Source organism: Anthropogastromicrobium sp. (assembly GCF_037349415.1).
Lineage (GTDB): Bacteria > Bacillota > Clostridia > Lachnospirales > Lachnospiraceae > Anthropogastromicrobium > Anthropogastromicrobium aceti.
The window spans coordinates 1-90,229 of the sequence record NZ_JAXWCK010000051.1 but is presented as its reverse complement, the minus strand read 5'-3'; the positions used below and the strand labels follow the sequence as shown (position 1 = coordinate 90,229).

The following is a 90,229-nucleotide window of genomic DNA, read 5'->3' as shown; positions in this document are numbered from 1 at the left end:
AAAATTCGACATCATTGTCCGATAATTGCAAAAAGTTTCTTGGCTTTCATCCCACCCGACTTTTGTAAATTCAAAGTAAACTTTCCAGTTCACATGTCATGATACAAAAGTCCTTAAAATGTAATACCTGTATGAATACGTGCAAAGTGCGATGGTCGGAAGAAATTTGTACACTGCACAAAGCGTGTTTGGCTGTATGAGGTATTTCCATTTGTCAGTGTCAAACGAACCTCTATGATATTATCTGGTTCTTCTTCTGTTCCATTCCACCGAAATGAAAGATCCTCTATCCAAAATCCCTGATAAAAATTTTCATCAAATGTCCAGTCTGTGCCTTGTGACGAACTATCCTTCACAGGATAATAATATAGCGAAAAACGCCCCTTTCCATCACCAGAAGCTTCACTTTCCATGCGCACAGGATTTCCATTTGCTGAGTAAAAGCATATTGTTTTCCACCAATCATCACCACTTGATTCACTACCCAGACAAAGCAATGCTCCATCTGCACTTGCTAATGAAAGCTCTCCTTGTGCCTTATCAAGAATTGTGTCACTGACTACAATTGCCCTTGATAAAGATTCCATCCTGTAAAACGCATTCATTGCAGCAGAAACTGCAGTTGTTGCTGCCAGTAAAAACATACCAATCAGCGCAAATGTAACAATAACCTCAACAAGTGTGCTTCCGCGCCTATTGTCTTTTATCTTCTTCACTGCTCATCACCTCCATCTGACATGGCTGATGAACGATTTTCATATCCAGTTGTTCCATCTCCAAAGTAAAAGATTGATGCATTTTGCCTGCTGTAGCTGCTCCATTTAGTATTTAATGTAAAGCTGCCATCTTCTCCAGAAAAAACACAGCTTACAGATTCCGTATTTGTCGGACTAGTCCTGTTTTTATAATAGTATCCTATTAGCTCCTGTTCTTCTTTTCGTATATCTACAGAACGCGCAATAAGATTTCCCGAAACTTTCAAAGACTTTTGAAACATCAGCATTATTATCATCAGTAGCAAAAATGCCACGATGACGCCTACTAAGCTTACCCCCTTTTTATTGTTTACGCATCTTTGACTTAGTCGTTTATACTTAGTCTGCCTTCTGCCTGTCATTTTTTTAATCATATCCCGCATCACCTACCTTCGCTCTGAGCGGATCCAATAAAGAGTATCCTGCACATCCTCATTTTGATTCTCATCATCCGATGCATAAGCAGTATAAGCATTATAGATTGTAGTAACAGAAAATGGCATGTTATGATATATGCAGTGCACCGTTATATAAAGTGATGCATCCGTATAGCCATTTTCTCCCTCCTCCCAGCTAAGCGTTGCCTGCGCTGACAGCTCATTTGTCTGATTCAGTGCACTGCTGTCCAATGAAAATGTCTGTTCTTCACCAGATGACCAGCTTCCTGAAATGATCTTGCTGTTGACAAATTCTAAGATAGTTCCACTAGCCTGTGTTTTTTCCTGCTGTGATGGTGTCACCGTTAACTCTTTTTCCAGCTCATCTGCAAGCGATACAGTAAGTATTCTTGACTGCTCCTGATCCTTTACTCGTCCCGCATTTTGTGTCATAACCGAGGAGGCCAGAAGAAGTGCAAGCGACATCATAACAAGAACTGCCATGATACAAACCACAATAATCATCGCTATTCCCTCTTGTCCATTTCTTTGTCTGTGCTGTTTCATGGCAGTCTCCTTCCCCAAGCTTATATATCGGTATCTTACCACTATGAAGCATCTGCTGTCAATCAATCTACATAAACGCAAATAAAAACCAGTGGGGACAAACAAAATATTACTGTTCTTTGTGTTACACCCACTGGTTTTTCATACTATTTAGTTTTCTTATACGTTTTTCGCGGCAATATACACACTTGCTGTCTGCGGTCCTACAGTCACATGAAGAATACCATCCTCGGCACGCTCCATAACTTCACCGACATTGTAGGTTGACTGTGTTGTCTGGATCACACGCTTTAAACATGCATTTTCCAAAATACCAATCTGCCATATTGGAAGATCTACTGTAAGCGTATCTCTTCTGTTATTAATAAGAATAACTGCCTGCAGCTTTTTATTAAATCTGCCATAGCAAATCCAGTGAGAACCGCTTGCAATCGACTTATAGGAACCACTTCTAAAGCACTCATATTTTTTGTGGATACGAATCATATCCTTATGAAACTCTATAAGTTCCCAGTCTTGTTTTCCCCACGGATAAGATCTTCTGTTGTCTGGGTCAGTCCAGCCAACCATACCAGCCTCATCTCCATAATAAACAGTTGGTGCTCCTGGCCAAGTCATCTGCATGACAACTGCCTCTCGAAGAATGCACTTTTCCACATTTTCATTTGCGGCTTTAGCGCCCTTTGTCGCAATACGTCCGACAGTGCTGTTTGTTCTTGTAAGGAAACGAGAATGATCATGATTTGACAGCTCATTCATAGCAACGTCTAGTGACTGGCGCTGGAACTTGCTCATATTGTGTTCCATTGTACGGAAAAACTTGTCTCCATTTCCATACCATTCAGCCTGAAACTCATCACTATGCTTTTCCATACCTGTCAAAAACCATGTGATTGGCTCCATAAACGCATCATAGTTCATGACTGTATCCCACTGATCACCGCGCATCCAGCTGCTTGGATCACCATAGTGCTCAGCCAAAATAATTGCCTCTGGATTTGCTTTCTTGACAGACTTTCTAAAATCCTTCCAAAACTGGTGATTAACACCAATACTATGACCAAGATCTGCTGCCACGTCAAGACGCCAGCCATCTACATTATAAGGTGCACTGACCCATTTTTTTCCTATACGAAGAATATAGTCATATAACTCCTTTGAACCCTCATAGTTAAGCTTTGGCAGTGTATCATGTCCCCACCAGCCCTCATAATTCTTATTATACGGCCACACGCCTCCAGTAAAACCAAAAAAGTCGTGATATGGGCTTGACTCAGATACATATGCACCTGGCTCATATCCTTTTTGTCCTTCATAAATACACTCTCTGTCAAGCCATTTATTGAAGGAACCACAATGATTGAATACACCGTCAAGAATAACCTTCATGCCTCTTGCATGAATTTCTTTTACAAGCTCTGCAAAATATTCATTTGATGCCTCTAAATTTTCTTTAGAGGTCACACGGCAGATATAACGACTTGCCTTTTTGTTTTCCTTCTCATCCTCTTTAAGAAGCTCGCCTTCATCCTTTTTGATAACTGCAAAATGCGGATCAATATAATCATAATCCTGAATATCATATTTGTGATTAGACGGAGAGACAAACAGCGGATTAAAGTAGATGACCTCAACGCCAAGCTCCTGCAAATAGTCAAGCTTTGCGCGCACACCCTGAAGATCACCTCCATAGAAACGTCCAATATCAAGATTTGCCGGAAGACTATCCCAATCAGTTACGCGCTCACTCTGTGATCCTACATAGTAATACTCACCTGAGAGAACATCATTGGAAGGCTCTGCATTATAAAAGCGATCCACATAAATCTGATAAAATACTGCACCCTTTGCCCACTCTGGCGTATGAAAGCCCGGTGTGATTCTAAATGCATACTTCTGGCGCAAATTCGTTGTACATCCTAATTTATTATAATAACAGATATCCCTGCCTTTTTCGATCTCGAAGTAATATAGATAAGACGTACTTCCAACGCTTATCTGTGTCTCATAAAAGTCAAACAAACCTTCTGTTCTGACCTTTTCCATTTTGATTTCACTTTTTCTTGAAATCAAATAGACATTGTCCACGTTATTGGCCAATGTCCGAAAGCGGATGACAACAGAGTCGCCCGCCTCCGGCTCTGCCGGAGTACGGTAATCTTCTGTTTCATCACAAAATAATGCATTTTTTACTAATATATCACTGAACTGCATTTTTTTCGTGGCTCCTTTAACCGTGCGTTATTATCTGCCTTCTGATGGCATACCTGACATGAGAGATGTCTGCTCTGCACCCGGCTCTGGAAGCTCCCTTCCATCAAAGATCGCCTCAAACTCCGCGTTTCCAATTTTTTCACGCTCGATTAATACCTGTGCACAGCGGTGAAGCACGTCCATATGCTCAGTAATAATCGTCTTTGCCTGTGCATATGCCTCATCAATAATACGCTTCACTTCTATATCAATTTCTCTGGCAACATCTTCACTGTAGCTTCTTGCATGTCCCAGATCTCTGCCGAGGAATACTTCTTCCTCACCGCTGTCCTCATAGTTGATGGTTCCAAGACGTTCTGACATACCATATTTTACAACCATTGCACGGGCTGTCGCTGTCGCCTGCTTGATATCCTGTGATGCTCCTGTTGTGACATCGCCAAATATCAATTCCTCGGCAACACGACCACCAAATGCTACGATAATATCTTCTTCCATGCGCTTCTTTGTCATAAACATCTCATCCGCCTCTGGAAGCGGCATTGTGTAGCCTGCCGCACCCATTCCAGTTGGAATAATTGAAATGGTGTGTACCTGACTTTCATGCGGCAATACATGGAACAAAATTGCATGGCCTGACTCATGGTATGCTGTGATGCGCTTTTCCTTGTCGCTGATGACCTTAGAATGCTTCTCTGCACCAATTCCCACCTTAACAAAGGACTGCTCTATATCGCGCTGGCTGATGTAGCCCTGTTTGCTCTTTGCCGCATTGATCGCAGCCTCATTCATCAGATTTTCCAGATCTGCTCCGGTAAATCCTGCTGTTGTCTGCGCAACACGTCTTAAGTTTACATCTGAGCCAAGCGGCTTATTCTTTGTGTGTACCTTTAAAATTTCTTCTCGTCCCTTTACATCTGGACGTCCTACTGCCACCTTACGGTCAAAACGTCCAGGACGAAGGATAGCCGGATCAAGAATATCGACACGGTTTGTTGCTGCCATAACGATAATTCCCTCATTGACACCAAAACCATCCATCTCTACAAGCATCTGGTTTAATGTCTGCTCTCTCTCATCATGACCGCCGCCAAGACCTGTTCCTCTTCTTCTGGCTACGGCATCGATCTCGTCAATAAAAATGATGCAAGGTGCATTTCTCTTTGCCTGTTCAAACAAATCTCGTACACGTGATGCACCGACACCAACAAACATCTCTACAAAGTTTGAACCAGAGATTGAGAAAAATGGCACGCCTGCTTCACCGGCAACTGCCTTTGCAAGCAATGTTTTTCCTGTTCCCGGAGGGCCTACTAAAAGGATACCCTTTGGGATTCTGGCGCCAAGGCTTGTGTACATATTTGGATTTTTAAGAAAATCCACCACTTCCTCAAGTTCTTCCTTCTCCTCTTGAAGACCGGCAACATCCTTAAATAAAACTTTCTTGGAGCCGCCTGTTTCCATAACAGCTCTGCTTCTTCCGAAGTTTGCCATGCTCTGACCGCCTCCGCTGCCACCTCCCGGTGCTGCCATACGGCCTGTCATTGCTACGAACACAAAGCTTATTCCTATGACTAAAATAAGTACAGGAAGAAGTGTATTTAGAAAATAATTTTCTTTAACTGCTGTCAGGGTAACTTTTATACCGTTATCCTGCAGACGGTCTAACTCAGCATTGACATCTGATACGAATACACGATATTCTGTCGATGAACCACTGACAAAAAACAACACACTGCCCGTCGGCACCTTCGCATTTTGTTCAATCTGTGCCTGAGCGATTTTTTCTTCTTCCACAAATGAACGATACTGCGAGTATGTTACATTAGTCTGCGTATAAAGAGAACGCTGAAAGAAGAAAATTAATGCAATTACAATTGCAATAATAATGGTATATGCGATTATTCCATTTGACTTTTTCAATTTACTCCTCGTTTCTGCAAATATTTACTCAGTCTCAACCACACCTACATACGGCAGATTGCGGTACAGCTGATCATAGTCTAATCCGTAGCCAACTACAAACTCATCCGGCACCTGAAAACCTGTATAGTCAACATTTACATCATCAACCTCGCGACGATCTGGCTTGTCAAGAAGAGTACACAGACAAATGCTGGATGGCTTTCTCTCGTTTAAGATCTTCATCAGATGGCTGAGTGTTCTTCCAGAATCAATAATATCCTCAACTACCAATACATCTCTTCCCTCAATAGACTGATCCAGATCCTTGACAATCTTTACGATACCGCTTGACTTTGTACCAGCACCATAGCTTGATACGGACATAAAATCCATAGTTACTGGAACGGTAATTCTCTTTGCAAGTTCACACATAAAAAATACGCCGCCCTTTAATACACAAATCATGTGAACCGTCTTTCCCTCATAGCGTTTGCTGATCTGCTCTCCCAGCTCGCGGATTCTCTTGTCGACTTCTTCTTCAGAATACATTACACGAATCTTATCTCCCATTTTTGCACTCCTCTGCTTTTTTATTTTTATAGTTTTGAGTCAATTTTCTGACTATCGTATGCGATGATCACTGCACTGTTCTAACTTCAAGCACCAGCCTTGTATGTTTGGTGATTTTACAATCTTCGGCCATGCGAACTCCTGCAATCCACAAAACACGGCTTCCAGATGCCAGAATAGGAATCTGATCCCGCTTTGCAGCAGGAATTTTAGCATTAATCATGCAGTCGGAAAGCTTTTGCGTATTACCCTTTGCATCAATGCAAATACGGTCTTTAGGCCTTCTTTTACGCATAAGCAACCCTTCTTTTATTGTATCATAATCGAACCAGTTTACACAACAAGTTTGTGGAATTTTTTTCTCACAAACGGGGAAAATTGAGTAAACAGCCTTACCAATTTTGCTGTTTGGTAATTGTAAATCCTGATTTTCTTCTTTATGCTCTGAAAAGATCTCTTTTTCTATGATTAAAAACTCATATTGAATACGTGCCTTACGTCTTTGCGGCAGATTTACCATGCTTCCTGTGCGCTTTGACAAAAGCCCTATAACAGATTCAATATGTGTCCTAGTTATATCTTTTACTCCTCCTGTATGCGAAATTGCCTCCTGAATCAGATATCGCTGTAAAATTGGTTTTTGTTTCTTAAGCTCTTTTACAGGAAGCATCATTTGCTTATGCAAGACACAATGCCATGACGAAATAAGTGCCTGTGCCTGATCTCTAAGATATTCATCTGCCTCAGAGAAATCACCCGCAGCACATGCTATGTGCTCAGCAGCCTGCGCATTATATTCACTTGAAAGAAGCGGCAGAAGCCTGTTTCTGATACGGCTTCTGAGATAGTCATCTGTCAGGTTTGTCTCATCAATGCACCATCCCTGCCTATTTTCTATAAGCCATGCTTCAATCGCCTCTCTTCTCATACCTAAAAGCGGACGCACGACAACGATATCTCCCTTGTCTGACAAGCTGCGCTTACAAGGTATTCCGCTACATCCACGAATCCCGCTTCCTCGCAGCAGATTCATTAGCACTGTCTCAGCCTGATCATCCATATGATGTGCCACTGCAATTACAGATGCACCGCGTTTTTTTGCTTCACACTCAAATGTTTCATAACGGACACGACGCCCTGCCTCCTCCTCAGTCAGATGATGCTTCGCTGCAAGAGCCGGCACATCACATCTTTTTTCAACAAACTCAATTTCTTCTTTTTCGCAAAGCTGTCTTGAAAACTTAAGATCATGCTCTGCTGACTCACCACGTATGCCGTGATGAACATGAATTGCTGTTATTGAAAGATTATATATTTGCTGCAATCGTTTTAGTACCAATAAAAGACAGACAGAATCTGCGCCTCCTGACAAGCCTATGATGACATGGTCACCGAAGGAAAACAGCTTTTTTTCATCAATGTATTGCTTGATTTTATCTATAAATTTATCGTGTGGAATCATTTTTATCTCCTTTATTTTTTCCAGAAACCAGCTACAAGCACTGTTCTGTCGTCTCTGGCATTTTTTGTATTTCCTGCAAATGCCAAGATTTTTTTTGCAATCTCCTTTGGATTGTTTTCGTCTAGCTTTTCACAAAAGCGGCACATCGTCTCCTCCTTATCGTAGCCAGGTATTTCTTCTAGCACACCATCACTAACCATAATAATAATATCTCCATCCTTTAGACGAAGTATTTTTTCCATCGGTGCGTGCTCCTGCAATATTCCTGCCGGCATACTGTCTGCACCAACCTGCATCGTCTGTGTGCCGCGCTTTAAAAAAGTGACGGCTGCACCGGATTTTGTAAGCTCGCATATACCGTTTGCACAGTCAATAACTGTTAAATCAATTGTGACAGGATGTTCCTTTGCCTGAATCATCAGTGCACTGTTAATCACACGAATGAGAAGTGACGGCGAATAGCCTGCCTCGCAAAGTGATTCTGCAAGCTCTGTGACTCCCGCACTTTCCTTTCCTGCAACACTTCCGCTTCCCATTCCATCGCATAAAAGAAGAACCTTTTTTGCATTTGACAGCTCCATGCACGAAAAGCTGTCTCCTGAAATATCATTTCCGCTTTTACAGCTAGATGCAGTGCCAAAAAGCACAAAGTATGGACACTCCTCTTCAAAACGAACCCAACGCGTCACTGATGATACAAGAAGCGGCTGATTTGCACACAGCACCATGCGTTTGCCAAGAACCTCTTCAATGCGCTCGCAGACAAGCTTCATTGAAATACAGCGTGCACTTTTGGCACTGAGCGCCATAATTAGCTGTCTGGCTCCATTTTTATTTTCAGTCATGTAGATTCGCTTTGCCTCTACACCTGCCCATAGCAGCTTCTTTTCCAGATTCTCACGCACAGCTCCGGACAATTCTTCTTTTTCCTGCATCTGCCCGACTGTTTCCAAAAGCATCTGCGCACACTCAAAAAATTGTTCTGACAAAAGCTGACGCAATTCCAGATAACGCATGCGCCAGTCAGTTTCAAATGGATCCTTTGCTACATCTTCTTCACGATACATAGAAGAAAGCTGCGAAAAGGTCTGCGCCAATGCCGGCAATCCTTCTCCTGCCATATCTTCTACCGCAGCCTGCCACACTGGTATGCTTTCTTGTTCATTAAATCCACAATCTTCCTTAAGCAAATTTTGTTTTTGCGGACAGGTAAGTTTTTCAGGAAGCAATAAAAATACAATACCAACTGCCAAAACAGATTCCATCGTCTGAAATAAAATAGCCGGAGAATATACAATTCCAACGCCAAAAGCTGCCGCTGCACATGCTGTCACGCTGGCCATCCTGCCTAAACTGCGAAATGCACCGGAGAAAATTCCAAGAAGACACAATATGCCAATCTGCGCTGCCTCACCGCTCACAAGAGAAAGCATAATTCCACTTATGCTTCCAGCAATTGCACCTGCTCCTGGTCCAAACCTATATCCGAAAAAAAGTGCACTAAAAAGCAGCACTACCTGTATAACCAAATATGTTGTCTGCCCACTTCTTAAAACAACAAAAAGCATTCCGCCAATCATAAAAAAAATCAGGCCCAGCCGCCCTATGCCCATTTTTTTTACCTGATTATTTTGCCATCTTTCCAGACCTTCCACTTGCTTTCGACCTCCATTTCTGAAAACACAATTGTTTATCAGCTGCTCTTTTTATCATAGCTTAGTTTTTTTGAAATGTCTGTCGAAAAGACGGTGCGATAAAAAAAAGTGCCGCTTCGCGTTTCCACGATACGGCACATCATTCACCCTTAAATATGATCTCGTTTTTATGGATCAAGCCTAACTTTTCCTTTGCATACCATTCAGCAAATTCATCGGTTTTCATGTACTCGCTGTACTCATCGAGTTCTTTGCTTCGCGCCTCTTCCTCGGCAATCTTTTCCTCGAGGAGCTGCTGCTGTGCCAGATTCTGGGCGTTTTGCTCTGCCAAACTGTTTCCACCAATCCAGGTCATCACGCTTAACAGTACTACTGTCACAAGTGCCAGTGCGATCCATTTGCGATTGGCTCTCCTTCGGGCTGCCATCTTTCCTGTCAATATTCTCACCTCTCTTATTGCGGCTATGTTTATCCTCTCTTTTTATCATACTTTCTTTTTGTGTCTTTTTCAACCTCTTTTTTTCCATTTTTCGCCTCTCCAGACGTTTTTTTCGCCATGCGCGGCAGCTTCTTTGCATTTTAAGTCGTTTTTTTCTAATCTTACAAAACAGACTGCCTGTCAGCTTTGCCGGACCAAGCTGATACAATGCCATCCCAACTGCAATTCCAACCAGAGAAAAAAGTCTCGGTGTTCCATTATTCTCCCGAAATAAAAGACCAAACATCAAAAAACTTCCAAACGTCCAAAACAATACATCCTGCACGTCCAAAAGAAGCTTTGGCTGACGAAATACACGGCGAAAAAAAATAATCGGCTCGTAGCCAAGCCGCATCAAAAATCCTAGCAGAAATGATCGCATAAAAAACACAAGCTCGCCTGCAACACCTCCGATTACCTTAGCAGCCTCTTCCAAAATGATTCCCCCTGACTCTGGCCTTTTTGCTCCTGATATTCCAGACTGTTCACACAGCCATCCACCTCAATGATCCCCTTGTCTAATGCCAGTTGCTTCATATGAAGACCATCACCACGTATCTCTAATGCCTTGTCTGTCGTATTGATTTGTATGATATGTTCGTCATACGCAATCACATCAGTTACACCGGTGATTTTTAGGCTCCTTCTGTGCTCTAAAATCAGACAGTGTTCGCGCTCAATATATTCCTGATCTTGATTTTGTTCCAAAAAAAGACCCCCTAACAATCGGATTTTCCGGTATACCGGTCTATTCCAATATATTAGGGAGCCGCTGATATTATGCTATTGCTCTTAAAGATATTCAAACATTTCCTTTGCATCTTCTTTACGGATTGTCTCCTGCACACTCGTGATACGCACCTTAACTGTTTTATTACCAAAGGCAATCTCTATAACATCTCCAACCTTCACGTCTGCGCTCGCTCTTGCCACTTTATCGTTAAGCATAACGCGTCCGCTGTCACAAGCTTCATTAGCTACCGTTCTGCGCTTAATGATGCGAGATACTTTCAGATACTTATCCAAACGCATATTAATCTCCTTCTAGTTAAAATTCCCCCTACAACGCAAATGCATTTTAGGGGGAATTTTTGCACGTTTTTCGCTCAGATTTTAAAAATCATTACGCGTTAATTGCATCCTTTAATGCCTTTCCAGCCTTAAACTTCGGGTTCTTAGATGCTGCGATAGTCATGGTCTCACCACTTCTCGGGTTTCTTCCCTCTCTCTCTGGACGCTCTGCTACCTCAAAAGTTCCAAAGCCAACCAACTGCACCTTATCTCCAGCCTTTAATGCACCTTCCACTACTGCTGTGAAAGCCTCAATTGCCTTCTCTGCGTCAACCTTCTTTAATCCAGCCTGCTCTGCAACTGCTGCTACTAACTCCTTCTTGTTCATTTGAAACTCCTCCTTACATCTCATACGGTAAGACCAGCAAAATATCCTTTTGCTAAAACTGACTTTTGCTTTCTCTTACACGCTTTTTTCCTCATTTTGCATATCTTTTTTAATGCTTTTTTACTGTAACACACGTTATAAGGTTTTTCAAGTCCTAAAAGAAAAAAGTTATGCAGCGGTTCACCTTAATCACGGTGCTATGTCACGAAAGCCCTACGGTGCCTCACCCCTCCATTTGCTTTCCCAAGAAGGAAGCTGCGCAGGCAGCTGCTTTATATTCTGTCTCGCTAAAATGAGTCTGATTTTCGCGGCTATATAAAATGACAGCACCTATACAGTCTCCCTCGCAGCAAATCGGATAGATGGCCTGTGCACTGTAGCTGTCTTCGTCTCCGCTTATCAGCGGAATTGTCTTTTTATCTAATCCGGCCTGGATGCTGTTTTCGCGATTGATGATCATTTCTTCGAGCTGCCTACTTATTGTTTTTCCAAGGAGTTCTCTTTTTCCGCCGCCTGCCACCGCAATGATCTGATCGCGGTCAGACACTGCTACCTTTTGATTCATGGTCTGCGCAACAGACTCCGCATATTGTTTTGCAAAGCTGCCTAACTCCATCATTGGAGAATATTTTTTTAGAATAATCTGCCCTTCCCTGTCTGTAAAAATTTCAAGCGGTGTGCCTTCTGCAAGACGCATAGTTCTTCTGATTTCCTTTGGGATCACCAGTCGTCCAAGTTCATCCACACGGCGCACAATTCCTGTTGCTTTCATATTTTCCAATTCCTCCTGATTTGTATTTCTAATCATTTTAACTATTCCATATTTTGCGTTGTATGGGTAGTATATGGAAAACAGGAAATTTTATACGCAGCAAAAATTACATTGGGTGACCATGGGGACAGGTACGATGGTTTGATTAGTGTCCCTGGTGGCTCAAGCTCGCAAACTTTTGTTCTTTCCCCGACTCGACTGCATTCTAGTAAACACAAAAAAGCCTGAAAGCTCTTTTCTTGAACTTTCAGACTTTTTAATATCATGATGTTTTTATGGACACATATCGAGCCAGTAGGGACACATTTTTAGCCACCGTCCCTGTCCCCATGGTCACCGTGCGTACACAACAGCCTCATATGGTCTGAGTGTGGACTCGTCTGTATCCTTGTAATTCTGGATAAGGATGTTCTTTGCTGCATGAATCTTTTCCTGAAGCTCTGCCGGGATGGCAACATTTGTGTCGGAATCGTTGCAAAGTACAAGCAGCTGTTTATCACCGAGTGTTCTGGTATATGCGTAAATCTGCGGATGATCTGGAATCAATACGTCATACACACCGTTCACCATAACTTCGTTTGTATGGCGAAGTGCAATCAGCTTTTTATAATAAGCAAAAACAGAATCTGGATCGTTTACCTGTGCGGCTGCGTTGATTGTTTTGTAGTTTTTATTTACCTGCAGCCATGGTGTGCCTGATGTGAAGCCGCCATTTTCGGATGCGTCCCACTGCATTGGTGTACGTGCATTGTCGCGGCCAACTGCCTTGATATAGCCCATAACTGTTTCAGCTGGGATATTTTCTTTTGTTGTCAGCTCTTTGTAAGCATTGAGACTTTCAATATCACGATAATCTGCGATATTTTCCATGTAGGCATTTGTCATGCCAAGCTCCTCACCCTGATATACATATGGCGTACCCTTCTGGAAATGAGTCATAGTTGCAAGCATCTTGGCTGACAGCTCACGGTACTGCTCACTATCATTTCCAAAACGTGAAACACATCTTGGCTGATCGTGATTAGACAAAAACAAACTGTTCCATGCGCATCCCTCTAAGTCCTTCTGCCACTTTGTAAAGTTTGCACGCAGCTCTGGCATAGTCATTGCCTCACCGTCCCACTTTCCATGATGGCACGGTTTCAGCGCACTTCCTGAAACATGCTCAAACTGGAAAATCATATCAAGCTCGCTGCCATCAATGTTTGCATATTTCTTTGCCTGCTCAGCATTTACGCCAGGACACTCACCTACAGTAATCAGACGATACTTAGACAGCACCTTTTCGTTCATCTCACGCAGATATTTGTGGATGTTTGGGCCGTCACAGCTTGTGTTTCCAGTGTAGCCATTTCCATTCTCCGGTCCATCCGGCAAACCAGGATACTTGGAAATCATACTGATTACATCCATACGGAAGCCATCGATTCCCTTGTCGCACCACCAGGTCATCATCTTAAAGACTTCCTCGCGAACCTTCGGATTATCCCAGTTTAAATCTGGCTGCTTACGGGAGAAGGAGTGAAGATAAAACTGACCTACACTCTCTACATACTCCCATGCTGAACCGCTAAAGCATGACTCCCAGCGGTTAGGCGGATTGCCGTTCTTGTCAGGATCTGCCCACATATAATAATCATGGTACGGGTTATCCTTGCTCTTCTTGCTCTCTATAAACCACTTATGCTCATCGGAGGTGTGATTAACAACAAGATCCATCATAATTTTTATATTAAGACTATGTGCCTTCTTTAGCACGCGATCAAAATCGTCCATGGTTCCAAAGTCGTCCATGATATCCTGATAATCACTGATGTCATATCCATTATCATCATTAGGAGATTTATAAACCGGAGACATCCAGATCACATCAATGCCAAGCTCTGCCAGATAGTCAAGCTTCTCATAGATACCCTCTAAATCACCGATTCCATCTCCGTTTGAATCCTTAAAGCTTCTCGGATAAATCTGATAAACTACCGCATTTTTCCACCATTTTTCGTTCATATGCTCCATAACCTCTTTCTACTAAATACTGTCTTTTATTTTAACATGATACTTATTCTTAATCTAATGCTGTCAAAATCTCCTTCACTGCTCCAAATACATCCTCTGGTGCATTAAGAAGTGTGAGCTGATCAAGCAAATATGCATCATTTCTTGATCCCTTCTTCTGTGCGATTGCATAGATCTGCTCCTTTAAGCCAAACTCGATCTCTGCGCGATTTAACAGTTCGAAGATACGCTCAACCTGATGATTATCAGCAAGTGCAGTATTGTATGTAACGACTGTAATCTCACTTTCAATATCCTGCATAGGAAGAATTACTGTTGTGCACTGCTTGTCGCTGTCATAAGAAGTCTCAAGCGTCTCATATGTGCCGTCTGCTTTCTTTTTCTGTGCCGTCATGCCTTGTGCTGTACCTGCAAATACAAGTTCATATGCACGTTCTGCCGGCATTCCTTCCTTCTTTGTCTTTTCTGGTGTGATCGTAAGAACAGCCTCATCGCCCCACTTATATGTAAATGTGGTTGAGCACCAAACATTATCGGTTGCTTCTTCGTCGAGTCTAAAGCTTCCGTCTGCACCTGCTGCCACGATAACCTTAAGAATCTCTGGATTATCAATCGCATTGCCCGTTGTGCGCGCATCAAGTGTGACAATGGCACCTGCCTTTGCCAGTACCGGAATGCTGTCAAGGCTGCGGTACAGCTCGATCTTGCGATCTCCATTGTAAACTGTTCCTGTAAACAAATCAATCCAGGTTCCCTCTGGAAGAAGTGCCATAACCTTACCCATTCTGGTAGCTGTGCTTATTGGCTGTGTGATTGGATTTACAAGAATATCTGAGCCAAAATAGTACTCGTTCTTCATTCTAAATGCATCCCACTTGCCAGGATTCTGATAATAAAGCGGCTGAATAAGCGGAATACCTTCCTCGCTTGCTCTGCGGTTCATCGTATGAAGATATGGGATCATCTGATGGCGCAGACGAAGGAACTTGTCCATGATCAATTCCACTTCCTTGCGATAGCGCCATGGCTCTTTGCCGTTAAACTCGCAGCAGGTGCTGTGAAGACGCATAATCGGGGAGAATACACCAAGCTGCAGCCAGCGAAGTGAAAGCTCATCATTCTTGTAGCCCATCATGTGACCACCAATGTCGTGGCTCCACCAACCATAGCCGATATTGGAGGCTGTTGCGGTGAAGTACGGCTGGAAATCTAATGATTCCCATGTAATCACGGTGTCACCTGAAAATCCGACTGGATAACGATGGCTTCCCGGACCGGCATAGCGGGAGAAGATAAGTCCCTTGCCGTCCTTTTTCTGGCTGTGAATTGTATGATAGTGATTGAGCATCCACAGCGGGTCTAGGCCCGGGATCGCGGTGTTAGTACCCTGCTGCCAGTCGATCCACCAGAAGTCAACACCGTCCTTTTTCTCGATCTTCTCATAGACATATTTAAAATAGCCTTCAAGCAGCTTTCTGTTCGTAAAATCCATCAAAACAGGCTCGCCCTTTTCCTGATCCACGCCCATGTAGGCAGCAAATTCCGGATACACATCCTCAAATGCCCTGACACCGTCTGCCGGATGATCATTTAACGTTACCTTCATGCCTCTTCTATGCAGGTTGTCGGTAAAACGCTTTGGATCCGGGAAGAAGTCCTTGTTCCATGTATAGCCTGTCCAGCCTGCTCCATATTTCTGGTCGATCTCAGTCAAATGCCAGTCCATGTCAATTACACCAACGGTAAATGGAATATTCTCTTTCTCGAAGCGGTCCATCAGCTCGAGATACGATTTCTCCGTATATTTATAGTAGCGGCTCCACCAGTTGCCGAGTGCATACTTTGGAAGGATCGGGGTTGCACCAGTCAGCTTATAATAATCTTTCAGGCAGCCCAAATAGTCGGTACCGTATCCAAAGTAATACAAATCCTCTGCGTCAATGTCTTCTCTTCTTTCAATCCAACCGTCTTCTGTCAGCAGCATGGAGCCCTTATCAGAGATAACAGCCCAACCTTCCATGGAAAACAGACCGTCCTGCAGTGGAATCTCGCCATTTGCCTGATCAAGTGTACGGGTGGTTCCCTTCAGGTTATGTCCGGTATCGCCGTAATGCCATGTGGACTCATAGATGACTTTTTGATTTCTCTGCTCGATACGCAGGTTGTTTCCAGCAAATCTGCCTCCAGTGTAGACAAGTCTTGCCTTGTCAGTCTCAATGATCAGCTCGCCGTTTTTCTCATTTACAGTGTATTCCGGCACATCAAAGGTTCTATTTACAACCATCTGAGTCTTCTTGTCTACAAACACACCTTTTTCGCTGTATTCCATACGAATCATGCTCGGTGTTAGTACGGTAAAACGATAATTCTCGCCCTGTACAATTGCATTTTTTACGTTCATTTTTCATATTCTCCTTATATTCTGATTCTTTGCTTTAGTATAAAGCATAATTCTACATATTTCTTGCAATATTGTTCCTATTTATAACACAATCCTGCTGTGTTCTATTTTTTATCCTGCTGCGTAATCCACACCTCTGATATTGCGCCAAAGTTCTCGTCCATATTAGATAAGTGAAATTCTGCCTGCTCGCCGTATATCAGATTCAAACGTTTTTTGATGTTTTGAAGGCCAACATGACGGCGGTCATTGTAATAGATTTCGCCATTATTTTCAATTTTTTCAAGGACTTCCGCCGAAAAACCTTTGCCATTATCCGACACACAAATATAAAGACATTCTGCATCATTATGTTTTTCTTTTGTGATAAACAAAGAAATTTCTCCTTTTCGTTCTGGTGTCAGACCATGCGAAAATGAGTTTTCCACAAGTGTCTGCAAAAGAAGCACCGGAATTTCAATATCTCCAAGTCCATCATCTACCATGCAGTCAAATTGAAAATAGTCTTCACCGTAGCGAAAACGCTGAATGCTGATGTGATACTCCCACGCGCGTTCTTGCGAACGGGCGGTGCTTCTTGAGACATGGTAGAACGCCTCAAAGGACCATCACAAGCCCTCTACACCCTGTTACGAGCTTACCTTTAAGCCGTCTTTTTTGCGGCTGTTTGTTTTGATTCTTCGATATATTTGGTCTTGTCTTTCGCACTGCTTACTTTGAACAGTGCGAAGTATACAAGCTTCTGTTCCTGCCTGCGATGATGCAGCCATCTGTTCATACCACGTTTTCTTTGTGGTCTGGCGTGTTTTTTCTTGTGTTTCGCATGGCAGAGTGCTTCTCTGGTAACTCGAATAACCGTTTTATTCGTGTAGGAGAAGTCACTGACAGTATCAAATGCATTCGGATACACCTTGCGAATGATATTTCCTGCGCCGTTGACATCCGCATTCAGAATCGTACCTTCCTTTGATTCGTACTGTCCACGGGAGATTCGTTTCCCTGAAAAATGATATTCCAGACGATCCCCTTCTTTGTAGACAGGAATCGGATCTTTGTCGATCAGACTTGCCTTGGACGTATATGATTCCTCTGTTTCAATGACCGGGATACCCGCCTTTGCTGCAACACAGGTCAGTATCCAGAAAAATCTTGTGTATGGAATACTGACAAAGTGCTGATTGTTGTTGGCACCAAGGTTGATTTTCTGCTTCTGGTCTTTGTTGTGTCCGCAGACGATGACCTCTACTTTGTTTTTCAGGCAGAAATCCACGATATAGTGAGCTGCCTTATAGAAAAAGTCGTCGATCTGGCAGGCTCTTTTCTTTGAAATACGGTTCAGTCTGGCAGAGTTTTTCACGGATTTCGTGGAATCCATCCCTTTTGTCAGTTCTGACATCAAAGTTGCACGTCTGCGGTTAAAGTTCTGATTGATGGATTTTAACCAGTGTCCGTCAATGATGAACGGAGTTGCCGAGAAGTTTGTCAGCGCGGTCAGAAAGTTGTCAAGCCCTGGATCAAGTCCGAGAATCCTTGTGGGATTTGTCGGTGCTTCCGGCATTTTGACGGCATCCTGAAATGTCACATATACCATATATCCGCCGTAGCAGGGCTTGACTTCCGTTCTGACATAAGAACCTTCCGGCTTTCCAACACAAAGCGGCACCAGGCAGCGTGGAAATGTGATGTGCATTTTTCCTTTGATATCAGACCGCTTTGCAACCTGATTGGTAAAGGTAACGGTCGTATAAGGTGTCCTGATATATCCCAGCTGCTTTGGCTGTGCCTTAAATTTTCCGGGATTTTGACGATATGATGCCAACAGTTCAAAGTGTGATTTCCAGTCTTTGAGGACTTTTCGAAGTACCTGCTGGTTTGCCTGTGACGGCATCGCATAGTAGTCAGGATTCTTTGTATTCTTCATCACCGCATCCAATGTCTCATATGTGAGCATCCAGTGATCGGACGTTGGCATGATCGGATGGTTTTTCTGTTTGTTTTCTATTCGCTTCTGGATCTTTGTGCGGGCTGGGTCGCTTGCAGGCAGACTCTGCAGCTGCTTCGTGAGTCGGTCAACATCTTTCTGAAGCTTTTCGTTTGCCATCTCAATACCGATACGTACAGTCTCTATGACCTCATTTTCATTGGAAGTGCGGTCAACCAGATCTTTTTTCAATCCGGTACGCAGGTTACGAATGATAAAGTTTGCTGAATTTCGCAAGTTTTTTGCAAGGTGAGTCTGGCACTCGAAATAAGATGCTAGCTTTGGCATCCTGTTCTGATCCACAAAGATCGATATGGTATGCATGTAAGACCCTCCTTTTCAAAAACGTGAGAATATAGTTGACTACACTTATATTATACGATAAAATATAGGTAAAATCAAGCAATATGTGATTTTTTGAATTGTTTTATTTTGAAACGAGAGAGGTACTATTATGAGAACAAATAAGAATGGTGTCAACAAAGACCAAAAGGACAAAGTAAAGAAAGACGGGTACAACAGGGGACAGCATTGTGTTTACTGTCTTACCTATCATATGATTTTCGTCACACATTACCGAAAGCCTGTGATTAACGACGAAATGAGTGCTGCCATGAAAGATTTTTCGAATCATATGGCAGAGCAGTTCCGTGGAAAAGTTTTATCCGCAGAGACAGACAGAGATCATATCCACCTGCTGGTATCACTGCCACCGAATACCAACATATCCGTCTTTGTAAGAAGCATCAAGACTCAGTTATCCAGAGAGATGCGCAAGCGTTTTCCGGAACAGATTAAACAGTATATCTGTGGGGACGATACCTCATTCTGGAGCCGCAGCTACTTTATCGCAACTACCGGAAGTGTTTCTCTTGAAACAGTAAAGCAATACATCGAATCACAGCGTTCTGAAGAACATCAGGCCAAGAAAAACCAACAATTCCAGAAGAAAACCCTGTTGGAATGATGGTTGCGTTGTATGTAAGCGGCGCATTCATCCCTCGGACGTTCTTGCGAACGGCCGGGGTTTTCTGCGCTGAATCATTATAATCAGACAAAATGGAAGTAACAGTAACAATATCTGTTTCACCCTTGTTGTCTGCAATTCCATGTATCAGGCTTATACAATTTAGGAAAAAGTGCGGCCTTATCTGCTCTTGCGCAAACTCAAGCTCAATCTGTTTTTCATTAAGCTCCTTCTCGTAAATCGTAATTTTTAGTGCTTGGATCTTTCTAACCAGATTTCTAAAGCCCTGCAAGAACAAGTGTAATTGGCTGCACAGATGGATAGAGTTCACTATATTGAGCATCTGATAAACTACTGGTGTTTGACGTACCAACACCATCAGAAAGTGCCTGCACCAACACCTTTTTCCACACTTCCTCACGTTGTTTCTTCTCCTGACTGTTCAGATTTGTATGCTCCTTTAGCAGTTCATCACAGACTGTATTTAACTCCGCCTCAAGATCTTTATTGGAAATTGGTTTTAGCAGATAATTAACAGAACCTAATCGAAGCGCCTTCTGTGCATAAGTAAAATTTGCATAACTCGACAAAAAGATGCATTTTATCTCCATCCCTTCCTCACGTATCCACTCCACAAGCTCAAGACCGCTTCCCATAGGCATATCCACATCACAAAGAAGAATGTCTACTTTGTATACCTTTAAAATTCCCTTTGCCTCATGGATATTGTTTGCAGTAAACACCATACCGATGCCAAGACTGTCCCAATTTAATGAATTTTTTGTTTTTTCTGTCAGAATCTGATCATCGTCCACCAGCAGAATTGTCAGTCCCATATTCTGTCTCCCTCCATTTTTCGCCGTTTTTTATACGCAAAACAGCGCAGAATCTATTGCCATTATACAACAGATTCTGCGCATAGGGGAAGTTTTTTGTTTAAATAATTAACTGCTATTTCTTAAACAAGAAATTTATGATTATTGTATAATAATCCATCAAACATACTCAATTTCTAAAGATGCAACCGTTGTTCTGTTTCCAATCGGCACAGTCCCGGTATGATGAATTTCCACATCACCATAACCATTTTCCAGATATGCACATGCCAATGTTACTTCATGCGGACAGCCACATTCCTTTGCATGCTTTGGCTGAGGCATCCAGTCTGTCTTCGCATATGCGGTCAGTCTTCCGTTGGTAGCTTCTAAAGTAACAGTACAAGATGGCATATATGCACTTGTAATCAACTGCGTCGTTAGACAATGATTTTTTCCATTTTCATAATGACGCAAAGAAAATGCACATCCATTAGCCTGCTGTGGCAGACGTTCAATCCTCAATCCATAACCAGTGCGACTCTTAGCATCGTATTTCAAAAACAATTCAACAAATTGGCCATTTGCACTTCCAAATCCCTCTCCTGTATCTTTATCCGGACAAAATACAGCAGTTACCTTCATTCCTCCATTCCATTCACCTTTTCGATATTGTAAAGACGCTCCGCGAGCAGTTGCTGTCAAGCCCCAACATCTTTTTGCACCATCGCGACCACGACCATATGTCCATGCCTGTTCTGGTTTTCCAGGTATCCAATCTGCAACATGTGCTACTTCATCTCCATGATACAATGGACGATATGTGTCGATAAAGAAATCACCAATTTTTGCGCTCTGCGGTATCGTTGGAAAAGACTGAAAATCCAAAATCTGTATTTTCTTTATATCCACCATATCTTCTGTAATCAGTTGGCTCTTTTCAATATAACATTCTCCTGAAATACTGTAGCGACTTTTTGGAATAATCTCTACTACAATTGCCGAACCAATATCTGCCTCACGCAGTCGATACTGTCTGCACGGTTTTCCGTTACTGACTGCCAAAATCCGTCCATCGCGTTCACGTTTCCATATAATGTCAGAACAATCTTGTTCCTGTATCAAACTCAACTGATATTCTAATTTTAAAAGATTTTCCTCAATAACAAGTTTAGGAAACTTTATCCACTCTGGTGCTTTCTGTGGCTTTGGCATCGTCTGCATGGTATGTACCCCTATAATTCCATTTACTGATACTGTCACACTAATTTTCGCTGCAATGGCTTCTTCTTGCTGTCCAGTAACAGCAATATGTAGTCCATTAAATCCACAGCTATTCTCTGGTACTGAATATATTTTGGGCAGTAAATGCTCATGAATTTGCTCAGTCGGTTCTTCTATATCCACTTCTGCATATAAATTTGACATATCTTGCATTTCAAAATATTTAGGCCATGTCTCAATTGTCAATTCTGTTGTCTCTCCATATCTGACGCTATCTGCCCCATTAACCAATACGCGAACTGGACTTGTTGTCTTATATACTCCTGCTGTTTTTGTAGGATTCCAACCGTCATTGCCTCCTAGCATATTACTGTTAGAAAATGCACCTTCTATTTTCTTTGTCAGCTCTATACTATTCCATGGCGAAGCTTGACTAATTGCTACGGGATGTCCATTCAACGTTACATTTCTCCAATAGCATCTCGCGTCTTTCTTCGTCTCTAGTTCCCATTCTATTATTTTACAATTTCCACAAAAACTACAGTTATCTAGTACCAACTGTCCTCCAAATTTTGTTAAATACAGCGTATCGAAATCTTCCAGCTGCACAGTAAATTTACAATTTCGATACACTGTAGCTGCTTCTCTTGCCATATACATTGGACAGGTATCAAAAATCTCTATCTGGCATTCCTCATAAACAGCATAATCTCCGCCACCAATAAAATCCTTGGTTCCGCGAATTAAACTATTATGAAAATAAACACGATTATGATGAAATGACAACGTGTCTAGCATTCCAAGAATCCGACAATTTTCAAACGACCAACAATCATATTTTCCCTGACTGCCAATTGCATATGCTTGTGTTATAATATCCGAATATCTCTTTCTGTTTTGAGCTGGATCAAGCGGATATTCTAAATCAATATTTAAATAATTTCCAATTGTCAGATTTTCTGCCCGAAATCCATTTCCATTTACAATCATTGTTTGTGCAGGCGAACTTGCACTATTATCTGCCGGATAGGCATTAACCATGTGTCCGCGATTGTCTGCAATTACCGTATCTTCTGGCTTTTTTCCTAGTCCACAAAGCGTTAACCATTCCTTCTGAATAACCAGACCAACGCTATCTGGTGTTCCATTTGTCCAGTACACATCCTGTTCTAAATACAAAACTGATGGTTTTTCTCTGTTTCCGTCTGGAATTGCCTCAGCTGCCTCCTTAATGCTCCTAAAGCAGTATGGTCCTTCATTTTTTTCTTCAAGTGAACGACTAACATAATAATGACGTTCATCCAAATTAATGACCATTCCATTTTTTGTCTGCAAACTTCTCATTGAATCCATTTTTGTCTCCTCCTGTTTAATTCTTATACTGCCGAATATACGCTGTCGGCGTCTGTCCGGTATATTTTTTAAATGCCTGTCCAAAATATCTAGCATTTGAACAACCCACTTGCTCAGCAACCTGATAAATTCTTTCTTCGTCTCCCAATAAAAGTAACAGTTGTTTTGCCTCTTCCATGCGAATTCTATTCAAATATGTAGAAAATTTTTCTCCTGTTTCCCTGTAAAATTCGCGACTAACATAATCCGTATTCATATACAAATAGTTTTCCGCAATCCATTTCAAAGAAAGATTTCCGTCACTCATATGTTCTCTGGCATAGCTTTTAGTTTTTAAGATAAAATTTCGATAAACCGTCCGGCTTGCCTGCTTTAAATATAAATTAGAAATACAATCCGTCAAAAACACACCTATTTCCTCTTCATCCTGCATACGTGCAAGTTTTTCCCAGAATGCTGGAAATCCATCTGGCGATTCTTGTTCATATTTTTCCTGCATATACGTCAACATACGAAATGCAAACGCTTTTACCAAATCAGTATTTTCAAGTTTCCTAATATTCTCTCGCAGTTCTTCCAACCCTTCTTGTGGATGCTCAATACAGCGAGTCAACAATTCCTTAGGCTCCGCAAATACACCGGCATAATGCTTAAGTTGAATACAAGTTCCGTCCAATTCCACCAGATAAAGACTACTGTAACGTCTAATCTTCGGCACAAGTTCTCTCGCTGCTTCCTGAAAATTTGGAAACAGATGTGTCTCGCAAAGCGTTGTAACACTTTGTCCATCACAGACAATTTCTTCAATTGCCGAAATATCACTTTTCGTCAGTCGTTCCTTGCCACTATTTAGAAAAATCAATGTGTTTTTCACGTACAGCATCAATTGTCCTGCCTTTTGTATAACATTCTGTGGCAATTTCCTAACGAAATGACGAATCCACACCTCTTCCAGATAATAAACATACAAAATCTGTACATCCTCTCCTAACTGTCCAGATATCGTAATCCAGTTTTCACTTTGGTCTTTTTTCATACCACGATCTTCCCGTCCAATCATCTCCAACAGTCCCTCTTTCATAGCAAGCACGCACATTTTGCTACCTAAAATACGATTTTTATCTAATGCTGCTTCTAACTGCCTCTGATGTTTCTGTTCCTGAATTGCCTCTCTTAGCACTTCTTCCATTTTTTCACAACTACATGGCTTAATCAGATAATGGCGGACACCATACTGCATTGCTGTTCTCGCATATTCAAATTCCTGATAACCAGACAAAATAATAAAAACTGTCTGTGGACTAATCTCTTTTGTCTTCTCAATCAACTCTAAACCAGACAATCCTGGCATACGAATATCTGTCATAACTAAATCTGGATTTTCATCCAAAATAGCATGCCAAGCTTCCATACCATCCTTGCATGAACCCACTAATTTAAGTCCTATCTCTTTCCAATTAATTGATGTACAAATTGACTGCAATACAAACGCTTCATCATCAGCTACTACTATTTTCAGCATTGTTTTTCCTCCTTCAGGCAAAAGAACAGTTATCAACTGTCTGTAGTTTACCCCAAATTAAAATTCCATTCTGGCTTGTTCAATGCGCCTTTTTCTTATTTCTGTCGAAATGGAAGTTTAAGAAGAACTCTCACCAAGTCTGGACTACTCTCAACTGAAATCCCATACTCTGATCCAAACAAAAGTTTTGTTCTCTTATCAATGTTAATCAATCCTATTCCATGACCCTGAGGTTTCTTTTCTCCTTGATAAAGCATCTTCATCAGATCCTCTGGTGCTTCACTTCCATCATTTTCAACTGAAATAATCAATATTCCATTTTCTATTTTTGCACTCAATATTACTGTGCAAAAATCAAGCGCCTGTTCCACCCCATATTTAACTGAATTTTCTAACAGCGGTTGAATACAAAGATATGGAACCTGTGCATTTAACAATGTCGGATCTAACCTTTCCTGATAAATCAATTTCTCGCAAAATCGCATTTTCTGAATTTTCATATAATACTGGCACAATTCCAATTCCTGCTTCAAAGAATTAACATCTTTATGACAGCTCAATGAAGACTGCAGGAGCTTTGCCAATGACTCTGTAATTGTGCAAATTTCCTTTTCTCCATTTATCTTTGCCTTCCAGTATACTAAGTCTAATGTATTATACAGAAAATGTGGATTCATCTGCTGTTCAAGAGACCTGATCTGTGCTTCTCTTAACAGTTGCTGTTTTTTTTCATTTTCTTCTGTCAATCTTCTCAGATCCAATAGCATTTGATCAAAGCAACAATTCAAGAATCCAATTTCATCGCCTCTATCTTGATAATTACAATCAGTTGCCATCGGTTCCAAATTACCACTGCTTACTCGCTTCATCTTCATCTGAAGTATCGAAAAATGCTTACACATTCCAGCCGAAAACCATCCCGCTGCAACAAGCATGGCCACAGTTATCACAAGCAAACAAAAAAATACAGTCAGAATACAGTTTTGGATTGAACTAAAAATCGAATTATATGGAATAAACAAATAATATCTCCATCGTGGCTTCTCAACCATGTGTACAACAGAAAACAAATTTTTCTTCCCATCTCGAATAATTTTGTATCCATCCTCAGGAAGCTGCTGAATCATTGTTATTGTATTCTCTTGTATTTGCGTTGGATCAGGATACAATATTGTAGATGTTTTCTGATCCAAAATAATCAACGGAATCTCGCTTGTCAAGTAACTATAATTTTCCATCAACTGATTTGCGATACGCTTCATATCAACTCGAAAAATCTGGTATCCCAATGTTTTCAGACTCAAATTGTGAATTTCACGATACGACCTAACCATAAGAATTGTTGACGGATCTTCTTGGCTAACCGCCCAGAACGCTTTCCCGTTTTCCTCATTTGCCTGCTGCTTTAACTGTTCCAAATATGCTTCTGACTCTTGTACGGAAGAACTTCCTCTGCACACTGAAAATTCCGGTGTTATCAAAGTAACTGATCTTATATATTTATTCCCAACTGCATAATTATATACGCTACTTTCGATCTGGTTACGCAGCTTACGTTTCTGCCAGCCATCCGCTGCACTCTGATAAGCAGACAAATTTGACTGCAATGACGCATCTGCTACCATGTAATAAGAATCTGCTTCAATACCATCAAGATACAGCTTCATCTCGTTAGAAATTAGAAACAATGAATCAGTTGTTTCTTGATATAACATTTCTGCATAGCGTTTATTCATCCACAAAAAAATCCCAGCTATCACAACCGTCATCGTAAATATAACAGTGGCATACATTAACAGCATTTTTTTCCGAATTCCCATCCTGCTAACACGCACTTCTGGCAAAATTCCTTTCATTCCACTACTCCTTTATTTTCTTGTTTATCTTATTATATAGTCCCTTTTTTTAAATCGCAAGCGCTGCAAGATTTATGTCGGTTTTTGAATACATCAAGTCGGTTTACCGCATTTACATACTATCTTTTTCTTTCTATAATGGAACCATCAAAGAAAAAGGAGGTCATCTTTTATGACTGTACGTGCAAAATCACTCGTAACTCTTTCACTCACTGCCAGCTTGGTAAGTTGCGCCACACTCCCTGTATTTGCTTCTGATAACAAAACAGACGATGAAAAAATAACAATCCGCGTCGCTTGGTGGGGCAACCAAACACGAAATGACCTGACTGTAAAGGCACTCGATCTTTACACCGAGCAGCATCCAAATGTTACATTTGAAACTGAACCATCTAGTTGGGACGGATATTTCGATAAGCTGTCAACGCAAGCTGCAACAGGATCTCTACCAGATATTTACCAGCAGGATTATGGTCAAATCCGTTCTTATTATGATCAAAATTTGATGCTGAATCTTCAACCATTTGTAGAATCCAATGTATTGGATGTTAGCCGGGTATCTGAAGCAGTTCTTGCCAGTGGTTCATTTGACGATGATCTTTACGCAATGTGCATTGGTCTAAACTCTCCAGCGCTCTTTTATGATAAAGAAACTGTGGAAGCTGCAGGTGTTACTATTCCTGAGCAAATGACATGGGATGAATTTTTCGATATATCCCAAACCATTTATGACAAAACTGGTGTTCAAACCTATATTGATTCAATGGTTCTTGGCATGTTATTCCGTGGAATCGGTACCTCAGAATTTTCCGAAGATGGAACTACGTTCGGTGTAGACGATGACAGTGTATTTCTTACATATTTCCAGATGATTGCAGACGCAAGCAAATCTAACTGGCACGTATCTCCGGAAATTTTAACTGAAAAAAATCCTACAGTCACAGAAACTATGCCAATCATTGATCAGACCTGTTGGAATTCATTCTCCAACTCAAATCAATATGGAACTATCAGTTCCACCTCTGGCCGAGAGCTTGGCATTACCATGTGGCCTGTTATGAAAGATGACACACAGCAGGTTCAATATTTAAAATCTAGCCAATTCTTATGTGGCTCTTCGACAACAGAACATCCAGAAATTGTTGCCGATGTTATCAATTTCATCACGACTTCTATTGAAGCCAACGAAATATTAAATGGAGAGCGCGGTGTGCCGGTTGACTCCGATGTTCTTGCTTCCTTCGACGAGCGGCTGTCTGATAATGATAAAGTTGTCTACAAATTTATTGACGATGTCAATGCAGTCGCAACTCCTATGGATCCACCATCTCCATCTGGCTCCAGTGAAATTGGTACTTTAGTAGACGATCTAACTGAACAGGTTCGTTACGGAGAAATTACACCTGAAGATGCCGCCAGTCAGGTGTTTGAAGAAGGATCAGAAATTCTTGCTGAAAAAGCAAACGCAGACAATTAACATTTGTAATTAGTAATAAAGCGTGCCGTTAATTCGCGCACGCTTTGTTTAAAAAAAGGATGTGTTTAGATGAAAAAAAAGAAAGTATCTATTTCCAATTTTTTATGCAAGCAGTCGGTTGCCGGTTATATCTTTATTCTCCCATTTATCATTGGTTTTCTTGTTTTTACCATAATTCCAATGATTTCTTCTCTATATCTTTCCTTCACCGACTATAGTATTCTTGGCTCGCCTAAATGGGTTGGTCTGAAAAATTATGCCAAAATGTTCACAAAGGATTCTAAATATTTGAAATCTTTGAAAGTAACATTCTTCTATGCCTTTGCATCTGTACCTTTGAAACTGCTTATGGCTCTTGTCGTTGCCATGATTATGACAAAAAAGACCAAATTAACTGGTATTTACCGCGCAGTCTATTATCTGCCTTCAATCATTGGAGGTAGTGTCGCTGTTGCTGTCATGTGGAAACAGCTTTTTTCCAGCAGCGGAGTTATCAATTCAGTTCTTCAAGCACTTGGGCTAGATGTTACAATTTCGTGGATTGGCAATCCTAAAACTGCAATTTGGGTTCTAATTCTACTCTCTGTTTGGCAATTTGGCTCCTCCATGTTAATTTTTCTTGCTGGTCTGAAACAGATTCCAAAATCCTATTATGAAGCAGCCAGAGTAGACGGAGCAAGTGCAGCAAAAAGCTTTTTCAAAATTACACTGCCACTTCTGACTCCTACCATCTTTTTTAACTTGGTTATGCAGATGATCAACGGCTTTATGGTATTTAACTCTGGTTACATCATTACTGGTGGCAAGCCACTTAACAGTACACTATTTTATGCCTTATACCTATATGAAAAAGCATTTACTGATTACGATATGGGATACGCCTGCGCAATGGCTTGGGTTCTTCTTATTGTTGTTTCTATTATAACTGGCCTTGTGTTCTATTCCTCCAAACACTGGGTTTATTATGAATCAGAGAGGTGATATTATGAGTTTATCAAGAAAACTTGGAATGAAGCGAAGCAAGCGCTTTCATAATATTCTTTATCATGTACTTGTATGTTTGTTTGGCTTCCTGATGATCTATCCGCTTCTTTGGATGGTTATGAGCTCTTTCAAAGAAAGTAGTTCTATTTTTCGAGAATCATACCGATTAATTCCAGATACAATTCACTTTGAAAATTATATCAATGGTTGGAAAGGATTCGGTGGCTATACGTTTGGTGTCTTTTTTTCTAATTCCTTTCTTATTGCTATCATCGCAACTATAGGTGCCGTCTTTTCTTCTGCTATTATTGCATTTGGCTTTGCTAGATTGCATTTTCGTGGACAAGGATTCTGGTTTTCATGCGTTATGCTTACCATGATGCTGCCTTTTCAAGTAATTATGATTCCACAATTTTTAATTTTCAAACAACTCGGCTGGGTCAACACAATCCTACCACTAACCGTTCCTTATTTCTTTGGACAAGCATTTTTCATTTTCCAAAATATGCAGTTTATCCGTGGTATTCCAGCTGAACTTGATGAAGCAGCCCGAATTGATGGCTGCACTTATTATGGAATATTTTTAAGGATTATTCTTCCTCTGATCAAACCATCTATCGTCACAACCGCCATTTTCTCCTTTATGTGGCGTTGGGATGACTTCTTCGGAGCTCTGCTTTATCTGAATTCTCCAGCAAAATATACTCTATCCATCGCACTAAAAATGTTTTCTGATCCTTCTTCTCAGTCTGACTGGGGAAGTATGTTCGCTATGTCCACCCTATCCATCATTCCAATCTTTCTTATCTTCCTATTTTTCCAGAAATACCTTGTTGAAGGTATTAGTACAGAAGGATTAAAAGGATAACAGCCGCCCAGAACGATATGAAATCATATTTGTTCTGGACGGCTATTGCCGATTAATCTAATATTTATACTTTTCTAAAAACCATTATAGATCGATTTTTACTCTCCGCGCATAGCAGCTTCAATATCCTCTATTGTACGCGGAATGCCAGCGGACAAATTTTCACATCCGTCCTCTGTAACAAGACAGTTATCCTCTAGACGGAAGCCGATTCCCCATTCTTCATGGTAAATACCGACATCTACACAGAATACCATACCAGGTGCTATGATTTCTGGTCGCTTTACTCTGTCATGTACATCATAGCCTATGTGATGTGCTCCGCCATGCCACATGTATGTTCCAACTTCATCAACAGAACTCATCACTCCAGCTTCTACCAGACGCTCTGCATTGTATTTACGAATCGTTGCATCAACATCTGACATGCGCATGCCTGGACGGATGATTGAAAACATATAATTGGAGGTGGCAAGTGCACACTCATACAATGTGCGCTGACGTTCTGAAAAATGACCGTTGCATGGCCAGCCACGAGAAACATCTGTGATTAGTCCGTCATACTGAGCACCGACATCGTTTAAAATCATATCGCCATCCTTTGCCTGACCGGTATATCCATAGTAGTGGATACAGAAATTGTTATTTCCGGCAGATATAATTGATGGAAAACCAGGGCCATCAGGACTAAACTGACCAAGTGCATAATCAAAATCTGCTTTATACTGATATTCATATTTTCCCGGACGAGAATTACGCATCATTGCAAGGATTCCTGCCTTTGTGATCTCCTCTGCCTTTTTAAGCGCAGCGATTTCACATGGCTGTTTGATCAGGCGCAGCTCACTTATGAGCACATCGGCATTTCCAATCTGAAGATATGGAAAATCACGCTGAACATGCTTTAATAGACGGTGTGCAGGACGATCTGGACAATCTGTTGTAAAACGGTACAGATCAAGATACAATTTCTCGTAACGTCCGCTGACAGCCAGTGCCTTAAAATCACGTTCAAATGCATCCACAAAACGTATATCACTAATCCCTGAAATTTCTTGTGCCTCCTGCGGCTTAACTCTCGCACCAGTCCAACGCTCTGCATATGCATCAGAAGGAAGAATATACACTTGTTCATGCACACTGCCGTCTGTTTCTTTTGCAACAAGAAGAACAGCCTGACGACTTGTTTTTAGCCCTGTCAGATAAACAAAATTTCGGTCTGCAAAGAACATGTAATCTTCATCGCCAGTTTTCCATGTGTTTTCTCCTGAAAAAACAGCGACAAGACTTCCTGCCGTAAGCTTTTCATAAAGTCTGGTTCGATTTCCTACATAATATTCTGCAAGCATCTAAGTTTCCTCCTCATATAAATATTCAAAACCATATTTTTATTTACTGCACTTTCACTTAATTCTTATTGTCAAATCGAAGGCTTATCTCCCACTCAATTTTTTCTTCGCGAAGCTGATATTTCTCTGCCAGTCTCGGACCACAGGAATTAGAGCCAATTCCGCTTTGCTTATAGTCAAGCGCCACATAAATGCCATCAGATGGAACAAGCTCAAAGTTATGTGCCTTTTCGTCAAGCTCCTTTTCACTGTAGCGTGATGCCTGGAAGCTGAACGGCTTTTTGCCCTTTGCATACAAATTTCCAACAGATGCATACTGACAGTTGTAATGGCTTCCATTTTCCTGTGGGAAAACGTAATCCTCAAACATATCATCAACTGTTGTATCAAAACGATCTACCCAAGATGCACGATGCTTATCGGAATAACTTTCATATGGACCATATCCGTAGTATGTTACATCGGTCTTATCGTTTGGAAGCTTTAATCCAAGACCAAATCGCGGAAGATACGGGAATACCTTGTCAAAGTTTCCATCTAAGGAAAGGTAAATGGTTCCCTCAAGATCAACTTTCCATACTGCCTCAAGGCGAAGGAATGGCTGCTTAGCTGGAGATGCAATAGAGAATCTGCTATGAATCTCGATTACGCCATCTGTTTCCTGAATAGATGTCTCATATACCTTTACTGTGCTTCTGTCGTATCCTGCCATTCTCCACTCCTTTGATACTGCCGAGTCATTATTTGTCGGCGCACGGAATGTCAGAAAACGCATTGGCTCAGAAATCTGGTTCTCATTATCTTTAACGATCTTTGCAAATGTTCCAAGATGGCGATCAAATACAATACACTCGCCGTCTCTTGTCAGCTCATAGATATCCGCCGTCTCATTTACACTCCATGAAGCAAATGCCGGCAACGCAGTCTTAGATACAGGTGTGAGCACTTCATCCTGCTCCTCAAACAAAGCAATCTGATCAAAGCCAAGTACCTCTCCTGCAAGAGCAGTTCCCTGCTTTGCTGTGTAGGTCAGCTTAAGATAAGTATTTTTATTTGTCTTTGGTGTCTCTGGAATCAGAACAAAGCCTTTTTCATGTGGTTCAATTGAAGGTATTGCAACACTTCCCTGTGAAAGCAGTCTTCCTTCTTCCTTAATCTCATATGTTACTATTACAGCATCATCAAGATTTGTGAAGTCAAGACGATTCCACAATGATACCTTTAGTGGACTGATTTCCTGAAGTGTGGCTCTTACTGGGCGAATTGCATTTTTCCACTCATACAGTCCAGTATGCGGGCGGCGGTCTGAATAAACAAGTCCGTCCATACAGAAATTTCCATCATGTGGGAATTCACCGTAATCACCACCATAGAAATATTTGTCCTTTCCATCTGGTGTCTTTCCTTCATATGTTGCATGATCACACCATTCCCAGACAAATGCGCCGATAATTCGCTTTTCTGGTAAGATGACTTCCAGATAGTCCTCAATGTCACCAGGGCCATTGCCCATTGCGTGAACAAACTCACACAAGATAAATGGCTTTACGCTAGTAGGGTCTGCAAGATACTTTTTAATTGTCTCTACAGTCGGGTACATGCGGCTTACCATATCAAGACAAGACTGATCATTCTCGATTCCTGGAGGTGCCCAAGTTGCTCCTTCATAGTGAACTGGACGTGTTGGGTCATATTCCTTCGTCCACTTTCCAGCATCAATCAGATTCTTTCCATAACCGCTTTCATTTCCAAGAGACCAGATAATAACACAGCTCGCGTTCTTGTCACGAATTACGTTTAACATCATACGATCTACAATCGCATCGTGGAAAGCCGGATCCTGAACAATCTTTCCAAACTTTCTATAAATCGGCTCTTCACCAACAAGATCCATCGTTCCATGTGTCTCAAAATCAGCCTCTGCAATCACATAAAAGCCATACTCATTACAAAGCTCAGTAAACCACGGTGCATTCGGATAATGACTTGTGCGTATTGCATTGATATTGTTCTTTTTCATCATCGTAAGATCGCGCACTACATGCTCTCTTGATACCGTGTATCCATCTGTTGGGCTGCTGTCATGACGGTTTACACCAAGAAGCTTTACCGGGCGATGATTTAAAAGCATGACGCCATCCTTTATTTCAACCTCGCGAATACCGACTTTTTGCTCAATGACCTCATCATCAGTAGACAAAACTAGTTTGTATAAAGTTGGATGCTCAGCATTCCACAAAATTGGATCATTCACTTTAAACACAGTTTCTAGATCATTATTTTCTGTCACAAGCGTTTCATTTGCCAACTTGCTGCCATCTGGTGCAAATAAGCTTACTGTTACATTTGGCAAACCTTTGTATGAATCAAGTCTTACAAAAACCTCTGCCTTTGTGTTGTCCTCTGACAAAGTGGTACGCACAGTGTAGTCCACTACTGCGCTCTTTGGACGAGCAATCAATGTAACATCACGGAAAATTCCGTTGTAGCGATACTTATCCTGTGCTTCAAGATACGTTCCATCAGTCCACTTTAACACAAGTACTGCCAGACGGTTCTTTCCTGCTTTGGCAAAGCGAGTAATGTCAAACTCGCTAGGACTGTGTGACACCTGGCTGTAGCCAACAAACTGACCATTCACCCATACGTAAAATCCTGCCTCTACTCCCTCAAAGTACAAATACAAGTCTTTTTCTAATTCCTCATTAGATACATCAAAATCCTTATAATAAGCACCACATGGATTCTCATCCGGCACATACGGCGGATCATATGGTATGACAAATGCACCACCCGAATAATGCTTATAGTCATAGCCCTTTGACTGCCAGCAGGATGGTACCTCCATCATCACATACTCTGGATTTTCATAATCTTTAAGAACAAACTTTTCATCCACGCTCTGCGGATTTGGATAATAAAAGAAACGCCAGTCATTGCCGCTTAGCAGACGGTATGAATCTGTTCCATCTGTCTTTTTCGGAAGGTAGTAGCAGCGTGGCTTCTCTGTTCCCACGTGCAGCGTATTTAGATCCTCATAATAATGAATCAGCTCCATTGTTTCCTCTTTTCTGCGCTCTGCGCGTTTTTATCTTTATAATACAAAAATGCCGACACACAACATATATGAAGCGTGCCGGCATTCCTCTTACTCTTTTAAGGAGCCAAGCATGACACCCTTTACAAAATATTTCTGGAAGAATGGATAAGTGAACAATACTGGCAGTGTTGTAAATATGATCATAGCATATTTTAACTGTGCATTGCTCATCTGTTTTCTCGCCAGCTCCTGTGCAGCTGACGGACTTAATACCTCAGTAATCTGCTTTGTATTCTCAATTAATACGCGGCGCAAATACAGCTGAAGCGGCTGCCACTTAGTATGTGGCAAGTAAACCATAGCGTTGAACCAGCTGTTCCATACACCAACAATTGTATATACAGCGATTACGGCTAATATTGGCTTTGATAATGGCAGGTATACCTTAAGCAAAATCTGATATACATTAGCACCATCGATCTTTGCAGCTTCACGAAGACTCTCTGGAATGCTGCTAAAAAATGCCTTTACCAGAATGATGTTCCATATGGAAAAGCAAACCGGAAGAATCTGTGAAAGCGGATTGTCATACAAGCCTAACTTATTTATTAATAAGAAGGTTGGAATCATACCGCCGCCGAAGTACATAGGAATCAGCAAAAACATGTTAACAAATTTTCTTCCCATCAGACGCTTATAAGTCAACGGATATGCAACTAGTACACACGTTGCTAGCATCAAGATCGTAGTCGGAATTACATATATAATTGTATTTAAATATGCTCTCCACATCTCTGGATCCTGTACCAAAACCTTATATGCATCTACACAAAAGCCCTTAGGAATTACATAAACATTCATCTGTGCGGCATTTTCTGGTGAACTAAGCGACATGATCAAAACATAATACATCGGATATACAGCCAGAAAACAAAGGAATGCAACTGCCACATAGACAAGCACGGTATATATCGTTTTGCCTTCTTTAATCTTATTCGGATTTCTCTTTGACATCTCTGACCTCCTTACCACAGACCGAAGCCTGTCAGCTTATTACTGATCTTGTTACATATATAGGTCAGTGCAAATCCAATCACAGACATAAAAAGACCAGCAGCTGTCGTAAAGCTATATTCACCATTTAAAATACCCATACGGTATGTATACGTACCGATAACATCTGCTACATCGTAAGTTGCCGGTGTATACAAAAGCAAAATCAGATCACTATTTGTAGAAAGAATGCTTCCTACCTGCATAATCAGGTTAATCGCAATGATTGGCTTAATTCCAGACAATGTAACATGCCAACACTGCTGCCAGCGGTTTGCACCATCAATCTTTGCAGCCTCATAAAGACCCTGATCAATGGATGAAATCGTAGACATGTACAAAATACTATTAAAGCCGAACAGCTTCCACACATTTGTGAAAGTATAAATTGTAGGGAATGCTGATGGCTCCTGTCTCCAGTTAATATTTGGCAATCCAACAATTGTAAGCAGTTTTGTAATAAGTCCATTCACGTCAATAAAGGAAATTACCATACCTGCAACAACTACTGTTGAAATAAAATACGGCATGTAGCTAGCCGTCTGACAGAATTTTTTGAATCTCAAATGCTTGATCTGATCCAAAAGAATTGCAAAAATAATAGGCATTGTAAAACCAAAAATCAAGTTCAAACCACTTAACACGAGCGTATTTTTAATCAATCGACCAAAATACTCACCTTGAACAAAACGCTTAAAGTTATCCAATCCTACCCACATGGCACCATCGCCAAAAAATGGATCACCTGGCCAATAATCCTGAAATGCAATCACGATACCGAACATTGGCGCATAGCAGAACACTGCGATCAGAATAAATACTGGAAGCATCAGCAGATACAGCTGGCGGTTTTCTCTTTTTTCAACCGCCGTATATTTTCGTTTCATTTTTGTTTTCATACGCACACCAGCCTTTTACAAAAGGCCGCTGACAAACGCTTTTGTTCGCAGCGGCCCTGTTTTTATCAAATTGTCAATCAATCCACAATCGTTTTTCAGCTTTCTGAGTTGATCTTACTTGTTTTTCAAACAGAATATCGATCATCTCTTTGTTCTGTCATAACGACCCTGATAAATTTCAATAAGCTCATCCAGACCAAGACGTTTTAAATCGTCCATGTAGGAATCCCAATCATCCAGACTCTTCTGCCCAAGGATCAACTTTGTCAAAAGCTCCTGTGAATATGTATCCAAATCGGTAAGAATCTCGCTGGTACGCTTTGTTTCTTCCTGATTAGCAACTGCTAACATTGTCAGTGGAGAATAGTTTACTGTATTTTCCATGTTCTGAGTGAATACCCAGTCTGCAAAGTCAGCCTTTGCCTGATAGCCCTCTGGGATTCCCGCATCCTTTCCAAGCTGGATTCCTGCTACAAGCTCAGTAGACATATCCTTGTTCAAATCCATACGCGGAAGCACTTCGGAATTCCACAGTGCACCAACCATCAAGCTCATAATAGAATTGTCAATGTCATCGCCAGACAGCTGCTGATAATCGCCATCTTCTGTACGTGTAAAGTTCACGCCCTCTACACCATGCTCTGTTAACTCTACATACTCTGGTGAACACATATAGTCAAGAAGCCTTGCTACAGCTGCTGTATCTTCACACTCATTTGTTACTGCATAAATTCTGGACATCAGGTTTTCACCACTCTGCAAACGAACAAGCGGCTCAGTATCGTCGGTAGCCTTTATCACGATCGGCTCTAAGTATGGAGGCTGTGCACCTTCCTGAACCTGAATAGTTGGCTCTGCCCATGTCTGTGCAACCCAGTTTGCCTCACCAGACATCTGGTTAGTAGCACGTCTTGTATTTGTCTGATTGGTGATATCCACCATCAATCCTGCTTCATACAGACTATTCATATAAGAAATATAATCCTTTATATGATCCTGATACCACGGACTGGTCAGCGTATCTGTTTTTGGATCAATAAATACCATTTCAGGTCCAAGTCCAAACCACTGTGCAATATCGGTTCCAAATCCTGCAATCTTCATTGTGATAACTTCATCTACTACACCATTTCCATTACAATCCTTATCCTGGAAAGTCTTAAGTGCTGATGTAAATTCATCAAGTGTGGTCGGTGTCTCAAGATCGCATGCATCAAGCCAATCCTTACGGATATTGAATGCTAATGCCGCACCAGTTGTTACCTCACCTTTGTAATTACTTGTCTGAATATCAGCCAGCCAATATACGTTTCCATCCTCCATGCTCAAACGCTCGGAAACAAACTTTCCTTCTCCCTCAGTGAAGAACTCTTTTGCCGTTCCTTCCTCTGACTGATCCCAGATTTCATTAATCGGTACAAAGATTCCTCTGTCGATAAGTCTCTGCTTTGTCTTATCATCAAGTGGCTCAATATACATTATGTCACAGCCTAAATTTCCGCTCGCTACTGTTGTCTGACATACTGTAGTATACTGATCATCCTCGATTAAGTTAAATTCAAGCTTGATGTTTCTCTTTGCAAGCTCTTCTGTGAAGGTATTGTAGAGCTGGCTGTTTCCGCTCTCAATCCAGTCCTTTAAGGAAACGGTTCCGCCATTCACGGTTGTGACGGTATTGTTGATTCCCATAACACGAATTACAGACATTTCATCTGTATTCTCACCTGCCCATGTTGATGCTGGAATCATAGATGCGGTCATTGCTGCACACATAGCAGCTGCCATAAGTTTTCTGGTATACTTTCTCATCTGGCTCCTCCTTTTGCCTTTCTCTTTTGAAAATTGATAGCTCAAGCTTATCATACAAAATTCCCAAATAATAGTACAAACTTGCCAGAAGCTTTGATAAACTTTTCATTTATTGTCATATATTTTCAAAACAGCATTGTAATACTTAACTATAAAGATCCATATTTCCACGAAATTCTTTTGGTGTTAGCCAATAATATTTTCGAAATACGCGGTCAAAATAGCTGACACTCTCAAAACCACACTGCATAGCAATCTCCGTAATCGACGTCTCAGATGACTGGAGCATAGCCTTGGCAACCTCTAGTCTATACAAAATCAAGTAGTTAAATGGCGTAACATCAAGATTTTTCTTAAAACAGCGTGCCGCCTCACTCTGACTAATATTAGCAGCACCTGCGATATCGCCAAGTGTAATTGGTTCAGAGTAATGTCTCCTAATAAAAGCAAGCATCTGCTGCAAACGAATCTGCGATGGACTTCGAACCTGAGACGGATCAGTTACTGGAATTTCCTGACGAAAATTTGCTAGTTTTTCCCAGATACGGCACACAGAAAAAATAATAGAAGACATTTTCTTTTCAATATTTTTCTCACAGTAACAGCGCAATTTTTCCATCTCGCTTAGTATGTCCTTCTGCCAGTCCTTTTCGCTAGTCAGAAGAATGTACTGGTACTGCTCCTGATGCGCGATGGGTTTAATGCATTCCTTGTAAAAATAATTGTCTGTTCCAAAAACAAACTCAGCCGGAAGCAAGATAGTTTTTATTAGTCCTGCCCCGACATTTCGCAAAATGCTGTGGCTTTCCTTTGAGTTAATAAAGATTCCTTCATGCTCCTTAAGCAAAATTGATGACGTATTCACACAACAGGTAATTTCACCCTTTTCCACATATAAAAATTCAACTTGAGAATGCCAATGCCATGGAAGTACCATTCTGTCTTTCCCCTCAAGAACACACTCACGACTATGAATTGGAAAATCTGCAATTTCATATGTAACCTGCTCTAGCATATTGCTTGCTGACTCTTTTTGTGACCATTTTCCTCCCATTTTACTCACCCCTCGTTCTTTCGTCACAAATACGACCATTTGTGGGCAGTATATCACACTTAATTAGGATTTGACAAGTGGAAGGGTGCTGCAGCTAGCTCTGACTAGTAAACTTCTCGTTTTTCTTTTACTGAAATTTCCCACATCAGATTTCAAAAAGTTTAGGGGGCTAGTGTACTAACCAGCCCCCTAAAGATGGAAAAAATGTTTAAATACGCTTGAATTTTAACGCCAGCCAGATGAGAAGCATGCCGCCTGCTCCTGCTAATCCCAATCCAAATAGCATACTGTAATCCTCAATTCCGAGAACAACATCTTTTATTTGGCTTTCTTCCTGACTGGAGCTTGGCGTCTGACTCTGGGTTTGAGTCTGAGCCTGTGATTCCTGTGAGGTTGATGGCGATGTTTGTTCTTCGCTGGATTCTTCAGATGAGCTGCTTTCTTCTTCGCTCGTCTCCTGTTCTTTTAAGAAGGAATCATATATCTCCTGTGCAATTGCTTCGTCTGCCAGCGCGACAGCATACTCCTGTTTTGCTTTCGTCACTGCTGCACATAACTGACTGTACCATTCCTGTGCCGTTTCCGCTGTATCATCTGCTGCCTTTTGATTTTTCTTTGCCTGCATATATGCCCGAATCAACTCATTTAGTCTGACGAAACGTTCATCTGCTTCTTCCAGAGACAGATCAAATTCCTGTCCATTCTCCCAATCGCAGGATGCAAGTGCCTGCAGATTTACTTTCCATTGTGCAGCCAGTGCCTGTTTTTCATTCCACATTTGCAAAGCGGTGTCTGCTTCACTTTGTGCCTTTTTGCAGGCATCTTCTGCTACTGCAGCATCTTCCTTCGCCTGTTCGAATTCTCGCTTTGCCTGCTCATTTGCTTCAAAGAGCTGCAGAACAGACTCTTTGGTCTTTGCAGCTGAATCTGCCGCATCCTTCGCTGTTTGAAGCGCCTGCTGTTTTTGCTGAAGTGTTGTATCTTTTGCTGAAGCCTCTTTTTCTGCGCTAGTCTCAACATCAGTTGCCTGTGTCAACTTTGCATTTGCATTGTCCAATGCCGTCTGTTTTTCATCAAGCTGCTGTTTTGCTTCTAATGTCTGTTGACCATTGAGCTTATTTTTTTTGACTGCCTCATCATAGTCTTCGTCTGCGGCTTTTTTCCTGTCAGAACAATTTTGCAGCAATTCTTGTGCTGAGGTAAGCTGTTTCTGTACAGCTGCCAGCTCATCATTTGCTGCCTCCAATGCTTTCTTTGCTTCCTCTGCATTCGTGTTCGCCTGATCGACATCTGCCTGTGTCAGCTCACCATTTTGAGCAATTGCTTCATCATATTTTTTCTGGGCTTTGGAACGCTCCGTTTCGGCAGCTATTTTTTTCGCTTGTGCATCTTTAAGTGCTGCATCGGCATCTTCTTTTTTTGACTGCGCTGCCGATTCCTCATCGTTTGCTGCCTGCAATTCGCTTTCAAACTGCTTCTTGTTCTCAGAAAATCCCTGCTCAACTGCTTCTTTTGCTGCTGCTTTCTTTTGTTCTGCTGCCGCTTTTGCCGCGTCTGCATCCTGCACTGCTCTTTTAGCTTCCTGCATCTCCTGCGCTGCCGCAGTCTTTGCCTCTTTTGCCTGAATATAGGCGCGAATCAATTTGTTTAAATTTAAAAAACGTTCGTCAGATTGTTCCAGTGCCGCATCAAATTCATATCCATTTTCCCAGTCACACGATTGGGCTGCCTGAAGCTTTTCGTTTAATGCCGCAGCCGCCGCCTGTTTTTCCTTCCATGCCTGCACCAACGCATCATACTCCGTCTGCGCTTTACTGCAGGCATCATCTGCCACGGTAACATTTTTCTTGGCCTGCTCTAACGCAGACTTTGCCTGTTCATTTTCCTCAAGTTTCTGTTTGACAGACTGGTAGGTCTTAGCTGCCTCATCCGCTGCAGCCTGTGCATCCAAAAGATCCTTCTGCTTATTACTAAGCTCTGCTTCCTTGTTTTTCTTTTCACTTTCTGCCGACTTTACCGCGTCCTCTGCCTGTTTCAAAATTTTCAGTTGGCTCTCGATTGCATTCAGTTCATCCTGCTTTGTATATAAGGCATTCTCTCTGTCTTTTAATTGAGTCTGACATTCGTTTACTTGCCTTTCCTGATCAGATTTCTGTGTCGTAAGCCCATCATACTTTGTTTGAGCCTCTTCGAAAGCAGCCTGCGCTTGTTCGGCCGCGGTCTCGGCTGACTGAAGCCTTTCATCTGCGTCGGCTTGCATTTTCTTCAGAGACGCTAAATTATTGTTCACAGTTTCCAAATCATCTTCCCACGAATTTTTTTCTTTCGTAAGCTTATTATACTCTTTCATGTAAGCATCAAGCTGGTTCTGGCTAGCATCACGACTTGCCTGAGTATCAGCGAGTTGTGCCTCTAGATATTCACGTTCTGGTTGGGAGACCCATTCTTCCTGCAACATGCCTTTTATTGTCATAATTTTTTTCTCTAAGGAATACAATGAATTCTGTTCAGTTATGATTTTTTCCTCACACGCTTTCAAGCTCTGACTCAACGTGTTGATCTCTGTCTCACACTTAATTTTTCTGTCATCGGTATCCTTCTGCTCTTTCTCGACATTAGCTTTCTGATCCTGCGCATCTTTTAATTCATTATCCGCTGCTGTCTTTGCATCTTTACTGGTTTCCAGCGCTTTATGTGCAATGTTAAGCTGGTTTTGTACGTTTTCCAGTTCTTTCTGTGCTGCCTCTAAATTCTTCTGTGTTTGATCTTTATCTTTTTCAGCCTGCTCTACATTTTTCTGAGCAGTCGTTTTTTTACTTTCTGCATCCTGCAGTGCCTGTGCGCCCCCCAGATTATCAAACTCCCGTTTTGCAGTCTCCAATGCCTGTTTTGCTGCATCGGCTGCTGTCTGTTTGGATTCTACCTGACGCTCCTGATCTTTCACCACATTTTCTGCTTCTTTCTCTGCATTCTGCGCCTGATCTACATCTGCCTGCGTCAGCTCACCATTTTTATAAATTGCATCATCATATTTTTTCTGGGCTTTGGAACACTCCGTTTCGGCATCTGTTTTTTTCGCTTGTGCATCTTTAAGTGCTGCATCGGCAGCTTCCTTTTTTGTCTGCGCTTCCAATTCCTCATTCTTTGCCATCTGCAGTTCGCTTTCAAATTGCGTCTTGTTCTCAGAAAATCCCTGCTCCACTGCTTCTTTTGCTGCTGCTTTCTTTTGTTCTGCTGCCGCTTTTGCCGTGTCTGCATCCTGCACTGCTTTTTTAGCTTCCTGCTGATCCTGCGCTGCCGCAGTCTCCGCCTCTTTTGCCTGAATATAGGTGCGAATCAATTTGTTTAAATTTAAAAAACGTTCGTCAGATTGTTCCAGTGCCTCATCAAATTCATATCCATTTTCCCAGTCACACGATTGGGCTGCCTGAAGCTTTTCGTTTAATGCCGCAGCCGCCGCCTGTTTTTCCTTCCATGCCTGCACCAACGCATCATACTCCGTCTGCGCTTTACTGCAGGCATCATCTGCCACGGTAACATTTTTCTTGGCCTGCTCTAACGCAGACTTTGCCTGTTCATTTTCCTCAAGTTTCTGTTTGACAGACTGGTAGGTCTTAGCTGCCTCATCCGCTGCAGCCTGTGCATCCAAAAGATCCTGCTGCTTTTTGGATTGCTGTACCTTCAAATCATCCGCTGCAGACTTGGCTTCATCAAATTTCTGCTGTGCGTTTTGGGCTGCTTCCTGAGCAGATTTTACATTGCTGTCGGACTGGGATGACTTCTCTGCTTCCTGTAAATAAGTCTGCTTAGCTGCATCCCTTTCTTCTTTTGCCGCCTGCACATCTGCTTCTGCCTGTGCTCTCTTTTTCTCTGCGTCATCCAAAGCCTGTTTTGCTGCATCGGCTTCTTTCTGTGCGGATTCTACCTGACGCTCCTGCTCTGTCACCGCATTTTTTGCTTCCTCTGCATCCGTGTTCGCCTGATCGACATCTGCCTGCGTCAGCTCACCATTTTGAGCAATTGCTTCATCATATTTTTTCTGGGCCTCAGAAAGACTTGTCTGGGCCTTCGCTTTTTTCGTCTGTGCATCTTTAAGTGCTGCATCGGCAGCTTCCTTTTTTAACTGCGCTGCCGATTCCTCATCATTTGCTACCTGCAGTTCGCTTTCAAACTGCATCTTGTTCTCAGAAAATCCCTGCTCCACTGCTTCTTTTGCTGCTGCTTCCTTTTGTACTGCTTCCGTTTGTGCTGCCTCTGCATCGGCCTTGACTTTCTGTGCGTCTTTTACTTCCTGATCTGCTTTTTCCATCGCTGATTGTGCCTGACGTGTATTTTTCTTTGCCTGATCAAGATTTACCTTCGCCTCCTCCAGACTTTGCGCTGCTTGTGTTGTCTGACTGTTTACTTTTATTTCCTGCGCTTCTGTTTCAACGGTCTGCTCTGCTGGTGCATTCTGTATTATTGTGTTCACAAAAAGCATCGCCACTACTGCCGGTGCCATAAATCGTCTTCTTCTCATTTTGTTTCCTCCCATCTTTCTGTTAAATCCAAATCTGTACATTTGCCTCTGCCAAATTAAATTCTTCAAACTATTTCGTTCTATATTTTAATATACCATATCTTTTCCCTTTTAAGAACGGTCATTTTACAATAAAAATGACCCCCCGTATGCATTTACTTTAACGTTTTCGAACCGTTAAAAAATGAATCATGGCCTATTATTTTCGCGTTTTTCCTTTATTTTCCACGATTTTTATTTTTTCTCATCTATCTTTCCAAATTTGGAAAATTGTATTTTGCAGCAACAGAAAAATGGGTGATTTTTTATAATTTCTTTTCCATACAGACAAAGTGCTTTTCAAACAGCTCGCACTCCCCGACTAGAACAAATCCAAGATCGCTATAGCACTTGAGCGCTACTTTATGATTATCACGCACAAGTATATGAACACTCTTTTTGTTCTGCTCACGAAGCACGGCAAATACGTGTTCCATCATCATTTTTGCAATGCCCTGTCCCTGCAAATCTTTTCTGACACACACGCGTGCCACCTCTGCTGACGGCTGAAAATCCTTGCTCCAACAATCAAGGTTATCCACTTCTTCGTCGTGATCAATTGAAATGGCCGAAATGATTTCTCCCTTTTGATTTTTCATGACAAACAGGCTGTCATGTGCAATATCAAACTCAATATTTTCCATGGAAGGATAATATTCATTCCAGTCTGCTGCGCCGCCTATCATTGAGCGATACAGCTTTAGAAGTTCATCTTTGTCAGATTCTTCTGCCAGCGTAATATTTCTTCCTGCCGCAATAATCTTATCCACAGTTTCCTGTCTGATACATTCGCGCAGATGTTTGATATATGGATGAAACTGCGACTTATCAATTCCATAATTCTTTGTTAGCTCATACTCATGCGGCTCCCAGGTCTTAAGATCTGACTCGTTATGAGATAGTGCACCCTCCATGTTGTCGAGTGCCTTGTAGATCTTTGCCTCTAGTGTTTTTAGCTCACTCATCTCCTGATAAAGTGTCCGCATCTTATCGTTAAGTGGCTCTGGAAGTGTCGCTACCCACTGATAAAGCAGATTTTCCTCTGTTTCTTCATCGGCCTCTGTCTTTTTAAAACATGGTATATCACCTGTAAAACATTCACCCAAATCATGAATAAGACACATCTTGATTACTTTATTAATATCCACTTCTGGAAATTCATCTTCCATCCAATATGCCATCAGTGCCACTCGCCAGCAATGCTCTGCTACACTTTCCTTCCTGTCATCTGATGTGTAGCAATGACGCATCGTTCTTTTTAATTTCTCCACCGTATGAAGTGCTTCTATTAATTTTTCTGCTTCCATATTTTTCTGTCTCCCAGTTTTAATTTTTGTCACTTCCATTATCGCTCAAAATATATAAAAATGGTAGGGTTTTTATATTATTTTTTACTCGTCAAAAAAACACAAAAAGAATATAAAATTTGACATCGTTTTTTGATGAGCGATGTGGTATGGTGTACAGTAAAGGAAGCTATTTTTATCTACAAAAAATAGCAAAGATATCATTTTTAAGGAGGGAACAACATGCGTTTTTATTGTACTGATGACACAGTTGATCTGGAACAGTATCCTTACCATGTGAGAGATGTCCATATCAGCGACCCATTTATTCTGGCAGATCCAAAAAGCCGCTGCTACTACACTTATGTACAGTTTGCGGATACAGAACGTTTCCCAGATGTGGAAACTGACAAAGAACACGGTGTATTTTATGTACTTGAAAGTAAGGATTTGATTCACTGGTCAAAGCCACAGATTTGTTTTCGTCAAAATAATTTCTGGGCAGATAAGGATTATTGGGCACCAGAGGTTCATATCTGGAAAGGACGCTATTATCTGTTCAGCTCATTTCGTGCAGATGGTCATTACCGCAAATGTCAGTGCTTAGTATCAGATTCACCAAAAGGACCATTTGAACCCATTCGTCAAGAAGCTGTTACACCAGATGGATGGCAGAGTCTTGATGGAACATTATACGTTGACCGATCAGGCAAGCCATGGATGGTATTTTGTCATGAGTGGCTTCAGGTTGGTGATGGTCAAATTTGTGCCATACCAATGTCTGATGATTTGGGCGAAGCAATTGGTGATCCTGTCATTTTATTTAGAGCATCCGATGGCAAATGGAATGCTAAAGGCGCAAAAGAAGGCGGCTATGTGACAGACGGACCATTTTTGCATCGCCTTCCTGGCGGAAAACTTATTATGCTTTGGTCTAGCTTTACAGAAAAAGGCGCATATGCTGTGGGCTACGCAACAAGCCGTTTTGGTGATATTATGGGGCCATGGGATCAGGAATCAGAACCACTGTATGCACTTGACGGCGGTCATGCAATGCTGTTTTATACCTTTGGCGGTCAGCTAATGATGGCATGCCACTGCCCAAATGATCACCCAAAGAAACGTATTCTTTTATTTGAAATGGAAGAAGATGAAAATGGACTTCATGTCGTAAACGAAGTTACAGGGAACTGGTTTCACGCAGCAGGAGGCCATGCCAAAGGCTGGGTTTATGAACAGCCATGTGTAGAAATTCCTAGCTTTGCAAAAGATCCAAGAGGATAACACTATACGTCATTAAAATACCCGGAATATATTGCTGCTATACAATATATTCCGGGTGTTTATTTAGGGTTATGTCTTTTTAACTTGTAAATAGCACTTTCATTTAAGCTTATTTTTTGATTGCATTATTCATTTCAACAAGTGTTGCAACATCTTCTGCCTGAGCCAAAGCATCCTGATAGAAGTAATCAAATACCTCATCAACATGATAGCTTGCCTTCAGCTCTTCAATCATGCTGTCACGCATTGCCTCAAATTCCTCATCAGACTCACATGCTACGCACTTAAATACATTCTTACCCATGTATGCATTGATTTCGTTTACCCAAGAAGCAACCTCACCTTCTGGATCACTAAATGAAATGTAATTCATAGAATCAGTAACAGGTGTTTCCTGACGATATACATCCACCTGAGACTCTGCACCATAATGATCAATGAAATCCTTAATGGTATCATTCATCTTTGCTTCCATAGCCTTTGTTGAGAACTGATACAGATCAGTGGTGTAGCCATCTGGCTGAATTGTTCCGTTTCCAAATCCACAGAAATGATGGTATACATTAATACCAGTCTCTACGCCAAGAGCATCATCCTTTGTTACTTTCAGGTACTCATCCGTCGGTACTGGCTCACCATCTTCCATATTCCACATACCACCTTCTAAGCCATTCCATGCAATTCTGGAAAATTCATATGTAGATACAAAGTCAAGCAATGCTACACAGCGCTCTGGATTTTCAGTATTTGCGTTAACAACATACTGTCTCTCACCTCTATACATATTTCCAAAACGATCTTCTGCATCTGCAGTCAAACTTGGCATTGAAATAAATGTTTTCTCATTTCCTTCTGCCTTGTTAAACTCTGTGTTTGCGTCATTAGACATCCAACCTGGTACATTAAACATATACTTTCCAGCCTTCAGATTTTCCGAGTAAACATCAGATGTCTGTGTAAAGGAATCTGGATCTAACAAACCTCTCTGGTTTGCCTTATTATAAAAACGAACTGCACGCCAGAATACACTTTCAGGATCGGTTAACTGATTTGTTTCAAGTGGTGTAGAATCAACTGTAGAAACACCAAGTACACGACCAGTTGTTTCTATCAAATTTACGCCTTCCTGCGGTCCAAGACCAAAGGTAAATACCCATTCACCCCATCCCTGACCTGCACCAAACCATGCACCGCATCCGTAAGTTTTCTGCCCATCTGCTGTTTCTGGCTCTAATGCCACCATCTGCTCAAGAACATCTAACAGATCATCATCATAATTTTCCAGCTTTGGATAGCCCGCTTCCTTATACAGATCCCATCTCAAATAGTGACCGCATGTTGGAACTGTGCCATCATCCCAAGAACCTTTACACATACCCCAAAGATACATATTTCCATCTGGGCTGTTTGCCGGCATACGCTCTGCTGCTACCATCAACTGTCCTGCTGGGTCACTCATGGTGTTTGGTGCATACTCTTCCAGGTAAGGCTCCAAATTCAATACAGATGCAGACTCAAGAAGCATCGGAAGCTGTTTTGTTGGGTCAGATAATAAGAAAACATCTGGTAAATCATTATCTGCTAACATAGCTGACAGCTGTGTCGGCCAATCTGCCTCTGTAACAGCAGTCAGGTACAGATCAATATTCAAATTATCTTCAATATACTTGCTGACTGGATCTGAACGAAGTCCATCAAGTTCACCTGATCCTACGAATGCCACTACATCAAGTGCCACTCTATCCTCAAATTGAGGTGTTGTTGTGCTGCCCGTGCTCTCTCCTGCAAATGCCATTGTATTACCACACATAATAAGTGCGGATGCTGCTGCAAATGCCTTTCTTGCTACTGTTTTTTTCATAAATATCTCCTTCCTTTTTCTTTTTATTACTGCCAGATCACCTTCGTACCATACCTTTGCACGATTGCAATCATAACTAACATAAAATAACATTTCTCAACCTTTTACTGCACCAAGCATAATTCCCTTTGTAAAAAAGCGCTGCATGAATGGATAAACACAAAGTATCGGAACTACAGTAATAAAGCTCATTGCCATACGTAGCGTTGTCGATGATACTTTAATTGCCGCTCCCGCTGCCGCTCCTGCTGTGGAAGATACTACATTCGACTGTAGTTTCGTATACAGCAAATACTGCAGACAATGTAACGTTGCAGATTTTCTTCCTTGCATAAAATACATATCATCTGCCCATGCATTCCACTGATTTACAGCTGCAAACACAATAATACATGCCAAAATTGGCTTTGCAAGTGGAATAATAAGCTTGAAGTAAATTTTTACTAATCCAGCTCCATCGATCTCTGCTGACTCAATCAGTTCCCCTGGAATAGACTCAATATAAGTTTTTACTAAAATAATAAAATATGCCTGAACTGCTGATGGAAGAATGTACACTAAAAAATCATTTTTCAGTCCTATATTACTGATCAATAAATAATATGGGATAAATCCTGCATTTACATACATCGTAATAATAAAGAAGCGGTACAAAAACTTCTTGCACGGAAGATCTCTATTAGCAAGAATATATGCTGCAAAGCTACAACAAAAACATGTTAAAAGTGTACCAAATATCGTCCTCGCAAACGCAATCCATATACTAGATTTAAGTCCTGGAATCTGAAGCATCTCTGTATAGGCTTCTGTTGTAAACTCCTTCGGAAGCAAATATACACCCAAGTTCACTGCTCCCGGAGAAGAGAGCGAGTTAATAAAAATATACCATAACGGATATACGCAAATAAATGTAATCAATCCAAGCAATACCGTGTTGATTGTGCCTGCAATTGTTATCTTCTTTCTCTTTTTCATAATTCTCACAATCTCCTTTCTGAGAAAACCTTCTTTTCAAACTTTTACTTAGAATATAGAATCGCCTCTCAGCTTTTTAGATGCCCAGTTTGCAAATGTCAAAAGGATAATACTTACAATAGATTTGAAAATGCCCATTGCAGTTGCCAATGAGTATTCCATATTTTTGATACCCATACGATATACATATGTATCAAATACTTCCAGCTTATCCCACGTCATACCATTTCCAAGCAGCCAGAACTGCTCGAATCCATTTGACATCATATTAGAAATTGCAAGTAATAGTAAAACAAAAAATGTAGAGAGTAAACCAGGAACAGTTACATGAATAATTTTTTGCCATGTATTAGCACCATCCACCTCTGCTGCTTGGTATAACTCCTGATCAATTGATGTGATCGCAGACAGATAAATAATTGCATTGTAACCCAGTGATTTCCATACACCGATAGCAACCTGTGTTGCCCATGCATGTTTTTCATTTGTCAATACATTAAGCGGCTTCTTTATAATGCCAAGTCCCATCAGAATAATATTTAATGCGCTATCTTCTGATGAAAGAAGCATAAACACAATGGAATATACAAGAACCCAGGAAATAAAGTTTGGAATTGAAGTTCCTGTCTGTACAAGCTTTGCATATCGCTTATTCTTAAGCTGTGAAATTGCAATTGCAAAAATAGCTGGAAGCACGGAACAGCAAATGTTCAAAAATGAAATACTCAGTGTGTTTCTCATTACTGTCACAAAATCTTTGGAATTTTCGAAAATCTTTTTAAAATATTTCAGTCCAACAAACTGCGATTTAAAAATTGAAACACCAGGTGTAAATTCTACAAATGCATAACTCCATCCAAACAACGGTGCATAGGAAAAAATTCCTATCATAATCATGAAGGGCAGAAGCAAAAGTACTAACCGAATCTGTTTCTTCTGTCGTCCTGTCAATCCACTCTTTCTTGAATGTTTCATATCCATTTTCTTCACCTTGCCTTTCCTATGCTGCTGCATAAAAAATATCTGCTATCATATGGTTTATTAACAATCGTCTTCTCCTGAAAACTTTGAATGACCTTATTATAGCAGATACCTTTTTGTCATTATATCATTTTTCCTTATTTTTTATCATAAATCTCATATTTATTCTTTTGTTTTATCTATTTTTATTATATTATTCTGATATTTCCTTGATTCTATATCACTTTTGTACATAAGCATCATTTTTTTATTATCTAAATATACTTTTTTACCAATTCCCGTTTTTTAATATCTTACCCTCTTTGTATTTTTGATTCTCGATACTTCGCAGGTGTCATTCCTACCTCACGCTTAAAAGCACTCGAAAAATGACTTTGCGTGGAAAAACATAGAAGAGCTGCAATTTCGCTGCAAGAATACGATGAATATAACAATAGTTCTTTTGCTTGGCGAACCTTTTCTTTTCGTATATAGTGCTGCAACGTAATTCCCTCGTATTTATGAAAGAGTCCTGTCAGATAATTTTCATTAATTCCAAGTGCTTCTCCAATTTGTACTACTCTAATTGATTCATCTATATGTTCTGCAACATATTCCTTCGCCCGCTCCACATAACGATTATGCTCGCTATCATGCTTGACCTGTTCAACAGCTCGTGCAAATTCTCGTTCATATTCAACAACTGCTGCCTGAATTGGCAATACCTGAGTCATTCTTTCAATGTTACTAATAAACACATCTGACATTGAAAATGCCTTCTGAGGTGCAACACCACCATCAATTGCTGCTCTGCATGCAATGGAAATTACAACAATTGAAAGATTTTTCTCTTGACGAAGCGGATTATCTGCGAGTTGACCAATTTCACCTGGCCATACCTCATTTTGACATTCTTCCAATAGCTTTAAATTTCCAGCTCGAATACTTCCAAGCTTCTTTTGCTCATGCTGATAAGGATTGTGCAAATGTCCGCCTTTTTCCATCCAGCGTTTTTTTTCAAAAAATTTTTGTTGTTCTGGCTCAGGCTGTTGTTTTGTATACAACTCACTCAAACAAACTTTTTCACTTGTTTCCTCATAAAGAAGTAACTTCATTGCTTCCAAGAATGTTTTTAATTCACAATATGGAAGACGATACGATGCAGCTTGGATCTTATGCTTTTGAGCTATTTTAAGTGCAGGTGCTGCACCAACAACTGTCTGCACTGGTCCTGCAAGAATCCAGCCTTGTATTCCTTTTCGGCGAACCCTTGCATAATAAACGTCATCTTCCCAGAAAATGTCAATTGATGCTTCTGGTCTTCGTTCAAGCACATCATTAAAAGAAATTTCATCCGTAAAAAATGGATCTTCTTCTTCCTTTGTCTGTCCTATTCTACGAATGTCTCTTTCTTTATCAATCAGTCTAATTTTCCCATGCGTAATTTGAATCAATGATTTTAAAAAAAATTCATCTACCATATTTTTCCTCAGCCTCTTCCTTCCGCAATAATTTTATTCACTGTTTCCTTTCTGATACACTTATGCAGTTACTTGATATAAGAATTATACAATGTCTTTTATTACGCAAAAGGGGCAGTTTCCTGCCCCCTTTATCCAGCTTATAAAAACGCATTTAATACGCAATCATCGGAATGATTTCTGCCTTTTCATTTGCAGGCTCTTTTATGCCATAGCTTCCTCAATCGACAAACGAATCGTTTGAATCTGAAATGCACCAAACTCAAGCTCTAACATGCCGTCTTTTATTACTATCTCCTGCTCTTTATTTTCCAGCATATCACAAAGCCAAGCCTTCTTTGCATCAACATTCAGCAAAATCTGTGCTTTTCCCGCTGCCTTTTTAGACTCATACAGACGAAGTATCAAATCACCGCTTCTGTCTAATGCCGGCTTTATAGTATCTAAGACAACTGTGCCGCTCTTTACAGAAGCCATGCTAAATGTCGGCACACATCCCGGCACCAGTCTTGGCTTTTCATTTAGTTCATAGCCCTGCTTTACCACATCACATCCGACAAAATCACCTTTCCAAGCAGTAAACGCGTATGTAAAATGATGAACCTGATTATCTGCACGCATTTCTGGCGCTGCTGCTGCACGAAGAAGAGTTAGTTCTAACGCATTTTGATTCATGCTGATTCCATACTTGCAGTCATTTAATACGGCTGCACCGTGAGACGCATCGCACAGCGCACTGTATCTGTGATTGCATACCTCAAAACGATCTTTTTCGTATTCTCTCGAACGATGAGTTGGGCGCATTACATAGCCAAACTGCATCTCATTGATTCCATTTTCTGCATAAACCGCTACTGGAAATGAAGTCTTTAGCAGGCGATGTAGCTCTTTCCAGTCAATCGTTGTATCAAATTCGAGACGTCTGCTGTCCTTTGCCAGACGAATATACTGTGTATATGAAGAATTTCCAATCTTTCCTGTAACTTTAATGACTGCTTCTATTCCATCTGCCACAAGCTCAGTACACACATCAAATGCTCCTTCAAGCTCCTGCTCCCTATAATTTGAGTCGATATCCCATGCATCAAACATGCGTGGTACATCCTTATAAAAATGGAAACAATTCAAGGCATCTGCTGCAAACTCACGTCCTGATTCCTTTAGGACAAAGCTTGTCACCTCGCCTTTTTTGTTTATCTTGACGCGTACCTGTGAATTTTCAAGCACAATGCCGTCCGTGGTCTTTTCTGCTGACACAGCCTTTTGCTCCACATTTTTCTTCTTGTATGGAACAAGTGTAACAGCTCCGCACGGTGGGATTGTTACCCATGCCTTAACGCCAAACGGTGTCTTCTCAACAAAAACTTCCTCTCCTTCAAAGGTTTTTGCACCGTCTGCAAATGCTTCTGGAAGCTCTACCACCGTCTTTCTCTCAAAACCAAATGAGTTAAAGAGCGTCACATCATTTTCATTTTCTTTTGTTACAAGCTGACTCATATATATATCTGCCTGTTTATTTGCTGTCTCAATTACACCGCCAACAGCTTTCCTTGCTTCCTCGTAAACTCTTCCCATCGAGGAGCCTGGAAGAATATCGTGAAACTGATTTAACAATAATTCCTTCCAGAGAGCATCAGCCTTCTCACTGTCATATACATTTCCCTTACAAAGACCAAATGCTCCCCACATCTCCATCTCGCGAAGTGCAAACTCAGCACGTCTATTATTTTGCTTTACTTTTGCCTGAGAGGTGTAGGTTCCTCTGTGTGCATTAAAATACAGCTCACCTACATAAGTATTGACCGGTCCGCCCGCTTCGTCCATTTTCTTGAAAAAGCTCTTCGGATCAGACAGTTCAACTCTCGGTGCACCCTCAAGATTTTGTTCTCTTTTTGCATACTCAATATCGTCTCTTGTTGGACCACCGCCGCCATCGCCATAGCCAAACGGCAGCAAAAAGGCATCCAGATCCTGAAGCTGACTTCTGTTTTTCCACACTTCTTCAAGTTGCTTAGGATTAGTCTTATAAGTATAGCTTGTCGGAAGAAATGACACAATCCTACTTCCGTCTATGCCTTCCCAGTTAAAGTAATGATACGGGAATTGCTCACCCTCGTTATATGACCAAAAGATCTTCTGTGTTACCAGATAGTTGACCTTGCATCCCTTTAAAATCTGTGGCAATGCCCCTGTGTAGCCAAACGTATCTGGAAGCCACAGCACTTCACTGTCCACATCAAATACGTCCTTATAATACTGCTTTCCATACAGCAGTTGACGAATCAGTGCCTCACCACTTGCCATATTCGTGTCAGGTTCCACCCACATGGCACCCTCTGCAATCCACTGTCCTTTTTTGACAGCCGCCTTGATTCGCTCAAAAAGTTCCGGATACAGTTTGCGGCACATCTCATACTCTGCTGGCTGGCTCTGAATAAATTTATATTCTGGATATTCCTCAATCAGACGAAGCTGCGCCGCAAATGTACGCGCGGTTTTACGACCGGTTTCCGCAATCGGCCACAGCCAAGCCAAATCTAAATGAGCATTTCCCACTGCATAAAAGACTGGCATTGTCGAACCATTCTCGGCCTCTAGCACTGGCTTTAAAGCTTCACGCGCTTTTTTATAGGACTCAATTCTGGCATCCCGTTCCTGCTCAAAATCAACAATCAATGTAAACTGTTCCAATGCCTTTGCTATTTTTGCCGCTCTAAGGCTTGTCTTGTCAAGCACTTCAAGTAAACGTCCAAGTGTATCTACATCCATAAAAAGTTGGTAAGCATCTTCATTCCAAATTCCGTAAGTGCAGCGTCCTAATGTACGTCTCTTTCCCTCTTCTAATTTGTCTGTATAGGAACCCGGAAGCACTGGACCTGTCGCACATCCTCCTGTCGGTGCCTCTGGATAATAATGACCAGCATAGACCTCCATCATGATATCAAACTGCTCGTCTCCCTTTGCACAGCGACTTAACACATTGTCTACAATATAATGATGCGGCTCATTAACCCAAGACGCACGGTATGTACCAAAAGCCTTATCATTTACAAACAGTGTTGCCTCACCATCTGGCTTCAAATTCATCACAATACGTTTGCCGTTAGCTTCCTCACTTAGCTGAATGTGTCCCTTCATCCAACAATATTCATATGTATTTCCCCAAGTAAAACCTGGCTTTACCGAAATAAACTGCTCTTTTTTTGCCTCCCCAAGCGAGAGCTGTTCATTTGTGCGAAATGCCTCCCATTGAATCTCACCAAGTGGCTGATAAAAATCATCTTTAAGTGTGCGCACCCAATGACTGATGCGATCTCTCCATTCAGATTTCATCAATTTACTCATAATATTTCCTTTCTATTGAAAAAAATAACACATTAATACGCAATCATCGGAATACTTTCTGCCTTTTCATCTGTAGGCACCTTTGTGCCATCCGCAATCTCGTACATAACTTCGCTGCACTGCTTTACATAAGACGCCATATCCTGATATGGACGTGAGCAAATGTCAAACAAACCAATGTTATAATTTTCCCCATCAAAACGACCAAGAACAAACTGATCATAGCACTGGAAATAGTGGCAGCCAACACCATTTGGATGAGCTGCTACACGCTCGCAATAATAGCTGTATGCTTTTCCACGGTCTTTTTGTGTCAGCACACCCTCAAGTCCTGTCGCGGATAAACCTGTATCTAGTGCTCCAAAATGAAATTCACCAATCATAACAGGCAGATCTACACCAAGCTCTACAACATGAGATATTGCTTCTGTTGGATCGACTGCATAACAGTTAATGGAAAATACATCAAAATTCTCCCATCCCGTTGCAAGATCTGGATCGGAAATCCATGCCCATCTCATACCAAGAATCATATGATTTGGATCAACTTTGCGACATGCTTTTGACGGAATCTCAACATAAGCGCGAAGCATCTCTTTTGAGAATGTTTTCTGATCTTCTTTTGCAGCCTCAGATTTAGCTGATGCATCACGAATCGGCTGATACAGATCATCAAAATCAGTAAACTTGGTGTTCCATGCTGTGTTTAATGCCTCCACAGTCTGATATTTTTCTTTTAAGGCTGCAATCAGCTTTTCCTTACATACAGTGCGCTCTGGATTATATAGTACCTCGTCTGCCAGCACCAAATTATCCACAAATGCCCAGCTTGGCTCATTTCTAAGGAAATAGCCGATCATCATCGGATCGTCCTTCCTTGCTGCGAGTGCCTTTGCATTATTTTTCGCGTTTTCTTTATACTCATCACTTAATACATCTGGAAAATCACGGAAAATTTTCTTTTTTGTCTCCGGAAATTCTGGAAGTGAAGTTACATATGGTATCGGTGTATTGTCAAAAAGACGCTGATCACTCCAGTTTCCAAGCGTATTAATGCCCATCTGCATCAGCTGTCCTGCCATCATCTTCTTCCAGATCTGATACCAGTCTTCACCAAACACACGATACAAATTGGCGCCTGCATAGGAGAACATCTTTGCATTTCTTTTTCTATCCTTAAATACGCGGTCTGGAGAAAACATTTCTGCATATGCCGATTCTTTCTCATCCGGCAGCCAGTCCAGCCATTTTTCAATTCCATCAACACGACAGTCCACTGGCACATTCACGCAGTCTGGTCCCGCACTAAAAAACGCATAACCGTCCGGATCTGCAAGCCACCACTTGCCATCTGCCTTATATTTTGTAAAGAATCCTGTGCCCTTTGCCAGCTTTTTATTTTTCCAGCCGCCCCATTTTGACCAATTTTCAAATGGATAGCCTTGTTCGCCGTCCTTGACTTGTTTTTCAAGAATGCTCTTTAACGACTCAATATCTTTTGTCTTGCCTGACCATTCCTTTCGCTTATTCTGTCCAAGACTATCGACAAGCTTAACATCCGAAAGCTTAACATCTTCTGGGTATGTATCCGTTAATGCCATGTTGCTGATACGCACGGTAATATCATGAAATACTGGAATAGTCTTCATCTCAATACGTGTAATTTCTTCCGGCACAATTCGTCCGCCATGGCAGACAATCTTAAGCTCACCCGGAAGTGCCTCTGGAAACAGCACACCAGCTTTAAACCACTCCTTATCCAAACAAATCTGTGTTGTAATCTGCGGCAGAATGCCAAAACGAATCGTCATCGTTGGCTCATCATCCTTGCCATACACATACACATTGAAAGCATCACAATGTTCCTCAAGTGTCTCAATCTGAAACATAAAGTAACGCTCATTTTTCATTACATCCCATGGCAGCACAATACCCGCTCCATCCTTTGACAGTTTCAATAAAGCACTGTCTTTCTCCTGCTCTAAAAGGGATGCCCCACTTGTTAACATCTTCACGTCAAATGAAATCTTCATCGCTTTTTCTCTCCTTTTTCTCTCGTCAAATTTTTTCTAACACCAGATTCATTCTCAATGTTATAAGGTTCACTTTACGCTTTTTCACAAAAAAAGGCAAGGCTTTTTTAGCCTTGCCAGATGTAAAATTATTCTAATTTTATATATTATTTTTTTCCTTACTTACACCACAACTAATGGCTCCTGTTGGACAAGCCTGCTTACAACGTCCGCAGCGAATGCACTCTAGGCTGTTTGCGTTTACAACAGGATCTACCTGCATACGACAAACCTTTGCGCATTTTCCACAGCCAACACATTTTTCTTTGCTGACACGATATTTGAAAAATGATACTTTGTTGAAAACGGAATAAAATGCTCCAAGCGGACAAATATATTTGCAGAATGGTCTGTAAATTATAATTGAGAGAATGATTGTTACAACCAAAATCGCATTCTTCCAAACATACAGAGCACCAAGTGCACTGCGCATTGATTTATTTAACAGTGCAAGCGGTATACCTCCTTCTAGCGTTCCTGCCGGACAGATGAGCTTGCAAAAATATGGTGCACCCTGTCCCATAATGTCCACCAAAAACATAGGAAGCAAAATAACAAACACAGCAAATATTACATATTTCAGCTTGCGAAGCAGCTTATCTCCCTTAAAGGTACGAATTTTTTTTGGAAATGGGATTTTATTTAACAGATCCTGTATCAGTCCAAATGGACATAAAAAGCCACAGATCAGTCTTCCAAAAATGGCTCCAATAAAAATCAAAAAGCCAACAACATAATAAGCCATCTTAAAATTCCAGCTGCCCACAACAGCCTGCAAAGAACCTATTGGACAGGCTCCGACAGCTCCTGGACAAGAATAACAGTTGAGTCCAGGTACGCAGACATTTTTTAATTTTCCCGTGTAAATTTTTCCTGTTACAAAGCCTGATACATGGCTGTTTGTCAAAAATGCCCACACTGCCTGAATGCCATGGCGCTTTGCATCACTTACTTTATTTGTTTTTTTCTTACTTGTTTTTTCCTGAGCCATTTTCTTATCCAATTCCTATACACTCCATACAAATATTAATCGCCTTAGTAAATACAACTGCCATCTCACCGCGAAAAATACCAAACGCCATCATCAACAGTCCGACCACTGCCAGACAAAGTCCTGTCCATTTGGAGTCCAGGGCTGCATTCGCCCTAGACACCATTTTATTTTGCATTATTTTCATATCAATTATTTTCCTTGATTGCGCTTAACTCTTTTTCCACAATTTCCTTCCACTCTTCAAGTGTATGGCTTCCAGAATATGTTTCGCCTACAATGTTTCCATTTTTATCTACAAAGAAGGTTTCCGGGAATGCGGAGATGCCCTGAAGACGTCCATTCATCATATTCTTGTCCGGGATCAGGAATGGATAGGTAGCCTTTGTCTTTTCCTGAAGAAGCTCTGCCTTTTTGATGGCCTGTTCGTCCTGATTGCCTTCGCTGTCTGCCGTATCTAATACAACACCTGTTACACCAACGCCCTGATCCTTAAGCTCCTGATACAGCTTCTCAAGCTCCGGAATCTCATTAACACATGGAGAGCACCATGTTGTAAATACATTTACCAGTGTAAGATCATACTCACTAAACATATCCTCAGTATAAGTTTTCTTATCAATACCTGTCATCTCAAACTTTCCAACATTATCGCCATCCTGCTGCACCATATCGATTGGCTGATCGAATGCGGACATCTGCTGAAATTCTGCCATGTCAGTCAGCTCTGTCTTTGTCTTTTCTAATTCCTTTTTCAGCTTCTTATCTGCATCCTTGCTAATACTTAAATAATACTCATATTTTCCATCACTGCTCTCGCCAAGCTTTGTGTGCTCTGTGCAACCAGTCAGTTCATCTAACTGATCTGTCACATCTGTACTGTATACTCCAAGAGTTCCAATCTTTCCAAGACTCTTTACCCAGTCATCATAGCCAGTTCCCATTTTCTCAATGACAGCATCACGCTGCTCTTCTGTCATTGTATACCAGCTAAATAATGCATAAGAAATTGCATCGCCTTCCTCATTCCAGTTCTCATCTGTCAGCATTGCAACCTTTCCATCTTCCATCTGCTTTAACAGCTTATCTGTTAATGTAAAATTCAGACCCATGAATGGAAACTCATAAGAATCCTGAACCTTCCAGGAAATCTCAGATGGTGTAAATGTTCCAGAGATCATATCGGAGGAAACTGCTTCTCCTGCCGGGACTGCTTCTCCTGCCGGGACTGCTTCTCCTGCCGGGACTGCCTCTCCTGCCGGGATTGCCTCTCCAGTCGTTGTCTCCTTGTTGCTATCATTCTTTGCTGCAAATACAGGTGCTGCAAATGCACCTAAGGATGATACTCCAATCACACCTGCTGCTAAATATGCCTTTACTAATACTCCAATATGTAATCTATTTCTTCTCATTTCTTATGATCCTTCCTTTCTTTGTTTTGATCTGAGGCGATTATAACATACGCTGTATAAAATCAGTGTTAAGAAATTTTATTTTTTAACAACTATTTTATTATTCGTATGATATACTTTAAAAAAATAACTATTTTTGAAAGGGGAATGAAGATATGCATATTTTAGTAATCGAAGATGAAGCACAGCTTTGCAGCTCTATCGCTGAAGGACTTCGCCTTGATGGATACGAGGTGGACACCTGCATGGACGGAAATGAAGGACTAGATCTTTGTCTGACAGAACCATTCGATCTTATTTTGCTTGACCTTAATCTTCCAGGAATGGACGGTCTTTCCATTTTACAGCAGCTTCGCGCTGAAAACTCATCCACACCAGTTATCATCCTTTCTGCCAGAACTCAAATTCAGGATAAGGTGGAGGGACTTGATCTTGGTGCAAATGATTATCTTACAAAACCTTTCCATTTTGAAGAGCTTGAGGCTAGAATACGAAGCCTCACACGGCGCAAATTTATTCAGGAAAATATCTGCCTGACTTGCGGCCGCATATCATTTGACACAAAAACAAGACTTGCCCAGATTGATCATATGCCACTTTCCCTAACGCGAAAAGAAAGCAGCCTGTTAGAATATTTTCTTCTTCATCCAGATCGGGTAATCAGTCCTGAAGAATTGATTGAGCATATCTGGGACGGAAGTGTCAACAGCTTCAGTAATTCCATCCGTGTTCATATCTCATCGCTTAGAAAGAAACTTCGCGCAGCTCTTGGATACGATCCTATTCAGAATAAGATAGGCGAAGGATATCTGCTTAACGCAGACTGCTGTAATGATTAAACATTTAAATAAGGAAAGGATTCTTATGACTCACACACAAAAAAAAGCGCCTCTGCGCTCCTTCTTTGCAAAAATGACGCTTCAATGGCGTCTTACTGCGCTGACAACACTTCTTGTCACAGTTGCCTGCATTTTTATGTATTTTTTTATAAGTCATTCTGCCGTCTCTGGAATGGATGATCTGCACGATTACGCGATCCATATTGATCAGAATGACTCTTCCCCTATCACATTTCAGGTTGATCCATCTATGCTGTTTCCGCAAATTAATGATCAGCTTGCCCAGACAAAGCAGCTTTTCATGATCAAAAGTCTTGCCGTAACCATTGTTGTTATTTTAATAAGCAGTCTGTCAACTTGGTTTCTTACACGTAAAAGCCTTGCTCCGCTTCGCAGCCTCAGTAAAAAAATTTCTGATATTCAGGCACAGAATCTTTCTGTTTCCATTGATGTTCCAGAAAGCCATGATGAAATTTCTAAGCTGACAGAAGCCTTTAATCAGATGCTTGCCCGTTTGAATAACGCATTTGACGTTCAAAAGCAGTTTTCTGCCAACGCAGCCCATGAGCTTCGAACTCCGCTTGCTGTAATGCAGACAAATCTTGAAGTATTTTCCAAAAAGAAAGAACCTTCCGTTTCAGAATACCAGACACTTTTTTCCACGATTCTTGAGCAGACAAACCGTCTTAGCCATTTAGCTTCGATTTTGCTTGATATGACTGGAATGCAGCGTGTAAAACGCTCTGATACAATAAGCCTTGCAGCACTCGCTGATGAAGTTCTCTGTGATCTTGCACCAATTGCTGATCAAAAGCAGATTAAGCTTTCCCAATCTGAAACAGACTGTATCGTCACTGGAAGCTATCTTCTTCTCTACCGTGCTGTTTTTAATCTTGTTGAAAATGCAATCAAGTACAATCATCCCGATGGAAGTGTGCACATTAATATAAAAGATGAAAATGGATTTGCTTTAATTATCATCAAGGATACAGGAATTGGCATTGCTCCTGAAAATCAAGAAAAAATCTTTACACCTTTTTTCTGTGTTGATAAATCAAGAAGCCGCACAATGGGCGGTGCCGGTCTTGGACTTGCATTAGTTGCCGAAATTGCACAGCTTCATAATGGAACAGTTTATGTAAGCGAAAGCGACAGCGAAGGAAGTACTATCATCCTTAAGCTGCCGCTGTAAAAAATCATCGCTGATTATTAACTTTTCCTATCTTTTCTCCCTGTCTTATACGCGTTTCTTCTCCCCTGGCGCTTCGGTACAAAATATTCTTTCTTGGAAGAACAGCACCTTTTTGCGTCAGAAGTATAATGGTAGAGCCGCCAAATTCAAAATATCCTTTTTCCTCGCCGCGAGTCACATAACCTGGCTCTGCTTCATGGTTGGTAATTCGTCCAACCATCATTGCACCGACTTCCATCATTAAAATCGTGCCAAATTCCTTCGTCTTAATAATACAATACTTTCTGGTGTTTTCCTTATATACTGGGCAATGTTCAAGCGCAATCGGCTGCACCGTATGGAAAACACCATTAATTGTGCGCTCATGAGAACGTCTGCCGCTCACTGGATAAATATAGCGGTGATAATCATCTACACTTAAGCGAAGCTGCCACAAAATACCGCCTTCAAACTGTTTTGCCAGTTTTTCATCACGAAGCAGACTCTGTACTGTATACTGACCTTGTTTGATCAAAAAGCGTGAATCATTCGTGATTGGAAAAATCGTAAGCTTTGCATCACATGGACTGATAAGTATATCATCTCCCTGCGCCAGTAATCTTGCATCTGGTTTTAGCTTTCTTGTAAAGAAATCATTATAGGAAGAAAAACTTGTTTTTTCAAACTCTGACACATCAATATTTTGTGACTTTATAAAGCCAGAAACAGCAATCAAAGATAATCTGCTGTTCATCACACATCCTGCCGCCTTCGATACGGCCGGACTGACAAGAATACGAAGAAGCCTATTTCCAACTGATGTTGTATATAAAAATGTTAAAAGTCTGCTTGTTTTTTCTTTCATAATTTTGTCTTATCCTTTTTTGTGTTTCCAGAACATTAGATCAGATAAATTCCAGCCATAATATTCCTTCCAGTTAAAGCAAAACAGAAGGTACAGAACAACTGCTGCCACAACAATGATCAGCACAGTAAGCTGTTTGTTGTTCGGCTTTGGAAATTTAAAATTAAGTACAAATAAAAGACCGGTAAGCAGCATCGCAAGACTCAGCACGATCTCAAAATTATCCTGACACAGATTTGAGATTGCATACAAAAATGGTAAAATGACTGCAATAGAAGTAATCGGAAGACCCTGATAATACTTTCTCTTTTCATCAGTCTCCTGCTGACGCTTCTCTTCCATTACATTATAATATGCCAGACGAATCAATCCCGCCAGACAATAAAAAATCAAAATTGAAACTTCCCACGGTGTCTGCATTCCTGAAAACCAACAGATAATTACAGGGCAGACGCCAAAGCAGACAATATCACAAAGCAAGTCTATCTGAATGCCAAAGCGTTTCTGATCCTCTGTTCTGTTTTTCTTTGTTCTGGCTACCTTGCCATCAAATGTATCAAGAAGACCAGACATACCCAGAAAAAAGATTGCCCAGCCTATTCTTGCATAGCAGGCACTAATCATTCCCAAGATTGATGATGCCAAGCTTATGTATGTCAATATTACTGTATAATCATAAAATCCTATCATTGTATCCCTCATAATCCATCCTGTGAACTGCCAGTCAAGCGGATATTCGCAATCCGCTTCGCTACTTGCTCATAACCAAATAACTGCTTCGCAGTTTATCAGGAGGGGCTTGTACCCCTCCTGATACAAGCAAGTCCCCACCCACTGCTTATTGCTCTTCGCAATTGAAGCAGGGGACTTCCTTGATTTGTTAACATAAGCGCATATCTGAGTCCGGATTTTCTTATTTTACTTTACTTTTTTTGTGTTCACGCACCTGAAATACTACCACAGCTACAAGCGTAAATATTGCTGATAAAAACAGCTCACTGTAATAGCCAAGTCCACGGCTTAAAATCAGTCCCGGAATCAAAAGTGCCTCCCCAAATACTTTTTTAAAGATCACCATAAACAATCCCTCACTGATACCCATTCCACCTGGCAGCGGAAGCATATCAACTGACACCGATATAACAGCCTGTAAAAACATGACCTCAAAAAAATTCATACTGTTTAAAGAAAACGCGCGATAAACAAAATATGTTACAGCAAACATTGCAAATCGCTGTACAACCGTGATTACAAAAACTCTTGCAATCATCCCCCAATGACTGCTCATAAACTCGGCTGCCTCATGATAATGATTCATGGAGCGCTCTATTTTATCTAAGCGTTCTTCTTTATGTTTTAAAATGTGTATCCGTTCCAGAAGCTTTGCTCCGAGTATTAATGTCTTTTTGGCAAATGACGGATGAAATACGACTACGCACATAAGTATCACACAGCCGACATTCAACAAAATGCCCAGATAAAAGACCCATCTCGCTTCTGCCACATACTCTGCTAAAAATCCCCCTGCAAACAGCCACAAACCTATGCCCACAACGACAAGTACAAACTTATACGTAATCGTGACAACAAGCAAAATAACCGTTGCTATCGGAACAGGAATGTCTTCCTTTTTCATAAAGTAAATCTGCATCGGCTGTCCACCCGTCGCTGACGGTGTGACGCAGCTAAAGAAAAATCCAACCGCTGAAAAAAGAAAACAAAACCTTTCCTTTACATAAATCCCGTAGCAATCCAGCATATGCCATATGACAATACTCTCGCCAGCGATAAAAAATAACACAAGCGGGACTGCTGGAATTAGCCACAGGATATTACATTCTTTAATTGCATCTTTAAGTCCTGAAAGATCCTCCCCATGGAAAACACCATACAGTGTCAATCCTATAATTACAAAAAACAGGATAGCGTCTATCAATATTTTCTTATACTTTTTCACCTTTTGGCGCCTCCTTGGATATGAATAATTTCATTCTATCAAAAATTAGAACCCTTCGCAACAAGAAGTTATTACTTGTGTGCCTCTGCCATGAATGCTTCGATTTCATCCGGGGTGCGCATTACGTCCTCAGACAGGCACTCGCATCCGTCTTCCGTGATCAAAAGGTCATCTTCAACACGGATTCCGATCTCCCATTCATCAATGTACAGACCTGGCTCATCTGAGATAACAGCACCTGGACGAAGCTTGCTGTTTGAGGCAACACTTACATCATGAACATCGATTCCAAGATGGTGAGAAACACCGTGCATGTAATATTTTCCAATCTCCTCTTCCTTCTCAATCAGCCCCATACGAATGCAGCCTTCGGCAAGAACCTTCTTACACACATCATTTAACTCGCGAAGTGTCATACCCGGCTTTGCTGTCTTTGCAACAGCGCGGTTTGCAGCCAGCACAACCTCATAAACCATACGCTGCTTTTCAGTAAATTTACCGTTTACAGGATATGTTCTGGTGATATCAGCGCAGTAACCCTTATACTTCGCACCCAGATCAAGAAGAAGCAATGTATTATCCTTGCACTCGCATTCATTTGTTACATAATGAAGCATCGTTCCATTGATACCGCTTCCTGCGATAGTATGGAATGCAACGCCGTCAGCACCATTTCTCTTAATGCTGTACTCAAAATCAGCCTGTGCCTGATACTCCATCTGACCTGGTGTCAAGTTGGTCATCAAATTCTTTAATCCGCCGTCTGTAAGCTTGATTGCCTCACGAATCAAGGAAACCTCATCCTCATCCTTCTGCATTCTCATCTCAGCGATGATCGGCGCACAATCCTTCACGCGCACACCCGGGTACTTCTGTGCAAACTCGCGTGCTTTCATCATGTTGTAATCTTCAAGATCATCGATATCATGACGGTAAGTATCAAAATATACGGTATAGACATCCTCTCTTGTCAGCATACGGTTTATGATACCTTTCTCGGTGTCGATAAAGCCAACCTTCTCGATCTGTGCCTGCGCCTTTGCCTCATCGACGGTCATCTTCTTTCCCATCCAACGCTCGCGGTCTGGATCAGCCTCCTCAATAAGAAGCGTCTCTGTCGGCTCCTCAGTCGCATTATCCAAAATTAACATCATATTCTCGCGGCGAATGCCTGTAAGATAAAAGAAGTTTCTGTTTGCCTCAAATGGTGCATACTCATCTGCACTCACATGATGTCTCACTCCTGAATAAAGGACCAGAACAGAATTTTTCTCCATCTTTGATAATACTTCATCTCTGCGCTTTTTATAATTCATTTCTTCATACCTCTTTTCTAATTTTTCCAAGCAAAATTTGAATACTCTTTGAATACTCACATTATACCAATCCAAAACCATAAATGCAACTGCTGTCTTTTCCCTCTAATTTCTGGATAAATACAGGCATAGGCGGATTATTTGGGCGATTATAGTAGCAACTTGTTATAACAAGATATGTCTTTGAGTCTAGCTCCTTTAACATTTTTAAAATAGCTTTCTTTTCCTCTCTCTGGACATCGCTTCCATCATATAAACAAAGTGTCATGATGCCGCCCTTTCGTAAAATAGAAAGTCCTGCCTTAATCGCCGCAATACTTGTCTGTGCCTTTGTCTCAATCTTATGATCTGCACCTGGCAGATAACCAAAATTAAACATGATGCATGCAGCACTTCCCTCAGACATATAGTCAGCCATGTTTGAATGGGAGTCAAGCACCAGCTCTGCCATACACTCATGCTCAGCAAGAAGTGTTGCCGTCTTTTCAAGAGCCTGCGGCTGAATATCAAATGCCATAACCTCACCTCTAGCCCCTGTTAACTCACATAAAAACAGCGTATCATTTCCGCAGCCTGCAGTCGCATCAATACATATATCTCCAGCCTCCACATGCTCTCGCACAAAATGATGTATCAGCTCTGTGATCTGGAGATCTTCTTTTTTTAATTCTTTCATCTATCTACAACCTCGTTTTTTAGGGACAGGGACGCTATCTTTTGTCTGTCCCTGCTGGCTCTGCCTTTACCATCCTACCACTTAGCAGTACATACGTCAACGAACTAGTTTTTACTTTTCCTTAAGACTTAATTAAGATTAAAAAAACCGCCTGAAAGACTAGTTGTCCTCAGACGGTCTGCTGCTTATATTTTCTTTTCCATTAAAACCTGATGTGTTTCAGAAACATTTACCATAACGCAATCATCATATTTTAAGCCACTCTTTTCATATTGATATACCATCGGCTCTCTGTTTCTTTCAATCACCGGATCTGCAATTGGAATTGCAGACAAAAGTGATTTTGTATATGGATGAACCGGATGTTCAAAAATTTCTTCTGTCAATCCAGTTTCTACAAGATGACCCTTATGCATAACACCTACTCGATCTGAAATATAACGAACCATAGAAAGATCATGTGCAATAAACAGATATGCAACATTTGTTTCTTTTTGAATATCCTTCATCAAATTGACGACCTGTGCCTGAATTGAAACATCAAGTGCACTTATTGCCTCATCTGCGATTACTAACTTTGGATTCATGATTAATGCTCTTCCCAGTCCGATTCGCTGACGCTGTCCACCAGAAAACTGATTAGGATAACGGTTCATATAGGCTGGATTTAAACCTACCATCTCCATCATTTTGGACACGCGCTCTACGCGCTCATTTTGATCCATATGAGGATTATGCGCATCGAGACCCATCGCAATAGTATCCAAAATCTTTTTATGCGGATTTAAGGAAGCCATAGGATCCTGAAAGACCATCTGCATATCAGAACGAAGCATTTTTTCCTGTTTTGCCGTCAGCTTCTTGCTGATATCCTCACCATTAAAAAGAATCGTGCCTTCTGTCGGATCATACAGTCGAATAATAGAACGGCCTGTTGTTGACTTTCCACTTCCAGACTCACCTACTAATCCATAGGTTTCTCCCGGATAAATATCGAAGGATATATTATCCACAGCACGCACCGTAAATTTTTTGCTTACCGGAAAATATTGTTTTAAACCTTTCACACTAAGCAGTGGTTCATTCGTCTGTGCCATAAGCTCCCTCCGTTTCTGCATATCGCTTTTCCTCTCTGCGAAGCTGCTCAATTCTCTTTTTTAAAGTCTGCGGCATTTCTACCTTTGGTGCATCTGGATGAAGAAGCCACGTAGCAGCCTGATGATGCTCATTGATCTCAAACATTGGAGGTTCTTCCTCAAAATCAATATTAAGTGCATATGGATTTCGCACAGCAAATGCATCACCCTTTACTTCATTTGCCAAATTTGGCGGATTGCCCGGAATCGTATACAAACGCTCCTTTTTATCTCCTGTCAAATCTGGCATACTTGAAAGAAGTCCCCATGTATAAGGATGACGCGGATCGAAAAAGATATCCTCTGCCTTTCCTGTCTCTACTACTTTTCCAGCATACATAACATTCACATAATCGGCGATCTTTGCAACTACACCAAGGTTATGTGTGATAAAAATAACTGCAATTCCAAGTTTCTTCTGCAGATTCAAAATCAATTGCAAAATTCTTGCCTGAATCGTAACATCAAGTGCCGTTGTCGGCTCATCACAGATTAAAAGATCTGGATTACATGACAGTGCAATTGCAATGACAACACGCTGACGCATTCCGCCTGAAAGCTGATGAGGATAATTCTTCATTCGCTCTTTTGGTGACTCAATTCCTACCATTTCAAGCAGCTCTTCTGCACGCTTATCTGCATCTGCCTGTGATAAATGAAGGTGATAACGCATGCCCTCTGTCAGCTGCCTGCCAATTGTCATCGTCGGGTCAAGTGAAGTCATAGGATCCTGAAAAACCATTGCAATACGCTTTCCCTTGATTCTATGTTGCATTTCTTTTTTTGAAAGCTTCAGCAGATCAACAACCTGCTCCTTTCCATTTTCCTTAAAGCGAAACTTAATTGTTCCGCTTTCAATGACTGCATTTGGCGCTGTAATTCCCATAATTGTCTTTACAGAAACAGATTTTCCACTTCCAGATTCTCCTACAATGGCAACAGTTTCTCCAGGATATACATCCATATTCACACCACGCACTGCACGAATCTTGCCAAAGGAAGCCTGAAAGGAAACTGCCAGATCTCTCATACTTAATACCGGTTCTCTTTTTTCCATCTCGTTTACCTCCTGTTACATCTGTTTAAGCTGCGGATCAATGGCATCCCTGAGTCCATCTGCAAATAAATTAAAGCCAAGCATTAAAACACCCAAGACAATGACAGGCGCTGCTACCATATGAGGGTAAGTCATTGCTGATTTATATCCATCATTTATCAGAGAACCAAGAGAGGCCATCGGCGCCGGAACACCAAGACCGACAAATGCTAAAAATGCCTCCAAGAAAATCGCATTTGGTATGGAAAACATAAAAGTAATAATAATCTGACCAAGCGAATTTGGCAAAATCTCCTTAAACAAAATATCACGATTGCTAACGCCAAGCGTTCTTGCTGCAAGCACAAATTCCTGATCCTTTAATTTAAGCACCTGTGCGCGCACAATACGGCTCATGTTAATCCATCCTGTAAGCATAAGCGCAATTATAATACTTCCAAGACCCGGCTTCATAACAACAAGCATTAACGTTACCACAACCAGTGTCGGAAGACTGCTTAAGATCTCCGTGATACGCTGCATGACCATATCTACTTTTCCGCCAAAATAACCAGAAACAAGACCATAAATCACACCAATGCACACATCAATGATAACAGCCAGTGCTGCAATGAGAAGAGAAATTCTGGTACCTTCCCATACTCTTGTCCAGATATCTCTTCCTAAATTATCTGTTCCAAAAAAGAAATATTTATCAGTACAATTTTTTGCCTCATACATGTTCTGGCCATGGCTTACACCATCAAAAATTCCAAGCTTTTCCAGTCCCGGAATCCTTGGCGGCAGATTGCTATATTCAGAATGCACTTCTTTGTAAGAGTACGAACTGACAGCCGGTGCTGCAAGCGCAATCACAATTAGAAGAATGATAATAAAAAAGCTGATCCATGCACCCTTGTTTTTACGAAAGCGGTACAAAACCTCTTTTCCATAGGAACGACCAACAAGAACCTTCTCTTCTTCCTCCTTGTGGTCTCCTGTATTGAATTCAAATCGATTCATACTCATTCTCCTTTCGCCAGTCGTATTCTAGGATCAATCACACCATAGAGTATATCAACCAGAAGCATAGTGAAGATAAACATTAAACTGTAAATAAAGCTGATCGCAAGCACAACATTAAAGTCATTTGACTGGATCGCACTTACATAAAGACTTCCTAGTCCCGGAATACTAAATGCTTTCTCTACTACAAGACTTCCCGTCATTAAATTTACGATCAATGGAGCCAATACTGTAATAACGCTGATCATCGCATTTCGAATAGCATGATGAACTATCAGCTTTGCCTTCGGAAGTCCCTTTGAATCTGACAGAAGATAATAATCCGAATTTAAAATATCTACCATTTCTGATCTTGTATATCTCGCTACACTTGCAATAGTAAACATAGAAAGTGAAATGGTTGGAAGAATCGACGACTGAAATTCATTTTTTGTATTGTAGATAAACGGAAACAGCTTAAACTTAAATCCAAAGAAGTAGGAAAGTAAAAGCGCAAATACAAAAGATGGAAGGCTGACACCAAGAACTGAAATAATAGTGGTAACGGTATCGACCCATGTATTTTTACGAAGCGCAGCGATGATTCCAAGCAGTGCACCAATCACAGTTCCTACAAGTGCTGCCTGAAGACCAAGACGAATTGTGACTAAAATCTTTGGTCCAATCATTTCACTGATCTTCATGTTTACCTGAAGGCTGTAAGAAATACCAAAATCACCGTGAAGCATATTTTTCAGATACAAGAAAAATCTATTGATAATTGGCTGATCTAGTCCATATTTGTGATACAGATCCGCGATCTGCTCTGCGCTCATTTTTTCTTCATTATTAAACGGCGAACCCGGCATAAAATCAAGCATCAGAAACAAAAGCAGCAAGATCAGGAAGACTGTCAGCAATGCGATGCAGGTTCGCTTTAATACAAATTTTTTCATTCGGATTTTCCTCCTGTCAAAGACTTTTTGCTACCGTTTGCAAAGTCTGTAAACAGTAACTTTTTAAAAAGAGGATATGTCCAAAGCTGCTTCGCCCGGGCACATCCTCTTTGTGTGCAGATACGATTGCACTTTTTTTATTTTATATCAATCCTTCTCTACAAACTTGTAGTAGCATGGAACACCAGTATTATGCTCTGTAATTCCAGTTACGTTAGACTTTGTAAGTGTTGCAGAACCAGTCTGGAACAGCGGAATGCAGCCTGCATTCTCGGTGCAGATATCGTTGCACTTGATCAGGTTATCCCAGCGTGCAGTCTCATCTCCTGCCAGTGTAGTGTTTGCTTCGTTGTACAGCTTGTCAAACTCATCACTTGACCACAGAGAATAGTTTGACGGATGATCAGATTCAAACATTGCTAAGATTGCGGTCGGATCTGCATAATCTGGACCCCAAGCCCACAGCTCGATATCATAATCATGATCCTGTGCCAGCTGAATTCTGTTTTTCTTTGGTGTGCTGCTGATGTTCACAGTTAAACCGTCCAGTGTACTCTCAAGCTGCGACTGAATGAAGGCTGCTGTATTGGCTGCAAAATCCTTCTCCTCATCATAAATGATATTGATCTCTCTTAAGTCTGTTTCTTCCTGTGCCTTAGCCCACAGCTCCTTTGCCTTTTCAGTATCATACTGGAAGTACTGACCGCTTGCATCTACAAAATCTTCGCCGTCTGCATTGCTTACCAGGCCTTTCATAACCATGTTATAAGCTGGAGTAGAACCGTCATTTAACACATTTGTACACAGGCTCTCTCTGTCGATTGCATATGCAATTGCCTGACGCAAATCCTTATTGTCATAGCCATCCTTTGAGGTATTAACCATCAGATAATAATTGAAGGATCCTAACACATTTGAAAATTCCGGATCATCCTGATACATGCTGACCATATCACCTGTCAATGTCACATTATCAACATCTCCATTCTGGTAAGCCATAACAGCCTGCTGCGTATCACTAATAACAACAAGATCGATCTCATCTACATCTACATTTTCTGCATCCCAGTAATCAGGATTCTTCTTAAGTACAATAGTATTTCCACCAACGTCCCACTGATCAAGTGTATAAGCACCACAATATAAAACACTGTCCTTATCTACACCAAACTGGTCGCCCTCTTCAGTTAACTTGCTCTCTTTTACAGGTGCCCAAGGAGAGAAGGTCAAAAGATTTAAGAAAAATGGGACTGGATATTCCAGTTCGACCTGTAATGTATTGTCATCAACTGCAGTAACTCCGAGCTCATCAGCATCTGCCTCACCTGATGTAACTGCTTCATAGTTTTTAATAGCAGCCATCTCAATCTGATATGTAAATTTGCTGTAATCCCCCTGAGCAGTCGCATTTCTCTTCCAAGCATACTCAAAATCCTGTGCTGTTACTGGTGTACCATCACTCCACTTTGCATTGTCACGAATATGGAAAGTATATGTCTTCTGATCATCAGATACCTCATAGGAATCACACAGACCATTCTGAATCTGTCCATCTGCGTCTACCACGAACAATCCTTCCATTGTATTGGAGATTACTGCAACATTAGTTGAATCTCCGCCAATCAATGGATCCATTGACATTATAGAAGCACTAATCTGAATGGAAACAGCTTCTTCCTCATCTGCCATTGCCGGTACTGCAAAACCGGACATACTCATTACTGCCGCTGCTGTTACTGCCATTACTCGTCTGTTCATAGTCTTCCTCCTTCTCATGCTTTGTGCGGATGACCAAATCCACCCGCGTAGGTACATGCATACGCTGCGCGCTCTGCTGCATAGCTAAGCGCTTCCTTCATATCTTTATTGTCTGCATAGTGACGTAAAAATGCTGCGATAAAAGCATCGCCTGCGCCCATTGCATCTACTACATCTACCTTGCAAATTCCCTGTGTGTAAAACTCTGTTCCGTCATAAAATACAGAACCTTTTGATCCACGTGTGATGCCAATGATCTTTGTTCCATATCCTGCTGCCTTTTTAGCAAGCGCATGGATTTCTTCCTCAGACATATCGGAGCCAGAGAAAAATGCATAAGTGACAAATGGGCAAACTCGCTTCATATAATCGTCATCATGCTCATCTGAAAAGTCAAATGAAACCTTGCATACGCGGCTTAAGGTTTCAAGCTCATATTCCAAATTAGAATAGCAGCTCGTATGACAAATATCATACTCCTTGATCACTTCCAGATCCTCTCTTTGAAGTCTGATTGAAAACAAATGCTGGCAGGTATCGCGTATTCCTCCGACAAAGATTCGGTCGCCTTCCTCATTTATCTTTACACCCGGCTGGCAGGTCGGTGCAAATACCTTTCTTGAGCGCTCGCATGTTACACCTTCCTCTTCCATGCATGCTCTAATATAATCTGCTCTATCGTCATTTCCAAACACGCCAATATAATTTACCTTCTCGGCGCCGTCTCTTTTACAATCCACTGCAACATTAACTGCATTTCCTCCCGGATAATAAATGCCTTCATCAAGATAACAGTCTGTTACATTATCACCAACTGCAATCAGCTTCATTTATGCGTCCTCCTGTCTGTTAAAAATATTGCTGTTCACGAGACGCTCTTTTGCAAAACTGCGTGAACTATAATAAAAACAGTCTCCTGCTTTCCTGCTTCATGCAGTAAAAGCAGGAGACCTTACTTATTAATACTCCATCTGCCACATATATCTGCGGACTGAAAGAGCATGTCCTCTTTCATGTGCAAGAGAATCAATCATCTCACGTACAACTGTGCCAGCTAACAGCGGTGCTACATACTCCTGTACACCTGGCTCAATTCCAGTTAAATCAAACTCTGCTTCATCAATTACTGCCAGCTTCTGTGAAAACTTGCTGCAGAAATTGTAAGCTCTTTCATCCAATTCTCTAGTTGCTCCAATACCCTTAACAAGTACAAACGGTACATCAAAGTCTGTTACCTCAAATGGTCCATGGAAATACTCTCCTGAATGGATGCAATTAGAATGAATCCACTGCATTTCCATAAACAGGCAGATTGCAAGAGAATACATCTCGCCATAGTTTGCTCCGCTTCCCATTGTGTAAATTACAGTCTCACGCTTGTAATCCTTACCCCACTGTGAACCAAAATCTGCATACTTTGCCTTGATGCGCTCTGTTACCTCTGCAAGATTATTTAAGGACTCAGCGCCCTTTACCCACTTCTCAGACGGCTCAACTACATTCAGCATATCAAATGCCAGTGTGTACAGAATTACTTTGCTAAGATCATTTGGATCTGCCTCTGGACCATGCTCATAATGGATCGGATACTCACAAGCCTTCCACAGCGGAGAATCAACAAGGTTGGTCAGAGAAATGGAAACTGCTCCCTTCTCCTTTGCAAGCTCTGCTGCTCTGACAGTCTCTGGTGTATTTCCGGAATGGGAAATAGTTAATACAACGCAGGTATCGTCCAGCACCTTCGGTGTTGCCTTTACGAACTCGTTAGAAGTGTAAATAGCGGACGGAATGCTGGTCTCGCGGTCAAACATGTACTGAATTGGCATCATGGATGCCTGAGAGCCTCCGCATGCAACGAAATAAAATCTGCGGATTGTTTTTCTCTCTTTAACAGCTGCTACTGCAGCCTGGATCTGGGAAAGATGTTCTGCTTTCATGTGTAACCCTCCATATTTGTATTCTGGCTTCATATAACACGGTAGCCATTTGTATTATAACGTTATATAACGTTTTGTATTATATTATACCTATTTTACCCATTTGTCAAGTAGTTTTTTTCAATTAGCACATTAAAGTAATAAATTTTTTTATACCTTTTCAGAGCCATGATTTTAAGTGCACCAACCTTGACTTTTCTCTCTTTTTTTAATATACTCAATTTTGATACATGTAATATAACATCTTATAACGTCTTTATCTTAATAATAAATATCAGGGGGTTTTTATGTTAGACACAAATAGTCTTAAACCACTTTATATACAGCTTGAAGCTGAGATACGTCAGGCTTTGAGAGAAAAAAAATATCTTCCAGGGGATCGTCTTCCCAGTGAAGAAAAATTGTGTGAACAGTATCAGGTAAGCCGCATTACTGTCCGCAAGGCCATCCAACAGCTAACAGATCAGCATATCCTTGAAAAGCATCGTGGAAAAGGTACGTTTGTTTCCACCCCTTCAAGAAGCATTGATCTAAAGGAACAGTCTGGCTTTACAAATTATTTGTCTGCAATCGGACATAAATCACATCATCTTCTATTAAAAAAAGAGCTACAGCCTTCTGATGATTTTTTATGTGAAACGCTTTCTCTTCAGCCTAATGAACCAGTTTGTTACGTGCAGCGTCTAATTTTTGAGGATGATTCACCGCTTGCCTTAGATGAAATTTATATTTCTTCTTTAACTTATCCAGATTTTCTTGACCGCATAACAGGTGATATTTCTTTCTATGAACTGCTCACTAACTACTATAACGTATCTCGCGGTGAATCTGTATGTGAGATTGCTGTCCGCATTGCAAATGCTGAGCAGGCATCCATCCTTCATTGTCAGGCTGGCGATCCTCTTTTTCTTTTACAAAAAACGTGTTTTGCAGTTGACGGCACACCGATCCATTATTCACGCTCTCTTGTGCGCGGTGATCGAATCTCCTATACCATACGCACACAAAATTTAAACACACAGTTTATCTCTAATATAAATAATTGATATTTTATTTACAAGGCAGGAAAAAAGTTGCAGAAGACTGCAATTTTTTCTTGCCTTTTATTATTATATATTATAATATTACATTATATAATGTTTTTATCAAATAATTCTATATGGAGGAATTTTATGCTGAAATTTCAAGAAGAATCGTTACGTCAATCTGTAAACGGTGCACTCGCTCTGCGCCATCAAATCAATCCATTTCTGGATGCCATCTTTGAAAAAGGTATTACAAACATATGTTTTCTAGGAATTGGCGGTACATACGCATCTGCCATGCAGACAGTTTCTCATATGAAAGAATTTACTTCAATGGAAGTATTCGCCGAAAATGCAGCTGAATATATAACAACTGGCAATCGACGTATCATGGATGGTACACTTCTTATTTATTCATCTGTGACTGGCAGTACACCTGAAATAGTTAAAGCCGTTGAAAAAGCACATGCAGCACATGCCACTATTCTTGCTTTCCTTGACAATCCAAATCCTCATCTGCGCGAGTTATGTGAGCTATGCATCTCATATCCGCAAAATGAACAGCTAAAACTCTTTATGGCTGCTGACCGTATTCTCTTTCTTCGTCATGAATTTGACTGTTATGACGACTGCTATGAAAATTTTGACTGTTATCTCGCAGATGCTTTGATCTCTGTTGAGCAATCTTCGGATTCCTTTGCACAAGAATTTGCAAAAAAGCACTGTAACGATACTCTCCACTATTTTGTCGGTGCTGGAAACCAGTGGGGTTCCACCTATTCCTATGGCATGTGCTATTGGGAGGAGATGCACTGGATGGCAACTAAGACTGTATCTTCCGGTGAATTTTTCCATGGAACACTTGAAATCATTTCTCGAGACACTCCTGTCACACTCTTTATCAGCGAAGATGCCAGCCGTCCATTGTCTCTTCGAGTAGCTGCTTTCCTTCCGAAGATCTGTGCAAACTACACGATTATTGATGCAGCCGATTATCCGCTGATTGGAATTAAGCCGCAGTATCGCGGTTTTATTTCTCATCTTGTAACGCATGCCGTCACAAATAGAATTGATGTACATCTTGAAGCTATCAATTGCCATCCCATGGAGATTCGCCGCTACTATCGCTGCTTAGAATACTAACAAAAAATATGGCTGAACGTACCCCTAGATACGTCCAGCCATGTTTTTGGAATCATAAGCATCCGTTCATGTTGATCTGTCAAGTGTTTTCTGAAACACACGTTTTTTTATTTCACGCAAAAAAAGAGCTCTGAGAATCTCTCAGAGCTCTTGACAGGCGACAGCCGGATTTGAACCGGCGGTAAGGGTGTTGCAGACCCGCGCCTTACCACTTGGCTATATCGCCGTGACTTCTATAGTATAGAATACTTTTGCGATTTAGTCAAGTGTTTTTTTTCAAAAATATCATTTTTTTTATTTTTACAGTTCACAAAGCCAGGTTACGAAAACCCTAAACTGTAACTTTAAAGTTCACGGGGGAAGTTTTACGAAAGCTGTTCGACGATTGTTTTGTCGACCTCTCTTTTCCGCGGGTACCTGTTACACCACCTATTATCATGCTTTGTTTTGAAAGTCCCGCTACAACGTTCAGTCTCGTAAAAACAACTCGTCTCACCGCTTATCTATGTTACGACCCGTGAACAAAACAATAGCTCGTTTACTCCACCTTCATGAATGTGAATTTCATACTCTCGCCTGCACTCAAAAACTTCGGAAGTGTTATGCCTGCATGATTCCAGGTCTTTCCGCTGCGCTTTATTCCATTTAAACTGCAAACATACATTGAATTGTCTTCGAGTCCCTTGATTGCAACATGAACAGGAAGCGGATTGCCCCATGCATCTTTTTTTACTACCTCTACAAGTGTGCGTTCTTTATTCTTTGCGGCAAATTCCCATGCTGTAAAGCTTGTATTATCACGCTCTGTAAGACGGTAATAATCTCCCTCGTGCGTCAAGTCATAGTAGTCGTGGAACTCTTTGATCTGCTCTTTTACTTGTGCCTTTTCCTCATCTGAAAGAAGACGAAGATCAAGCTCATAACCAAAACTTCCGGCAAGTGCCACATCAGCTCTTGTAGAAAGCGGTACGCTTCGTCCTGTCTGGTGATTTGGGCATGCAGATACATGTGCACCAACTGAACTGATCGGATAGAAGAATGATGTTCCATACTGGATATCAAGACGGTTCATAGCATCTGTATTGTCACTGCACCAAATCTGTGGCGAATAGTACAGCATTCCGGCATCGAAACGTCCGCCACCGCCGCTGCAGCCCTCAAGCAGAATCTCAGGGAAACGCTGTACAAAACGCTCCAACAAATCATAAACGCCAAGTATATAGCGGTGATAGCATTCGCCTGACTGCTCACCTTTGTAAATATGGCTGTACATATCGCAGATACTGCGGTTCATATCCCACTTTACATACTCGATCTTAGTGTTTCCAAGAATTTCTTCAAAACGAGCCATCAGATAGTCGCGCACATCACTTCTTGTCATATCAAGCACAAGCTGATTGCGGGCATGATTTGGCACACGTCCTGGAATTGTGATTGCCCAGTCTGGATGAGCACGGTAAAGATCACTGTCCTCTGAGATCATCTCTGGCTCAAACCAAAGACCAAATTTCATACCCTTTTCATGGATCTTCTCTGAAAGCTTTGGCAGACCTCCGCGAATCTTTTTTTCATTGACAAACCAGTCACCAAGGCCACTGTTGTCATCATCACGCTTGCCAAACCAACCATCATCAAGCACCATCATCTCAATGCCAAGCTCTCCTGCCTGCGCCGCAATCTTTTCAATCTTCTCTTCATTGAAATCAAAATATGTTGCCTCCCAGTTATTAATCAAAACTGGACGGCGCTCATGCTTATAACGACCTCTGCACATATGCTCATGTAATATATCATGATACTGGTGTGACAATTTGCTAAATCCCTGATTAGAGAATGAAAGAATTACCTGTGGTGCAAAGAATGTCTCTCCCTCTGTTAAGCACCAACGAAACTGATACGGATTAATACCCATCTGAACACGAATCTGATCTCTTTGATCCTTCTGTGCCATTGCAGTAAAACTTCCGCTGTAAGCAAGACATAAACCGAAGCAGTCTCCTGCATCCTCTGTTGCATGACGGTCACAAAGAATCATTGCCGGATTATAGTGATGACTGGATGTTCCTCTAATACTTCCAAACTCTGTCTTAATATGCGTAACTGGTGTGCGCTCCATTGTGCGCTCCATCGCATGACGGCCTGTGAAGCTGATAAGGTCCAAATCGCGATCCATCATATCCATACTGCATGACAAAAACTTCTCAATATAGATCGGCTCCTTACCTGCATTAGTCAAACTTGCCGTTCTTGTAATTACATTTTCCTCTTCCCAAACACCATAATATAAATGAAGAATTGCTCCTGACGCCTTTTCCTTCATCTTAATGATCAGCGTTTCACTGTTCTTTTTATCTGTGTCATACAGTGCTGGCATACCCGGAATCGAATATGCACCGGATACGACCTCACAGCTCTCAAAACGAAAATCGGCTGCACAGCTGCCATCTGGATGTGCCAGACGAACAGAATCATCCCTAAAATCACCTACACCACTAGAAGCAATCTCCTGCGGCAGTGTATCAAGTGAATATGTGCGGTCAAGTCCTGCTTCCTCTGGATTTCCAGAAAAACCAACATCACTTCTAACAATAAGATCAGATAAATCCTCTGCACCAATACTGCTTCCATAATATAAATGAAGAAGCACTCCATTTTTATCAGCAAGCATCTGATAACTGGAATCATTTGTCTGAATGGTCATCAATCGACCATTTGGGCTAATTTGAATTGCCATAGTTCATCCTCTCTTTCATCACACAATGCCAGCGAGCAGAAAATTGCTTCACTTGCATGGCTTTTTACAGCCACAGAATCTTCCTGCACTCCGGCATTGTTGTAGTATTATTATTTTACTCTTTTACAGCGCCAATTACCATACCTGTTACAAAATATTTTTGCAAAAATGGGTAAATAATCAAAAGCGGAATTGTGGAAACCACAATCTTTGCTGCATTAAATGAACGATTATTTAATGCAGATAATTGCTTTAACTGATCTGCATCAGTAATCTGCGTCAAGTCGACAGTCAGCTGCTGAATATAAGTCTGCAGCGGATACATGGATGCCTTGCTCATGTAAATCAGTCCTGAGAAATAATCATTCCAGTGATTTACAATTGCAAACAGACCAACTGTTGCCAGTGCCGGAAGTGAAATCGGCAGATACACCTTTAATAAAACGGTGAGCGGACCGGCTCCATCAATTCTGGCTGCCTCATCAAGAGATTCTGGAACACCCTTAAAGAAATTGATTAACAAAATGACATTGAACACCGGAACAGCACCCGGAAGAACAAGAGACCAAATCGTGTTGTTCAGGTGCAGCTTGCTGACTACCATAAACAGCGGTATGACACCGCCATTAAACAGCATGGCAAAGATAACAATCTTCATGTAAATCTCTCTTGCACGAAAACGTTTCTTACTTTTAGAAAGCGGATATGCCATAGAGATTGTAAAAAACATATTGATTAAAGTACCAATTACTACTCTCTTTACTGAAATCCAGAAAGAATGCCAAAACTGCAAATCGCCAAGCAGTTTGTTGTATGTAGTAATTGTAAAGTCAACCGGCCACAAACCTACTTTATTTGCCGCAACTGCATCACTTCCACTTAAGGAGATCGCAACCATATTTAAAAGCGGCAGCAAGCAGCTAAGCGCAAATAAAAGAACCACGAGCCAGATTGCGATCTGAGAAATAATTTTTCCTGGTTTTGCTTTCATACGAACCTCCCTTTTAGAATATGCCTGAGCCAGTTGTTTTCTGTGCCAGCTTATTTGCACTAAGAATCAGCACAAAACTGATTACTGATTTTAACAAGCCAACTGCAGTACCAATGCTGTACTGACGCTCTACCATACCAATTCGATATACATATGTATCGATGATATCACCTGTTTCATATACAATTGGATTATACAGATTAAATACCTGATCGAAGCCTGCATTTAATATATTTCCAAGATTCAGCGCTGTCATTAACACAACAGTTGGCAGAAGTGCCGGAACTGTGATATTAAGAATCTGCTTAAAGCGATTAGCACCATCAATCGATGCAGCCTCAAAAAGTCCCGGATCAATTCCTGTTAAGGCTGCCAGATATACAACAGAATTGTAACCAAATTCCTTCCAGACATCTGTTCCTACGATCACAGTACGAAACCACTTATTATCAGCAAGGAAATAAATAGGATTGCCGCCAAATGCACTGATTACTGCATTGATTGGTCCATCTAATGAAAACATATTCGTGACAACGGTTGCCAAAACAACCCATGACAAAAAATGAGGCAGATATACAACAGTCTGGAAAATCTTCTTGCAAACATTAACGCGAATCTCATTTAATAAAATTGCAAATGTAACTGGAACAAAAATATTTACAACCAGTTTTGAAAATGCAATTATGAGCGTATTCATAAAAACCTGTTTGCTATCTGGAAGACTAAAGATGAACTCGAAATTGCTCAGACCTACCCACTTGGACTTTAAAAGACCCTTTGCCGGAACATAATTTTCAAATGCCATCAGCGAACCAACTAGCGGTGCAAACACAAATATGATCAAAATAATCAAGCCTGGAAGGATCATAAGATTAAGCGTAAGCTCTTCTCTTCCCAGCCGTTTCTTTTTCTTAGTTGCTGCCTGACTCATGAGGTTCCTCCTTTTTTTTAAGAAAGCCGGAGCCAAACATCATTTTGACTCCGGCCGATAACTACTTTTTAACTTATTTCTGGATTGCTTCGTTTACTTCCTCTGTGATCAATTCACCGCCAGCTTTGTTCCAATCTGATACAAACTTATCAAATGCATCGATGCTCTCCTCACCAACAATGATTTTCAAAACTGTCTGCATCTCAATCTTCTCTAATGATGCCCAGCGGATTGCCATAGATTCGGTAGTTTCATAAAATGCCGGTGTTACAAAGTCTGCCGGATTTTCGATCATACGGGACATGGATACGATTCTGGACATATACTGAGAATAATCTGCTGAATCTGCCTTCTTGCCTTCTTTTTCAGCTGCCAGATAGTTCTGTGCAGACTGATAGTAGCTTAATTCATCTGATGTTAAAGTATCTACCTTTGACTCATCATCCATTGCAGCAAGTACATGCTCTGTCATCAGCTGTGCATTATTGCCCGGCTGAACCTCACAGTAAAGCGGCCAGTTAAAGTATGCAAGCGGCTGATTCTCACGAATTTCTAAAGATGCATCGCTTGTATCCTGCTTGGAGTACTCTGCATTTACATTAACAATCTTCATTGCGATTTCCGGATGCTCATAGCCCTTTCTAACTGCAACAAAGCCTGCATAAGACTGTGTATTGATTGCCTGAATCTTTCCATCCTCTCCTACTGGTGCTGATACATTGATCCACTCAGCATCATCAGTTGCGTAGCTTGATGTAAGTGCTGTATTAAATGGTGCCCACCACGGTCCGATAAACGCACCGCACTTTCCGCTAGAGATCAGTGCTACAATGTCATCGTTTGTTCTTGTTGTGAACTGCTGATCAATTAAACCTTCTGTATACCAACTATTTAACAGTGTCAGCGCATCCTTCATTTCTTCCTGAACTGAACCATATACGGCAGTTCCATCCTCAGCAGTAATCCAGATGCTCGGATATGCACCAAATGCAGTGAAAATATTGTCAATTCCAAATGTATTATTAGGATAGCCGCCATATACGTCAGAACGCATTGCAAGACCAATGGTATCAGCCTCTCCATCTCCATCTGGATCATCATTGATAAACGCACGAAGCATATCAGCAACTTCATCCATTGTGGAAGGCTCTTCAAGGCCAAGCTTATCAAGCCAATCCTTTCTCACCCACAGAAAATCCTGTCCATCACTCAACTGTGTCTTTGGAATTGCCATGATCTTTCCATCAAATGTCACGGTATTTAACGGATTATTGTCGCCATAGCTCTCATAAGATTCCTTTACAGTATCACAAGCTGAGTTATTATATACATCGGTCAGATCCTCTATCATGTCGTTTTCAACAAGCTCTACCAGTGTTGAATAATCTGGAACATGAATGATATCCGGCAGACTCTGGCTTGCAATTGCAAGAGCCAGCTTCTGATTATAATCATCGCCCATCGTTGCTTCAAAATCATTTTCATTCTGAATATTTAACAGTTCCTTCAAGTAGCGGGTGTATGCATTATTCTCTGGTGTATCATTTTCATATGGTGTTCCTGCAAGCACATCAGCACCCTGATTTGTAAGTGAATATCCTGTGGTGTAAGTAACCAATTCATCATACTTTCCATATGGATCATTTGCTGCCTCATCGGCAAAAGCAAATCCACAAACAGATGTGGTGGTCAGTGCAGCTGTCAGCATCATTGCAAAACTCTTTTTCATTATAAATAACTCCTCCATTTTTTCTATCATTTCTTAAGCATTGCGCATTGCTTTGTTGTAAAAAATATATCAAAAAAACAGACAACGGTATATATAAAAAATACGGAAAACATATCAGAAAAACGGACAGTCATGTTTTTATTGTGAATAATTCAGATATATTTGACAAATCTGATGACATTCTATTATACTATAGGCACAAATCACGGTAAATGCATTAAAAACAGAATACATAAAAGGGGGAACAATATTATGTACCGTATGCTGATTGTCGATGATGAGAAAAATGAGCGCGACTGCATTCTGTATCTTCTTAAAAACTGCGGCTTTGAGTTAGAGATTAAAGAAGCTGATGATGGCGTAGAGGCACTGCAGATTCTAAAGATCTGGCCAGCCCATATTTTATTTACCGATGTTCAAATGCCGCGCATGGACGGACTTGAACTGATACGTGAGGCTCTTAATCTATATCCTGATATTCGTCCAATTATTTTCAGCGGCTATGCAGATTTTGCCTATGCTAAAACTGCCATATCACTTGGTGTGGAAAATTATATTTTAAAGCCTGTTGTGCCAGAAGAGTTTACTAAGACGCTTTCCTCATTGATTGGTCAGCTCGATGAGGATCAGGCAAACATGCACATGCAGGAAAACCAAAAGCTGTTTCTTCTTCAATATTCTTTACAGCTTGCGATCTTTGGAAATTTTGATAAAACAAAAGCAGAGCCTTTTATATTGGAACAATTTTCTGCTTTTCGCTATATGGTGATGTTTACTTTTAAAAATGATTTTTTAATGCATCAATCTGATGCCTTTTTCGATGATCTGCGAAGTTTTCTTACACCTGAAGCAGTATCAGTCAATATTTCGCCTGAGCAAGCTGTTTTATTTGTTCGCAATCCGATTCTTGATGCCAGACATTTCTGCACACGTATTCTTAATCACATTAAGAGTACTTTTCTTGTTGACTGCTGCATTGCAGTTACAAAGCCATTACCTGAATATGATTCCTTCAATCAGGCATTTTCTGCTCTTGAGCAGCAAATGGAACAGCGTTTTTTTCTGCCAGATACCCTTATTTTTCTTCCAGACACTACACAAACACAGCGTTTGGAAAATTCAGAGGATGATTCTGAGTTGCTTCCTCTGATAAAAAATGCCATTGCCGCTCGAAGCCGTACACTTTTGGAAGAATATCTTAGTCATCTGTTCGACAAATATAAGCTTGCTGTCAACCAGTCTCAAATTTACGTCAAATTTCTTTTTTCTAATGTGCTGACCATCCTTTATCCAGCCATTCCAGATGATGCACTTTGTAATTTTTCACCGCTTGAGGCCATGATTGCCAATCTATATCTTCAGCCTGATATTTCTGAGATTATTCGTATCGTAAAAGAAGTATCTAAACCTGTTTTGGATTCATTTTCTGCCGGAACGGATACAATGCGAAAAGAAGTAGCTTGCGCTATCTCGTACATTGCCAATCATTACAGCGAAGATCTTTCTGCAGAAGTGCTTGCCTCTGCTGTCTACCTGACACCAGATTATTTAAGCCGGCTCTTTAAAAAGGCCACTGGAAAAAGCATCTCTCAGTATATTCGTCAGTACCGCATGGAAAAAGCAAAGGATGCCTTGCTTCACACCAGAAAAAAGGTGATTGACATTGGCATTGAGTCTGGATACCCTAATTATTCATATTTTTGTCAGAGCTTTCGCGAATACTTTGGAAGCTCACCTGAAAAATACAGACAGGAGCATACTCTATGATTCAGAAAATTAAACAGTGCTTTAACAATATCAAATACCGCAGCAAGCTCATACTTCTTTGCATTCTTGTAAGCTTTCTTCCTCTGTCTGTCATGGGATTTTTCTGCTATAATCAAACCATTAATTTACTTCGTACACGCGAGTTGGACTCACTAGAATCTTCTATATTATCTGTGTCAAACTCACTTGACTCAAAGGTGAATACTTACCAAAATCTGCTTGCATATTTAGCAAACTCCAATGTGCTTGCAGAATTTTCTTCTTACAATGAGGCAAACGCATATGACCAGTATGAATATTTAAATTATACAATGGATGTTTTCCTAAATACCACATACCTGCAGCACCCAGAAATTTCTCAGATCACAATCTACAATGCAGATGGAGATATGACACACGGCAAACAGCTTCGTCCAATCAGCGATTTGGAAAATGAATCCTGGTATTTTCCTGAAGCAATTTCATATCAGCCTGCCTGGTATAAAAAGAAAGATGGAACACTTTGCGTTATCCAATACTTATGTGATCCTTATATTACATATATACGCTCCTATTCAAAAAACTGCATTGCTATCCAATTAGATCCAAATCTTTTATTTGGCGAACTTGATCAGACTGCTGATGACTTCCATATCCAGGTTGATTCACCAAGACAGACACTTTTTTCCTATAAGTCTGCATCCCTCTTGGAAAATTCTGCAGAGCTTCGCAGCTGGGTTACAAGAACAAGTCCTGTAAATGCCTGCGGTTGGACTGTAACACTTGAACGTCCTGAAAAAATTGTTTTTGCCTCCGTGCGTAAGATGGGACGTGTCATTATGGCTATTTTATTTATCTGTGCTGTCATTATATTCTCGATCACTCAGCTATTTACCAACTTTTTTGAGCAGAAAATCAGTGCTCTCCACTATTATCTGCAGCGCATTAAGGAAGGTCATCTTGATTATCATATTCATGATGACAGTACAGATGAACTCGGTGATCTGACCAATAATCTTCAGGCTATGATCGACGAAATTAACCGCCTAATTCGCGAAGATTATCAAACAAAGATCGAGCTAAAGGAAACACAATTTAAGGCGCTTCAGGCACAGATTAATCCTCATTTTCTGTACAACTGCTTATCTCTTATTAACAACAAGGCGCTTATGAACAACCAGCCTGAGATCAGCCAGATGTCTCAGCTTCTCTCTGTCTTTTATCGCACGACATTAAATAAAGGAAAGAGCGAAACTCTTCTGCAAAATGAGATAAAAAATGTAACCTCATATATTGATATTCAGCGTCTGCTTCACGACAACATCTTTGACGTGATGTACCAGATTGACCCGAATCTTCCTGAAATCGAAGTTCCCAATCTGCTGTTGCAGCCGCTTGTCGAAAACTCAATTATCCACGGTATCCTTCCAAACAAGACAAAACGTGGTCAACTATTTGTCACTGTCACAAACGTAATGGGTCAGATTTATTTTACGATCATGGATAATGGTGTTGGCATTCCGCAGGAAAAGCTTTCTACCCTTTTGACGACTGACTCCTCCGGTTATGGATTAAAAAATGTTCACGATCGGCTAATTCTTGCATATGGCGAAGGCTCTGGACTGACTATTAACAGCATACCGGGACAAAGCACTATGATCACATTTAAGGTTCCGGTATAATAAGGGGGCTAGAAGCCAGTGGGACAGGTACACTGGCTTTTTTACCGTCCCGCTGGCTTACAAATTAATATATTATGGCAATGGGATTATATACTGCGATCCCAATTATAAATTACATAATAGTGCGTTTCTCCTGTTCCATAACCCGATATAGCTCAAGTTCAAAATCCTGACGATTTTTTTTCAAGATTGTTTGTAATGTGAGACCGACACAAAAAAGCTGCAAAGCGGCAATTAGCAAATAGCCACTTACGATAAGGGTTGGAAAACGCGGAACAAGTCCTGTTAAAAAGTATGTCTTTAACACGGGAACCATTAAAATGCATCCAATGATTGAAAGGAAGCAGCTAATTGCCCCGAAGAAGGCAAGAGGACGATACACATGGTACAAATTTAGAATCGTTTTTAAAATACGAAAACCGTCGAAGTAAGTATTTAATTTTGACTCACTGCCAGTAGGGCGATCTTTATAATCAATTGCCAGATTTTCGATTTGCAGGTGTTTGTCAATCGCGTGAATGCTCATCTCTGTTTCAATTTCAAATTTTTGAGACAGCACAGGGAAGGTCTTGACAAAACGATAGCTGAAAGCGCGATATCCAGTCATGATATCCTTTATATTACTATGAAAAAGTCGGTTAATTGTACTTCGCACAAAAATATTTCCTGCATTGTGGAAAAGCCGCTTATTTTCCTGAAAATAGGTAGAGGACAGGCGATCTCCAATTACCATATCTATGTGCTGACTTAATACCATATCAGCCATTTGTAAACCTGCCTGTGCTGGGTATGTATCATCACCATCCGTTAAAATATAGCAATGTGCGTCAATTTCTTGAAACATGCGTCGGACAACATTTCCTTTTCCTTGCTGAGGCTCATGGCGGACAATTGCTCCTGCCTGTGCTGCAAGCAAAGCGGTATTGTCACTGGAATTATTATCGTATACATAGATTTTGGCATCAGGAAGAGCCATCTTAAAATCAGTTACTACTTTTTGTATGGTCATGCTTTCGTTGTAGCATGGAATTAGTACAGCAATTTTATCCATTTAAATCGTATGCCTTTCTGTTTTATTTTGTTTTTTAGGACAATTATTTTGCGATTTTCTGCTTTGCCTCTTGAATATTTATGTATTCTTCTATTCCATTTTTGTTAAATTAATATTCTTAAAAGCAATCAGTGTTTGCACGACAGCGATAATTGCAAGAACAGAGAATACCTGAGCCAATGGATATGCACCACAAAGATACATATAAGCAATCGAAGAACAAGAGCGAAGCTCATTGTAGGCAACTCCAGCATATAAACATAGAAGTCCACCTGCAATGCCAGATAACATAAGAAGAATGGATGCATTTTGCTTTTGTTTTTTGATAAAAAACAAAAGCAATAAAATCAGAGAACAAATTTTTCCAATCGAAGCGAGTGGCATTGAAATAATTCGGAAAATTCCAGCCAGCGAGTTAAAAAAAATGTAGGAAAAATTTGAATCAATATATGCCAATGAATCAGAATATATATACGAATCAATACTTGAGACTGCTCTCACTGCATGCCTTCCGGTAATCCACTCAAAACGGGCAATTCCGTCACTGCCGTCATCAACTGCGATGCGATCTAGCAGGAAAAGTTCATTTTCAGAGGAAACATAAGCATCTGCTTGGGCAATAGTACTTAATAAGCTGCTAAGCATTCCAGGCTGCCATGGCGGCATCAAAGCAGATGGCATAGTGGCTTTTTGTCTTAACTTTCCATTTTTAAAAGCTATTTCAATTTCATTATAAATCGCTTGATAAAATCTATCTGCTGTTCGCCCATCTTTATAATATCCTTCAAGTTGAACTGCATCACGCAATGCCCAGAAAAACCAGCCATTTTCTACATTCCCGCATTTCTTATTTTCTTCGATGCGTCCTGATTGAGCCGCATATAAATCCATCACCGCATCCAGAGAATCTTGTATTGAAGCAAGTGTCGGACTGATTTCATACACTTTTTCGATTTTTTCTCTGCCGATAGACGTGTAAGGTGTAGGTTCTTCCATATCAATAGCATATAATGCTTTCATTACTTTAGGAAAAGCACCGTGGGTTAATTCGTTGTCAGTCCAACTGTTGTACACAACTCCATTTATCAGCGTAATCGGAAGACGACACGCAGGTAATGCGAGAAATGGAAGAAGTAAAATGATGATGTATTGAACTCTTTTTTTGCATGTGACATTATGAAAAAATCCATGAATAATTGCTTTCAAAAAGATGACAACAGCCGATACTATAAGAAATGGAACAACCCATATGGTATCTTCTCTGCTGAACCAAAGGCTTATAAATCCACAGGTTGTCACAATAGCCCATTTCATTGAAAATTTTTTACCATATTGATATCGCAAATAAAAGCCTAATTGTCCACCGAAAACAAGAAGAACCTGAGCAGGTGTGATGCTGTTTCGGTAAACTCGCTGAATAACTTCAGAGGATGCCATAATCGGATTAAAAAGCATTAGCAGGTAAAAAGGATAAATCGTCCATTGAAAACAAATCACTGGTCGAATGGCTCTCAAAAATAGGTAGCACGAAAGTGCATAGAAAATCTGTACACATGAAATAAAATCAATGTGAAAAAACTTTCCTACCGCCAGAAAAAATGGGAAAAAGCAACCCTTAGCTAATGTATAATGGTTGTAACCACCAAGCCAGTTTAGACGTAACAGCTTTTCAGCGATATGAACCATTAGTTGATCATCGGCAAATGCAGTTGTAATAGCATAAATAGTGACATCTTTCATTAAAATTATTTTGATAATAAGAAAAAAGATTGCAAATAGCAAAAATTGCTTATCTTTTGAGTGTGATATTTTGATTCGAATCATTGTATGAGTTCCTCCACAAGTCTGCGAATCGTATCGAAATCATCTGAATTCAATAATCGGTATAACTTTGGCGCTTCAGTTTGTGCACCGTTTGAATAATAAAAGTACTGTGATGTAAAGGCACAAATGATACCATTATCAAATTCAATCAAATACGATCCAGTTAAGCTTTCGTAGTTTGCAAGATCCTCGTCAGATGCTTCTTGAAGCGAAAGTGCTTCAATTGCAGAACAAAGCCGATCTTTCATAGCAGAATCGCTTATTGAAAATGTATTGCCTGCATACCCATAGGTGATGGATGTAAAATCGCGATTTATATAAATTTGATGCGCTGTGGTTTCTGAATGCATCTCAGTAGTAATTTCTGACTCTGGCTCAAACTTTGTTTCCAGCAAGGACTCCGATTCTGATTGTGTTTCCACCAATGTAGGGCGTAAAGGATGATTGTCCAGATGATTGTTCATATTTTTATGTACTATAGACCAAATAAGAGAAATGGACAGAATAAAGGCAGCAGCGGCAATACATACGGCAGTACAGAGATATTTTTTTCTGCGTTCTTTTTGAAAAAAATGTTTCATTTTCACTGTTTCATAATCACTCATAGCTTCTGTAATCCAGCGATCATCAACATAGGATAACGCGCGCATGATCAATTCATTCATAGTAGACTCCTTCCTTTTTAAGATATTTTTTCAATGATTCCCGCGTCCGGTAAAGTTGTGTTTTGATATTGCTTTCTGGTATGCCGTATTGATTAGAAAGCTCTCGAATCGACAATCCTAACCAGTAGCGTTTCATGAAAAGAATTCGCCTGGGAGCAGAAAGTGATTCTAAAAATACAGATAACGCTTGTCCAAGCTCCCATTCTTCGGTTCCACTTTTAAGTTTTGTATCAGGAATAGTTTCGCTCATTTCTGAGGTTAATTCAACAATACAGCTGTGTCGCTTTTTAGCTTTTTGCCATTCAATACGATCAAAGGCATCACACCTACAGATACGCATTAAATAGGCAAGAAAATTAGTGGGGCGAGTGGGCGGAACGGTGTTCCAAGTCTCAAAATAAGTATCATTTTTGCATTCTTCAGCATCCTCATGACAATTTAAAATTCTCATGGCAAGCTTTGATAAATGATTTCCATATTTATTATCTGTTTCAAAAATGGCGGATTCTTTTCGATCAAAAAACAGATCAATAATATCCTCGTCATTCATAATAAAAAATCCTTTCTAAACTAAATTGATTTATTTACTTATTAATTGTGCCTCTATTATATATGTCGGGAAAATGATATGAAAGGTTTCAAAAAAAATAAAAACTAGTAAAGCCAGCGGGACAGGTGCACTGGCTTTTTTCCCGTCCCGCTGGCTTACAAATTAATATATTATGGCAATGGGATTAATATACTGCGATCCCATTATAATAAATTTCATATTGCAAAACGTCCGTTCTGATATTACAAATATTTTTGAAAGTAAAAATTTTAACGTGCAAAAGATAAGGTAGCTTGGCTTCAAACTCGTTTAAATTTAAGTGATTTGATTTCAAGTGAATAACGTACACCCGATAAAATCCAAAATATTGTAAGGCTCATCATAATCTTGAACAACCCCGCCCAACGTGTCGGACGAGGATTCCATTGCAGCCGTCAGGATTTCTCACCTCGGGCTGTT

The 90,229-nt window shown here is 40.8% G+C and carries 69 protein-coding genes and 1 tRNA gene; 11 read left to right on the top strand and 59 right to left on the bottom strand.

Annotation, left to right across the window (positions count from 1 at the left end):
* Window positions 1-113 precede the first annotated feature (113 nt).
* The 17 genes from WJP93_RS11975 to WJP93_RS11895 form a co-directional block, all read right to left on the bottom strand.
* Complete coding sequence (locus tag WJP93_RS11975; RefSeq protein WP_337548535.1) at window positions 114-716, bottom strand: prepilin-type N-terminal cleavage/methylation domain-containing protein; 603 nt, start codon at window positions 714-716, stop codon at window positions 114-116.
* Window positions 713-1,129, bottom strand: coding sequence for a hypothetical protein (locus tag WJP93_RS11970; protein ID WP_337548534.1), 417 nt, complete (start codon window positions 1,127-1,129; stop codon window positions 713-715). The genes WJP93_RS11975 and WJP93_RS11970 overlap by 4 nt, the downstream gene beginning before the upstream one ends.
* Before the next feature lie 12 nt (window positions 1,130-1,141).
* On the bottom strand, window positions 1,142-1,699 hold the full coding sequence (locus WJP93_RS11965; RefSeq protein WP_337548533.1) for a hypothetical protein: 558 nt from the start codon (window positions 1,697-1,699) through the stop codon (window positions 1,142-1,144).
* 159 nt (window positions 1,700-1,858) lie between these two features.
* Window positions 1,859-3,913 (bottom strand): glycoside hydrolase family 13 protein, encoded by a 2,055-nt coding sequence (locus WJP93_RS11960; protein ID WP_337548532.1) that lies wholly within the window; start codon window positions 3,911-3,913, stop codon window positions 1,859-1,861.
* 30 nt (window positions 3,914-3,943) lie between these two features.
* Window positions 3,944-5,836 (bottom strand): ATP-dependent zinc metalloprotease FtsH, encoded by a 1,893-nt coding sequence (gene ftsH / locus WJP93_RS11955; RefSeq protein WP_066559095.1) that lies wholly within the window; start codon window positions 5,834-5,836, stop codon window positions 3,944-3,946.
* Between the two features lie 24 nt (window positions 5,837-5,860).
* Window positions 5,861-6,388, bottom strand: a complete 528-nt coding sequence (hpt, locus tag WJP93_RS11950) for a hypoxanthine phosphoribosyltransferase (protein ID WP_227100740.1) — start codon at window positions 6,386-6,388, stop codon at window positions 5,861-5,863.
* A gap of 67 nt (window positions 6,389-6,455) precedes the next feature.
* Window positions 6,456-7,850, bottom strand: coding sequence for a tRNA lysidine(34) synthetase TilS (tilS, locus tag WJP93_RS11945; RefSeq protein WP_337548530.1), 1,395 nt, complete (start codon window positions 7,848-7,850; stop codon window positions 6,456-6,458).
* A gap of 11 nt (window positions 7,851-7,861) precedes the next feature.
* Window positions 7,862-9,505, bottom strand: a complete 1,644-nt coding sequence (locus tag WJP93_RS11940; RefSeq protein ID WP_337548528.1) for a SpoIIE family protein phosphatase — start codon at window positions 9,503-9,505, stop codon at window positions 7,862-7,864.
* 239 nt (window positions 9,506-9,744) lie between these two features.
* Window positions 9,745-10,419: a spore cortex biosynthesis protein YabQ gene (gene yabQ / locus WJP93_RS11935; RefSeq protein WP_337548526.1), complete on the bottom strand. Its 675-nt coding sequence runs from the start codon at window positions 10,417-10,419 to the stop codon at window positions 9,745-9,747.
* Window positions 10,398-10,691, bottom strand: a complete 294-nt coding sequence (gene yabP, locus WJP93_RS11930) for a sporulation protein YabP (RefSeq protein ID WP_262538112.1) — start codon at window positions 10,689-10,691, stop codon at window positions 10,398-10,400. Before yabP ends, yabQ begins: the two co-directional genes overlap by 22 nt.
* An 84-nt stretch (window positions 10,692-10,775) precedes the next feature.
* Window positions 10,776-11,015 (bottom strand): RNA-binding S4 domain-containing protein, encoded by a 240-nt coding sequence (locus tag WJP93_RS11925; protein WP_118612628.1) that lies wholly within the window; start codon window positions 11,013-11,015, stop codon window positions 10,776-10,778.
* 91 nt (window positions 11,016-11,106) lie between these two features.
* A complete protein-coding gene (locus WJP93_RS11920) occupies window positions 11,107-11,406 on the bottom strand; it encodes an HU family DNA-binding protein (protein WP_227100745.1) in 300 nt (99 codons plus the stop codon).
* Window positions 11,407-11,605: 199 nt separating this feature from the next.
* Window positions 11,606-12,154, bottom strand: a complete 549-nt coding sequence (spoVT, locus tag WJP93_RS11915; RefSeq protein WP_066559122.1) for a stage V sporulation protein T — start codon at window positions 12,152-12,154, stop codon at window positions 11,606-11,608.
* A gap of 333 nt (window positions 12,155-12,487) precedes the next feature.
* Window positions 12,488-14,161 (bottom strand): alpha-glucosidase, encoded by a 1,674-nt coding sequence (locus WJP93_RS11910; RefSeq protein ID WP_337548521.1) that lies wholly within the window; start codon window positions 14,159-14,161, stop codon window positions 12,488-12,490.
* Window positions 14,162-14,219: 58 nt separating this feature from the next.
* Window positions 14,220-16,571: a TIM-barrel domain-containing protein gene (locus WJP93_RS11905; protein WP_337548519.1), complete on the bottom strand. Its 2,352-nt coding sequence runs from the start codon at window positions 16,569-16,571 to the stop codon at window positions 14,220-14,222.
* A gap of 104 nt (window positions 16,572-16,675) precedes the next feature.
* Window positions 16,676-17,056, bottom strand: coding sequence for an ATP-binding protein (locus WJP93_RS11900; protein WP_337548517.1), 381 nt, complete (start codon window positions 17,054-17,056; stop codon window positions 16,676-16,678).
* A 158-nt stretch (window positions 17,057-17,214) separates the two neighbouring features.
* A complete protein-coding gene (locus tag WJP93_RS11895; protein WP_337548515.1) occupies window positions 17,215-18,876 on the bottom strand; it encodes a transposase in 1,662 nt (553 codons plus the stop codon).
* Window positions 18,877-19,006: 130 nt separating this feature from the next.
* On the opposite strand from WJP93_RS11895, the gene tnpA reads away from it, so the two are divergent.
* Window positions 19,007-19,519 carry an IS200/IS605 family transposase gene (gene tnpA, locus WJP93_RS11890; RefSeq protein WP_337548514.1) on the top strand — a complete coding sequence of 171 codons (513 nt, stop codon included), beginning with the start codon at window positions 19,007-19,009 and terminating at the stop codon, window positions 19,517-19,519.
* Between the two features lie 278 nt (window positions 19,520-19,797).
* On the opposite strand, the gene WJP93_RS11885 is transcribed toward tnpA, so the two are convergent.
* The 4 genes from WJP93_RS11885 to WJP93_RS11870 form a co-directional block, all read right to left on the bottom strand.
* Complete coding sequence (locus tag WJP93_RS11885) at window positions 19,798-20,355, bottom strand: response regulator (RefSeq protein ID WP_337548513.1); 558 nt, start codon at window positions 20,353-20,355, stop codon at window positions 19,798-19,800.
* 159 nt (window positions 20,356-20,514) lie between these two features.
* Window positions 20,515-22,911, bottom strand: a complete 2,397-nt coding sequence (locus WJP93_RS11880) for a pectinesterase family protein (protein ID WP_337548511.1) — start codon at window positions 22,909-22,911, stop codon at window positions 20,515-20,517.
* Window positions 22,912-22,927: 16 nt separating this feature from the next.
* Window positions 22,928-24,433, bottom strand: a complete 1,506-nt coding sequence (locus tag WJP93_RS11875) for a response regulator (RefSeq protein WP_337548509.1) — start codon at window positions 24,431-24,433, stop codon at window positions 22,928-22,930.
* 95 nt (window positions 24,434-24,528) lie between these two features.
* Window positions 24,529-26,289, bottom strand: a complete 1,761-nt coding sequence (locus WJP93_RS11870) for a histidine kinase (protein WP_337548507.1) — start codon at window positions 26,287-26,289, stop codon at window positions 24,529-24,531.
* Between the two features lie 172 nt (window positions 26,290-26,461).
* Here WJP93_RS11870 and WJP93_RS11865 point away from each other — a divergent pair, with 172 nt between their 5' ends.
* From WJP93_RS11865 to WJP93_RS11855, 3 genes are all read left to right on the top strand, one after another.
* The gene (locus WJP93_RS11865; RefSeq protein WP_337548505.1) at window positions 26,462-27,766 is read left to right on the top strand and encodes an ABC transporter substrate-binding protein; all 1,305 of its coding nucleotides are present in this window, start codon (window positions 26,462-26,464) and stop codon (window positions 27,764-27,766) included.
* A 69-nt stretch (window positions 27,767-27,835) separates the two neighbouring features.
* Window positions 27,836-28,747: a sugar ABC transporter permease gene (locus WJP93_RS11860; RefSeq protein WP_262538093.1), complete on the top strand. Its 912-nt coding sequence runs from the start codon at window positions 27,836-27,838 to the stop codon at window positions 28,745-28,747.
* A gap of 4 nt (window positions 28,748-28,751) precedes the next feature.
* The gene (locus WJP93_RS11855; protein ID WP_262538092.1) at window positions 28,752-29,618 is read left to right on the top strand and encodes a carbohydrate ABC transporter permease; all 867 of its coding nucleotides are present in this window, start codon (window positions 28,752-28,754) and stop codon (window positions 29,616-29,618) included.
* A gap of 98 nt (window positions 29,619-29,716) precedes the next feature.
* Here the strand turns inward: WJP93_RS11855 and WJP93_RS11850 are convergent, their stop codons facing one another.
* From WJP93_RS11850 to WJP93_RS11815, 8 genes are all read right to left on the bottom strand, one after another.
* A complete protein-coding gene (locus WJP93_RS11850) occupies window positions 29,717-30,967 on the bottom strand; it encodes an aminopeptidase P N-terminal domain-containing protein (protein ID WP_337548504.1) in 1,251 nt (416 codons plus the stop codon).
* A gap of 58 nt (window positions 30,968-31,025) precedes the next feature.
* Window positions 31,026-34,025 carry a glycoside hydrolase family 2 TIM barrel-domain containing protein gene (locus tag WJP93_RS11845; RefSeq protein ID WP_337548503.1) on the bottom strand — a complete coding sequence of 1,000 codons (3,000 nt, stop codon included), beginning with the start codon at window positions 34,023-34,025 and terminating at the stop codon, window positions 31,026-31,028.
* A 90-nt stretch (window positions 34,026-34,115) separates the two neighbouring features.
* Window positions 34,116-35,021, bottom strand: a complete 906-nt coding sequence (locus tag WJP93_RS11840; RefSeq protein WP_066557256.1) for a carbohydrate ABC transporter permease — start codon at window positions 35,019-35,021, stop codon at window positions 34,116-34,118.
* Window positions 35,022-35,032: 11 nt separating this feature from the next.
* Window positions 35,033-35,959 (bottom strand): ABC transporter permease subunit, encoded by a 927-nt coding sequence (locus tag WJP93_RS11835; protein ID WP_227100753.1) that lies wholly within the window; start codon window positions 35,957-35,959, stop codon window positions 35,033-35,035.
* Between the two features lie 141 nt (window positions 35,960-36,100).
* Window positions 36,101-37,768, bottom strand: coding sequence for an extracellular solute-binding protein (locus tag WJP93_RS11830; protein ID WP_227100754.1), 1,668 nt, complete (start codon window positions 37,766-37,768; stop codon window positions 36,101-36,103).
* 145 nt (window positions 37,769-37,913) lie between these two features.
* Window positions 37,914-38,822, bottom strand: a complete 909-nt coding sequence (locus tag WJP93_RS11825; RefSeq protein ID WP_227100755.1) for an AraC family transcriptional regulator — start codon at window positions 38,820-38,822, stop codon at window positions 37,914-37,916.
* Window positions 38,823-39,030: 208 nt separating this feature from the next.
* Entirely contained in the window at window positions 39,031-43,341 is a 4,311-nt protein-coding gene (locus WJP93_RS11820; RefSeq protein WP_337548501.1) for a hypothetical protein, read from the bottom strand.
* Window positions 43,342-43,646: 305 nt separating this feature from the next.
* Complete coding sequence (locus tag WJP93_RS11815) at window positions 43,647-44,687, bottom strand: GNAT family N-acetyltransferase (protein WP_337548500.1); 1,041 nt, start codon at window positions 44,685-44,687, stop codon at window positions 43,647-43,649.
* A 222-nt stretch (window positions 44,688-44,909) separates the two neighbouring features.
* On the opposite strand from WJP93_RS11815, the gene WJP93_RS11810 reads away from it, so the two are divergent.
* Window positions 44,910-45,950, top strand: a complete 1,041-nt coding sequence (locus WJP93_RS11810; RefSeq protein ID WP_337548498.1) for a glycoside hydrolase family 43 protein — start codon at window positions 44,910-44,912, stop codon at window positions 45,948-45,950.
* Window positions 45,951-46,059: 109 nt separating this feature from the next.
* Here WJP93_RS11810 and WJP93_RS11805 read toward each other — a convergent pair whose 3' ends face one another.
* The 9 genes from WJP93_RS11805 to WJP93_RS11765 form a co-directional block, all read right to left on the bottom strand.
* Entirely contained in the window at window positions 46,060-47,811 is a 1,752-nt protein-coding gene (locus tag WJP93_RS11805; protein WP_337548496.1) for an extracellular solute-binding protein, read from the bottom strand.
* Between the two features lie 96 nt (window positions 47,812-47,907).
* Window positions 47,908-48,786, bottom strand: coding sequence for a carbohydrate ABC transporter permease (locus WJP93_RS11800; RefSeq protein ID WP_337548495.1), 879 nt, complete (start codon window positions 48,784-48,786; stop codon window positions 47,908-47,910).
* 48 nt (window positions 48,787-48,834) lie between these two features.
* Window positions 48,835-49,767 (bottom strand): ABC transporter permease subunit, encoded by a 933-nt coding sequence (locus tag WJP93_RS11795; RefSeq protein WP_082868441.1) that lies wholly within the window; start codon window positions 49,765-49,767, stop codon window positions 48,835-48,837.
* Window positions 49,768-50,060: 293 nt separating this feature from the next.
* Window positions 50,061-51,227 (bottom strand): helix-turn-helix domain-containing protein, encoded by a 1,167-nt coding sequence (locus tag WJP93_RS11790; RefSeq protein ID WP_337548493.1) that lies wholly within the window; start codon window positions 51,225-51,227, stop codon window positions 50,061-50,063.
* 204 nt (window positions 51,228-51,431) lie between these two features.
* Window positions 51,432-54,572: a glycoside hydrolase family 38 C-terminal domain-containing protein gene (locus tag WJP93_RS11785; RefSeq protein ID WP_337548491.1), complete on the bottom strand. Its 3,141-nt coding sequence runs from the start codon at window positions 54,570-54,572 to the stop codon at window positions 51,432-51,434.
* A gap of 32 nt (window positions 54,573-54,604) precedes the next feature.
* A complete protein-coding gene (locus WJP93_RS11780; RefSeq protein ID WP_337548489.1) occupies window positions 54,605-56,605 on the bottom strand; it encodes a beta-galactosidase in 2,001 nt (666 codons plus the stop codon).
* Window positions 56,606-56,744: 139 nt separating this feature from the next.
* Window positions 56,745-57,635 carry a 4Fe-4S binding protein gene (locus WJP93_RS11775; RefSeq protein WP_337548537.1) on the bottom strand — a complete coding sequence of 297 codons (891 nt, stop codon included), beginning with the start codon at window positions 57,633-57,635 and terminating at the stop codon, window positions 56,745-56,747.
* 4 nt (window positions 57,636-57,639) lie between these two features.
* Window positions 57,640-57,813 carry a CD1871A family CXXC motif-containing protein gene (locus WJP93_RS11770; protein ID WP_262538128.1) on the bottom strand — a complete coding sequence of 58 codons (174 nt, stop codon included), beginning with the start codon at window positions 57,811-57,813 and terminating at the stop codon, window positions 57,640-57,642.
* Between the two features lie 10 nt (window positions 57,814-57,823).
* Window positions 57,824-59,047 (bottom strand): TlpA disulfide reductase family protein, encoded by a 1,224-nt coding sequence (locus WJP93_RS11765; RefSeq protein ID WP_337548488.1) that lies wholly within the window; start codon window positions 59,045-59,047, stop codon window positions 57,824-57,826.
* A gap of 155 nt (window positions 59,048-59,202) precedes the next feature.
* Here WJP93_RS11765 and WJP93_RS11760 point away from each other — a divergent pair, with 155 nt between their 5' ends.
* Window positions 59,203-59,886 carry a response regulator transcription factor gene (locus WJP93_RS11760; RefSeq protein ID WP_066557299.1) on the top strand — a complete coding sequence of 228 codons (684 nt, stop codon included), beginning with the start codon at window positions 59,203-59,205 and terminating at the stop codon, window positions 59,884-59,886.
* A gap of 25 nt (window positions 59,887-59,911) precedes the next feature.
* A complete protein-coding gene (locus tag WJP93_RS11755; RefSeq protein ID WP_337548486.1) occupies window positions 59,912-61,078 on the top strand; it encodes an ATP-binding protein in 1,167 nt (388 codons plus the stop codon).
* Window positions 61,079-61,082: 4 nt separating this feature from the next.
* Here the strand turns inward: WJP93_RS11755 and WJP93_RS11750 are convergent, their stop codons facing one another.
* The 12 genes from WJP93_RS11750 to WJP93_RS11695 all read right to left on the bottom strand — a co-directional run bounded on the left by WJP93_RS11750 (window position 61,083) and on the right by WJP93_RS11695 (window position 73,699).
* Window positions 61,083-61,922, bottom strand: coding sequence for a phosphatidylserine decarboxylase (locus tag WJP93_RS11750; RefSeq protein WP_337548484.1), 840 nt, complete (start codon window positions 61,920-61,922; stop codon window positions 61,083-61,085).
* A 9-nt stretch (window positions 61,923-61,931) separates the two neighbouring features.
* The gene (locus tag WJP93_RS11745) at window positions 61,932-62,612 is read right to left on the bottom strand and encodes a CDP-alcohol phosphatidyltransferase family protein (RefSeq protein WP_337548482.1); all 681 of its coding nucleotides are present in this window, start codon (window positions 62,610-62,612) and stop codon (window positions 61,932-61,934) included.
* 223 nt (window positions 62,613-62,835) lie between these two features.
* Window positions 62,836-63,879 (bottom strand): lysylphosphatidylglycerol synthase transmembrane domain-containing protein, encoded by a 1,044-nt coding sequence (locus tag WJP93_RS11740; protein ID WP_066557312.1) that lies wholly within the window; start codon window positions 63,877-63,879, stop codon window positions 62,836-62,838.
* A gap of 71 nt (window positions 63,880-63,950) precedes the next feature.
* Window positions 63,951-65,195 carry an aminopeptidase P N-terminal domain-containing protein gene (locus WJP93_RS11735; RefSeq protein WP_066557315.1) on the bottom strand — a complete coding sequence of 415 codons (1,245 nt, stop codon included), beginning with the start codon at window positions 65,193-65,195 and terminating at the stop codon, window positions 63,951-63,953.
* A 61-nt stretch (window positions 65,196-65,256) separates the two neighbouring features.
* On the bottom strand, window positions 65,257-65,871 hold the full coding sequence (locus tag WJP93_RS11730) for a class I SAM-dependent methyltransferase (RefSeq protein ID WP_066557317.1): 615 nt from the start codon (window positions 65,869-65,871) through the stop codon (window positions 65,257-65,259).
* A gap of 185 nt (window positions 65,872-66,056) precedes the next feature.
* Window positions 66,057-66,989, bottom strand: a complete 933-nt coding sequence (locus WJP93_RS11725; RefSeq protein WP_337548478.1) for an ATP-binding cassette domain-containing protein — start codon at window positions 66,987-66,989, stop codon at window positions 66,057-66,059.
* Complete coding sequence (locus WJP93_RS11720) at window positions 66,952-68,064, bottom strand: ABC transporter ATP-binding protein (protein WP_066557324.1); 1,113 nt, start codon at window positions 68,062-68,064, stop codon at window positions 66,952-66,954. The genes WJP93_RS11725 and WJP93_RS11720 overlap by 38 nt, the downstream gene beginning before the upstream one ends.
* Before the next feature lie 15 nt (window positions 68,065-68,079).
* Entirely contained in the window at window positions 68,080-69,066 is a 987-nt protein-coding gene (gene opp3C / locus WJP93_RS11715) for an oligopeptide ABC transporter permease (RefSeq protein ID WP_227100771.1), read from the bottom strand.
* Between the two features lie 2 nt (window positions 69,067-69,068).
* On the bottom strand, window positions 69,069-70,004 hold the full coding sequence (locus tag WJP93_RS11710) for an ABC transporter permease (RefSeq protein WP_066557329.1): 936 nt from the start codon (window positions 70,002-70,004) through the stop codon (window positions 69,069-69,071).
* Window positions 70,005-70,151: 147 nt separating this feature from the next.
* Window positions 70,152-71,762 carry a peptide ABC transporter substrate-binding protein gene (locus WJP93_RS11705; RefSeq protein ID WP_337548475.1) on the bottom strand — a complete coding sequence of 537 codons (1,611 nt, stop codon included), beginning with the start codon at window positions 71,760-71,762 and terminating at the stop codon, window positions 70,152-70,154.
* A gap of 14 nt (window positions 71,763-71,776) precedes the next feature.
* Complete coding sequence (locus WJP93_RS11700) at window positions 71,777-72,592, bottom strand: PfkB family carbohydrate kinase (RefSeq protein ID WP_066557334.1); 816 nt, start codon at window positions 72,590-72,592, stop codon at window positions 71,777-71,779.
* A 129-nt stretch (window positions 72,593-72,721) separates the two neighbouring features.
* Window positions 72,722-73,699 (bottom strand): SIS domain-containing protein, encoded by a 978-nt coding sequence (locus WJP93_RS11695; protein ID WP_066557337.1) that lies wholly within the window; start codon window positions 73,697-73,699, stop codon window positions 72,722-72,724.
* A 287-nt stretch (window positions 73,700-73,986) separates the two neighbouring features.
* Between WJP93_RS11695 and WJP93_RS11690 the strand changes: the two genes are divergently transcribed.
* Window positions 73,987-74,745, top strand: a complete 759-nt coding sequence (locus WJP93_RS11690; RefSeq protein WP_262538070.1) for a GntR family transcriptional regulator — start codon at window positions 73,987-73,989, stop codon at window positions 74,743-74,745.
* Window positions 74,746-74,871: 126 nt separating this feature from the next.
* Window positions 74,872-75,867: an SIS domain-containing protein gene (locus tag WJP93_RS11685; RefSeq protein ID WP_308732124.1), complete on the top strand. Its 996-nt coding sequence runs from the start codon at window positions 74,872-74,874 to the stop codon at window positions 75,865-75,867.
* A gap of 155 nt (window positions 75,868-76,022) precedes the next feature.
* Here the strand turns inward: WJP93_RS11685 and WJP93_RS11680 are convergent.
* From WJP93_RS11680 to WJP93_RS11660, 5 genes are all read right to left on the bottom strand, one after another.
* A tRNA-Cys gene (locus tag WJP93_RS11680) sits at window positions 76,023-76,093 on the bottom strand.
* Between the two features lie 312 nt (window positions 76,094-76,405).
* Complete coding sequence (locus tag WJP93_RS11675) at window positions 76,406-78,601, bottom strand: alpha-galactosidase (RefSeq protein ID WP_337548472.1); 2,196 nt, start codon at window positions 78,599-78,601, stop codon at window positions 76,406-76,408.
* Between the two features lie 115 nt (window positions 78,602-78,716).
* On the bottom strand, window positions 78,717-79,592 hold the full coding sequence (locus WJP93_RS11670) for a carbohydrate ABC transporter permease (RefSeq protein ID WP_337548471.1): 876 nt from the start codon (window positions 79,590-79,592) through the stop codon (window positions 78,717-78,719).
* Window positions 79,593-79,605: 13 nt separating this feature from the next.
* On the bottom strand, window positions 79,606-80,523 hold the full coding sequence (locus WJP93_RS11665) for an ABC transporter permease subunit (protein WP_337548470.1): 918 nt from the start codon (window positions 80,521-80,523) through the stop codon (window positions 79,606-79,608).
* Between the two features lie 73 nt (window positions 80,524-80,596).
* Window positions 80,597-82,252 (bottom strand): extracellular solute-binding protein, encoded by a 1,656-nt coding sequence (locus WJP93_RS11660; RefSeq protein ID WP_337548468.1) that lies wholly within the window; start codon window positions 82,250-82,252, stop codon window positions 80,597-80,599.
* A 252-nt stretch (window positions 82,253-82,504) separates the two neighbouring features.
* On the opposite strand from WJP93_RS11660, the gene WJP93_RS11655 reads away from it, so the two are divergent.
* Window positions 82,505-84,019: a helix-turn-helix domain-containing protein gene (locus WJP93_RS11655; RefSeq protein WP_337548467.1), complete on the top strand. Its 1,515-nt coding sequence runs from the start codon at window positions 82,505-82,507 to the stop codon at window positions 84,017-84,019.
* On the top strand, window positions 84,016-85,680 hold the full coding sequence (locus WJP93_RS11650; RefSeq protein ID WP_337548465.1) for a histidine kinase: 1,665 nt from the start codon (window positions 84,016-84,018) through the stop codon (window positions 85,678-85,680). Before WJP93_RS11655 ends, WJP93_RS11650 begins: the two co-directional genes overlap by 4 nt.
* 112 nt (window positions 85,681-85,792) lie before the next feature.
* Here WJP93_RS11650 and WJP93_RS11645 read toward each other — a convergent pair whose 3' ends face one another.
* From WJP93_RS11645 to WJP93_RS11630, 4 genes are all read right to left on the bottom strand, one after another.
* Window positions 85,793-86,731, bottom strand: coding sequence for a glycosyltransferase family 2 protein (locus WJP93_RS11645; RefSeq protein ID WP_227100781.1), 939 nt, complete (start codon window positions 86,729-86,731; stop codon window positions 85,793-85,795).
* 90 nt (window positions 86,732-86,821) lie between these two features.
* Window positions 86,822-88,555, bottom strand: a complete 1,734-nt coding sequence (locus WJP93_RS11640; RefSeq protein WP_337548463.1) for a hypothetical protein — start codon at window positions 88,553-88,555, stop codon at window positions 86,822-86,824.
* On the bottom strand, window positions 88,552-89,220 hold the full coding sequence (locus tag WJP93_RS11635) for a hypothetical protein (RefSeq protein WP_337548461.1): 669 nt from the start codon (window positions 89,218-89,220) through the stop codon (window positions 88,552-88,554). Before WJP93_RS11635 ends, WJP93_RS11640 begins: the two co-directional genes overlap by 4 nt.
* A complete protein-coding gene (locus WJP93_RS11630; protein WP_337548459.1) occupies window positions 89,213-89,770 on the bottom strand; it encodes an RNA polymerase sigma factor in 558 nt (185 codons plus the stop codon). The genes WJP93_RS11635 and WJP93_RS11630 overlap by 8 nt, the downstream gene beginning before the upstream one ends.
* Between the last annotated feature and the right edge of the window lie 459 nt (window positions 89,771-90,229).

What these genes read in the sequence shown, in the direction of transcription:
- WJP93_RS11970 (WP_337548534.1), bottom strand. Translation starts at nt 1,129, where the DNA reads ATGATTAAAAAAATGACAGGCAGAAGGCAGACTAAGTATAAACGACTA.
- WJP93_RS11965 (WP_337548533.1), bottom strand. Translation starts at nt 1,699, where the DNA reads ATGAAACAGCACAGACAAAGAAATGGACAAGAGGGAATAGCGATGATT.
- WJP93_RS11960 (WP_337548532.1), bottom strand. Translation starts at nt 3,913, where the DNA reads ATGCAGTTCAGTGATATATTAGTAAAAAATGCATTATTTTGTGATGAA.
- hpt (WP_227100740.1), bottom strand. Translation starts at nt 6,388, where the DNA reads ATGGGAGATAAGATTCGTGTAATGTATTCTGAAGAAGAAGTCGACAAG.
- tilS (WP_337548530.1), bottom strand. Translation starts at nt 7,850, where the DNA reads ATGATTCCACACGATAAATTTATAGATAAAATCAAGCAATACATTGAT.
- WJP93_RS11925 (WP_118612628.1), bottom strand. Translation starts at nt 11,015, where the DNA reads ATGCGTTTGGATAAGTATCTGAAAGTATCTCGCATCATTAAGCGCAGA.
- WJP93_RS11920 (WP_227100745.1), bottom strand. Translation starts at nt 11,406, where the DNA reads ATGAGATGTAAGGAGGAGTTTCAAATGAACAAGAAGGAGTTAGTAGCA.
- spoVT (WP_066559122.1), bottom strand. Translation starts at nt 12,154, where the DNA reads ATGAAAGCAACAGGAATTGTGCGCCGTGTGGATGAACTTGGACGACTG.
- WJP93_RS11910 (WP_337548521.1), bottom strand. Translation starts at nt 14,161, where the DNA reads ATGAACGAAAAATGGTGGAAAAATGCGGTAGTTTATCAGATTTATCCG.
- WJP93_RS11905 (WP_337548519.1), bottom strand. Translation starts at nt 16,571, where the DNA reads ATGAACGTAAAAAATGCAATTGTACAGGGCGAGAATTATCGTTTTACC.
- WJP93_RS11900 (WP_337548517.1), bottom strand. Translation starts at nt 17,056, where the DNA reads ATGGTAGATGATGGACTTGGAGATATTGAAATTCCGGTGCTTCTTTTG.
- WJP93_RS11895 (WP_337548515.1), bottom strand. Translation starts at nt 18,876, where the DNA reads ATGCATACCATATCGATCTTTGTGGATCAGAACAGGATGCCAAAGCTA.
- tnpA (WP_337548514.1), top strand. Translation starts at nt 19,007, where the DNA reads ATGAGAACAAATAAGAATGGTGTCAACAAAGACCAAAAGGACAAAGTA.
- WJP93_RS11885 (WP_337548513.1), bottom strand. Translation starts at nt 20,355, where the DNA reads ATGGGACTGACAATTCTGCTGGTGGACGATGATCAGATTCTGACAGAA.
- WJP93_RS11880 (WP_337548511.1), bottom strand. Translation starts at nt 22,911, where the DNA reads ATGGATTCAATGAGAAGTTTGCAGACAAAAAATGGAATGGTCATTAAT.
- WJP93_RS11875 (WP_337548509.1), bottom strand. Translation starts at nt 24,433, where the DNA reads ATGCTGAAAATAGTAGTAGCTGATGATGAAGCGTTTGTATTGCAGTCA.
- WJP93_RS11870 (WP_337548507.1), bottom strand. Translation starts at nt 26,289, where the DNA reads ATGAAAGGAATTTTGCCAGAAGTGCGTGTTAGCAGGATGGGAATTCGG.
- WJP93_RS11865 (WP_337548505.1), top strand. Translation starts at nt 26,462, where the DNA reads ATGACTGTACGTGCAAAATCACTCGTAACTCTTTCACTCACTGCCAGC.
- WJP93_RS11860 (WP_262538093.1), top strand. Translation starts at nt 27,836, where the DNA reads ATGAAAAAAAAGAAAGTATCTATTTCCAATTTTTTATGCAAGCAGTCG.
- WJP93_RS11855 (WP_262538092.1), top strand. Translation starts at nt 28,752, where the DNA reads ATGAGTTTATCAAGAAAACTTGGAATGAAGCGAAGCAAGCGCTTTCAT.
- WJP93_RS11850 (WP_337548504.1), bottom strand. Translation starts at nt 30,967, where the DNA reads ATGCTTGCAGAATATTATGTAGGAAATCGAACCAGACTTTATGAAAAG.
- WJP93_RS11845 (WP_337548503.1), bottom strand. Translation starts at nt 34,025, where the DNA reads ATGGAGCTGATTCATTATTATGAGGATCTAAATACGCTGCACGTGGGA.
- WJP93_RS11840 (WP_066557256.1), bottom strand. Translation starts at nt 35,021, where the DNA reads ATGTCAAAGAGAAATCCGAATAAGATTAAAGAAGGCAAAACGATATAT.
- WJP93_RS11835 (WP_227100753.1), bottom strand. Translation starts at nt 35,959, where the DNA reads ATGAAAACAAAAATGAAACGAAAATATACGGCGGTTGAAAAAAGAGAA.
- WJP93_RS11830 (WP_227100754.1), bottom strand. Translation starts at nt 37,768, where the DNA reads ATGAGAAAGTATACCAGAAAACTTATGGCAGCTGCTATGTGTGCAGCA.
- WJP93_RS11825 (WP_227100755.1), bottom strand. Translation starts at nt 38,822, where the DNA reads ATGGGAGGAAAATGGTCACAAAAAGAGTCAGCAAGCAATATGCTAGAG.
- WJP93_RS11820 (WP_337548501.1), bottom strand. Translation starts at nt 43,341, where the DNA reads ATGAGAAGAAGACGATTTATGGCACCGGCAGTAGTGGCGATGCTTTTT.
- WJP93_RS11815 (WP_337548500.1), bottom strand. Translation starts at nt 44,687, where the DNA reads ATGGAAGCAGAAAAATTAATAGAAGCACTTCATACGGTGGAGAAATTA.
- WJP93_RS11810 (WP_337548498.1), top strand. Translation starts at nt 44,910, where the DNA reads ATGCGTTTTTATTGTACTGATGACACAGTTGATCTGGAACAGTATCCT.
- WJP93_RS11805 (WP_337548496.1), bottom strand. Translation starts at nt 47,811, where the DNA reads ATGAAAAAAACAGTAGCAAGAAAGGCATTTGCAGCAGCATCCGCACTT.
- WJP93_RS11800 (WP_337548495.1), bottom strand. Translation starts at nt 48,786, where the DNA reads ATGAAAAAGAGAAAGAAGATAACAATTGCAGGCACAATCAACACGGTA.
- WJP93_RS11795 (WP_082868441.1), bottom strand. Translation starts at nt 49,767, where the DNA reads ATGGATATGAAACATTCAAGAAAGAGTGGATTGACAGGACGACAGAAG.
- WJP93_RS11790 (WP_337548493.1), bottom strand. Translation starts at nt 51,227, where the DNA reads ATGGTAGATGAATTTTTTTTAAAATCATTGATTCAAATTACGCATGGG.
- WJP93_RS11785 (WP_337548491.1), bottom strand. Translation starts at nt 54,572, where the DNA reads ATGAGTAAATTGATGAAATCTGAATGGAGAGATCGCATCAGTCATTGG.
- WJP93_RS11780 (WP_337548489.1), bottom strand. Translation starts at nt 56,605, where the DNA reads ATGAAGATTTCATTTGACGTGAAGATGTTAACAAGTGGGGCATCCCTT.
- WJP93_RS11775 (WP_337548537.1), bottom strand. Translation starts at nt 57,635, where the DNA reads ATGGCTCAGGAAAAAACAAGTAAGAAAAAAACAAATAAAGTAAGTGAT.
- WJP93_RS11770 (WP_262538128.1), bottom strand. Translation starts at nt 57,813, where the DNA reads ATGCAAAATAAAATGGTGTCTAGGGCGAATGCAGCCCTGGACTCCAAA.
- WJP93_RS11765 (WP_337548488.1), bottom strand. Translation starts at nt 59,047, where the DNA reads ATGAGAAGAAATAGATTACATATTGGAGTATTAGTAAAGGCATATTTA.
- WJP93_RS11760 (WP_066557299.1), top strand. Translation starts at nt 59,203, where the DNA reads ATGCATATTTTAGTAATCGAAGATGAAGCACAGCTTTGCAGCTCTATC.
- WJP93_RS11755 (WP_337548486.1), top strand. Translation starts at nt 59,912, where the DNA reads ATGACTCACACACAAAAAAAAGCGCCTCTGCGCTCCTTCTTTGCAAAA.
- WJP93_RS11750 (WP_337548484.1), bottom strand. Translation starts at nt 61,922, where the DNA reads ATGAAAGAAAAAACAAGCAGACTTTTAACATTTTTATATACAACATCA.
- WJP93_RS11745 (WP_337548482.1), bottom strand. Translation starts at nt 62,612, where the DNA reads ATGATAGGATTTTATGATTATACAGTAATATTGACATACATAAGCTTG.
- WJP93_RS11735 (WP_066557315.1), bottom strand. Translation starts at nt 65,195, where the DNA reads ATGAATTATAAAAAGCGCAGAGATGAAGTATTATCAAAGATGGAGAAA.
- WJP93_RS11730 (WP_066557317.1), bottom strand. Translation starts at nt 65,871, where the DNA reads ATGAAAGAATTAAAAAAAGAAGATCTCCAGATCACAGAGCTGATACAT.
- WJP93_RS11725 (WP_337548478.1), bottom strand. Translation starts at nt 66,989, where the DNA reads ATGCAGAAACGGAGGGAGCTTATGGCACAGACGAATGAACCACTGCTT.
- WJP93_RS11720 (WP_066557324.1), bottom strand. Translation starts at nt 68,064, where the DNA reads ATGGAAAAAAGAGAACCGGTATTAAGTATGAGAGATCTGGCAGTTTCC.
- opp3C (WP_227100771.1), bottom strand. Translation starts at nt 69,066, where the DNA reads ATGAATCGATTTGAATTCAATACAGGAGACCACAAGGAGGAAGAAGAG.
- WJP93_RS11710 (WP_066557329.1), bottom strand. Translation starts at nt 70,004, where the DNA reads ATGAAAAAATTTGTATTAAAGCGAACCTGCATCGCATTGCTGACAGTC.
- WJP93_RS11705 (WP_337548475.1), bottom strand. Translation starts at nt 71,762, where the DNA reads ATGAACAGACGAGTAATGGCAGTAACAGCAGCGGCAGTAATGAGTATG.
- WJP93_RS11700 (WP_066557334.1), bottom strand. Translation starts at nt 72,592, where the DNA reads ATGAAGCTGATTGCAGTTGGTGATAATGTAACAGACTGTTATCTTGAT.
- WJP93_RS11695 (WP_066557337.1), bottom strand. Translation starts at nt 73,699, where the DNA reads ATGAAAGCAGAACATCTTTCCCAGATCCAGGCTGCAGTAGCAGCTGTT.
- WJP93_RS11690 (WP_262538070.1), top strand. Translation starts at nt 73,987, where the DNA reads ATGTTAGACACAAATAGTCTTAAACCACTTTATATACAGCTTGAAGCT.
- WJP93_RS11685 (WP_308732124.1), top strand. Translation starts at nt 74,872, where the DNA reads ATGCTGAAATTTCAAGAAGAATCGTTACGTCAATCTGTAAACGGTGCA.
- WJP93_RS11675 (WP_337548472.1), bottom strand. Translation starts at nt 78,601, where the DNA reads ATGGCAATTCAAATTAGCCCAAATGGTCGATTGATGACCATTCAGACA.
- WJP93_RS11670 (WP_337548471.1), bottom strand. Translation starts at nt 79,592, where the DNA reads ATGAAAGCAAAACCAGGAAAAATTATTTCTCAGATCGCAATCTGGCTC.
- WJP93_RS11665 (WP_337548470.1), bottom strand. Translation starts at nt 80,523, where the DNA reads ATGAGTCAGGCAGCAACTAAGAAAAAGAAACGGCTGGGAAGAGAAGAG.
- WJP93_RS11660 (WP_337548468.1), bottom strand. Translation starts at nt 82,252, where the DNA reads ATGAAAAAGAGTTTTGCAATGATGCTGACAGCTGCACTGACCACCACA.
- WJP93_RS11655 (WP_337548467.1), top strand. Translation starts at nt 82,505, where the DNA reads ATGTACCGTATGCTGATTGTCGATGATGAGAAAAATGAGCGCGACTGC.
- WJP93_RS11650 (WP_337548465.1), top strand. Translation starts at nt 84,016, where the DNA reads ATGATTCAGAAAATTAAACAGTGCTTTAACAATATCAAATACCGCAGC.
- WJP93_RS11645 (WP_227100781.1), bottom strand. Translation starts at nt 86,731, where the DNA reads ATGGATAAAATTGCTGTACTAATTCCATGCTACAACGAAAGCATGACC.
- WJP93_RS11640 (WP_337548463.1), bottom strand. Translation starts at nt 88,555, where the DNA reads ATGATTCGAATCAAAATATCACACTCAAAAGATAAGCAATTTTTGCTA.
- WJP93_RS11635 (WP_337548461.1), bottom strand. Translation starts at nt 89,220, where the DNA reads ATGAATGAATTGATCATGCGCGCGTTATCCTATGTTGATGATCGCTGG.
- WJP93_RS11630 (WP_337548459.1), bottom strand. Translation starts at nt 89,770, where the DNA reads ATGAATGACGAGGATATTATTGATCTGTTTTTTGATCGAAAAGAATCC.